Origin of the sequence: Micromonospora phaseoli (assembly GCF_900109115.1) — a bacterium.
GTDB lineage: Bacteria > Actinomycetota > Actinomycetes > Mycobacteriales > Micromonosporaceae > Micromonospora > Micromonospora phaseoli.
In genome coordinates this window covers 1-114,494 of record NZ_FNYV01000012.1, presented here as the reverse complement: position 1 = coordinate 114,494, position 114,494 = coordinate 1, and the positions used below count along the sequence as shown (strand labels likewise).

The window sequence follows — 114,494 nt, the reverse complement described above, 5'->3', positions numbered from 1 at the left end:
GGGCTGGCTCTGGTCGACGGCGCGATCGCGAGCTGGTTCGCTGCCCGGCGTACGCCCGACGCGGTGGAGGCGACGCAGACCGCGGTGTCGGTGCTGCGTGGCTCGTCGTTGATCGTGGTGGTGGCCCTGGTGGCGGCGGTGCAGGCGTGGCGGCACCGGCCCTGGCGGGCGGACCTGCTCAGCGTCGTCGGCACGATCGGCGCGTTCGTGCCGCTGGTGGTGCTGGCGGCGGTGGCCGACCTGGCCGCCGGCGGCCGGGTGGTGCTGTTCTCCACCCAGAACGCGGTGGTGACCGCGAGCCTGTGCACGCTGGCCTGGCTGCTGTCCCGTGGCGCGCGGTGGCCGGTCGCGGTGGCCGCGTGGACCGTCGCGGCGGCCGGCGTGGTCGCCATCGGCGGCGGGCGGCTCTACCTGGGATTGAGTACGGCCAGCGGCACCGTGGGCGCGGTGCTGCTGGGTGCCGCGTGGACGGCGGTGTTCATGGTCGCCTGGGCCACCCGGGACCGTGCCGTCGCCGCCGGTGGGTCGGCGGCGGGGTGAGGTGGGATCGACACCGCGAGGTGATCCGTCGGCCACCGCGCGGGGCCCCCGCGCGGTGCTCGGCGGCTGTTACTGTGCGGCGGATTCGTTACTGCCGAAGGGGGTCCACATGGGGCGCAACGTCACTCGGTGGTGCATCGCGGTCGTTGCCGGGGTGCTACTGCTGACCGGCGGCGGGTGCGCCAAGGTGGATGCTCCCGCGGGGGAGTTGCCCGCCCCGGTCGCGCTTCCGGAACAGGCACCGGAGCTGACGGCGGAGCCGAGCGGGACGCCCGGGACGGATGAGCTGACCGCCACGCCCGTGGCGGTGGAGTCGATGGGTGCCGCGCCGAAGGCCAGCCCGAGTGCCAGCGCGTCGGCGTCGACGAAGCCGCGCCCGAAGCCCAGGCGCACCACGCCCACCGCCCCACGGGCGGTGCCGAAGCCGCCGACGGAGACCCAGGTGCCGCCCGCCCCGCCCAAGCCGGCACCGACCGCCTGCAAGCCCAGCTACAAGGGCGACCAGGCCAGCCGGGCGCAGGCCAAGGCGGCATTGACCGACGCGGCCGGTCGGACGTACTGGCCGACGTCGGCGCCGGACATCCGCATCCCGTTGAACCTCATCAAGGCGACGGCGTGGCAGGAGAGCGGGTGGCAGTCGAACATCGTCGCCTGCGACGGCGGCATCGGCCTGATGCAGGTGATGCCGGACACCGCGACGTGGATGAACCAGCGGTTCGGGCAGAGCTACGACGTGTGGGACTACCGGGACAACGCCTATCTCGGCGGCACCTACCTGGCCTGGCTCACCAAGTACATCGGTGACATGTACTTCGACGCCGACTACCGGCTCGACGCCGACCTCTGCACCACCGAACTGAACTCCTGTCTGCTCAACGCGATCATCGCCGCGTACAACTTCGGCCATGGTGCGGTGGCTCGGGAGGGACAGCCGCTGGCCATCCCCAATCCGAGCTACGTGCGCAACGTCCGGGCCCTGATGACCGAGTGTGAGTGCCTGGGGTTCTAGGGCGCTGTTGTCGCCCGGATTCGACCGCCGGCCGCGCTAGTCGGCGGTGATCCGGCCGGGCCACCAGAATTTCTCCCCGAACAGGAACGCCAGGGCCGGGACGACGACGGTACGGACTAGCAGGGTGTCCAGCAGGACGCCGAGGCAGACGATGATCCCGATCTGGGTCAGGGTGATCAGCGGCAGTACGCCGAGGACGGCGAAGACGGCGGCGAGCAGGATGCCGGCGCTGGTGATGACACCACCGGTGACCCGTAGCGCGGAGAGCATGCCCTCCCGGGTGCCGGCGCTGCGGGCGTCCTCACGGGCCCGGGTGACCAGGAAGATGTTGTAGTCGACGCCGAGCGCCACGAGGAAGACGAAGGCGAGCAGCGGCACGCTGGTGTCCAGCGCGGGGAAGCCGAGCACGTGGTCGAAGAGCAGCCAGGCGCCACCGAGGCTGGCGAAGTACGACGCGACGACGGTCACCACGAGCAGCACCGGGGCGACCAGCCCGCGCAGCAGCAGGATCAGGACGGCGCCGACCAGCAGCAGGATGAGCGGCAGGATGAGGCGCAGGTCCGCCGCGTCGGCCGTCGCCGAGTCGTACGTGCCGGCGACGGTGCCGCCGACGATGGCGCCGGACAGTTCGTCGACGCCCGCCGGGGCCGCTGGTGCCGAACCGGGCACGGCGGCGACGGCCTCCCGCAGGGCCTCCAGCGTCCGGTCGGAGGCGGCGGTGCCCGGCTCGGCGTCGAGAACCACGTCGACCTGGGCGACGCCGGAGCCGGTGGTGCCGGGGCGGGCGGAGGCGACACCGTCCACCGCTGCGGCGGCAGCGGTGACCGCCGGCACGGCGTCGGGGACGGTCATCACCGCCACCGGTTGGGTGGTGCCGGCGGGGAAGGCGCCGGCGAGGGTCTGTGCGCCCGCCACCGCCTCCGGCTGTACCCGGAACTGCTCGGTCTCCGACAGCCCGGTCCGGATGCCCAGGCCACCGAGGGCGAGACCGGCCAGCAGCAGGGTGGCCAGCGCCGCGACGGGCACCGGGCGGCGGATCACAATGGCACCGAGTCGGCCCCAGATCCGGCCCTCCCGGCCGACGCTGCCGACGTGTGGCACGAACGGCCAGAACAGGCCGCGCCCGAGCAGCACCAGCGCGGCGGGCAGGACGAGCAGGGCCGAGGCCATGGCGAGCAGGATGCCGGTGGCGCAGGCCACGGCGAGCGCCTGGTTGAGTTCCCGCTCACTGAGCAGCAGGGTGAGCACGCCGAGCATGACGGTGCCACCGCTGGCGAGGATCGGTTCGGCGGTGCGACGCAGCGCGGCACGCATGGCGGCGAAGCGGTCCTCCTCGCGACGGAGTTCCTCGCGATAGCGGGCGATGAGCAGCAGGGCGTAGTTGGTGGCGGCGCCGAAGACGAGGACGCTGGCGATGCCGGTCACGGCGCCGCCGGCGAAGTTGATGCCGACCGCAGGGATGATCGTGTCGAGGGCGCGCAGGGTGATCTGTTCGGTGGCGGCCACGATGGCCAGCGGCACCATCCACAGCAGTGGGCTGCGGTAGGTGACGAGCAGCAGCAGTGCGACGACGGCGGCGGTGACGGCGAGCAGGGTGGTGTCGGCGCCCTCGAAGACCTTGGTGAGGTCGGCGGTGAACGCGGGCGGGCCGGTCACCTCGACGGTGAGATCCGCGGGTAGTTCGGTGAGCGCGTCGCGGAGTTCGGCCACGGTGGCGGCGACGGCCTCCTGGCCGCCGTCGGTGGCCAGCGGCACGGCGACCAGAGCCACCGTTGCGTCGGGGGAGAGTTGCGGTGGCGCGACCTGACCGCCGGCGGCGAGCCCGCCCAGCGCGGCGGTGCCGGTGGTGACGGCGGCGCGGTCGGGTTCGGTGAGCGGCCCGCCGTCGTCGCGGCTGACCACCACGATGGCCGGCTGGACGTCGCTTCGGGGTAGTTCGTCCTGGAGGCGTTCGACCTGGGTGGACTGCCACCGATCGGACAGGCCGGTGGCCGAGACCGGCGCCGGGTTCTCGGGGGTGGGCAGCCAGAAGACGACCACGCCGACGACGATTGCCGCGACGACGGTGAACCATGCGTTCAGGCGACTACCTGTCACGCGACTGAACACGGACATCCGGGCTCCCATCGATCTCCCCGACCCCACCAGAATATCTAGACGATCGAGAGTTTCGCTCAACGAGAGAGATGTTGCAACAGCTCTCGCTCACGGAGAATCTCGACAGTCGAGATCAAAGCCAGCCTCGGCTATGCTGCGACCCGGGGCCTGGAGGAGGAAGCGGCGGGACGTGGCAGCTCACGGTATGTACCGGCGGCGCGACACGCGCCGGGAACTGCTGGTCGCGGAGATCACAGCCGAACTTCGGCGTTACTGCGTGGACGCGCAGCACGTCGGCCACGCCTTCGCCGGGCAGCACGGCCTCAACGCCACCGACCTGCAGGCGCTGATCGCCGTGATGGACGCCGAACTGCACGGTGATCCGATCACCCCCGGGCGCCTCGGTGAGCACCTCGACCTCGCCTCCGGCTCGGTCACCGCGCTGATCGACCGACTGGAGCGCGCCGGGCACCTGCGCCGCGACCGGGACCCCACCGACCGGCGGAAGGTTCTGCTGCGCTACGCCGACCGGGGGGCCGAGTTGGCGATGGGCTTCTTCCGGCCGTTGGGCGAACGCACCGACCGGGTGATGACCGACTTCAGCGACGAGGAGCTCGAGGTGGTGTACCGGTTCATGACGGCGATGGGAGTCTCGCTGCGGGAGCACCGGGACGAGGTCCGCTCCGCTCGCGCGGAGCCGTCCCGGCGCCGGGTGGACTGAGCCGGTGTTGGGGCGACTGGCTTCCGGACTGGCCACCGCCGCACTGCGGCTGCCGCCGGCACGCACCCGGCGGATCGCCGTCACCCGGGACATCGCGGTCCGGGTACGCGACGGGGTGATTCTGCGCACCGACCACTACGCGCCCGACCTGGCCGGTGTACCCACCGTGCTGATCCGCACCCCGTACGGCCGATCCGGACCGATGCGGCTGCTCTGCCGGCTCGCGGCCGAGCAGGGCTTCCACGTGGTCATCCAGTCCTGTCGGGGCACCGGCGGCTCGGGCGGCTCGTTCGACCCGTTCGTGCACGAGCGCGACGACGGGCTGGACACCCTCGACTGGCTGCGCCGGCAGCGCTGGTGGAGCGGGGCGTTCGGCATGTTCGGCGCCAGCTACCAGGGGTTCGTGCAGTGGGCCCTGGCCGCCGACGCGGGCCAGGAGCTGCGCGCGATGGTCGCCGTGGCGACCGCCTCGACCACCCGCGACTCCACGTACGCGGGAGAGTCGTTCGCCCTGGACACGGTGCTGACCTGGGTGGAGCTGCTGCAGGCGCAGACCGTGCCGTGGCTGGCCCGGCAGTGGGAGCTCAAACGGGGGCAGCCGCGGCTGATCGCCGCGCTGTCGCACCTGCCGCTGATCGAGGCGGACCGGGTCGCCACCGGGGCGACCGTGCCGTTCTTCCAGGAGTGGCTGCGCCACCACACACCGCAGGCCGACTACTGGCGGACCCGGGTCTTCGACGACCGGCTGCACCTGGTCCGGACCCCGGTGGCGATGGTCAGCGGCTGGCACGACATCTTCCTGCCGGCCCAGCTGCGCGACTACGCGGCGCTGCGGGCCACCGGTGGGCAGCCGCGACTGGTCGTCGGGCCGTGGACCCATGGCAGCCCGGGACTGTTCGTGGCCGCGCTGCGCGAAGGGCTGGGCTGGCTCGACGCGCACCTGTCCACCGGCGGCACCGACCACCCGGCAGGTCACTGTCCGGTGCGGGTGTACGTGGGCGGCACCGGCGGGGGTTGGCGCGACCTGCCCGACTGGCCGCCGCCCGCCAGTGCCACCCGATGGCACCTGCATCCGCGGGCCGTCCTGCGGACCTGCCCGGCGGCGCCGTCGCCGCCGGACGGGTTCTGGTACGACCCGGCCGACCCGACCCCGTCGCTGGGCGGCCCGCTGCTGGTGGCCCAGCGCGCCGGGCCGGTCGACAACCGCCCGGTCGAGGCCCGAAAAGACGTGCTGACCTGGACGAGCGAGCCGCTCACCGACGCCGTCGAGGTGATCGGGCCGGTCCGGGCGGAGATCCATCTGCGCAGCGAGCTGACCCATCTGGACGTCTTCGTGCGACTGTGCGACGTGGACCGGCGAGGTCGATCCTGGAACGTCTGTGACGGACTGGTGCGCCTCGATCCGGAGCGTTTTCCCCGCGACGCCACGGGTGCCGTGGTGGTGCCGGTCGAGCTGTGGCCCGCCGCCCACCGCTTCGCCCCCGGTCATCGGTTGCGGCTGCAGGTCTCCGGCGGCGCCCACCCGCGGTACGCGCGCAACCCGGGTACCGGTGAACCACTGGGCGCCGCAGTTACCCTCCGTGGTGGCTATCGGGAGATCCTGCACGACCCTGATCACCCGTCCGCAGTGGTCCTGCCGATCGTCCATCCTGGCTCTCAGCCTTTTCCAAGCTGAATGGACCGCCTCTGAGCTGGGCATTTACCAGTTTCGAGGGCTATGGTTGGGATATGCCCGGCGCCGTGCAACCGATGGCCGGGCCTGCCTGTGAGGCCTCACCACCGCGTACGCGGTGTCACCGTCGTGCCCGGCCCCCGACCGATAAGCAAAGGGGGACCCATGACGCGGGCACCGGCAAATCTGTTAGCCGTCCGCAGTCTGCTACTCGAGCATCTCAACCGCGACCCGAACCGGGCGCGCGACGAGGATCTCGAACCCAACGAGGTCGGCATCGTCGGTGATGCCAACCATCGAGGCGGCTACCACTGTGGATCTAACCGGGTCGTCACGAACGACTACTCCGTGGTCGAGTCGTCCCGGGACCGCAACGGCCTGACCCTCGACGCCGCCGCGCTGGACGTGGGACTGTTCCGCGTCAGCTCCGACGGCCGTGACCACAACCTCTTCACGTTCTCGGCTTGGTGCGTGGCGCAGTGTGTCGCCAACGCCCCGGACACCCGGGACATCCGAGAGATCATCTATTCGCCCGACGGCACGGTGGTCAGGCGCTGGGACCGGCTCGGCCGGCGCAGCACCGGTGACCGCTCCCACCTGTGGCACACCCACTTCAGCTTCTTCCGCGACTCGATCAAGGCGAACCGCGACCAGAGACCGCTGTTCCGCCGTTACCTGAGCGCCATCGGTCTCGTCAAGCTAGAGGAGGAGAACGACATGACACCCGAGGAGCACAACTGGTTGGAGACCGTCCACCGCAACCTCACCGTCCTGGACGGGCGCAACCCGGTCGGGCAGATCTACACCCGGATGGCCATGGGTGAGGACCACATCGATCCGAAGTTCGTGGTCGGGCACCCGACGCTGCGCACGCTCGGCGCTCAGCTCACCGCAATGCAGACGGCGTTGAAGTCGCTGGGAAACCGGGACGTCGCCGACGAGCAGGCGATCATCACCGGAGTGCTCGCCGGCCTGACTCCGCAGGAGATCGCCGCGGCGATCCCGCCCACCGTGGCAGACCAGGTCGTGACGGAGTTGAGTCGGCGACTGGCGGCCTGAGCGTTCCGTACCGACGGACATCGGTGGCGGTGGCCGAACGGGCCACTGCCACCGTGCCGGGCGTTGGTCGCTGGGTGCGGCCGGCGCACCGCACCGGCGATCGGGCTCATCAGCGACGGGCTCGCCCGTCGGGCAAGGGTGTCAAGAGACCACGGCGGCGGCCGGTGACCGGCCGCCGCCCCGGCACGAATCAGAGCGGACGGACGTTGTCCGCCTGCGGTCCCTTCTGTCCCTGGGTCACGTCGAACTCGACCTTCTGGCCCTCGGTCAGTTCCCGATAGCCACTCGACGAGATCGCCGAGTAGTGGACGAAGACGTCGGGACCACCGCCGTCCTGCTCGATGAAGCCGAAGCCCTTTTCGGAGTTGAACCACTTCACGGTGCCGGTTGCCATGCGTACTCTCTCCCTGTTTCATGCGAGCGACCGCCGGCTCCGCGCCGACGATCGCCCAATACCCTCCCGACAGTAACCGGTGAAGGGCGAATTTGCCGGGCGAAGCGCGTCACGCGGCGAGGCGAGATGAAGTAACAGGCATCAGGGATCACCCCGAGAGGCCCCGGCGGAGTTCGGGAGAAATACCTGATGCCCAGGCTGGCCGCCAGGTCATAGCGTACGAGACATGGCGGACCAGTTGGCTCAGGTCGGAGAGCTTCCCCTAGCCCTGCTGATGGCGGTGCTCGGGGTGGTCATGCTCTTCGACGCGATGCCGCTGTTCGGGGTCCTCGTCCCCGGCGACGTGGCGGTGCTCGCCGCGGTGGCGGTCGGCAGTCCCACCACCGGGCTGGCGACCTTCGTCGCCGTGGTCAGCGGATGTCTCGTCGGCTGGTCCCTGAGCTTCCTGGTCGGCCGTCGGTGGGGCGACCGGCTGCGGCACAGCAGCTTCGGCAACTGGGTCGGCGAGGCCCGGTGGGCCGCGGCCGAACGCATCCTGCGCCGTGACGGTGGCCGCCTGGTCGTGGTCGCGCCCTTCCTGCCGGTGTTCAACGCGCTGCTGCCCCTGGCGGCCGGCGGGCTGCACATGTCGTACCGGCGGTTCATCGGCTTCGCAGCCCTCGGCGCCGGCGCGTGGGCCGGGCTCTACCTGGCGGTGGGCACCGCGTCGCGGTCGCTGACCGGGCTGCTCCCGGCCGGGGCGAGCCCGCTGCTGGTGACCATGGCCGGGGGCCTGCTGCTGGCTGCCCTGGCACTGCTCGGCACCCGACGCCGGCTGCGACGAACGGTCACCGGCTGACCGGTCACGTCGACCCCGGTCGCCAGGTGACGAGGATCATCGCGCCGTGACCGGTACGCCGGCCTCGGTCACCAGCCGCGAGACCGCCACTCGGCCAGGTGCGGGCGCTCCGCGCCGATCGTCGAGTCCCGGCCGTGCCCCGGGTAGAACCAGGTTTCGTCCGGCAGCCGGTCGAACAACTTGTGCTCGACGTCGTCGATGAGCGTGGCGAAGCGCTCCGGATCCTGGTCGGTGTTGCCGACCCCGCCCGGGAAAAGGCTGTCCCCGGTGAAGAGGTGCGGGCCGCCGGCCGGGTCGCGGTAGAGCAGCGCCACCGAACCCGGGGTGTGACCCTTGATGTGGATGACCTCCAGGGAGCAGTCGCCGACCGGCACGGTGTCGCCCTCCGCCAGGGTCTCCGCCTCGATCGGCAGCCCGTCCGCGTCGTCGGCGTGCACCAGTACCCGGGCGCCGGTCTTGGCCACCACCTCCTCCAGCCCCACCCAGTGGTCCATGTGCTGGTGCGTGGTGACCACCGCACGCAGCCCCGCGTCGGCGATCAGTTCCAGCAGGCGGGGAGCCTCGTTCGCCGCGTCGATCAGCACCTGCTCACCGGTGCCGTTGCAGCGCAGCAGGTACGCGTTGTTGTCCATCGGCCCGACCGACACCTTGGTGATGGTCAGCCGGTCGAGTTCGCGTACGGCCGGCGGGCCGCCGGGGGTGACATCTCCGCTGTAGGTCATGGCTCCCTAGATCCATTCGGGTGGGCGGGGCAGTTGACCGTCGGGGGTGACGGTCAGGGTGGTGCCGGCGTCGCGGCCGGTCAGCCAGGCGGCGAGCTCGGCCGCGGAACCGGCGACGACGGGTGCCCGGTCGCGGTCCCCGATCACCAGTTCGTGGCTGCTGCCGTCGAACCGCAGCACCATCGCGGGGGCGTCGTCGCGCTTGGCGAAACCGGAGGCGACCTCGTGTAGCAGTCGGTGGCCGAAGTTCGGGGACCAGTCCGCCAGCCGGTAGCCGGCGATCAGGTCGACATGGTGGATCTCCAACTCCCGCAGGCGACCCCAGACGAGCAGGGCCGCCGGCCAGGGACCACGTCGGGTCTCGACGGTGGCGGCCCACGCCGGCACCGGCATCGCGGCGACCGCCTCGGCGAACCGGTCCGCGCTGCGCCGCAGGTCGTCCAGCTGCTCCTCGGGCGGACGGAGGGCGCCGGCCTCGATGTCGGCGGTCCGGGCCGCGGCGCTGGCGTACATCGGGATCTGCTCGCCGGTCCGCGCCGAGGTGAGCAGGTTGACGAAGCCGTCGGCGTTGCGGGCCAGGTGGGCGAGCACGTGCCCGCGGCTCCAGCCCGGCAGCAGCGACGGTGCCCCGAGGTCGGCGGCGGCGAAGCCGGCCGCCGTCCGCAGCAGGCGCGCCGTGGCGTCGTCCACCTCACCGGTCAGCAGGAGGGGATCCATGGTCACGCCCCGACCCTAGTCGCCCGTGCCTGCCGCGTCGCTGGGGAATTCACTTCCGGTCCGGGACCCGCCCGGCCTACCGTCGGTGTCGTCGAACCCTTCTCAACCTCGACCGCAGCGCGTGCGTACCGCCTGGCGACCTCGCGGTCCGCCGGAGCGCAGGGGAGGTTGAAGGGTTCCGTTCGCGGCGCCGGAGCGGAGGAGGTGGTGGTCATGCCGGTCACCGCACCCGTGTATCACCCGCACCGACTCTGAGCGAGGAATCATGGCGATCACGCTGAGCGCCCTCGGTTGGGACACCGACCGGGCGGCCCATCTGCTACGTATCCGTACCGACCACCGTCCGGGCCGGGTGTCCCGGGTCGACCGTGGCGTCTGCACCGTGCTCACCGAGCACGGGCCGTTGCGCGCCTCCGTCGGTGGGGCCGTGCTGGCCTCCGCCGCGGGCGATCCCACCCGGCTGCCGTGCGCGGGCGACTGGGTGCTCCTGTGCTCCTGGCCCGACGCGCGGGTGACGGTGGAGGCGGTACTGCCCCGGCGGACCGCACTGATCCGGCGTACCGCCGGCAGGGACGCCGGTGGGCAGCTCCTGGCCGCCAACCTGGACGTCGCGGCGGTGGTGGAGCCGGTCCACCCCGCGCCCGACGCCGGCCGCATCGAGCGCCTGCTCGCCCTGGTCCACGAGTCGGGCGCCCGGCCGCTGGTGGTGCTGACCAAGACCGACCTGGCGGCCGACCCGGCGGCGATCGCGCGCCAGCTCACCGCTCTCGCGCCCGGCGTGCCGGTGCTGCCGGTCAGCGCCGAGCACGGCACCGGGCTGGACCCGCTGCGTGCGCAGGTGGGGCCGGGCCGGACGCTCGGCCTGCTCGGACCTTCCGGCGCCGGCAAGTCGAGCCTGGTCAACGCGCTCGCGTCAGCGGTGGTGATGCCCACCCAGGCGATCCGGCGGGTCGACGGCAAGGGCCGGCACACCACCACCTGGCGGTCGCTGGTGCCGCTGCCCGGTGGCGGTGCCGTGCTGGACACCCCAGGGGTCCGGGCCGTCGGTCTGCTGGACGGCTCGACCGGGCTCGACCGGGCCTTCGTCGACATCGCCGACCTTGCCACCGGCTGCCGCTACGGCGACTGCGGGCACGAGGCGGAGCCGGGCTGCGCGGTGCGGGAGGCGCTGGACGCCGGTGAGCTGACCGCCCGCCGTTTTCAGAGCTGGCGGCGGCTGCAACGCGAGGTCGCCCACGAGACCCGCCGCCGCGCCGCCCGCCCCACCCGCCGCACCCGCTCCCACCCCCACTGACCCCCCACCCCCTCACCCCACCCCCCACCTCACCCCCTCACGCCCACATTCCTGCCGCCGATCATGCAGTTGTGGTCGTCGATACGCCCCTTTCGGCCGTTTTGGAGCTGCCACAACTGCATGATCGGCGCGGTCGGGGGTGGGGGTGGTGCGGTCGGGGGGTGGGGCGGGGGCGGTGGGGGTGGGGTGGGGATGTGTGGGTGGGGGAAGTTGTCGTAGGGCGGGTCTACAGTTGCCGGGGCGCACTCTCCGCGCCGGCACAACCGCTGGGTTCATCCCAAAAGCGGACAGATCACCTCGTCATTCTCACCCGGGAGTACACGGACCGTGGCCGACCGTTTGATCATTCGTGGCGCGCGCGAGCACAACCTGCGTGACGTCAGTCTCGACCTGCCCCGGGACGCCCTGATCGTGTTCACCGGGCTGTCCGGGTCGGGCAAGTCCAGCCTGGCCTTCGACACGATCTTCGCCGAGGGGCAGCGCCGCTACGTCGAGTCGCTCTCGTCGTACGCCCGGCAGTTCCTCGGTCAGATGGACAAACCGGACGTCGATTTCATCGAGGGTCTGAGCCCCGCGGTCTCCATCGACCAGAAGTCGACCTCGCGCAACCCGCGCTCGACGGTCGGCACCATCACCGAGGTCTACGACTACCTCCGGCTGCTGTTCGCCCGGGTCGGTGAGCCGCACTGCCCGGTCTGTGGCGAGCGGATCTCCAAGCAGAGCCCGCAGCAGATCGTCGACCGGGTGCTCGCGATGGCCGAGGGGACCCGTTTCATGGTGCTCGCCCCGGTGGTGCGGGGCCGTAAGGGCGAGTACGTCGACCTGTTCGCCGAACTCCAGGCCAAGGGGTACGCGCGAGCCCGGGTCGACGGCGTGGTGCACCAGCTCACCGAGCCGCCGAAGCTCAAGAAGCAGGAGAAGCACACCATCGAGGTGGTGATCGACCGGCTCAGCGTGAAACCCAGCGCCAAACAGCGGCTGACCGACTCCGTCGAGGCGGCGTTGGGCCTCTCCGGTGGGCTGGTCCTGCTCGACTTCGTCGACCTGCCCGAGGACGGCCCCGACCGGGAGCGTCGTTACTCCGAGCACCTGGCCTGCCCCAACGACCACCCCCTCGCGATCGAGGATCTGGAGCCCCGGGTCTTCTCGTTCAACGCGCCCTACGGCGCCTGCCCGGAGTGCACCGGCCTCGGCACCAAGAAGGAGGTCGACCCGGAGCTGGTCGTGCCGGACCCGGAGCGCACCCTGCGCGAGGGGGCGATCCAGCCCTGGGCCACCGGGCACAACCTGGAGTACTTCCTCCGCCTGCTGGAGGCGCTCGGTGAGGCCGAGCACTTCGACATCGACACGCCCTGGCGGGCGTTGCCGGCCCGGGCGCAGAAGACCGTCCTGCACGGCTCCGACGACCAGGTGCACGTGCGCTACCGCAACAAGTACGGCCGGGAGCGCTCGTACTACACCGGCTTCGAGGGTGTGGTGCAGTGGATCGAGCGCCGGCACTCGGACACCGAGTCGGAGTGGTCCCGGGACAAGTACGAGGGCTACATGCGCGACGTGCCGTGCGCGGCCTGCGGTGGCGCTCGACTCAAGCCCGAGGTGCTGGCCGTCACCCTCGCCGGGCGCAGTATCGCGGAGGTCTGCAACCTGTCGGTCGGCGAGTGCGCCGACCTGCTCTCCGGCATCGAGCTGACCGACCGGCAGAAGCTGATCGCCGAGCGGGTGCTCAAGGAGATCAACGCCCGGCTGCGCTTCCTGCTCGACGTCGGGCTGGACTATCTCTCCCTCGACCGGCCGGCCGGCACCCTCTCCGGCGGCGAGGCGCAGCGCATCCGGCTGGCCACCCAGATCGGTTCCGGGCTGGTCGGCGTGCTCTACGTACTGGACGAGCCGTCGATCGGTCTGCACCAGCGCGACAACCACCGGCTGATCGAGACCCTGATCCGGCTGCGTGGGCTCGGTAACACGTTGATCGTGGTCGAGCACGACGAGGACACCATCCGCACCGCCGACTGGATCGTCGACATCGGCCCCGGGGCGGGGGAGCACGGCGGACAGATCGTGCACAGCGGCTCGGTGCCGGCGCTGCTGGAGAACCCGGAGTCGATGACCGGGGCGTACCTGTCGGGCCGCCGGGAGATTCCGACGCCGAACGAGCGCCGGCCGCACACCCCGGGGCGGGAGCTGGTGGTGCACGGCGCCCGCGAGCACAACCTGCGCAACCTGACCGTGAGCTTCCCGCTGGGCCAGTTGATCGCCGTCACCGGGGTCAGCGGCTCCGGCAAGTCGACCCTGGTCAACGACATCCTCTACGCCGTGCTGGCCAATCAGATCAACGGTGCCCGGCTGGTGCCCGGCCGGCACACCCGGGTCGCCGGGCTGGAGCACGTCGACAAGGTCGTCGGTGTCGACCAGTCGCCGATCGGCCGCACGCCGCGCTCCAACCCGGCCACCTACACCGGCGTCTGGGACCACGTCCGCAAGCTGTTCGCCGAGACCACCGAGGCCAAGGTCCGGGGGTACGGCCCGGGCCGGTTCTCGTTCAACGTCAAGGGCGGTCGCTGCGAGGCGTGCTCCGGCGACGGCACCATCAAGATCGAGATGAACTTCCTGCCCGACGTGTACGTCCCCTGCGAGGTCTGCAAGGGCGCCCGCTACAACCGGGAAACCCTCGAGGTGCACTACAAGGGCAAGACCGTCTCGGACGTGCTGGAGATGCCGATCGAGGAGGCGGCCGAGTTCTTCTCCGCCATCCCGGCCATCCACCGGCACCTCAGGACGCTGGTCGACGTGGGCCTGGGCTACGTCCGGCTGGGTCAGCCCGCGCCGACCCTGTCCGGCGGCGAGGCGCAGCGGGTCAAGCTCGCCTCCGAGTTGCAGAAGCGGTCCACCGGGCGGACGGTCTACGTGCTCGACGAGCCGACCACCGGCCTGCACTTCGAGGACATCCGCAAGCTGCTGCTGGTGCTGGAGGGGCTGGTCGACAAGGGCAACACGGTGATCACGATCGAGCACAACCTCGACGTGATCAAGACTGCCGACTGGCTGATCGACATGGGTCCCGAGGGCGGCCACCGGGGCGGTACCGTGCTCGCCGCCGGCAGCCCGGAAGAGGTCGCCGAGGTCGTCGAGAGCCACACCGGGCAGTTCCTGCGTACCGTGCTCAAGCTGGACGGATCCGCGAAGGGCGCGGCGGCGGCCACCGCCCGCGCGGCCAAGGCCAACGGCAGCAAGGCGCGCGGCGGCCGGAAGGTCACCGCCGGCGCGCGCTGACCTGGTGCCCACCACCCGGTGCTCGGCCGGTGCGTGGCGCGTCGGGGACCGGGACGGAGTAGCCGATCGGGTGAACCGCCAGGCAGAGTGGTGCGTGTAGGGGAAGGTAGCCACAGAACATGCACGGTGGTAGCCGACGAAAGAGGCGATGCATGAGCGAGCGCAGCGGAGGGCTGGCATGAGCGACGACCAGGTGCTGGCCGGGCCGGAGACGCGGACCCGCCGGGCCGTGCTGACGGGTGCGGGTGCGCTCGGCGCGGCGGTGGTCCTGGCCGGCTGCGGCGATGCGGACTCCGGCGACGGCGCGGCTCCGACCAGCGGTGGTCCGCAGGTCACCAACACCGGTGACGCCGGCGGTGGGGACCGTGAGGGCGCCCAGTCGTTGGCCAAGACCACCGACATCCCGGTCGGCGGCGGCGCGGTCTTCGCCGCCCAGGGCGTGGTGATCACCCAGCCGAGCCCGGGCGAGTTCAAGGGCTTCGACCCGGTCTGCACCCACCAGGGCTGCCCGGTGTCGAACGTCGACGGCGGCACCATCAACTGCACCTGCCACGGCAGCAAGTTCTCCATCGAGGACGGGTCGGTCAAGGCGGGCCCGGCCACCACGGGGTTGCCGGCCAAGGACGTCAAGGTCGACGGCGACCAGATCTCGCTGGCCTGAGTCGACACCCGGTCGCGGCCGGGACGGTAACGTCCCGGCCGCGACCGGCGACCTCACTGGGCGTACGCCGACATCTCCCAGAGCGAGAAGCCGTACGAGGTGCCCCGGGTCAGCCCGTACATCCGCACGTACCGGGCCTGCTGCGGGGCGAAGGCGACCACGTCGGTGCCGCCGTCGCCGGCCGTGGTCGACCAGACCTGTCGCCAGGTGCTCCCGTCGGAGGAGACCTCGACCCGGTACGACCGGGCGTACGCCGCCTCCCAGGCCAGCACCACCCGACCCACCGGCCGTACCGACCCCAGATCCACTCGGAGCCACTGGTTGTCCGACCAGGAGCTGGCCCACCGGGTGCCCAGGTCGCCGTCGACGGCGCGGGCCGCGCCGTTACCCAACTGGCTGCTGGAGGCGGTCGCCGTCCGGCCTGCCGCCAGGTTGGTCAGGTCGGCACCCCGTCGGGCGGGGAACGAGACCACCTGCTGGTAGGTGGGGCGGTTCTGCCAGGCGATGGTGGCGTGCTTGATGCCGCCCAGCGGTGACTGGATGATCGCGTCGGCGCACCACTGGTCGCCGGCGGCGCAGCTGGCGTCGCCCGGGTAGGTCTGCGCGGCCGGCGTCGTCGACGCCGTGCGGAGACTGTCGAGCAGGATCTGCCGGCAGGCACCGAGGTTCCCGTTGCCGCAGAAGGTGCGCCCGGGGCCACCGGCGACCGGATCACCCAGGACGGCGCGCAGATCCTTGTCGACGTAGCCCCACCAGCCGTACTGGAACGCCGAGCCCTTGTGGGTCTGTGCGCCGCTCGCCGACGACGGCAGGTTCGACACGTCGCCCTGCTGGTGCCCGGAGGGCGACTCGTTGACCTGCAGGGTGTTGACCAGGGACTGGTAGAGCTCCGCACCGAGGGGATCGCGGAACATGCCCCGCACCAGCAGCGGCCACCAGGCGTCGAAGGTCCGGATCGCCTCGGCGTGCTGGTACACCTTGCTGCCCTTGGTCGTCTCCACCCGCAGCGCGCCCGCCTGCCGCCAGGTCTTCAACCGACTGATCTCGGTGGCCAGGGCGCTGTCGGTGACCGGCTGGCTCTCCAGCACCCGGATCAGATCGTCGAGCACCTCGGCGCCGCGCAGGTCGGTCAGGCCGGCCCGCTGCACCAACTCGGTCAGCGAGGCCCGGTCGAACTTGCGGCCCGCCGCGAGGGCCGCCTTCACCGGCCGGTCCAGCAGGTCCCCCCGGTGCACGGCACCGAAGCTGAAGTTGCCGTCGGCGGCACCGAAGTCCTTGGCCTGCTTGTTGTTCCAGCTGATGTAGTAGTCCTGGTTGATCGACTGCGGGTGTGCCGAGGCCGGCGCGTACCGGGCGGTGCGGGTGTCCGGGTCGTAGTCCTGCCATTCGTAGGCCCGCTCGGCCTTCATCGGCAGGTTCGGGTTGGTGCCGGCGGCCCGCAGCGGGTTGAGGCCGGAGTTGAAGTACGCCGACTCGGTGGAGTTGACGTAGAACCAGTTGAAGGCGTAGTCGACGTTCTGCGCCGAGCTGAGGAACGCGGCGCCCGAGCCCATCTGGGTCGGGTCGTTGAACATCTGGAAGCCGATCGCGGAGTTGGCCTCCCGCCCGTAGGTGGAGCGCAGCTGGGTGAAGGCGTGTGGGACGCCGCCGACAGCGCCGCGCCAGGCCACCAGGCCCAGCCTGGTACGCCAGGCGACGAGCTTGTACGACCCGGCGGCGGTGCCGTCGGCGACGGTCGGGTTCCACCGGTTGACGTGCGACAGCTCCTCCATCGCCAGGCACTGGCCGCGGAACAGGTAGTGGTTGCTGGCCTGCGTCGGTGTGCCACCGCCGGGTACGCAGAGCGGCACCGCGTACGTGTCGGTGATGTCGTGGACGGAGGAGGTGGCGCTCCAGGCGTAGTCCTGTCCCCGGCCGAGCAGGACGTAGAGGTTGAGCCCGGCGAAGGCGGCCCCCCGGGCGCTGATTCCCGGGCCCTGTAGCTCCTGGACCATCAGCAGCTGCGGAGAGAAGTAGCCGGTCTGCGGCCCGAAGACGGCGATCGGGTGCCCGCTGGCGGAGTGCTCGGCGGAGATCACCGCCGCGTTGGACATGCCCCGGTGGGCCGGGTCGATCGTCAGCCCGGACAGCGCGGCGGCCAGTTCCGAGCCACTGTTCGAGGCGGGGGTCGCGGCGGCGGTGGCGGAGCCGGTGGGGTTGGTGAAGACCGGCTCGACCCGGGCGGAGCCGGCGTCGGGCAGCACCACGCTGGGGGCGTCGGGGGAGGCGTCGCCGGACGGGAAGCTCTGCCCGTCGTGCAGGGTCAGCACGGTCTCCGGGTCGTTCTGGCCCCGGAAACCGTTCCACACCCGGTCGCCCTCGACCGGGCCGTACTTGGCCCGGGCGGCGATGCGGACCAGTGCGGACTGCATCTCGGTGCCGCCGCCCCCGCCGAACAGACCGCCGACCACGCCGGCGATGGCGACCAGGTCGGTCATCACGAAGGGCTTCGGCCCACCGGCGTTGGTGATCGCGTCGAGGTGCCCGGTCAGCACGTACTCCCCGGGACAGTTGCGATTGGCCATGCAGGTGCGGATGTAGGCGTTCACCCCGGAGATGTACTCCTGCACGTCGGTGTAGAGCTGCTCACCGCGCGCCCCACCCTGCTGCCGCAGCGCCGCCACCTGGGCCACCAGGTCCGCCTCGGTGTACGGGGAGGTGCGCCAGACGCTCTGCTCAAGGGCGCGGTTGCCGGGGGCGCCGCCGGCGAAGGGGGTCAGGGTGCCCCGGCCGACATGGCGCAGCAGGTCCATGGTGAAGAGCCGGTCCTCGGCTCCGGCGTACCCGGCGCCGTACATGGTGCCGGCCCGGGTGGTGCCGGTGATGTGTGGGACGCCGGTGGCCCGGTCCCGCACGATGCGTACGTCCGAGCGCGGCGAGTAGTCGCGTTCCACCTGGCTGGGGGCGACCCCGAAGGAGGCGTCGTTGAAGAAGGTGCCGATGTGATCCTCGCGTAGCCCGGCGTAGCCGTAGACGAGGTCGGCGTACCTGTCGAGTTGGTCGGCGGAGTGCCGGGGGAGGGTGCCGAAGGCCTGGTTGCCCAGGATCTCGACAAGGGTGGCGTTGCCGTTCTGGCCGGGCGGCAGGATCTCCGCGCACTCGCCGAGGCAGTAGTCGTTGCCGGCGAAGGCGGTGGCGACGTTCGTCGAGCCGGTGGTGGCCGGCGCGCCGGTCGAGGCGGGCGTGGTGGTGGCGGTGGTGGCGGTGGCGGTGGCGGGGACGGCGACCAGGAGGGCGGCGACGGCGACGGCGGTCGTCGCGCCGGCGAGCAGCCGGCGGCTGGCGGTGTGACCGGACATGGCGCTCCTCTGTGGACGGGGGCCATTGGACGGGATCATTACATGAAGAACATTCGGTTACTGGATGGTAGGCTGCCGCGCTCGATATTGGAAGGTGTCTATCGAGACGCCGGACGAGCCGGCCGCAACCGCAGCCGGGCCGCAACCGCAGCCGGGCCGCGGCCGCAGCCGGGGCCGGGGCGGGTTCACCGACTCGGGTTGAGCTGGGGGTGTCGGGGGCGGCGACTAGGCTCGCCGGTGTGGCTGATCCGTCGACCTACCGTCCCGCGCCGGGCACGATCCCCGAGGCACCGGGGGTCTACCGCTTCCGTGACGGCACCGGGCGGGTCATCTACGTCGGCAAGGCGAAGAACCTGCGCAGCCGGCTCAACTCCTACTTCGCCGACCTCTGGGGGCTGCACCAGCGCACCCAGCAGATGGTCACCACGGCGGAGGCGGTGGACTGGGTCACCGTCGGCACCGAGGTCGAGGCGCTCCAGCTCGAATACACCTGGATCAAGCAGTACGACCCGAGGTTCAACGTCCGCTACCGCGACGACAAGTCGTACCCGTACCTCGCGGTTACCCTCGACGAGGAGTTTCCCCGGCTACAGGTGATGCGGGGCGCCAAGCGCAAGGGGGTGCGCTACTTCGGGCCGTACTCACACGCCTGGGCGATCCGCGAGACGCTCGACCTGCTGCTGCGGGTCTTCCCGGCGCGGACCTGCTCGGCCGGGGTGTTCAAGCGGGCCGGCCAGGTCGGCCGCCCGTGCCTGCTCGGCTACATCGGCAAGTGCTCGGCGCCCTGTGTCGGCAGCGTCACGGCGCAGCAGCACCGCGAGATCGTGGACGATTTCTGCGACTTCATGGCCGGGCGGACCGACAGCATGGTGCGCAAGCTGGAACGCGAGATGGCCGAGGCCAGCGCGGAGCTGGAGTTCGAGCGGGCGGCGCGGCTGCGCGACGACGTCGCCGCGCTGCGTCGGGCGATGGAGAAGCAGACAGTGGTGCTCGGCGACGGCACCGACGCCGATGTGGTCGCCTTCGCCGACGACCCGCTCGAAGCCGCCGTCCAGGTCTTCCACGTGCGGGGCGGCCGGGTGCGCGGCCAGCGCGGCTGGGTGGTGGAGAAGACCGAGGACCTGACCATGGGCGATCTGGTGCACCACTTCTGCACCCAGGTCTACGGTGGCGAGCAGGGCGAGGCCGACGTACCGCGCGAGCTGCTGGTGCCCGAGTTGCCGGCCGACGCCGACGCCCTGGCCGACTGGCTCTCCGCCCACCGGGGCGCGCGGGCGACGCTGCGGGTGCCCCAGCGCGGCGACAAGCGGGCCCTGCTGGAGACGGTCGAGCGCAACGCCAAGGACGCCCTGGCCCGGCACAAGCTCAAGCGGGCCGGCGACCTGACCACCCGCGGCAAGGCGCTCGACGAGATCACCGAGGCGCTCGGCCTGCGGACGGCGCCGCTGCGCATCGAGTGCTTCGACATCTCGCAGATCCAGGGCACCGACGTGGTGGCGAGCATGGTCGTCTTCGAGGACGGGCTGCCCCGCAAGAGCGAGTACCGCCGGTTCATCATCAGAGGCGCCACCGACGACCTCTCGGCGATGTCCGAGGTGCTGCGTCGCCGCTTCGCCCGCTACCTCGACGCCCGGGCCGAGACCGGCGAGGTCGGGGTGGAGTCCGCCGCGGAGGAGCCGGAGGTCGGCGTGCTGGTCGACCCGACCACGGGCCGGCCGCGCCGGTTCGCGTACCCGCCGCAGCTGGTGGTGGTCGACGGCGGTGCGCCGCAGGTGGCCGCCGCCGCCCAGGCGCTGGCCGAGCTGGGCATCGACGACGTGGCGCTGTGCGGGCTGGCCAAGCGGCTGGAGGAGGTCTGGCTGCCCGACGACGACTTCCCGGCCATCCTCCCGCGCACCTCGGAGGGGCTCTACCTGCTGCAACGGGTACGCGACGAGGCCCACCGGTTCGCCATCACCTTCCACCGCCAGCGTCGCTCGAAGCGGATGACCACCTCGGCACTGGACAGCGTCCCCGGCCTCGGCGAGATCCGCCGCAAGGCGCTGCTGCGCCACTTCGGCTCGCTCAAGCGCCTCTCGGCCGCCACCGTGGAGGAGATCACCGAGGTCCCCGGGGTGGGCCGCCGGACGGCCGAGGCAATCCTCGCCGCCCTCGACGGCGACGACAAGCAACCGTCCGTCGACTGACCGCCGCCCGCCACTCAGTCGGCGAGCACCCCGAGGAGCTGCTCGCCGTACTTGGCGAGTTTGTTCTCCCCGACGCCACTGATCCGGGACAGCTCCGCCAGCGACGACGGCGCGTCGGCGGCGATCTGCCGCAGCGTCGCGTCGTGGAAGATCACGTACGCGGGGAGGCCCTGTTCCTTCGCGGTCGCCGCCCGCCAGGCGCGCAGCCGCTCGAACGTGCCGGCCGCCTCCGCCGACAGCTCGGCGACCACCGTGGCCGCACCCCGGGGCTTGGCCACCTTCGCCGGGCGGGCCTGCTCGCGGCGCATCATCACGGTGCGCCGCCGGCCGAGCACCTCGGCGCTGCCGTCGGTCAGCGCCAGCGTGCCGTAGTCACCCTCGACGGCCAGCAGCCCCTCGGCGAGCAGTTGACGCACCACGCCGCGCCACTCTGTCTCGCTCAACTCGGTGCCGATGCCGAAGACGGTCAGCGAGTCGTGCCGGTGCTGCACGATCTTGTCGGTGCTGCGGCCCAGCAGGATGTCGACGCAGTGTCCGGCGCCGAATCGCTGGTTGCGCTCCCGGTCCAGCCGGAACACGGTGGAGAGCAGCTTCTGTGCCGCCACCGTGCCGTCCCACGACTCTGGTGGTGCCAGACAGGTGTCGCAGTTGCCGCAACTGCCGTCCAGCGCCTGGCCGAAGTAGTCGAGCAGCTGCACCCGGCGGCAGCGGACCGTCTCGCAGAGCGCCAGCATCGCGTCGAGGTGGGCGGCGAGGTTACGCCGGTGGGCCAGGTCGCCCTCCGACGTGTCGATCATCTTGCGCTGCTGCACCACGTCCTGCAGCCCGTACGCCAGCCAGGCGGTGGACGGCAGCCCGTCGCGGCCGGCCCGGCCGGTCTCCTGGTAGTAGCCCTCGACCGACTTCGGTAGATCGAGGTGGGCGACGAACCGGACGTCCGGCTTGTCGATGCCCATCCCGAAGGCGATCGTCGCCACCATCACCACCCCGTCGGCCCGCAGGAAACGCTGCTGGTTGGCGGCGCGGGTCGCCGCGTCCAGGCCGGCGTGGTAGGGCAGCGCGTCGACGCCGTTGGCGAGCAGGAACTCGGCCGTCTTGTCCACCGAGGCCCGGGACAGGCAGTAGACGATGCCGGCCTCGCCCGGGTGCTCATCGCGCAGCAGGGCGAGCAGCTGCTTGCGGGGCTCCCGCTTCGGCACGATCCGGTACTGGATGTTGGGCCGGTCGAAGCTGGCCACGAAGTGCCGCGCCTCGGTGAGCTTGAGCCGGGTGGCGATCTCGGCCCGGGTGGCGCTGGTCGCGGTGGCGGTCAGCGCGATCCTCGGCACCCCCGGCCAGCGCTCGTGCAGCATCGACAGGTTCAGGTAGTCCGGCCGGAAGTCGTGACCCCACTGCGACACGCAGTGCGCCTCGTCGATGGCGAACAGACCGATCCGGCCCCGGTCCAGCAGGCTCAGCGTGGCCCGGCTGGCCAACGCCTCCGGCGCGAGATAGAGCAGGTCGATCTCGCCGGCCACGAACTCCGCCTCGACCAGCCGGCGGGTGTCCAGATCCAGCGTCGAGTTGAGGAAGCCGGCCCGGACGCCGACCGCGGTCAGCGCGTCGACCTGGTCCTGCATCAGCGCGATCAGCGGTGAGACCACCACGGCCACGCCCTCGCGAACCAGCGCCGGGATCTGGTAACACAGCGACTTGCCGCCGCCGGTCGGCATCAGCACCAGCGCGTCGCCGCCGGCCACCACGTGGTCGATGACCTCGGCCTGGAAACCCCGGAAGGCGTCGTACCCGAAGACCCGCCGCAGCGTCTCCAGCGTGGCCGAACCTTCGCCAACCGGAGTCAGTTCGGTGGCCGGCGAGTCGGTGGCGGTGGTCAGGTCGACGGTGCTCACGTCGGCGGGGGAGGACATCCTGGGATTCTACGAGCCGCCCCCGACGGCCCCCCGACTCGAGCGGTCACCGGGCCCCGGTGTCGTCGCCCTCGCCCCGGCAGAGTCCGCCGAGTCCGGCCGCGCTGTGGAAGCCGGGATGGCGCGTAGGGCGAGCGCTCGAAGGGCGGCAGTCCAGGTGGTCTCGCCCCGGCGTGTCGAGTGGCTACGGTGCCACACTTCGAGCCGAGGAGCCCTGACGCTGGCGGCGTCATCCTCGCCCGGTTAGATGGGCGGGTGGCGGTACGCATCGATATTGACGCGCTGCGGGCGGCGGCAGGGGCCGTGGCCTGCGAGGTGGCGGAGCAGCTTCGGTCAGCTGGGCAACCTGACGCGATCGTGCCGGTGGGTGGGGGAGCCTCGTGCACCATCCGGGAGGCCGGGCAACCACCGTACGACGTGTGGGTCGGGATCACGGCGGACGGCTTCACCGCCGAGTGTGACTGCCCGACGCCGACGGAGTTGTGCGGCCACGCGGTGACGCTCGCCGATGCTGCCCTGGCGGCGGGATTCGCGTGGTCGTCGTTGGCCATGCCGCCCTCGGCCGAGGAGGTCGATTCCCGGGTCGCCGAGCTGGCCGACCTCGCGGGCAGCATCCCGGCCCGACGATTGGCGTTGCTGGTCGCCGAGTGGGCCGCTGCGGATCGGGTGCTGGAGACCCGGCTGCTGGGGTACGCCGGGCGGCTGGCGCCGCTCACCGACGCGGAACTGGCCGACGTCGGCCGGATGATCGACAACCTGGCCCACGAGGCGACCAGCGGCCACCGTTGGGACCTGCACGACGTGGAGAAGGCCGGCCGGGCCATCGTCGAGGAGGTGCGGGTGCTGAGCCAGCACCCGGCCAGCCCGGAGGCGCTGCTGGTGGTCGAGCGGGCGGCCCGCGCGTGGGACGGGTTGGCCGGCCACCTCTACGACGCCTGGGAAACCTACGAGGAGGAGCCGGCCGAGATCGGCGGTGCGCTGCGGGCGGCCCACATCCAGCTCTGCGAGCAGGTGCAACCGGACCCCGACGAGCTGGCCGACCGGCTGACCGAGATCATCGAGGCCGCCGAGGTCGAATCCTGTCTCGACGAGCCGGGGGACTACCTCGCTGTGCTGGGCCGTGACCGGGTCAGGAGGCTGCGCCGCCGGAGGTAGCCCGGGGTCGGTGGGCCTCGTTGGAGGTCAGGGGGCCGGGGGGACCGGGACCTGTTTCGCCCAGCGGACCTCCCCGTCCGCCTCGACGTAGCAGAACGCCACCACCAGGTGCGACGGGTCGGTCAGTGGCGCGGCTCCGACGCCCATCCGGAACAACGCGACCAGGTTGCCGTCGGCGACCGCGCGGGTGCCCACCGCGCCGAGGTTGTCCGGGGTCCTGAGCGAGTCGCTCGACCAGGGGCGCGCGGCGGCGCCGGCGAGCCAGTCGTAGCGCTCGGCCAGCACCTCGTACGAGCTGGCCCAGTTGAACCCGGTGCCGCCGGTGGCGTCCCAGCCGACGATCGGGCGCAGCACCCGGGCGGGAAGGTCGCGGTTGTCCAGCAGGATCACCTGGTAGGAACCCTGCTGGCTCGGCCCGGACCAGTGCAGCCGCAGCAGCACCGACTGGTCGTCCGGATCGCCGACCACAGTCTTTCCCGCGTTCCGTGAGCCGTGCGCGGCGGCAAGGTCGGACACCTGGTCGGGCTCGGGCAGCAGGGCCTCGACGGTCACCGTGACCGCATCGCCTCCGCTGCGCCACTCGCGCTCGCGTTCGCGGAACCGGTCCACGGTGGCCAGCACGGCCACGGTCGCCGCCACGAGAGCCACCACCCAGCGCAGCCGCGCCCCGTGCCTGCCCATGGCCGGAGAATAACGGCGCGCAGGGCCGCGCGCCGTCACCCAGCCGACACCCAAGCGAAGGAAGGGCCCCCTATTAACGCCTGGTGTATAGCAGGGGCCCCTTCTTAACCCGAGACGACCGCCACCATCAACCCGAGACGACCGCCACCAGCCGTCCGGTGGTGCATCCCGCCCGCCCCCGACCGGCGAGCTAGAGTCGCTGCTGACCATGCCCGGTCGGTATCGACCGAGGCGCAGCGGCTTGGGGGTTTACGGGTGAGTGAGGCGCACACGAACGGTCACCGCGCCGGCGTACCCGGCGAGCAGAACGGGACGGCGGCCGAGGTGGACACCACACTGGTCGTGGTCACCGGCCTCTCCGGTGGTGGGCGCAGCACGGTCGCCCGGGCCCTGGAGAACGTCGGCTTCTACGTCGTCGACAACCTCCCGCAGGCGCTGCTGCTGGACATGGCCGAGCTGGCGGTGAAGGCCGGCGGAGCGGCCCGGCGTACCGCGATGGTGCTGGACGTGCGGTCCCGGGCGTTCTCCACCGACCTGGCCGAGGCGATCCGGGAGCTGAAGGAGCGCGGCTACGCCCCCCGGGTGGTCTTCGTCGACGCCGACGACGAGGTGCTGATCCGCCGGTTCGAGAGCGTGCGGCGCTCACACCCGTTGCAGGGGGACGGGCGGCTCGCCGACGGCATCGCGGTCGAGCGGGGCCTGCTGGAGGAGGCCCGCGACCAGGCCGACGTGATCATCGACACCAGCCATCTGAACGTCAACCAGCTGCGCCGCCGGGTCGAGGAGCTGTTCGGTGGCGAGGACGCGCGCCGGCTGCGGTTGACCGTGATCTCCTTCGGCTTCAAGTACGGGCTGCCGCCGGACGCCGATTTCGTGCTCGACGCCCGGTTCCTGCCCAACCCGTACTGGGTGCCCGAACTGCGCGAGCACACCGGGCGGGAGGAGGCGGTCAGCGCGTACGTGCTGGGCCAGGAGGGCGCGAACGCCTTCGTCGATGCGTACACGGACCTGGTCAACGCCACCACCGCCGGCTTCGAGCGGGAGGGCAAGCGGTACCTGACCGTGGCGGTCGGCTGCACCGGCGGCAAGCACCGCAGCGTGGCGATCGCCGAGGAGCTGGCTGCCCGGCTGCGCCGCGCCGGGCTGGCGGCCAACGCGCAGCACCGCGACCTGGGGCGCGAATGACGATCCGGGTGGTGGCGTTCGGCGGCGGCCACGGCCTGTCCGCCTCGCTGCGCGCGCTGCGGCGCTGCGCCCCGGAGCTGGACCTGGACATCACCGCGGTGGTGACCGTCGGGGACGACGGCGGTTCCAGCGGTCGGCTGCGCGCCGAGCGGGGCGGGCTGCCCCCCGGTGACCTGCGGCAGGCGCTGGTCGCGCTGGCCGGCGACCATCCCGCCACCCGGCGCAGCGCCGGGCTGTTCCAGCACCGCTTCGGCGAGGTGCCGACCGGGGTACGGGGCGACGGGCTGGCCGGGCACGCGGTGGGCAACCTGGTGCTCTGCGGGTTGATGGAGCTGCTGGGTGACCCGGTGGCCGCCCTGGAGCACGCCGGGGCGATGCTCGGCTCGGTCGGCCGGGTGCTGCCGATGTCCCGCCAGCCGGTCGACATCGAGGCCCAGGTGCGTGGGGCGGACCCGGGGCGACCCGATGAGGTGTGCTCCGTGCGCGGCCAGCACCAGGTGGCGGTCACCACCGGTCGGGTCGAGTCGTTGCGGCTCAGCCCCCAGGCGCCGGCCGCGTGCGCGGAGGCGGTCGCCGCGATCGGCGCCGCCGACTGGTTGATCTTCGGGCCGGGCAGCTGGTACACCAGTGTCCTGCCGCACCTGCTGGTGCCGCAGCTGGCCGCGGCGATCCTGGTCAGCCCGGCCCGGCGGCTGGTCACCCTCAACCTCGCCGCCGAGAAGGAGACCCTCGGCCTGTCGGTCGCCGATCACCTGGCGGCGCTGCGCTGGTACCTGCCGGAGCTGACGGTCGACTTCGTGCTCGCCGACGCCAAGGCGGTCGGTGACCCCGAACCCGTCAACTGTGCGGCAGAATCGCTGGGAGCCCGACTGGTCCTCGCTCCCGTCGCGGTCGACGACGGCACTCCCCGTCATGATCCGGCCGCTCTGGGCGCCGCCCTGGTGCCCGTACTGGGCGCCGATCGTTAGACACGTACGTAATCTCCGGCGACACGCCGGAACGGGTCCGTGAGGGGACGCACAATGGCGATGACGGCTGCGGTCAAGGACGAGCTGAGTCGGGTCGACGTGCCCAAGCCCTGCTGCCGGCGGGCGGAGATGGCGGCGCTACTGCGATTCGCCGGTGGGCTGCACATCGTCTCGGGCCGGGTGGTGGTGGAGGCGGAGCTCGACACCGGTGCGGTGGCCCGGCGGCTGCGGCGCGAGATCGCCGAGGTCTACGGGTACCCGAGCGAGATCCACGTGCTCGCCTCCGGTGGGCTGCGCAAGGGAAGTCACTTCATCGTCCGGGTGGTCAAGGACGGTGAGGCGCTGGCTCGGCAGACCGGCCTGCTGGACGTGCGGGGCCGACCGGTGCGCGGGCTGCCGCCGCACGTGGTCGCCGCCAACGTGTGCTGCGCGGTGTCGGCCTGGCGCGGCGCGTTCATGGCACACGGCTCGCTGACCGAGCCGGGCCGTTCCAGCGCGCTGGAGATCACCTGCCCCGGTCCGGAGTCGGCCCTGGCGCTGGTCGGTGCGGCCCGCCGCATCGGCATCACCGCCAAGAACCGCGAGGTGCGCGGCGTCGACCGGGTGGTGGTCAAGGACGGTGACGCGATCGCCGCGCTGCTCACCCGGGTCGGCGCCCACGCGAGCGTGCTGGCCTGGGAGGAGCGCCGGGTCCGCCGTGAGGTCCGGGCGACGGCCAACCGGCTGGCGAACTTCGACGACGCCAACCTGCGGCGTTCGGCCCGGGCGGCGGTCGCCGCCGCGGCCCGGGTGACCCGGGCGCTGGAGATCCTCGCCGACGACGCGCCGGAGCACCTGACCTCCGCCGGCCGGCTGCGGCTGGAGCACCGGCAGGCGTCGCTGGAGGAGTTGGGTGCGCTGGCCGACCCGCCGCTGACCAAGGACGCCATCGCGGGGCGGATCCGCCGGCTGCTGGCGCTGGCCGACAAGCGGGCGCGGGACCTGGGCATGCCGGATACCGAAGCGGCCGTCACGCCCGACATGCTCGTGGTCTGATAGGACGGTGGGTCGTCCCGGCAGACGGGTCGGCGGGGCAGGCTCCCGCCGTCGTGGTCGCCGGGGCGGTGCGGCGTCCGGCGGCACGGGAGGACAACCACCCGGCGCAGCACGGCTCGGCGCGCTCGGATAGGGTCGCTGCGTACGGCAAGGGGGCCGGCACCGGCGCTCCCCGCCGCACCCACCGCCTCGGGCGGTCCGGTCCCTCAGACCGCGGCGGGGCGGCCGAGATGAACCGTCAACGGCCGGCTCAACGGTCGGCGCACACCACTTCGCCGGCCGAGGGTCTCCACGCCGGCGGACCAGAACGCGAGGAGATGGGACCTGTGACCATCCGGGTTGGCATCAACGGCTTCGGCCGGATCGGCCGTAACTTCTTTCGGGCAGTGCTGGCGTCCGGCGCTGACGTCGAGGTCGTGGCCGTCAACGACCTGACCGACAACGCGACGCTCGCTCACCTGCTCAAGTACGACAGCATCCTGGGCCGCCTCCCGCACGAGGTCAAGGCCACCGCCGACGAGATCACCGTCGGTGGCAAGACCATCAAGGCGTACGCGGAGAAGGACCCGGCCAAGCTGCCCTGGGGTGACCTGGGCGTCGACATCGTCATCGAGTCGACCGGCTTCTTCACCGACGCCACCAAGGCAAAGGCGCACGTCGACGGCGGGGCCAAGAAGGTCATCATCTCCGCCCCGGCGAAGAACGAGGACGTCACCGTCGTGATGGGCGTCAACCAGGGCCAGTACGACCCGGCCAAGCACACCATCATCTCGAACGCCTCCTGCACCACCAACTGTCTGGCGCCGATGGCGAAGGTGCTGCACGACACGTTCGGCATCACCAAGGGTCTGATGACCACCATCCACGCGTACACGCAGGACCAGAACCTGCAGGACGCGCCGCACTCGGACCTGCGCCGGGCCCGGGCCGCCGCGCTGAACATCGTGCCGACCTCGACCGGTGCCGCGAAGGCCATCGGCCTGGTGCTGCCGGACCTCAAGGGCAAGCTCGACGGGTACGCGCTGCGGGTGCCGATCCCCACCGGCTCGGCCACCGACCTGACCGTCGAGGTCGGCCGGGAGACCACGGTGGACGAGGTCAACGCCGCACTGAAGGCTGCCGCCGAGGGGCCGCTGAAGGGCATCCTGGTGTACAACGAGGACCCGATCGTGTCGGCCGACATCGTCACCGACCCGGCGTCGTGCATCTTCGACGCGCCGCTGACCAAGGTCATCGGCAACCAGGTCAAGGTGGTCGGCTGGTACGACAACGAGTGGGGCTACTCGAACCGCCTGGTCGACCTGGTCAAGCTGGTGGGTCAGTCGCTGTGAGCATCCGTACCCTCGACGACCTGCTCGCCGAGGGGGTGTCGGGTCGGCGCGTGCTGGTACGCGCCGACCTGAACGTCCCACTCGACAAGCAGACCGGCGACATCGCGGATGACGGCCGGATCCGCGCGGTGCTGCCGACCCTCGGTGCGCTCACCGAGGCCGGTGCGAAGGTTGTCGTCTGCTCCCACCTCGGCCGGCCCAAGGGCGCACCGGATCCGCAGTTCAGCCTCACCCCGGTCGCCGGTCGACTCGGTCAGCTGCTCGGCACGCCGGTGCACTTCGCCACCGACACGGTCGGCGAGTCGGCCCAGGCCACCGTGGCGGCGCTCGCCGACGGCGAGGTCGCGCTGCTGGAGAACCTCCGCTTCAACAAGGGAGAGACCAGCAAGGACGACGCCGAGCGGGGCGCCTTCGCCGACCAGCTCGCCGCGTTCGGTGACGCGTACGTGGACGACGCTTTCGGCGCGGTGCACCGCAAGCACGCCAGCGTCTACGACGTACCCGCCCGGCTGCCGCACGTCGCCGGCCGCCTCGTGCTGCGCGAGGTGGAGGTGCTCTCCACGCTCACCGGTTCACCCGAGCGCCCCTACGTGGTGGTGCTGGGCGGTTCCAAGGTTTCCGACAAGCTCGCCGTGATCGAGGCGCTGCTGCCGACCGTGGACCGGCTGCTCATCGGTGGCGGCATGTGCTTCACCTTCCTCAAGGCGCAGGGCCACGAGGTGGGCACCTCGCTGCTGGAGAAGGACATGGTCGAGACCTGCCGCAACCTGCTGGAGCGCGGCGGGGACAAGATCATGCTCCCGGTCGACGTGGTGGCCGCGGACGCCTTCGCGCCGGACGCGGCGCACGACGTGGTGCCGGCCGACGGCATCCCCAGCCACCGGGTCGGGCTCGACATCGGGCCGAAGACCGTCGCGGGTTTCGCCGCCGCGCTGAAGCAGTCCGCGTGCGGTGAGTCAACGAACGCGAGGACGATTTTCTGGAACGGGCCGATGGGCGTGTTCGAGATGCCCGCCTTCGCCAACGGCACCCGGGGCGTCGCCGAGGCGATCGCGGCCGCGGAGGCGTTCAGCGTGGTCGGCGGCGGCGACTCGGCAGCCGCGGTCCGGGCCCTCGGGCTCGACGAGAAGGACTTCGGGCACATCTCCACCGGCGGCGGCGCCTCCCTGGAGTACCTGGAGGGCAAGACCCTCCCCGGCATCGCGGCACTGGAGAACTGATGGCGAGCGCTCCCCGCCGGCCGCTGATGGCCGGCAACTGGAAGATGAACCTCAACCACCTTGAGGCGAACCTGCTGGTGCAGAAGCTGGCGGCCAGCCTGAACGAGAAGCAGTTGACCGAGGTGGAGACGGTGGTCCTGCCACCCTTCACCGACCTGCGTACGGTGCAGACCGTGGTGGAGGGCGACAAACTGCTGATCGGCTACGGCGCGCAGGACCTCTCCCCGCACGCCTCGGGCGCCTACACGGGCGAGATCGCCGGGCCGATGCTGGCGAAGCTGGGCTGCACGTACGTGGTGGTCGGGCACTCCGAGCGGCGCGCCTACCACCACGAGGACGACGCCCTGGTCGGTGCCAAGGTGCAGGCGGCGCTGACCCACGGAATCACCCCCATCCTCTGCGTGGGCGAGGGGCTGGACGTCCGGGAGCAGGGCGGTCAGGTGGCGCACTGCACCGCCCAGCTCGACGCGGCCCTGAAGGGGCTGAGCGCGGAGCAGGTCGCCCAGGTGGTGGTCGCGTACGAGCCGGTCTGGGCGATCGGCACCGGCAAGACGGCCACGCCGGAGGACGCCCAGGAGGTGTGCGGCGCCCTGCGGGCCCGGTTGGCCGACTCCTTCGACCAGGGCACCGCCGAGAAGGTCCGGATCCTCTACGGCGGCTCGGTGAAGTCGTCGAACGTCGCCTCGATCATGGCGCAGCCGGACGTGGACGGCGCCCTGGTGGGCGGCGCCAGCCTGGACGCCGAGGAGTTCGCGAAGATCTGCCGGTTCCCGGAGCACATCACCGGCTGATCGCTCGCTATCCTTGACTCCGCCCGTCCGCCGGTCGGTGCCGCCGTGCCCGAACTGCCCGGGCGAGGATCGTAACGAGAGGACTGACCCCCGCCATGCCGATCTGGTTCGCCTACACGTTGATCGTGTTGCTGGTCATCACGAGCGTCCTGCTCACCCTGTTCATCCTGCTGCACCGGGGCAAGGGTGGTGGGATGTCCAGCATGTTCGGCGGTGGCGTCAGCTCCAGCCTGGCCGGGTCGTCGGTGGCTGAGAAGAACCTCGACCGCTACACCGTTCTGGTGGGCATCGTCTGGTTCGCCTGCATCATCGGGCTCGGCCTCTGGCTCCGGCTCGAGGTGGGTACGGGCGTCTGAGCAGGCTCCCAAGTCGTACAATCTGCGCGCGGTCCGTCACTCGACGGGCCGCGCGCAGTCCGTTTCACCCGCTGCACCGCGTCGCCCGCCGTCCACCCCTCGACGGCGGCCCCCTCCGACGACAGGAGCTAGCGCCGTGCCGAACGGCCACGTCATCCGGGGCGCCCGGGTCGGGTCCGCGCCCCCGCGCCACCCCGAACGTCACCTGCCGGTCCCATGCCGGTCGGTCAGCTACTGGTGCCGCAACGGGCACCGCACCGACATCCGAATCGTCGCGGACGTGACGGCTCCGACCGTCTGGGACTGCCCGCGCTGCGGCCTGCCGGCCGGTCAGGATGCCCAGGATCCGCCGGGCCGGACCAGGGCGGAGCCGTACAAGACCCACCTGGCGTACGTGAAGGAGCGGCGTACCGACGCCGAGGGTGAGGCGATCCTCGCCGAGGCCCTCGCCGCCCTGCGCCGGCGGCGCGGACGCCGCTGAGCCCGCGCCCCACGCACCCTCGTGCCTGCGCTCGGCGGCGCCGCACCCGAGCCGACTGCCCGGTCCGGAGCAGGCCGCTCGGTGTTAAGAAGGGGCCCCTTCACCTCACCAGGCGTTAATAGGGGGCCCTTCCTTTCACCGCAGGCTGCGTAGGCGGGCGGGGACGTCGGCGGCGGCGGCCCGGTCCAGCAGCCAGAGGGTGCGGCTGGTGCCCTGCACACCGGCGGCCGGGATCTGCACCGGTCCGGCGCCGGCCAGCGCCATGCCGACCGCGTGCGCCTTGTCGGCACCGCCGGCCACCAGCCACACCTCCTCGGCGGTGTTGATCGTCGGGAGGGTGAGGGTGATCCGCACCGGCGGTGGCTTCGGGCTGCCCCGGACCGCGCTGACCGGACGGCTCTCGTAGTGCACCGGGTGCTCCGGGAAGACCGAGGCGACGTGCCCGTCCTCGCCGACGCCGAGCATCAGCACGTCGAAGTGGGGAAGCGTGGCGGTGCCGGGCCGGGCCGCCCGAGCCAGCTCCGCCGCGTACCGGGCGGCAGCCTCCTCCGGGTCGGCACCGGCGTCGGCGGCCGGCATGGCGTGGACCCGGGCGGGATCCACCGGCAGCGAGTCGAGCAGCGCCGCCCGGGCCTGGGTCTCGTTGCGCTCGGGGTCACCGGAGGGCAGAAACCGCTCGTCGCCCCACCAGAAGTCGACCCGCGACCAGTCCACGGCGTCCCGGGCCGGCAACGCGCCCACCGCCCGGTAGACCGCGGCGGCGACCCGCCCGCCGGTGAGCACCACCGACGCCTGGCCGCGCTCGGCCTGAGCGTCGAGCAGCCTCACCACCAACCGGGCCGCGACCGCCTGCGCCAGCAGGTCGGCGTCGGCATGGACGGCGACACTCGCCTCACTCATGGTGTCCTTCCGGGACCGCGCGGCGGTCGGTGTCATACGTTCGGGGGCGGGACGGGTCAGGAGTCGGTGTTCGTGGCCGCATGGGCGGTGACGCCCGCCTCGGCCCGTCTGGCGGTGGCCGGGTCACGCCAGACGTGCACCCGCTGGCCGGGCCGGCGGTCCAGGTTGGTCAGCCCGGCGAAGGTGCCCAGCGCCTCCGCGTAGACCTGGTCGGGGCCGAGCCGGCGCAACTCCTCGGCCAGCTCGTCGCCGAGCGGCCGGCGCACCAGCGGGAGCACCCGGTCCTCCTGTCCGGTACGGCGGAAGGTGGCCATGCTGTCCTCGCGGGTCAGCGTCAGCTCGTCGCCGTTGGCACAGCGCAGCTGCACCTCCCGCATCCGGGGGAACTCCCGGGTCCGGTCCCAGCGCGGTTTGATGTCCAGCCGGCTACGCAGCCAGCCGCGCATCAGCGCGGCGGTCGGGTCGGTCGGCGGCGCGACCACCGCGGCCTCGGTGAGCCGCGCCTCGGTGGTGTCGAACGCCCCGGCGACCAGGGTGCGCCACGGGGTGATCCGGGTCCAGGCGAGGTCGGTGTCGCCGGGGGCGAAGTCCCGAGCCCGCTGCCGCAGCGCCGCGATGGGGTCGGCGGCCTGCGCGGAGTCGGTGATCCGGCGGTCGGCGACGACACCGAGGAAGTCGGTGGCGATCTCCTCCGGTGGTTCGCCGTGCCACCAGGTCACCACCGGTACGTCCGGCACCAGCAGCGGCATCACCACCGACTCGGCGTGCAGCGCCAGCCGTCCGTACATCCGCATCACCACGGCCTCGCACGGGCCGAGCCGACCGCCGACCACGATCTCCGCGTCGAGGCGGTTGCGATCGCGGTCCACGTCGGAACGGACGACCACCAGCAGCCGGCACGGGTGGGCGGCGGCGGCGATCGTGGCCGCCGCCTCCGCGTCGCGGACCCGCTTCTCGTCGACCACCACGATCAGGGTCAGTGCCATGCCGCTGGCCACCCCGCCGGCGCTGCGCCGTTCTGCGGCGAGCGCCTTGACCACCTCGTTGCCGGTGGTGTCCCACAGTCCGATCAACGGAGCCTCCTGCTTCGCTCGCCGTACCCGCTCACGCCCGCCGCCAGGCCCGGCCCTCGCGGGCCAGCATCTCGTCGGCGGCCCGGGGGCCCCACTCGCCGGACCGGTATGGCTCGGGCTTCGTGCCCTCCCAGGCGTGCTCCAGCGGGTCCACCACGGCCCAGCTCTGCTCGACCTCGGCGGCGTCCGGGAAGAGCGTCCGGTCGCCGATCAGCACGTCGAGCACCAACCGTTCGTACGCCTCCGGGCTGGCCTCGGTGAACGCCTCGCCGTACTGGAAGTCCATCGCGATGTCGCGGACCTCCATGGTGGTCCCCGGCACCTTGGAGCCGAACTTGAGCACCACGCCCTCGTCCGGCTGGACCCGGATCACCAGCTGGTTGTTGCCGAGCATCTCCATGTCCGCCGAGGTGAACGGCAGGTGCGGTGCCCGCTTGAAGATCACCGCGACCTCGGTGACCCGCCGGGGCAGCCGCTTGCCGGCCCGGATGTAGAACGGCACCTCTGCCCACCGGCGGTTCTGGATGCCGAGCCGCACCGCCACGTACGTCTCGGTGGTCGAGGTCGGCGGGACGCCGTCCTCCTCCAGGTAGCCCTTCGCCCGCTGGCCGGCGACCCAGCCCGGCAGGTACTGCCCGCGTACGGTGCCCTCGGTGACGTCCTGCGGCAGCGTGATGGCCTTGAGTACCTTGAGCTTCTCGGCCCGGATCTCGTCGGCGTCGAAGCTGGTGGGCTCCTCCATCGCGACCAGGGCGAGCAGTTGCAGCAGGTGGTTCTGCAGCACGTCCCGGGCGGTGCCGACGGAGTCGTAGAAGCCGGCCCGGCTGCCGATCCCGACGTCCTCGGCCATGGTGATCTGCACCGAGTCGACGTACTGCGAGTTCCACAGTGGCTCGAAGAGGCTGTTGGCGAAGCGCAGGGCGAGGATGTTCTGGACCGTCTCCTTGCCCAGGTAGTGGTCGATGCGGAACACGTCCTGCCGGGTGAAGACGTCGTCGACCAGGTCGTTGAGCGCCTTGGCCGAGGGCAGGTCGTTGCCGAACGGCTTCTCCACCACCACCCGCCGCCAGCCGCCGCACTTCTCGTTGTCGGCCATGCCGGTGCGGGCGAGCTGCTTGAGCACCACCGGGAACGCGTTCGGCGGGATGGAGAAGTAGAACGCCGCGTTGCCGTGGATGCCGTGGCTGTCGCGCAGGCCCTCCAGGCAGTGCGCGAGATTGTCGAAGGCGGTGTCGTCGTCGAACGACCCACCGACGAACTTGATGTTGTGCTCGAGCCTCGACCACACCTCGTCCCGCCACGGGGTACGCGAGTGTGCCTTGGCCGCCTCGCGGGCGAGCGAGGCGAAGTCGGCGTCGCCCCAGTCCCGTCGGGCGAAACCGACGACGACGAAACCGGGCGGCAGCAGCCCCCGGTTGGCCAGGTCGTAGACCGCGGGCAACAGCTTCTTCTGGGCCAGGTCACCGGTCACTCCGAAGATCACCAGAGCACACGGCTCCGGGATCCGCGGCAGCCGCCGGTCCTGCGGGTCGCGCAGCGGGTTCACGCTGCCTCCTCGCTCCGCTCGTCCACGTCGTCCATCGTCATGCTCGCAGCGACCCGACCGCATCGAACAGCTGGGCCAGGCCCGCCGACCGCTCGGTCAGGTGCAGGCGCAGCATCGGGCGTTCGCGACCGGACAGGGCCCGCCGGTCGCCAGCGGCCTGCGCCGCCTGTAGCTCCCCGAAGGAGTACGGCTTTCCAGGCACCGGTAGATCAACGTCGACGGTACCGGTTATCTGAAGAAAGCTACCTGCCGGCGGCCCGCCCTTGTGGTACTGCCCCGTGGAATGCAGGTAGCGCGGTCCCCAACCGAAGGTGACCGGCCGGCCGGTGGCCACGGCCAGCAGCGGACGCAGCTGGGCCACGCCCGCGTCGGCGTTCCGGTCGAGGTACGCCGTCACCGCCAGGTAGCCCTCGTCGTGCACCCCGTCGAGCAGGTGGCGCAGCGCGCCGGCCAGGTCGCCGGGGGTACCCGCCGGCGCGTACACCTCGATCGCGCCCTCGGTGGACGACGGCGCCGGTGTCGACGCGTCGCCGGCCAGGATCGCGCTGGTGTGTTCCTTGGCCTCGGTCACGTTCGGCTGGTCGAACGGGTTCACCCCGAGCACGATGGCGGCGGCAGCGGTCGCGTACTCCCAGGCCAGGAAGTGGGCGCCGAGCGGCCCGTTCACCGCCACGTCGGGCGCGGCGGCCCCGGAGCCGGGCACGTCACCGGCGGCCAGCGCGCCGCCGTAGCTGATGGTGAGCACACCGGGACCGGTCACCCCGGGGTGCTCCGGTGACTCGAGCACCACGGGCAGGATGCCGAGGCCGTCCTTTCCGGTGGACTCGGCGAGCAACTGCTCCACCCAGTCGCCGAGCCCTTCGACGCCGGTGCCGTCGGCGAATAGCGCGATCTTGTCTCGTCCGGCGGTGGCGGCGGTGGCGAGAGCGGCACCGAGCGCCAGCCCCGGATTGTCCTCCGTGCGGCCCAGCGACGCCGCGTACGCGTCGGCCTGGTCGAGCAGGTCGGTCACCGGGACACCGGCCAGCGCGCAGGGAACCAGCCCGAGCGCGGTCAGCGCCGAGTACCGGCCACCTACCTCGGGGTCGGCGGGCACCATGATCGCGCCCATCTCGGCGGCGACCGCCTCCAGCGGTGAGCCCGGGTCGGTCACCACCACGAAGTGCCGGCCGGCCTCGGCCTCGGTCATCCCCGCGTCCAGAAACGCCTGCCAGTACGCCCGCCGCAGGCTGTCGGTCTCCACGGTGGCGCCGGACTTGCTGGCCACCACCACGACGGTGCGCTCCAGCCGGTCGGCCAGCGTGGCGCGGACCTGCCCGGGATCGGTGGTGTCGAGCACGGTCAGCGGCCGGCCGGTGGTGCGGGCGATGACCTCCGGCGCGAGCGACGAGCCGCCCATGCCGGCGAGCACCACGTGATCCAGGTCGCCGAGCTCCGCCGTCAGCTCGGCCAGCTGGGGGAGCAGTTCGCGGCTGCGGCGGTGGGTATCCAGCCAGCCGAGTCCGGCCGCCGCGTCGGCCGCCGCGTCCGGACCCCACAGGGTCGGGTCCTTGGCGGCGAGCCGGCCGGGTACGTCGGCGTCGACGAGCGCCTGTCGGGTGGAGGCCGGCGCGTCGCCGTCGACGGCCCGCGCGCCGTACACCGCGAGGCCCGCGGCGGCCTCGGCCGGCGCGGCCAGCAGCTCACCCACGCCGCCACCCTCGCGGGGCGGCGACGTGGGTGACACCGGGGCGTACCGTCACGCATTTCCTCCGGCCCGCGCGGCGGCGTCGGCGTTGCCGCTGGCGGCGTCACTGGGGTTGTCCGCGCCCTGCCCGGCGGCGGCCAGCGACTTGCGTACCCCATCGAGCAGTTCGCTCCAGCTGGCCTCGAACTTCTCCACGCCCTCGCGTTCCAGCGTGGCGATCACGTCGGCCAGGTCCACGCCCACCGACTCCAGGTCGGCGAAGACGCCGCGGGCGTCGTCGTAGGCCCCGGTGATGGTGTCCGGGTGGGTCTCGCCGTGCTCGGCGTAGGCGTGGATGACCGGCTCCGGCATGGTGTTGACCGTGCCGGGGGCGATCAGCTCCTCAACGTAGATCACGTCCCGGTAGTCCGGGTTCTTGGTCGAGGTGGAGGCCCACAGCGGTCGCTGCGGGTGCGCCCCGGCCTCGGCCAGCGCCTGCCAGCGGTCGGTGGAGAAGACCTCGGCGTAGCGCTCGTACGCCAGCCGGGCGTTGGCGACGGCGGCCTTGCCGCGCAGCGCCCTGGCCTGCTCCGAACCGATCTTCTCCAACCGGGCGTCGACCTCGCTGTCGACCCGGGAGACGAAGAACGAGGCCACCGAACCGATCTTGCTCAGGTCGTGGCCGTTCGCCTTCGCCTGCTCCAGGCCGGTCAGGAACGCCTCCATCACCTGCGAGTAGCGGTCCAGGCCGAAGATGAGCGTCACGTTGACGCTGATCCCCTCGGCCAGCGCCGCGGTGATCGCCGGCAGGCCGGCCTCGGTCGCCGGGATCTTGATGAACAGGTTCGGCCGGTCGACCAGCCACCACAGCGCCCGGGCCTCGGCCACCGTGCGCTGCGACTCGTGGGCCAGCCGCGGATCGACCTCGATGGAGACCCGGCCGTCGACGCCCCCGCTGGCGTCGTACGACGGGCGCATCACGTCGCAGGCCCACCGCACGTCGTACGTGGTGAGCATGCGCACGGCCTCTTCGACGTCGACGCCCCGACCGGCCAGGTCGCGCAGTTGCCAGTCGTACTCGTCGGCGTCGCTCAGCGCCTTGGCGAAGATCGTCGGGTTGGTGGTCACCCCGACGACGTGCTTCTCCCGGCGCAGCTGGTCCAGCCCGCCGGAGGAGAGTCGTACCCGGGAAAGATCGTCGAGCCAGACCGCCACTCCCGTGGCGGTGAGCTCGCCCAGCCTGTCGGTCGTCATGTACGCCAACGCCTCCCTCAGTTGCCGGTCGTGAAACCGGTGATGTCCCCGACCCGGGTCAGCGCCGCGTTTGCGGCGGCGACGATCCGGTCAGGGGTGAAGCCGAACTGCTCGAAGAGCACGGAGTGCGGGGCACTCGCGCCGTAGTGCTCCAGGCTGACGCTCTCGCCGCAGTCACCGACGATCCCGCGCCAGGACATCGCGATGCCCGCCTCCACGCTCACCTTTGCCTTTACCCCGCGCGGCAGCACCGACTCCCGGTACGCCTCGTCCTGCTCGTAGAACCACTCCTGGCAGGGCATCGAGACCACTCGGGTGGGGGTGCCGTCGGCCTCCAGCCGCTCCCGCGCGGTCAGGCAGAGCTGCACCTCGGAGCCGGTGCCGACGATGATCACCTGCGGCTTGCCGCCGGAGGCCTCGGCCAGCACGTAGCCGCCCTTGGCGACCCCGGCGGCCGAGGACAGCTGCGTGCGGTCCAGCGTCGGCAGGGCCTGCCGGCTCAGCGCCAGCGCGGTCGGCCGGTCGGTGTGTTCGAGGGCCTGTCGCCACGCCCAGACCGTCTCGTTGGCATCGGCCGGGCGGACCACGTCCAGGCCGGGGATGGCCCGCAGCGCGCTCAGGTGCTCCACCGGCTGGTGGGTCGGGCCGTCCTCGCCGAGGCCGATGGAGTCGTGCGTCCAGACGTAGATCACCGGCAGCTTCATCAGCGCGGCGAGCCGCACCGAGGGGCGCATGTAGTCGCTGAACACCAGGAAGGTGCCGCCGTACGGGCGGGTGCCGCCGTGCAGGGCGATGCCGTTGAGGATCGCGCCCATCGCGTGCTCGCGGATGCCGAAGTGCAGCGTCCGACCGTACTCGTGGCCGGGGAACTCCTTGGTGGCGTACTGGCTGGGGACGAAGGACGGCTCGCCCTTCATCGTGGTGTTGTTGCTCTCGGCCAGGTCGGCGGAGCCGCCCCACAGCTCGGGCAGCACCGGCGCGAGCGCCGCCAGCACCTTGCCGGAGGCGGCCCGGGTGGCGACGCCCTTGGCGTCGGCGGGGAACTCCGGCAGCGCGTCGGTCCAACCCTCGGGCAGGATCCGGTCGGCCATCCGGTCGTAGAACGCGCGGCGCTCCGGGTTGGCCTTGGTCCACGCGTCGAAGGCGGTCGTCCACTTCCGCTGCTCGGTCTCCCCGCGACTCAGCGCCGTCCGGGTGTGGCGCAGCACCTCCTCGGTGACCTCGAACGAGGCGGTCGGGTCGAAGCCGAGGATCTCCTTGGTGGCGGCCACCTCGTCGGCGCCCAGCGCCGAGCCGTGGATCTTGCCGGTGTTCTGCTTGTTCGGCGCCGGCCAGCCGATGATGGTGCGCAGTGCGATGAACGACGGACGGCCGGTCTCGGCCTTGGCGGCCAGCAGCGCCTGGTACAGCTCCTCGACGTTCTCGTGGTAGTCGCTCTTGTCGGCCTCGCCGCGCCGCCAGTCGACCTGCTGCACGTGCCAGCCGTACGCGGCGTAGCGCGCGGCCACGTCCTCGCTCAACGCGATCCGGGTGTCGTCCTCGATCGAGATCTCGTTGTCGTCGTAGATCACGCAGAGGTTGCCCAGCTGCTGGTGCGCGGCCAGGGCGCTGGCCTCGTGGCTGATGCCCTCCTCGATGTCCCCGTCGGAGGCGATGCACCAGATGTGGTGGTCGAAGGCCGACTCGCCGGCCTCGGTCTCCGGGTCGAACAGGCCGCGCTCGCGGCGTGCCGCCATCGCCATGCCGACGGCGTTGCCCAGGCCCTGCCCGAGCGGGCCGGTGGTGGTCTCCACACCGGGGGTGTGCCCGTGCTCGGGGTGACCCGGGGTGAGTGAGCCCCACTGCCGCAGCGACTTCAGGTCCTCCAGGCTGAGCGGGTAGCCCGCGAGGAAGAGCTGGATGTACAGCGTCAGGCTGGAGTGGCCGGCGGAGAGCACGAACCGGTCCCGTCCGGGCCAGTTCGGATCGGCCGGGTTGTGCCGCATCACCCGGTTGAACAGCAGGTATGCCGCGGGGGCGAGACTCATCGCGGTGCCGGGGTGGCCATTGCCGGATTTCTCCACGGCGTCCATGGCCAGTACGCGGACAGTGTCCACGGCACGGCGGTCGAGGTCGGACCAGTCAAGTGCGGGGTGCGCGGGTCGGTTGGCAGCCACGGTGGTTTGTGCTCCTCGGCGAGATGGGCGGAACCCTCACTGGTGACCCTATCGAGCGTTGCTAAACGTGCGCCCGAGGATCTCAGCATGCTGGTCTGTACGTTTCCGGCTGGCGTCCTGGTTCAGCGGCCCCCCGGGGGTGCCGGTCAGCCGCTGGTGTGACGGCCCGCACCGTTGCCGGGTCGCCCGGGCAGGCAAAACGACAACGCGTAGTGTGTGGGGGCGGCGTGTGGACCCGAGCCGGGTCCCGCCGCCCCGACCTCCCCTGCCGATGCCGGAAGGTGGCAATCCGTGAGCATGGTCACCGAGCGCCCCGTCAGTGATCCTGCCGGGCAGTCGCCGGTGTGCACGGCGGAGGAGGCCCCGGTTCGTTCCCGTGACCTGCGGACGGTGGTGGCGGCGTACGTGACGCTGACCAAGCCGCGGATCGTGGAGCTGCTGCTGGTCACCACCGTGCCGGCGATGATGCTCGCGCACGGCGGGATGCCGTCGCTGTGGCTGGTCGCGGTGGTGCTGGTCGGCGGTTCGCTCGCGGCCGGGGCGGCCAGCGTGCTCAACTGCTACATCGACCGCGACATCGACCAGCTGATGCGGCGGACGAAGCGCCGGCCGCTGCCCGCGCACACCGTGACGCCCCGCAACGCGCTGATCTTCGGTCTGACGTTGGCGGCCGTATCGGTCGCGCTGATGGCGGCCTTCACCAACCTGCTCGCCGCCGGGCTGACCCTGGCCGCGATCGTCTACTACGACGTCATCTACACCCTGTGGCTCAAGCGCACGACGGCGGCGAACACCTTCTGGGGCGGCGCCTGCGGGGCCGCGCCGGTGCTGATCGGCTGGGCGGCGGTGACCGGCTCGTTGTCGCCGGTGGCGTGGGCGCTGTTCGGGGTGGTCTTCTTCTGGCAGATGCCGCACTTCTATCCGCTCGCCATGAAGTACAAGGACGACTACGCCCGGGCGGGCATCCCGATGCTTCCGGTGGTGGCCTCGGTCCGGCGGGTCAACGCCGAGATCGTGCTGTTCGCCTGGCTGACGGTGCTCACCTCGCTGGCGGTCTGGGCGCTGGGTCTGGGGCCCGTCTACGGCGTGCCGACACTGGTGGTTGGCACGATCTTCCTGGTCGAGGCGCACAAGCTCGCCGGGCGGGCCCGCCGGGGCGAGCCGGTGAAGCCGATGCGGCTGTTCCACTGGTCGACGACGTACCTGACGATCGTCTTCGCCGCCGCGGCCCTCGACGCCCTGCTCTGACTGGCGTAAGGAAGGGCCCCTTCTTAACGCCTGATGTATAGGAAGGGCCCCCTCTTAACGACAGTCGGGTAGATCTGGACCGATGCGTCATTGTCCGTATTGTCGATAATTTTCGGTCACTGAGGGATGAGTCTCATCCGCTCAATCCTGGGTCGGTTGATGGTGTTCTGGCGCGTCGTTTAGGCGTGCTTGGTCCGGATAAATGCCCGCGAAACGCCTTTGGTGTTCCTTAAACTCGCGGGTAATCGGAATCACAAAAGCTTCACGGTTCTCGCCCCTCCAAGTGGTTGTCTGCATAGGCTGCGGGTTATGGCAGATGGTTCCGATACGACGCTGACGGCTGATCAGACCGCCTCCGCACCGACCCCCAACGGGTTGGTCGCCGGCATCAAGTCGTTCGCCGCCGAGCACGGCGGGGCGAAGGCGGTCATCGAGTACGTCGGCAAGCGCGGCGCACGCATCGTCCTGGTGGGTTCCGACGGCGCCTGGGGCGACCAGTTCGCCGAGGACACGGTCGTCGCCCGGGATGCCTGCGGGCAGGCCGGAGTGGCCGTGGAGAACGCCTGGGAGCGGGAGCTGATGGACCAGATGCGTCCGAGCAACGACCTCTGGCGTTCGATGGCCCGGCGCACGATGGCGCGTTGAGATAAATTGACCGACCACCACCAGCCGGCCCGGGGGGAACCCCGGGTCGCTCTCGTCACCTGTACGGCACTGGCCGATCTCGACGAGGACGACCGACTCGTCCTCGCCCCACTGTCCGCGCGTGGGATCATCGCCGAACCCGTCGTCTGGGACGACCCGGGCGTCGACTGGGCCGGCTACGACCTCGTCGTGCTCCGCTCGCCCTGGGACTACATGTTCCGCCGCGAGGAGTTCGTCACCTGGGCCGGGCGGGTGCCCCGGCTGGTCAACCCGGCCGACGTGGTGCGTTGGAACACCGACAAGCGCTACCTGGACGAGCTCTCCGCCGCCGGCGTGCCGACCGTACCGACCAGCTGGGTCCTGCCCGGTGAGCCGTGGCAGCCGCCGGCCGACCGGGGCGAGTACGTCATCAAACCGGTCGTCAGCGCGGGCAGCCAGGACACCGGCCGCTACGACCTGGCCGACCCGCGACACCGAGACCTCGCGTTGGCCCACCTCCGTCGCCTCGGCGCGGCCGGGCGGGTGGCCATGGTCCAGCCGTACCTGACCGCCGTCGACACCGCGGGCGAGACGGCACTGCTCTTCCTCGCCGGCCCGGACGGGCTGGCCTTCAGCCACGCCATCCGTAAGGGGCCGATGCTGACCGGCCCCGACGAGGGCGCCGATGGTCTCTACAAGCCCGAGGAGATCACCGCTCGGACGGCCGACCCGGCCCAGCGCGGGGTCGCGGCGAAGACCCTCGCGGCGGTGCCCGGCGGCACGGACCGGCTGCTCTACGCCCGGGTGGACCTGATTCCCGGCCCGGACGGCACGCCGGTGCTGGTGGAACTGGAGCTGACCGAGCCCTCGCTGTTCCTCGGGCACGCCGACGGTGCGCCCGAGCGCTTCGCCGACGCCATCGTCACCCAGCTCACCCGCGCCTGACCGCCGGTCGGTCGCGCATCTGCCGACCCCGTGTCCGGCATCGCGTGGTCAGACAGTGAGCGACGCCGTACGCGCTTCGGCCGGCGCGGCGGCGCCGGCGGGGGATGCCTCGGCCGGGCGGCGTTCGCGGATCGACCAGAGCACGGCCAGGGTGGCGAGCCAGACCAGGCAGGAACCGAGCATGTGGATGCCGACCAGCAACGCCGGCAGGTTCGTGAAGTACTGCACGAAGCCGATCACGCCCTGGCCGAGCTCGACCAGGAGCAGGGTCAGCGCGGCGCGGACGGTGTGCGCCGGCGCGCCGACCGCGCGCAGGGCCAGCCAGAGGCCGACGGTCAGGCCGACGAGCAGGAACACCAGGTCGGCATGGATCTGGGAGATCGTCTGCGGGTCGAGGCCGTTGCGGACCGCGTCGGCGTCACCGGCGTGCGGACCGCTGCCGGTCACCGCTACCCCGACGATGATCACCGCAACGCTGGCCACCACGGTGACCCAGGTCAGGGCGCGCAGCGCCGACGGCACCAGCGGGACCTTGCGGCCGTCCGGCTCGCCCACCCGCCGCCACAGGGCGTACGCCACGAGCAGCAGCAGCATCGAGACCACGAAGTGGATACCCACGATCGAGGGGTGCAGCTGGGTACGTACGGTGATCCCGCCGATCACCGCCTGCGCCACGATGCCGAGGACGACGGCCAGCGCGAGCGGCACCACACCCCGGCGGCGCGGGCGGTGCGCCAGCGCGGCCAGCAGGGTGGCGCCCGCGATCAGCACCAGTACGAAGCTGAGCAGCCGGTTACCGAACTCGATCATCCCGTGCAGGCCCATCTCGGCCGTGGCGGTGTACGACTCGTCGGTACACCGCGGCCAGGTGGGGCAGCCCAACCCGGAGGCGGTCAGTCGGACGGCCCCGCCGGTGACGACGATCGCGGCGTTCGCGACGATGTTGGCGAACGCGAGACGGCGCAGCAGGGTGGTGGAGACCGGGAACCGGGCGGGTCGCTTCACGAGGCGAATCCTACGCACCGTAGTTGTCGCCGATCGGGTGACTCCGCCCATGCGGTGGCTCGGATCACCGGACCCCGCGTTTGCAGGCCCTGACTGAATTACGTAACGTGGGCGTTGTGAAAAAGGCGGCGGGGCTCACCGGGCACCAGCCGGGGGCCTGGGTGGCCGCCGGCGGGCCGGTGTCGGCCGCCCAGGCCGCGTCCGTGCCTCCCGGCACTGCCGCAGCGGACCTGCCGACCCGCGACCGGGTCACCCAGCTGCTGCTGGAGCGCCGCGCCGCCACCGCCGCCCAGTTGGGCGACGCGCTGGGACTCAGCCCGGCGGCGATTCGCCGGCACCTCGACGCGATGCTGGTCGACGGCGACGTCGTCGCCCGCGAGCAGGCCGTGCGCGGCCACCGCGGGCGGGGCCGGCCGGCCAAGGTGTTCCTGCTGACCGACGCGGCGCGCAGCCGGTGTGGCACCCACCACTACGACAACATGGCCACCGCCGCGCTGCGCTGGATCGCTCGCACCGGCGGCTCCCAGGCGGTGGAGAGGTTCGCCGCCGAGCAGGTGGCCGCGCTGGAGGCCCGCTGCCGGGCCGCCCTGGCCGACGCGGGGGACGACCCGATGGCCCGTGCGGAGGCACTCGCCGCGGCGCTCACCGCCGAGGGATACGCTGCCAGTGCGTCCACGATCGCCTCCGGTGGCCAGCTCTGCCAGCATCACTGCCCGGTGGCACACGTGGCCGCCGAGTTCCCCGCGCTGTGCGAGGCCGAGACCACGGTGATCTCCCGCCTGGTCGGCACCCACGTGCAGCGCCTGGCCACCATCGCGCACGGCGACGGGGTGTGCACCACGCACATTCCCGGCCCGCCGCGCGCCCAGTCCGGTATGACCGTCACCACTGTGAGGACAGATAGATGACCGAGCAGATCGTCCAGCCCCTGACCCAGGAGGAGCAGCTCGCCGCCCTGGGCAACTACGAGTACGGCTGGGCCGACTCCGACGTCGCCGGGGCGGTCGCCCAGCGTGGCCTCAACGAGGCGGTGGTGCGGGACATCTCGGCCAAGAAGAACGAGCCGGCCTGGATGCTCGACCTGCGTCTGAAGGGCCTGCGGCTGTTCGGGCGCAAGCCGATGCCGGCCTGGGGCGCCGACCTCACCGGGATCGACTTCGACAACATCAAGTACTTCGTGCGCTCCACCGAGAAGCAGGCCACCAGCTGGGAGGACCTGCCCGAGGACATCAAGAACACCTACGACAAGCTGGGTATCCCGGAGGCGGAGAAGCAGCGCCTGGTCGCCGGTGTCGCCGCCCAGTACGAGTCCGAGGTGGTCTACCACAAGATCCGTGAGGATCTGGAGGAGCAGGGCGTCCTCTTCCTGGACACGGACACCGCGCTCAAGGAGCACGAGGACGTCTTCAAGGAGTACTTCGGCACGGTCATCCCGGTCGGCGACAACAAGTTCGCCGCGCTGAACACCTCGGTCTGGTCCGGTGGCTCGTTCATCTACGTGCCGAAGGGCGTGCAGGTGGAGATCCCGCTGCAGGCGTACTTCCGGATCAACACCGAGAACATGGGCCAGTTCGAGCGGACGCTGATCATCGTCGACGAGGGCGCGTACGTGCACTACGTCGAGGGCTGCACCGCGCCCATCTACTCCTCGGACTCGCTGCACAGCGCCGTGGTGGAGATCATCGTCAAGAAGAACGCCCGGTGCCGCTACACGACCATCCAGAACTGGTCCAACAACGTCTACAACCTGGTCACCAAGCGTGCCGTGTGCCACGAGGGCGCGACCATGGAGTGGATCGACGGCAACATCGGCTCCAAGGTGACCATGAAGTACCCGGCGGTCTACATGACCGGCGAGCACGCCAAGGGCGAGGTGCTCTCGGTCGCCATGGCCGGCGAGGGCCAGCACCAGGACGCGGGTGCCAAGATGGTGCACGCCGCGCCGCACACCAGCAGCACCATCGTGTCGAAGTCGATCGCCCGGGGCGGCGGCCGCACCTCGTACCGGGGGCTGGTGCAGGTGCTGGAGGGTTCGACCAACAGCCGCAGCACGGTCAAGTGCGACGCGTTGCTGGTCGACACGATCTCCCGCTCGGACACCTACCCGTACGTCGACATCCGTGAGGACGACGTGTCGATGGGGCACGAGGCGACCGTCTCCAAGGTCAGCGAGGACCAGCTCTTCTACCTGATGAGCCGGGGTCTCAGCGAGGACGAGGCGATGGCGATGATCGTGCGCGGCTTCATCGAGCCGATCGCCAAGGAACTGCCCATGGAGTACGCCCTGGAGCTCAACCGCCTGATCGAGCTGCAGATGGAGGGCGCGGTCGGCTGACGCCGCCGCGTCGTGGCGGGCCGTGCCTGGTCCCGGTCCGCCTCCGGTTCAACTGACACCGTCGTCGCAGATACAAGCAAGGAAGAGATGACTACCCAGGCTTCCGCGCCGCCCAGCACCAAGTCGCAGGCGCTGCGCTCGTACGACGTCGCTGACTTCCCGGCCCTCACCGGCCTGGAGGAGGAGTGGCGCTTCACCCCGCTCAAGCGGCTGCGCGGGCTGGTCGGCGACGACCCGACCGCCACCGCCACGGTCCGGCACGAGTACGCCGACCTGCCCGAGGGCGTGACCGTCGAGCGGATCGGCACCGAGGACCCACGGGTGGGCGGGGTGCTCACCCCGTTCGACCGGGTCAGCGCGCTGGCGTACGGCGGTGCCGCGCAGGCGCTGCTGGTGCGGGTGGCGCAGGACGCCGTGATCAGCGGGCCGGCGACCCTGCGGGTGATCGGCGAGGGCACCGACGGGGTGGCCTTCGGGCACACCGTGGTGCAGGTGGAGCGGTTCGCCGAGGCGGTCCTGGTGCTGGAGCAGGTGGGCTCGACCACGCTGGCCGACAACGTCGAGGTGACGGTCGGCGACGGGGCGAAGCTGACTCTGGTCACCGTCGCCGACTGGGCCGACGACGCGGTGCAGGCGCAGCACCTGAAGGTGCGGCTGGGCCGCAACGCGCGGGTACTGCACGTGCAGGTCACCCTCGGCGGCGACCTGGTCCGTCAGCACACCACGGTGGAGTACACCGACCGGGGCGGCGAGGCCGAGCTGTACGGCGTCTACTTCGCCGACTCCGGCCAGCACCTGGAGCACCGCCAACTGGTCGACCACACCGTGCCGGACTGCCGCAGCTACGTCGGCTACCGGGGCGCGCTGCAGGGGGAGAGCGCCCGCACGGTCTGGGTCGGCGACGTGCTGATCCGCGCGGAGGCGACGGGCACCGACACGTACGAGATCAACCGGAACCTGCTGCTCACCGACGGTGCGCGCGCCGATTCCGTGCCGAACCTGGAGATCGAGACCGGCGAGATCGCCGGTGCCGGTCACGCGAGCGCCACCGGGCGCTTCGACGACGAGCAGCTGTTCTACCTGATGGCCCGGGGCATCCCGGAGAGCGAGGCCCGGCGCCTGGTGGTACGCGGCTTCTTCGCCGAGCTGCTGAACAAGATCCCGGTCGAGGAGCTGCGCGAGCGGCTCGGCGCGACGATCGAGGATCGGCTGACCAAGGCGGGCGCCTGATGATCCGGATCTGCGCCGTCGAGGACGTGCCGAAGGGCACCGCGATCAGCGCGGACGTCGACGGCACCCAGATCGCGCTGGTGCACGCCGACGACGGCTCGTTCCACGCCGTGTTCGACGAGTGCTCACACGCCGCGGTCGCCCTCTCCGAAGGGGAGGTGGACGGGTGCACGTTGGAGTGCTGGCTGCACGGCTCCCGTTTCGACCTGCGTACCGGCGAGCCCACCGGGCTGCCCGCCACCGAACCAGTACCCGTCTACCCCGTCGAAGTCCGCGACGGCGACATCTACCTTCCCGTGGGCGACGACGGCCGCCCGACGCCGAGCAATGGAGTGACCCGAAAATGAGCACCCTGGAGATTCGTGACCTGCAGGTGTCGGTCAAGCTGCCCGAGGGTGAGCTCAAGCCGATCCTGGCCGGTGTCGACCTGACCGTGCGCTCCGGGGAGACCCACGCCATCATGGGGCCGAACGGCTCCGGCAAGTCGACCCTGGCATACTCGATCGCCGGCCACCCGAAGTACGAGATCACCGGCGGTTCGGTGACCCTGGACGGCGTCGACGTGCTGGAACTCTCCGTCGACGAGCGGGCCCGCGCCGGTCTCTTCCTCGCCATGCAGTACCCGGTCGAGGTGCCCGGCGTTTCGGTGGCGAACTTCCTGCGCACCGCCAAGACCGCCCTCGACGGCGAGGCGCCGAAGCTGCGCACCTGGGGCGGCGAACTGCGCGGCGCCATGGAGCGCCTGCACATGGACCCGGCCTTCGCCCAGCGCAACGTCAACGAGGGCTTCTCCGGCGGCGAGAAGAAGCGGCACGAGATCGTGCAGCTGGAGCTGCTCAGGCCCAAGATGGCCATCCTCGACGAGACCGACTCCGGCCTCGACGTGGACGCGCTGCGGGTGGTGAGCGAGGGGGTGAACCGGGTGCGCGACACCGGTGACACCGGCCTGCTGCTGATCACCCACTACACCCGGATCCTGCGCTACATCAAGCCCGACTTCGTGCACGTCTTCGTCGCCGGCCGGATCGTCGAGCAGGGCGGTCCGGAGCTGGCCGACAAGCTCGAGGAGTCCGGCTACGAGCGGTACGCGGCCGGGGCCGGTTCGGCGCGGGTCTGATCCCGAAGGAAGGGCCGGTCACGACGATGACCACCATCGCGATCCCGCCGGGGATGCCGCAGTACGACGACGCGCCGAGCTACGACGTGGCGGCGGTACGCGCCGACTTCCCGATCCTGGCTCGGGAGATCAACGGGCATCCGCTGGTCTACCTCGACAGCGCCAACACCTCGCACAAGCCACGCCAGGTGCTCGACGTGCTGGCCGAGCACTACGCGCAACACAACGCGAACGTGTCCCGGTCGGTGCACACGCTGGGCACCGAGGCGACCGAGGCATACGAGGGGGCCCGGGCGAAGGTCGCCGCGTTCGTCAACGCGCCCAGCGTCGACGAGGTGGTCTTCACCAAGAACTCCACCGAGGCGATCAACATCGTGGCGTACGCGTTCTCCAACGCCTCGCTGCGGCCCGACGCCGACCCTCGATTCCGGCTCGGGCCGGGTGACGAGATCGTCATCTCGGAGATGGAGCACCACTCGAACATCGTCCCGTGGCAGCTGCTGGCCGAGCGCACCGGCGCGACGCTGCGCTGGTTCGGCGTCACCGACAACGGACGGCTGGACGAGTCGGGGCTGACGGACCTGGTCAACGAACGGACGAAGATCGTCTCGTTGGTGCACATGTCCAACATCCTCGGCACGGTCAACGCCACGTCACGGATCACCGCCCGGGTCCGCGAGGTGGGGGCGCTGCTGCTGCTGGACTGCTCGCAGTCGGTCCCGCACATGCCGATCGACGTGGTCGACCTGGACGCCGACTTCATCGTCTTCACCGGGCACAAGATGTGCGGCCCGACCGGCATCGGGGTGCTCTGGGGGCGTACCGACCTGCTGGCGGCCATGCCGCCGGTGTTCGGCGGCGGCTCGATGATCGAGACGGTGACGATGGCCGGTTCGACGTATGCCGCACCACCGGCCCGATTCGAGGCGGGCACCCCGCCGATCGCCGAGGCGGTCGCGCTGGGTGCGGCCGTCGACTACCTGACCGGCATCGGCATGCGGGCCGTCCAGTGGCACGAGAAGCAGCTGACCGCGTACGCGCTGGATGCCCTGGGCACCGTGCCCGGCCTGCGGATCTTCGGTCCGGAGGTGCCGGTCGGCCGGGGCGGCACCATCTCCTTCGCCCTCGGTGACGTGCACCCGCACGACGTGGGCCAGGTGCTGGACTCCCTCGGCGTGCAGGTACGGGTCGGCCACCACTGTGCCCGGCCGGTCTGCACCCGGTTCGGAGTGCCGGCCACCACCCGGGCCTCGTTCTACCTCTACACCACCAGCGACGAGATCGACGCCCTGGTGGCGGGCCTGGAGCAGGTGCGGAAGGTGTTCCGATGAGCCGGGCGACGCAGGAGCCTGGGCGAGTCGTGGGGAGTTCAGCCTGATGCAGCTTGAGTTTCTTTACCAGGAGATCATCCTGGATCACTACAAGCGCCCACAGGGCCGCGGGCTGCGCGACGCAGACCCGGCCCACCAGGTGGGCGAGGCGCACCACGTCAATCCGACCTGTGGAGACGAGGTGACCATCCGGGTGGCCACCGACGGAGACACGCTGCACGACGTGTCGTACGACGGTGTCGGCTGCTCGATCAGCCAGGCGTCCGCGAGCGTGCTGCACGAACTGCTGACCGGCCGGGGTACGGCCGACGCGTTCGAGGTGCATGAGGCGTTCGTGGCGCTGATGTCCGGTCGTGGCCAGGTCACGCCGGACGAGAACGTGCTCGGTGACGGGGTGGCCTTCGAGGGCGTAGCCCGCTATCCCGCCCGGGTCAAATGCGCGCTGTTGCCGTGGATGGCGTTCAAGGACGCCGCGGCACGCGCCGGTGTGGGCGCGAGCCCGACCGAGGTTGAGGCATGAGCGAGGAGAGCACCACGCCGGAGACGGGCGCCGTGGCGACCGACAGCCCGGCTACGTCCGGTGGTCCGGCGGCCGGCGGTCCGGTGGCGACTGACGGTCCGGCGGCGACTGACGGTCCGGCGGCGGTCGGCGGCGGCAAGGCCGCCGTCGACGACGTCGAGGAGGCGATGAAGGACGTCGTGGACCCGGAGCTGGGCATCAACGTCGTCGACCTGGGCCTGCTGTACGGCGTGCATATCGACGACGAGAACGTCGCCACCCTGGACATGACGCTGACCTCGGCCGCCTGCCCGCTCACCGACGTGATCGAGGACCAGACCCGACAGGCGCTGACCACCGGTCCGGGCGGCGGGCTCGTCTCGGACATCCGGATCAACTGGGTGTGGCTGCCGCCGTGGGGGCCGGACAAGATCACTGACGAGGGCCGCGACCAGCTCCGTTCCCTCGGCTTCAACGTCTGAGTCGGTCTCGCGCGCTCTCCATCGGCGCGGCATCCCGAATGCCGCGCCGATGCCCTGCCCACCCCTGAGGTTCGCGGCCCCGCGCGCTCGGCGGCAGCCGCTGGAACGTAGTGGGCCTGGATAATCCGTGGCGGATCGACGGCTGCCGGCGCAGGATGGCCCGGTGAGCGAGGCGTACCCGTTGATGCCGTTCCCTGTCGTCGTGGCCACCGCCGCGAGCCGACAGCGGACCGGGCCGGGCTGCGCCTCGAGCCGCCGCCCACCCTCGTGACCGCCGTGTTCCTCGCCGGCGTGGTCGCCGGCTACGGCGTCGCCATCCCGGTCGGCGCGATCGCCGTACTCATTCTCGGGCTCACCGCGCGTACCTCGTTGCGGGTCGGCGCGGCCGCCGCGCTCGGCGTGGCCACCGCCGACGGGATCTACGCCGGTGCCGCGGCGCTCGGCGGCGCGGCGGTCGCCGCCTGGCTCACCCCCCTCGCCGGGCCACTGCGGCTGGTCGCCGCGGCGGTGCTGCTCGCGCTCGCCGCCCACGGTGCGTGGCGGGCGCTACCCGCTCGACGCTCCGCCCGTGCGGCCGTCGGCTCCGACGGACGGCCGAGCGCCGGGGTCGTGCGGCGTGGGCTGGACACTCCGCTCCGGGCGTTCGCCGGGGTCCTCGCGCTGACGATGCTCAACCCGGCCACCGTCGTCTACTTCACGGCCCTGGTGCTCGGCCGCCGCGACCTGGGCGGGCTGGACGCCGCGACCGGCATGGTCTTCGCTCTCGGCGCGTTCGTCGCCTCGGCGAGCTGGCAGCTGCTGGTCGCCGGGGGTGGCTCGTTGATCGGACGGGCGCTCACCAGCGACCGGGGCCGCCTGGTGACCGCCTTGTTGTCGAGCACCATCATCGCCGCGCTCGCCGTCGGCATGCTCCTGAGCGGATGACCGGCAGCAGCCGACCGGGGCCGAGACCAGCCGGGGGCAGTGGAGCTCCGCTGAGCGGGGCAGATCCACCGTGCCGTACGGTCGGGTGATGAGCAGCCGACCCGCCGCCGGGGGAGGCCGGTGGGTCGAGGTCGACCCGGCCCGGATCGACCGCTGGGTAGGCGGCTTCACCGACCGGCACGGCCCGCCCGTCACCACCGTCGAGGCGTACGGCCTGCTGCTGACCGCCCCGGACGGCGCGACCGCGCAGCTGCACACGCCGCCTGGCGCCCCGGCCACCACCGAGTTGCCGTCCTTCGTGGCCACCGCCGCCGCACCTCGGCGGATCGGTCTGCTGCTCGCCCGCAAGGGCGCGGTGGCGGTGGGCGTCGCCGAGGGGGAGCAGTTGCCCGTGCACAAGGTGGACGCCCGGTACGTGCAGGGCCGTACCGCCGCTGGTGGTTGGTCCCAGCAGCGGTTCGCCCGACGTCGGGACAACCAGGCGAAGGCGGCGCTGGCCGACGCGGTCGACCTCGCGGCCCGGCTGCTGCTGCCGGCCGCCGACGGGCTGGACGCGTTGGTCGCCGGCGGGGACCGGCGGGCCGTGGACACCGTGCTGGCCGACCGGCGGCTCGCCCCGCTGGCCGCGCTGCGCGCCGACCGGCTGCTGGACGTGCCCGAGCCCCGGTACGCGGTGCTGGTCGGCGCGGTGGCCGCGGCTCGGGCCGTGCACGTCCTGGTCCGCGACCCCGCCTGACCGCCCCTTCCCTACACCTCAGATCGCGCCGCTGAAGGTGTCGCAGGTGGCCGGGTCGCCGCTTTCGTAGCCTCGGTTGAACCATCGCTTGCGGTCGGCGGACGAGCCGTGGGTGAATTCGTCCGGGTTGACCGGCCGGTCGGCGCGCTTGGAGATCGCGTCGTCACCGATCGCCTCGGCGGTGTCGATGGCCTCGGCGATGTCCTGCTCGGTGATGCTGGTGAAGATCTTCTGGCCGCTCTCGTCGGCCGTGCCGGTGGCGTTCTTGGCCCAGGCGCCGGCGTAGCAGTCGGCCTGCAACTCCAGTCGCACCGACAGGTCGTTGGCGTTGCCCGGGTCGCGCTGCTGCGCTCGGCGGACCTGTTCGTTGGTGCCGAGCAGGTTCTGCACGTGGTGGCCGTACTCGTGGGCCAGCACGTACGGCTGGGCGAACTCGCCTTCCGCGCCCAGCTGCTCGGCGAGCACCTCGTAGAAGGTGAGGTCGATGTAGACCAGCGAGTCGGCCGGGCAGTAGAACGGGCCGACGCCGGAGTCGGCCTGGCCGCAGGCGGTGTTCACCGCCTGGCTGAAGAAGACGGTCCGGGTGGGGCGGTACTGCTCGCCGAGCGCCTGCGGCAGGGCGGTGCGCCAGTACGCCTGGATCGAGTTGACGTAGAGGGTGTTGCGGCAGTCCAGCTGCTCCAGGGCGTTGGCGGCCTCGCACCGCTGCTCCAGCGCGGCGTTGTCGCCCGACTCGCCACCGGTCATGGCGTTGAGCCCGAAGCCGCCGCCGACGAGGGCCACCAGCACGGCGATGATGATCCCGACGATGCCGCCGCGCCCGCCACCGATGGGGATCGGGATGCCCAGCCCGCCGCCGCCTCCTCCGCTTCCTCGCCGGTCCTCCACCTGGCTGGTGTCGATCCGTGCGTTCTCGTTCAGCTCCATGGTGACCCCGATCAGTCGGTGGCTCAGAGGCCGGAACCGGTCCGGACGGCGAATCCGGTACCCGACGATCTTGGTTGGTAATCCGCGGTGGGCTCCAGCCGGGGCCCGGTACACTTGATCCCGTGCTGCTCTGCGAAGGCTGAACGCCCCGCGCCGACGGGTCTGCAGGATCCGTCGGCGCTTTCGTGTGCCCTGAGTCAGCCCTCCGGATCCCGAGAGCGAGTACCCCGAAATGATCACTGCCAGCGGCCTGGAACTGCGCGCCGGCGCCCGGATTCTGCTGTCCGACACCACGCTGCGAGTGCAGCCGGGCGATCGGATCGGCCTGGTCGGCCGCAACGGCGCCGGCAAGACCACCACCCTGAAGGTCCTCGCCGGCGAGGGACAGCCGTACGCCGGGCAGATCGACCGGCGCAGCGCCGTCGGCTACCTCCCGCAGGATCCGCGCACCGGTGACCTGGACGTCACCGGCCGGGACCGGGTGCTCTCCGCCCGCGGCCTGGACACGCTGATGGCCGGGATGAAGGATCTGGAGGAGAAGCTCGCCGACGGCGGCGACGAGCGCCTGGTCCGCCGCTACGGTGCGCTGGAGGACCAGTTCGCCGCCCTCGGTGGGTACGCGGCCGAGGCTGAGGCGGCCCGGATCTGCGCCAACCTGGGGCTGCCGGATCGGGCTCTGACACAGACCATCGGCACGCTCTCCGGCGGCCAGCGGCGCCGGATCGAGCTGGCCCGGATCCTGTTCCGCGACGCGGGCGAGAACGGCGGCGGCATCCTGCTGCTCGACGAGCCCACCAACCACCTCGACGCCGACTCGATCACCTGGTTGCGGAGTTTCCTCGCCAACCACAAGGGCGGGCTGGTGGTGATCTCGCACGACGGCTCCCTGCTGGAGTCGGTGGTCAACAAGGTCTGGTTCCTCGACGCCACCCGCTCCGTCGTCGACGTCTACAACCTCGGTTGGAAGGCGTACCTGGAGGCGCGGGAGACCGACGAGCGGCGTCGGCGCCGGGAACGGGCCAACGCCGAGAAGAAGGCCGGGGCGCTGATGGCCCAGGCCGACAAGATGCGCGCGAAGGCCACCAAGACCGTCGCCGCGCAGAACATGGCCCGCCGCGCCGAACGGCTGATCTCCGGCCTCGAGGAGGTACGCGTCGCCGACAAGGTGGCCAAGGTGCGCTTCCCCGCGCCGGCGTCGTGCGGCAAGACCCCGCTGACCGCGGCCGGCCTGTCCAAGTCGTACGGCTCGCTGGAGATCTTCACCGACGTGGACGTCGCGGTCGACCGGGGCTCCCGGGTGGCCATCCTCGGCCTCAACGGCGCCGGCAAGACGACGCTGCTGCGGATGCTCGGCGGCCTGCTGGAGCCGGACACCGGCGAGGTGCGCGCCGGTCACGGACTGAGACTCGGATACTACGCACAGGAGCACGAGACGCTGGACATCGAGCGGACCGTGCTGGAGAACATGCGGGCCGCGTCGATCGAGCAGACCGACACCGATCTGCGGAAGATCCTGGGTGCCTTCCTCTTCTCCGGTGAGGACGTGGACAAGCCCGCCGGGGTGCTCTCCGGCGGGGAGAAGACCCGGCTGGCCCTGGCCACCCTGGTCTGCTCCGGTGCCAACGTGCTGCTGCTCGACGAGCCGACCAACAACCTCGACCCGGTCAGCCGGGAGCAGGTGCTCGACGCCATCGCCCGCTATCCGGGGGCGATCGTCCTGGTCACGCACGATCCGGGCGCCGTCCTCGCGCTCAAACCCGACCGGGCGATCCTGCTGCCCGACGGCGACGAGGACGCCTGGAGCGACGACCTGCTCGAACTGGTCGAACTGGCCTGAGCAAGGAAGGGCCCCCTTTTAACGCCTGCGGTAGAGGAAGGGGCCCCTGTTAACAGCGTCCCGCCTGCTGTGGTCGCCCGGCGCGTCGACCGGCCGGGCGGTCGAGGTGGCGTCACCTATCGGGAAGCTGACATTGCATAGCGTGTCGGTTGGCGAATAGTTGATATCTGGCGCATGATCGTCCGAGGCGGTCTAATAGGTGGGACCGTATCCGAACCGCACAGTCTGGGACGTGAGGACACAGCATGGCAGCCACTGGCACAGCCACCAGCACTGAGAAGGGTCGCCGGATCGTCGGAGCCGAGCGTCAGACGCTCGCCAAGGACCTCGTCAAGCGGTACACCGGAGGCGAGAGCATCCGGGCGCTCGCAGCCTCGACCGGCCGATCCTACGGGTTCATCCACCGGGTGCTCACCGAGTCCGGGGTGCAGCTGCGGCAGCGCGGCGGTGCTCGCCGCCGTAAGAAGGCGTGACCCGCCCGTCGGCGTCGTCCACCAGCACCAGTGCCACCACCGTGACCCGGGCCGCCCGGTGACCGCCGAGGCGACCGGGGTCCGGCTGGAATGCGACGGGCCGGTCGCAACAGTCACCCTGTGCCGGCCCGACGTGCTCAACGCACAGACCCCGGCGATGTGGCGTGCGATGAGCGACTTCTCCCGAGACCTTCCCGGCGACGTGCGTGTGGTCGTCGTACGGGGAGAGGGGCGGGCGTTCTCCGCCGGCCTCGACCTGTCGGTCGCCGGCGCATCCGGGCCCGGTTCCTTCGCCGAGTTGACGACCCTGCCCGAGCAGGAATGCGCCGACCGGATAGCCGACTACCAGGCCGGCTTCACCTGGTTGCACCGGCCGGACATCATCTCGGTGGCCGCCGTGCAGGGCCACGCCATCGGTGCCGGTTTCCAGCTTGCTCTCGCCTGCGACATGCGGGTGCTGGCCGAGAACGCGAAGTTCTCCATGGCCGAGGTGACGTTGGGCCTGGTGCCGGATCTGGCCGGCACCAAGCGCCTGGTCGAACTGGTCGGGTACGCCCGCGCACTGGAGATCTGCACCACCGGCCGTCGGATGGACGCCGCCGAGGCGGACCGGATCGGCCTGGCCACCCTCGTCGTGCCCAGCCCCGAGCTGGACGGTGCGGTGCGGGATCTGACCGCCGGGCTGCTCGCCCACCCGCGCGACGCGGTGGTGGAGATCAAGGCACTGCTCGCCGGAGCCGCCGGGCGGAGCCCCGTCGAGCAGCAGCGGGCCGAGCGGGAGGCACAGACCCGACGGCTGCGCGACCTCGCTGGCCACGGAGAATAAGGTAAGGACCGTTCGGGAAGATCCGGGTTACTCGCGAGGTTGTCGTAGTCATCGGGAGAATTGACCCGACGACGGGACGACGTCCCACAGACCCGGAGGTGCCCGTGTCCAACCACATGGCCGCCGGCGGCATGGGCGGTTGGAGCATGCTCCGGTCGATGCGCAGCCAGGACGACATTTCCACGCACCGGCTGCAGCGCGGCGTCGCCCGCCGGATCGTGGCTTTCGCCCGGCCCTACCGACGTGACATCGTCGTCTTCCTGATCACCGTGATCATCGCCGCGGTGATCGGGGTGGCCACCCCGCTGCTCGCCGGCGACGTCATCGACGCGATCACCCGGGGCGGCTCTGAGGCCGGCGCGTTGGTGATCCGGCTGGCCCTGTTCATCGCCGCCCTCGCGGTCGCCGACGCGATGCTCTCGCTCGCCCAGCGGTGGTACTCGGCGCGCATCGGTGAGGGCATCATCCTCGACCTGCGTACCCGGGTCTACGACCACGTGCAGCGGATGCCGCTGCAGTTCTTCACCCGTACCCAGACCGGTGCGCTGGTCAGCCGGCTCAACAACGACGTGATGGGTGCGCAGCGGGCCTTCACCTCGACCCTGTCCGGTGTGGTCAGCAACGTGATCCAACTGGTCCTCACCGCTGCGGTGATGTTCACCCTCTCCTGGCAGATCACCGCGCTCTCGTTGGTGCTGCTACCGGTGTTCATCATCCCGGCCCGCCGGGTCGGTCGGCGGCTGGCCGAGATCACCCGCGAGTCGTACAACCTCGACGCCAAGATGAACGCGACGATGACCGAGCGGTTCGGGGTGGCCGGCGCGTTGCTGGTGAAGCTCTTCGGGCGGCCGGACGCGGAGTCGAGCCGCTTCGCCGCCCGAGCCGAGCGTGTGCGCGACATCGGCATCACCTCTGCGATGTACTCGCGGACGTTCTTCGTCGCGATGCTGCTGGTGGCCTCGCTGGCCCAGGCTCTGACCTACGGCCTCGGTGGCTGGCTGGCCGTCGCCGGCAACGTCAGCGCCGGCACCGTGGTGACCCTGGCGCTGTTGCTGACCCGCCTGTACGGTCCGCTCACCGCGTTGAGCAACGTCCGCGTCGACGTGATGAGCGCGCTGGTCTCGTTCGACCGGGTCTTCGAGGTGCTCGACCTGGACCCGACGATCAAGGAGCGGCCCGACCCGGTGCCGGTGCCCCGCGGCACCGGGACCGTCGAGTTCCGCGACGTACGGTTCCGCTACCCGAGCGCCGCCGAGATCTCCCTGGCGTCACTGGAGGAGGTCGCCGCGCTGGACCGCACGATCAACGAGCCGGTGCTCAAGGGCGTTTCCTTCAAGGTCGAGCCCGGTCAGATGGTGGCCCTGGTCGGCCCCTCCGGTGCCGGTAAGTCGACGCTCTCGATGTTGATCTCCCGCATCTACGATGTCACCGACGGGCAGGTGCTGGTCGGCGGGGTCGACGTCCGCGACGCCACCGCGGACTCGCTGCGCGACGAGATCGGTGTGGTCACCCAGGACTCGCACCTGTTCCACGAGAGCATCGCCGAGAACCTGCGCTACGCCAAGCCGGACGCCACCGACGACGAGTTGTGGGCCGCCCTCGCGGGTGCGCAGGTCGCCGACCTGGTGCGCGCCCTGCCCGACGGCCTGGACACCACCGTGGGCGAGCGCGGCTACCGCTTCTCCGGCGGCGAGAAGCAGCGCATCGCCATCGCCCGGCTGCTGCTCAAGGCGCCCTCGATCGTCATCCTCGACGAGGCGACCGCGCACCTGGATTCGGAGAGCGAGGCGGCCGTACAGCGGGCGCTCGCGGTGGCGCTGACCGGGCGTACCGCCCTGGTGATCGCGCACCGGCTCTCCACCGTCCGCGACGCCGACCAGATCCTCGTCCTCGACTCCGGCCGCATCGTCGAGCGGGGCCGCCACGAGGAGTTGGTTGCCGTCGGCGGCCTCTACGCCGAGCTGTACCGCACCCAGTTCGCGGTGGCCGACTCGCCCACCCCGTACACCGACGCGACCGGCCCGGAACCGGTGGTGATCCCGACCCGCGAGTACATCGCCGAGGAGGCGCTGCCCCCCGCCGCCGCAAACTGACCGGCCCGGGCTCGCCCGTCCGGTACCGCGGCGCACGCACCACATCGTTGGTACCCCGTGCGTGACATGGCCAGTCGCGGTCACTCGCGGCGGGTGGCCTCACGGAGTTCGGCGAAGGCGGTGCCGAGCGTCTGCGGGGTGAAGTGGGCGTTCAGTCCGCTGGGATTGGGCAGCACCCAGAGCCTGGCGCCGGCCAGCTGCTCCGGCTGCGGGCCGAAGGCCGCCTTCGGTCGGGAGAACCCCACGCGGTACGCGGTCACCCCGACCACGGCCACCCAGCGCGGCCGGTACCGGGCCACCTTGCTGGTCAGCGTCCGCGCGCCGTCGACCAGTTCGGCGGCGGTCAGCTCGTCGGCGCGGGCGCTGGCCCGGGCGACCAGGTTGGTGATGCCCAACCCGAGCCCGGGCAGCGTGTCCTGCTCGCTTGGGTGCAGCAGGCGCGGGGTGAACCCGCCCCGGTACAGAGCCGGCCAGAACCGGTTGCCGGGGCGGGCGAAGTGCCAGCCGGTGGCCGCCGACCACAATCCGGGGTTGATCCCGACGAAGAGCACATCAAGCCCGGCGGTGATGACGTCCGGAAGAAGCTTGTCGGCGGCCGCGGCCAGGTCCTCCCGGCTCGGGCGCGGGTTCGGTCGGGGCGCTGCCCCGCCGCCGTCGGCCGGTCGGTTGTGGCTGGCGGGCGGCTCGGCGATCACAGGCCACGCAGCGCGCCGCCGTCGACCGGGATGGTGACCCCGGTGAGGTAGCTGGCCGCGGGGGAGAGCGTGAAGGCGGCGACCCGGCCGAACTCGGCCGGCTCGCCGATGCGACGCAGTGGGATACCGGCCTCCGCCTCGGCCCGCGCCCGCTCGGGGTCGCCGGTGGCGGCGAAGAGCTCCCGGTTACGGTCGGTCATGATCCGACCCGGCAGGAGGCCGACCACCCGCACTCCGCGCGGACCGTACTCGTCAGCGACGTCTTGGCGACACCGGCCAGGCCGGGGCGTAGCCCGTTGGAGATGCCCAACCCGGCGACCGGGCCGCGCGCCGAGGTGGAGAGCACCAGCGCGATCGCGCCGCCGTCGGGCAGCGCGGCGGCGACCGTACGCGCCATCCGCACGCTGCCGAGGAAGACGGTCTCGAAGGCGTGCCGCCACTGCTCGTCGTCGACCGAGGCAGCGCTGCCCGGTGGCGGCCCGCCGACCGAGATCAGCGCGCCGTCGAGCCGGCCGAAGTGCTCATGCGCGGCGGTCACCAGCCGGTCAGGGGTGGCCGGGTCTGCCAGATCCGCGGTGATGCCGACGGCCCGGTCCGGCCCGGCGAGGCCGGCCGCGGCGGCGTCCACCGTGTCGGGGTGCCGGGCGGAGAGCACCACCCGGGCGCCGTCGGCCACCAGGCTCTGAGCGGTGGCGTAGCCGAGCCCACGGGAAGCGCCGGTGAGCACGTACACCCGATCGGTCAGTCCGAGGTCCATGCCGCCGATCCTGCCTGAACGAGCGCGACTCGGCCATCCGGGCCCGACGGGGCGTTGGGTCGGCGGCGGCGAAGGTGTTAACAGGGGGCCCCTCCTCTACCGGAGGCGTTAATAAGGGGCCCTTCCTTTCACCGGGCCGGGCGTAGCAGGCGTACCCGACCGGCGAGCTGGAGGGCGACGGCGCCGCTGGCCCGGCCGACGGCGGGCAGGCGGCGTCGCCGCGGGGGCTGCTGACCGTCGTAGCGGAGACCTGCCTCCCGGACCGCGAGTTCCTCGGCGCCCAGCGGCGGCAGTGCGTCGCGGGCGCGTAGCGTGCGGGCCAGGTCCCAGCCGTCGCGCAGCCCGCCGGCGGTGGGTCGGCCCGCCGCCCACTCGACGAACACGGTCGGCCACCTGCCGCCGAGCCCGGCGGCGAGCAGCGGCCAGTGCCGGGCAACCTCGCCGGCCCGCTTGCGAAGCAGCGCGGCCCGGGCGGCGGCGAGCGGTCCGGGCGCGAAACCAGGCGGCGGGGGGCCGCCGGCGACCAGGGCCAGGACCAGCTCCGCCTGCCGCGCCGCCAGCGACCGGGCCGCGCTCATGTCACCACCGGGAATCCGCAGGCGTCTGCCACGGCGTCCAGTTCGGTCCGTAACTCGGCCGCCGGAGGGTAGTGCCCGTCGCGTTCCAGCAGCGCCGCCGGTGGGCGGTGCCGGGCGCACAACTCGCCGAGCAGCTCCAGCACCTCCCGATTGACCGGGTCGGTGTGCGTGTCGTGGTAGAAGCCGCCGTGCTCGGCCCCGCCGGCGACGTGCAGGTACGCCACCCGATCGAGCGGCAGCCGGTCCAGCAGGGCCAGCGGATCGGTGCCCCGGTTGCGGGCGTTGGCGTGCACGTTGGCGATGTCGAGCAGCAGCAGCGCGCCGGTGCGCTCCAGGATCTCGCCCAGGAACGCCGCCTCGTCGAGTTCGTCGTCCGGCCAGTCGAACAGCGCCGCGATCGGCTCCAGCGCGATCGGCACCGGCAGCTCCGCCTGCGTCCGGGCGACGTTCGCGCAGACCACGTCCACCGCCTCGCGGGTGCGCGGTAGCGGCAGCAGGTGCCCCGCCTCCAGGCCACCGGCCCGCACGAAGGCGATGTGCTCGCTGACCAGCGGGGCAGCCAGCAGCTCGGCGACCGTCGCCAGGTGGGCCACCCGGGCCGGCTCGACCGGCTCCGCGCCGCCGAGGGAGAGCCGCACCCCGTGCGGTACCACGGTCACCCCGCGCTCCCGTAGCTCGACCAGCCCGGCGGGTGGTGGCCCGGCGATCGGCACTGTTTCGGCGACCACCTCGACGAAGCGCAGGCCGGGCAGTTCGGCGACGAACCCGGCGATCTCCGGCCGCCAGCCGATGCCGACCCCGTGCGGGCCGGTCATCCGCCGCACCCGCCCCCGCCACAGCCCCCGCCGCCCCCGCCGCCATCGCTGCCGCCGCTCGCACCCGCGGTGCTGCCACCGCCGCAACTGCTGGTTGTGGCACCACCAGGGGTCATCGCCTTGCGCTGGATCTCGGCCTGCTCGGCGAAGGTCGGGTCGAGGGCCCAGATCGTGGCGGTGCCGTAGAGCGCCACCGCCATCGCCAGGCCGGCGGATCCGTAGACGGCGTGCGCCGGGTTCGAGGCGGGCGCGAGGTGGTGGTTCCGCTGTCGCAGCCGCCGGATCGCGAGATCCGCCGCCCGGGTCCGCCGAGGCACCCATACGAACAGCACCGTGGTCACCGCCGCCAGCCCGCACAGGATGAACACGAGGTACCAGACCGGACGGCCGTTGGCCAGGCCGGCGGCGATGCGTGCGACACCGAGCGCCAGCAACGCGGCGAGCAGCAGCGGGCCCAGCCGCAGGGCCGCCCGCCGGTCCGAGCCGACCAGCAGGCCGTGGCGGTCCAACCCTTCGCGCAGTTCGGTGAGGGCCCGGGCGACCCATTCGGTCTGCCGTAGCTGCCGGGCCGAGTGGTGCTGGCTCGCGGCGTGGTGGACGGCCCGGTCGAGCGGGGTGACCCCTGCCGGCAGCGGTCCCTCGGCGGTCAGCGCGCCGGTCGTTTGCACCCCGATCGCGCCCTGGCTGCGCAGGCTGCTGAGCGAGGACCAGACCGCCAGGTCCTCGCCGCCGTTGAGGTAGGCGACCTGCTGCGGGCCGAGCTGGTCGGCGGGGGGCGCGGTCCGGCCGGACAGCAGGCTCCGGCGGTGGACCAGTGCACCGATGACGAGCACGACGGTCGCCACCAGATAGAAGACCAGGAAAGTGCGGCTGGGGATACCCCAGGTGTCGAAATCTGCCGCGAGATCCGTCATGGCCTGCTCCTGTCGCACGAGGGGAACTCGGCTTCATTGTGGAGCGGGCGCGCCAGCGGCCGACCACGTCGGTGGCCCAGTTACCGCACCGTTATCTGACGGTGTCGGCGGGCCGTCCCAACCGTCGCCCCGCCGTCGCCAACTCCGCCGCTGCTGCATCCACCGCTCGTCGGCGTCAGGGTCGCCGTACGGCCTCCTCGACCAGGTCGAGCACCGGACCGAGGTCGCCGGCCGGACGTCCCATGGCCAGGTGCAGCACCAGGCCGTCGTAGGCGAGTTCGAGGAAGCGGGCGAGCACGTCGATCGGGACGTCCTCGCGCAGTACGCCGGCCTCCCGCTGCCGGGCGAGGCGTTCCCGGGTGGCCTCGGCGATGGCCGCCGACCGCTGCGCCCATCGTTTGGCGAAGGCGGGGTCGGTCCGCAGCCGGCGGGAGACCTCCAGTTGGCTGCCGAGCCAGCCGGTGGTGTCCGGGGAGACCGCGCGGGCGAGCAGGTCGCGCATCACCTGGACCAGACCGTTACGGGCGACTGTCTCCACCATGACTGCCGCGTCGTCCTCGGCGACGGCGAGGAAGAGCGAGTCCTTGTCCCGAAAGTGGTGGAAGATCGCCCCTCGGGACAGCCCGGTCGCCTCCTCGAGGCGGCGCACGGTGGCGCCCTCGTAGCCGTGCCGGGCGAAGCAGCCCCGCGCGGCGGCGAGGATCTCCTGTCGGCGGGCGTCGAGCTGATCCTGACTTACTCTTGGCACGTGTCGATCGTGTCAGTTCGCCTCGGGTAGCGCAAACCGTACGTACGGCTTGTAATGCGGCCCGCCGGGGTGGCGACACCGCGCGACCGCCTCGGCGGAGCAGCGGCTGGCCCGGTCGTCGGTGCCCGCTCGACACGACCACGTAACCACTTGCCCTGTCGGCGGGGTACCGGATTCCCGTAGGGTGCCCGAGTGCCGCTGCTCCTGCTGGACTTGGACAACACCCTGCTCGACCGGGCCGGGCCGTTCCGCACCTGGGCAGAGCGCTTCCTCGACGGCATCGGCGCGCCACCGCGCGACATCGAATGGCTACTGTCCATCGACGCCGACGGGCTGACCGATCGCTGGGACGTCGCCGATGCCATCCGGGACCGTTACCGGCTGCGGATCCCCTCCATCGACCTGGTCGAGGAGCTGCACGACGGAGTCGTCGAGTTCACCCGGCTCGACCCGCTGGTGGCCTGCGCGTTGCGGATCGCCGACGACGCCGGCTGGATGCCGGTGGTGGTGAGCAACGGCGCGGTACGCCAACAGGACACCAAGATTCGGCGCACCGGACTGGACCGGTACGTCGCCGACTGGGTGATCTCCGAGGAGGCCGGGGTCAGTAAGCCCAACCCTCGGATCTTCGCGCTCGCCGCTCAACGGGCCAGGATGCCGCTGCGCGGCGCCTGGGTGATCGGCGACGGCCCGGAGGCGGACATCGGCGGGGCGACCGCCGTCGGCCTGCCCAGCATCTGGCTGCACCGCGGCCGGCCGTGGACCGACGCCCGGTTCGCGCCCACCGCGACGGTCGACACGGTCATCGCCGCGATCGCCGAGATCATGGGTGCCTGAGCCCGAGGCGAAATTCGGTTGACCCGGCGCACGGGCTTCGCGAAACATGGTCCGCGCACCGTGCATCCCGGGCGTGCGCCCGGTCGAGGAGAGGGGGTCGGTCATGGCCGTTTCCGCAGGTCACTTCCTGCCTCCCACCGACTCGACCAAGGGATTACCAGCGCGATGCGCGATCATGACTTCCCGGCGCCCGAGCGCCGTACCCGCGGCCGGCGCCGCTTCGACGACGACGAGCCAGATTTCCTGAAGCGTGGCCGGACGGCCGGCCCCGCCCCAATCGACCCCGACGACGAGCCGGATCCGGCGACCGGGGCCTCCTGGTCCTCCTGGGACGACGCCGTGCACGGCCCGGAACCCCACCCGGAATGGCTGGTGACCGAGCTGGCCGCCAAGGACACCGATCTCGGTGTGCTCAAGACCGGCAAGGAAGCGGACGTCCACCTGGTGCGCCGGGCCGTGCCCGACACCGACCGTTCCTGCCTGCTCGCGGCGAAACGCTACCGCGACCCACGGCACCGGCTCTTCCACCGCGATAGCGGGTATCTCGAAGGGCGCCGGGTGCGCCGGTCCCGGGAGATGCGCGCGATGACGGGCCGCACGGCGTTCGGCCGGCAGATGATCGCCGGGCAGTGGGCGGCGGCGGAGTTCGCCGCGCTGGGCCGGCTCTGGGAGATAGGCGAGCGGTACGGCACGGTCACCGTGCCGTACCCGGTCCAGCTGCGCGGCACCGAGCTGATGCTGGAGTTCCTCGGCGATCCCGACGCGGGGCAGGCCGCGCCACGGCTCGCCGAGCTGCGCCCGACCCCGGCCGAGCTACGTGGGCTGTGGGGGCAGTTGGTCGACGCGCTGGTGGTGCTGGCCCGGGCGGGGTACGCGCACGGCGACCTGTCGCCGTACAACCTGTTGGTGCACGCGGGGCGGCTGGTGCTGATCGACCTGCCGCAGGTGGTCGACGTGGTGGCGAATCCGCAGGGGCGCGACTTCCTGGCCCGCGACGTGCGGGTCGTCGCCACCTGGTTCGCCGCCCGGGGCCTGCCGCCGAGCCTCGCGGACCCGGCGGCGCTGACCGGGATGCTGTCCCGGGAGGCGGGCCTACGCTGACCCATCAGGCTCCGGGTGGCGATCACCCGCCACCCGGAAGCCTGGTGACGTCTACTGCAGGTACCGCTCGACCTCCGGCACCGGGCGGACGCCCTGGGCCTCGGGGTCGCCGTGTGCCTGCCGGGCCGCGCGGCGGCGGCGGAGCAGATCCCAGCACTGGTCGAGGGACTCCTCCAACTCGCGCAACCGGGTACGGGCGTCGTCGTCCGTGCCCGTCTCGGTGGTCTGGGCCTGCGCGCGCAGCCGGTGCTCCTCGTCGACCAGATCGGAGATCCGGCTCAGGATGGTCGTGTCGTCCATGCCCCTGAGCCTGGCACAGCGCGGCGGCCCGCGCCCACATTCCCTTCCCGGAGTCCTACGACGCACCCGACGCCACGCCGGGGTCGCCGTGCCAGGCCATCCCACGCCACGCCGTCGCGTGGCACGCCGTGGTCGCCGTGCCGCCATCCCGCGCCGCCATCCCGCGCCGCCATCCCGCGCCGCCATCCCGTGCCGCGCCGGACCCGGGTCGCGCGCCGTGCCGCGCGCCGTACCGCGCCGCTCCGGGGCGACCAGGGCATGATCACGAGCGCTTGAGTTGATGCGGTGACGTTGTTAGCGTGCGCCGGGGTCTGTGTGCGTGCCGCACTCCTGACTGACCGATCAGCTCGCCCAGGGCCAGGGACGGTGTAATGGGTTCCCGCAGTACCAAGCTGCGTACCAAGGTCGTGGCCCTGCTGGCGTTGCTGGTGGCACTCTGGGGCTTCACCGCCTGGGTCACCGTCCGGGATGGAGTCGACCTGCTCGCTGTGCAGGCGCTCGACGCGCGGGTCTTCGACCCCACCGAACCGTTGCTGCTGCAGTTGCAGGTCGAGCGGCGTACCTCGCTGGTGTACCTCGGGCGACCGGGCGAGGCAAGGCTGGAGGAGTTGGCGCAGCTGCGTCAGCGTACCGACCAGTCGGCTGCGGAGTTCGCCGAGTCGGTCGGCAGCTGGCAGGTCGACCTGCTCGGTAGCGACGCGTTGCGCGAGCGGATCGCGTCGCTCGACCAGCGCCTCGCGGCGCTGCCGGACACGCGTACCGCGGTCGACGGACGCAACATCGGCCGCCGGGAGGCCGGCGCGGTGTTCACCGGCCTGATCGAGTCGATCCACGAGGTCTACGACGAACTCGGCAATCTCGACGACGATCAGGTCGCCGACGACACCGACCAACTGATCCGGCTCAACCGGGTCCGCGAGTTGCTGTCCCAGGAGGACGCCTTGCTCGCCGGCGTGCTGGCGGCCGGCCGGATCACCTCGGTCGAGCGGGCGGAGTTCACCCGCGTCGTCGGCGCCCGGCAGTTCGTCGTGGAGCAGGCGATCGCCCGGCTGCCCGACGCCGACCAGCGTCGCTACGAGCGGTTGGCCAGCGGCGCGAGCTTCCGGCGGCTGGCCGATCTGGAAGCCCAGATCATGCTGGGCAGCGGCACGACCCGCGTGCCCTTCACGGCCGCCGAGTGGGCCGCCGCCACCGGTCCGGCACTGATCGAGATCGGTGACCTGGTCCTGGCCGGCGGTGACGACATCGTCGAGAGGGCCACGCCGGTCGCGATCGGTGTCATCGTCCGGCTGGTGCTCGCCGCCGGTCTCGGCCTGCTCGCGGTCATCGCCTCGGTGATCGTCTCGGTCACCACCGCGCGCGCCCTGGCGCAACAGCTGCGTCAGCTGCGTGACAGCGCCTGGCGATTCGCCAACGAGCGGCTGCCGGGCGTGGTGGAGCGGCTCGACCGCGGCGACCGGGTGGACATCGCCAAGGAGACGCCGCCGCTGCCCTTCGGCGACGACGAGATCGGCCAGGTGGGTCGGGCCTTCGACGACGTGCAGGCCACCGCCGTCCGTACGGCAGTGGAGCAGGCCGAGCTACGTCGGGTCGGACGCGAGGTGTTCCTGAGCCTGGCCCGGCGTACCCAGGCGCTGGTGCACCGTCAGCTCACCCAGCTCGACGCTCTGCAACGCCGGGAGCAGGACGCCGAGGGACTGCAGGGGCTGTTCCACGTCGACCACCTGGCCACCCGGATGCGGCGCAACACGGAGAACCTCATCGTGCTGTCCGGCTCCACGCCGGGCCGTGCCTGGCGCCGCAGCGTGCCGATGGTGGATGTGGTCCGCGGTGCGGTGGGCGAGGTCGAGGACCACAGCCGGGTCGTCGTGCTCCCGGTCGACAGCGTGTCGCTGCACGGGCGGGCGGTCGGTGACGTCATCCACCTGCTCGCCGAGTTGATCGAGAACGGGCTGGTCTACTCGCCGCCACACACGAGCGTCGAGGTTCGCGGGCAACTGGTCTCCAACGGCTTTGCCATCGAGATCGAGGACCGCGGCCTGGGCATGACCGAGGAGGACCTCGCGGCCGCCAACCACCGCATCGAGGACCCTTCGGAGCGCAACCTCGCCGACGCGTCCCGGCTGGGCCTCTACGTGGTGAGCCGACTGACCGACCGGCACGGGGTACGGGTGCGGCTCAAGGAGTCCGCGTACGGCGGAACGACGGCCGTCGTGCTCATCCCGAGCGGCCTGATCGTCGGGGACGACGCGGAGTCGGGCGACCCGGGCGGTACCCGTGTGCCGGCGCCGGCGCTCCCGGGACCAACCCGTGCCGAGCGCTCAGACACTGCGGCGGACCTCGCCGCACCAGCGGTCTCCGCCCGACAGCCGGCGGTCGAACCCGACGGCGAACGGGAGGGTGCCGCCGACCGCAGCGGAGACGACCCGGCCGAGGCGAGCCCGGGCCCCGATGACCGGTCCGCACCGGCGTCCCGGCCGCGCCACTGGCCGGAGCCCTCCTCCGGATGGGACGCCCCGACTGTCCCGATCGGACTGCCGGTCACCTCGACGTCGGGCCACGGGGTGCCGTGGTCGCCTTCGGAGTCGGTCGGAGCAGCGTCGGCCAGGTCCGCCCGCGCGGGCCGGCCGCTCGCCGAGCCCGGCGATCCGGTCGTCGCCGAGGCCGAACTGACCCGGACCGAGTCGGGCCTGCCGGTCCGGGTCCGGCAGGCCAGCCTCGCACCGGCGTTGCGGGACGAGCCTGAGTCCATGGCGGAGCGCGACGAGGTGATTCGCGAACCGGAACAGGTTCGGCGCATGATGAACTCATACCAGACCGGCACCCGGCGGGGACGATCCGACGCCGCCCGGCTGCTTGGTGGGGGCGGTCGGCCCGCGCCCGACGACGAGGCCGACGACGCTGGTCAACAGGCGACCTGACCGGGTAGGTGACCCCGGTGGACCGGGCGAGGACCGGTCAGCCCAGATGAGCACGGCGAAGAGCCGGATGAGCACGGCGAAAGAGCCGAGGGAGAAGAGGACGACGAAGTGGCGCAGAAGACGCCTTCGAGTGCCGACCTGACGTGGTTGCTGGATGATCTGGTAGGCCGGGTCAAGCAGGCCGAGCACGCGGTCGCGCTGTCGGCAGACGGTCTACTGATGGCCTCCTCGCAGGGGCTCGGCCGCGACGACGGCGAACACCTGGCGGCGATGGCGGCCGGCATCCAGAGCCTGGCCCGCGGCGCGGGCAAGCGGTTCGGCGGCGGGCAGGTGCAGCAGACAATCATCGAGATGCAGTCGTCCTTCCTGTTCGTCACCGCCGCCGGCCGCAACGCCTGCCTCGCGGTGCTGGCCACTGAGGACGCCGACGTCGGGCTGATCGCGTACGAGATGGCGATGCTGGTCACCCGGGTCGGACAGTTCGTCGCGTCACCGTCACGGTCCGAACAGACCAACGGGGAGAGGTAGGCCAGATGGCGGTGCAGGGAGACTCCACCGACCACCAATGGGTGGACGACCACGCTGGTCCGGTGGTTCGTCCGTATGCGGTGACCGGCGGCCGGGCCCGCCCGGTCACCGGCACGTTCGACCTGATCTCCCTGGTGACGGCGGTTCGTCAGGACGTATCCCCGGAGGTCGGCCTGGGTCCGGAGCACCTGGCGATCGTCGGCCTCTGCCAGCGGGTACAGTCCGTCGCCGAGATCGCGGCACATCTGGACCTGCCGCTCGGCACCGTACGGGTCCTGCTCGGCGATCTGGTGTCGCGCAACCTGGTACGGATCCACGAGCCGCACATCTCCGACCACAGCATCTTCGAGGCGGTTATCCATGGACTACGGGCACTCTGAGCAGCCGGCGGGCACGGTCACGCTGCCCACAGCGATCAAGATCCTGGTCGCGGGCGGCTTCGGGGCGGGCAAGACCACGCTGGTCGGCGCGGTCAGTGAGACGCGCCCGTTGCGGACCGAGGAGGTGCTGACCGAATCCGGGGTGGGCATCGACGATCTCGCCGGTGTCGAGACCAAGCGGACCACCACCGTCGCGATGGACTTCGGACGGATCACCATCAGCGACGACCTGGTGCTGTACCTGTTCGGTACCCCGGGCCAGGACCGGTTCTGGTTCGTCTGGGACGAGTTGGCGCTCGGCGCGATCGGCGCCGTGGTGCTGGCGGACACCCGCCGGTTGGCCGACTGCTTCCCCTCCATCGACTACTTCGAGGAGCGGGGGACACCGTTCCTGGTCGCGGTGAACTGCTTCGACGGGGCGCGGCAGTACCGGCTCGACGAGGTGCAGACCGCGCTGAACCTCGACCCGGAGGTCCCGGTGCTGCTCTGCGACGCCCGGCAGCGGGACTCGGCCAAGGAGGTGCTCATCACGCTGGTGGAGCACGCCATGAAGCTCCGGGAGGCCCGCCGCAACGCACAGTGAGGCCCGGTCCGCCGGCGGCCGGAGCCGCACGTGCCGCCCGGTCCGCGGGAGGCCAGAGCGGCACAGCGCGGCCCGGTGCGCCTGGGCCAGAGCCGGCTCGCGGCGACCGGAACACGACGAAGGGCTCTCCCCGCGAACGGGGAGAGCCCTTCGGACCTGGTACGTCAGCTGGCGATCATCCGACGCAGCACGTACTGCAGGATGCCGCCGTGCCGGTAGTAGTCGGCCTCACCCGGGGTGTCGATCCGCACCACGGCGTCGAACTCCACGCCGCTGTCGGTGGTCACCTTCACCGTGCGCGGGACGGTGCCGTCGTTGATGGCGGTCACCCCGGTGATGGTGAACGTCTCGGTCCCGGTGAGCCCCAGCGAGTCGGCGTTCTCACCGACCGGGAACTGCAACGGCAGCACGCCCATGCCGATCAGGTTGGAGCGGTGGATCCGCTCGTACGACTCGGCGATCACCGCCCTGACGCCGAGCAGCATGGTGCCCTTGGCCGCCCAGTCCCGCGACGAGCCGGAGCCGTACTCCTTGCCGGCCAGGATGACCAGCGGGACCTCGGCGGACTGGTACGCCATCGAGGCGTCGTAGATGGAGGTCTGCTCGCCGGTCAGGTGGTTGATCGTGAAGCCGCCCTCGACTCCCGGGACCAGTTGATTGCGCAGCCGGATGTTGGCGAAGGTGCCGCGGATCATCACCTCGTGGTTGCCCCGGCGCGAGCCGTAGGAGTTGAACTCGTGCCGCGGCACGCCGTGCTCGGCGAGGTAGACCCCGGCGGGCGAGTCGGCCTTGATCGAGCCGGCCGGCGAGATGTGGTCGGTGGTCACCGAGTCGCCGAGCTTGGCCAGCACCCGGGCCGGACCGATGTCGGCAACCGGGGTCGGCTCGGGCTGCATGCCCTCGAAGTACGGGGGCTTGCGGACGTAGGTGGACTCGCCGTCCCAGGCGAAGGTGTCCCCGGTCGGGGTCGGCAGGGACTGCCAGCGCTCGTCGCCGGCGAAGACGTCGGCGTACGCGGAGCTGAAACCGGCGGCGCCGATCGCCGAGGCGATGACGTCCTGGATCTCGGTGGTGTTCGGCCAGATGTCCCGCAGGAAGACCGGCTTGCCCTCGCTGTCCTCGCCGAGCGGCTCGTTGGCCAGGTCGATGTCCATCGTGCCGGCGAGGGCGTACGCGACCACCAGCGGCGGGGACGCCAGATAGTTCATCTTCACGTCCGGGTTGATCCGGCCCTCGAAGTTGCGGTTGCCGGAGAGCACCGACACGACGGCGAGGTCGGCCTCGTTCACCGCGGCGGAGATCTCCTCCGGCAGCGGGCCGGAGTTGCCGATGCAGGTGGTGCAGCCGTAGCCGACCAGGTGGAAGCCGAGCTTCTCCAGGTACGGCGTGAGGCCGGCCCGATCGTAGTAGTCCATGACGACCTTGGAACCGGGGGCGAGGGTGGTCTTCACCCACGGCTTGCGGTTCAGACCCCGGTCCACCGCGTTACGCGCGAGCAGTGCCGCGCCGATCATGACCTGCGGGTTGGAGGTGTTGGTGCACGAGGTGATCGCGGCGATCACGACCGCGCCGTGGTCCAGCTCGAACTCGGTGCCGTCGGCGCCGGTGACCCGGATCGGGTCGCTGGCCCGCCCGCCGGAGCCCACGGCGGCGTTGATCAGCTCGCGCGGGGCGTCGGCCGGGTCCGCCACCCCGTTGGCCGGTGAGTCGCTGGCCGGGAAGGACTCGGCGCTGGCCTCGTCGGCGTGACCGGTCACCCCGAACGGCTTCTCCTGCTGCGGCACGCCCGGCGTAGCGCCGGGCTCGCCACCGGTCTCGTCGGCCGCCACGTAGTCGGTGAGCGCGGCCCGGAACAGCGTCTTGGCGCTGCCCAGCGGCACCCGGTCCTGCGGGCGCTTCGGGCCGGCGAGGGAGGGCTCGATGGTGCTCAGGTCGAGCTCCAGCTGCTCGGAGTAGTGCGGCTCGTGGGCCGGGTCGTGCCAGAGGCCCTGCTCCTTGGCGTACGCCTCGACCAGGGCGACCTGCTGCGGGTCGCGGCCGGTCAACTCCAGGTAGCGGACGGTCTCTGCGTCGATCGGGAAGATCGCCACGGTGGAGCCGTACTCCGGCGACATGTTGCCGATGGTGGCGCGGTTGGCCAGCGGCACCGCGCTCACGCCGGGGCCGTAGAACTCGACGAACTTGCCGACCACGCCGTGCTTGCGCAGCATCTCGGTGATGGTGAGCACCAGGTCGGTGGCGGTGGTGCCGGCCGGCATCTCACCGGCGAGCTTGAAGCCCACCACCCGTGGGATCAGCATGCTGACCGGCTGGCCGAGCATGGCGGCCTCGGCCTCGATGCCGCCGACGCCCCAGCCGAGCACGCCCAGGCCGTTGACCATCGTGGTGTGCGAGTCGGTGCCGACGACCGTGTCCGGGTACGCCTGGCCGCCGCGCTCCATCACGGTGCGGGCCAGGTACTCGATGTTGACCTGGTGCACGATGCCGGTGCCCGGGGGGACCACCTTGAACTCGTTGAAGGCGGTCTGCCCCCAGCGCAGGAACTGGTAGCGCTCCTTGTTGCGGGCGTACTCCAGCTCGACGTTGCGTTCGAAGGCGTCCTGGCGACCGAACAGGTCGGCGATGACGGAGTGGTCGATGACCAGCTCGGCCGGGGCGAGCGGGTTCACCTTGGTCGGGTCGCCGCCGAGGTCGCGGACCGCCTCACGCATGGTGGCCAGGTCGACCACGCACGGTACGCCGGTGAAGTCCTGCATCAGCACGCGGGCCGGGGTGAACTGGATCTCGACGTTCGGGTCCGCGGTCGGGTCCCACCCGCCGAGTTGGCGGATGTGTTCGGCGGTGATGTTCGCGCCGTCCTCGGTCCGCAGCAGGTTTTCCAGCAGGATCTTCAGGCTGTAGGGGAGCCGTTCGTGTCCCTCCACCTTGCTGATCTTGAAAATCTCGTAGCTCGCGTCTCCGACGCGTAGCTGGGTCTTCGCACCGAAGGTGTCGAGGCTCGCCACGTCGTACTCCTTCACACCAGCGACCGTGAGTAGTCCTGAGCAGTCTGTCGCACCGGCCGGAGGGTTGCCGTGGTTAGGCAACACTTACCGCCGATTCTCGCTGTCAACAAAACCGTACGTCCGTCTTGCTATAAGTGCAACCCGATGCCATCGTGTACTCGGGAGGTCCCAACATGATCCACCACGTCCAGCTCGCCTGCCCGCGGGGTTCCGAAGATCTCTCGCGGGCCTTCTACGTCGGACTCCTCGGCCTGGCCGAACTGGCCAAGCCGCTGGCCCTCGCGGCCCGCGGTGGTTGCTGGTTCAACGGGTACGGCGCCGAACTGCACCTGGGCGTGGAGGACGACTTCCGTCCGGCGCGCAAGGCCCATCCCGCCCTGCTCCGGCCCGACCTGGAGGACCTCGCCGCCCGGCTGACCGCCGCCGGCTACCCGGTCACCTGGGGTGACGACCAACTGCCCGGACTGCGGCGCTTCCACACCGAGGACGCCCACGGCAACCGCCTGGAGTTCGTCGCCCCGACCACCTGACCCGGGCCGCGCAGGCCCCTGACCCCCGGCCCGGGTTCGCAACATCCCTGATGTTGCCGCCAACCTCGGCGGAGTGTGCGGGTGGTGGCGAGACAGAAAGAGGGCCGACCCCGTCCGGGGCCGGCCCTCTCGTCGGTTCGTCGGTTCGTCGGTCAGGAGGTGGCGCTGTAGCCGCGGCTGGCGATCCAGTTGGCGAGCGCGTCGATGCTCACCTGGTAGGAGGCCTGGGCGGGGTCGGCGGAGTCGGCGATGGTGACGGTGTCGCCGTTGTCGTGGTAGCCGACGACGCTGATGTAGTGGCCACCCTCGAAGGCGTGGGTGGTGCCCTCGGTGTCGGTGGCGGTGCCGGCGATGTTGGCGACCACGGCCCGGCCCTCGTCGACGGTGCGGACGACGTCGGCGCGCAGCTTCTCGACCTGCTTGGCCTCGGCCTTGGCGCCGGGGATCTCGACGCTGCGGTAGACGTCCTTGCCGGTCTCCTTGTTCAGCACCGGGGTGATGTCGTTGATCGAGTCGGTGCCGGCCTCGGTGGTGCCCATCTCCTTGGCCATGGCGTGCACGTCGATGTTCTTGCCCTGCACGCTCAGGGCGTTACGGGTGGCGGCGGGGCCACAGTAGTAGAAGTTCGGCTGGGCCTCGTAGCGCACGTCGAGCTGGCGCTCGCCGTTGCCCTTGCGGTCGGCCTGCACCACGGCGCTGGCCTGCGCACCCGGAGTGGCCTGGGCGGCGATCGCGGGACCGGCGATGCCACCAGCGGTGGCGGCGGCAGCGGCGATGGTCAGAGCGGTCTTACGCAGGATGTCGGTACGCATGATGGGGGACACCTTTCGTTCGGGGGTGCGCGCGGCCCGTGCGCAGGGGGATGCGGCCGGACCGTGCGGAAGGGGGGAGGTGGATCAAGGACCGTCGGGGGGCTCTTGGGGCCGCTCACGACGTCCGGAAGGGGTGTAACGCCGGGGCGTCCGAGGTCATTCCGGCCGGTGCCCGGTGCGGCGCCGGAGCGGGCGTCGCGGTTACGTCATGTTCAACGACCGGGGTGGGTGCATGATTCCGCGATCACGGTGGCCCCGACCACGTCGCAGATCTGCACATAACGGTCATCCAGGCCCCGAAGTGCCGACGAAGAAACAGCGGTGACGCATCATCTGGGGGCGAACGGGACGCGACGGACAGGTGGTGGTGGCTGCGCCGTGGTGGCCAGGACGGTCGACGGACGGTCCGGGGATGGCGTTTTCCGGCGTGGGGAGCGGGAAAGCGCGGTGCGCAGCAGCCGACGACCGAGGGGAGTGGGGCCGTGTGGCAGCACGGAAGGTCCATCGCCACCCGCGAGCGCCTGTCCCCGGTCGCCGGGGCGCCGCTCTGGTGTGACGCGCAGGATTTCGGCCTCCGTGGTGACGGCGTCACCAATGACCAGCCGGCACTGTCGGCGCTCGTCGACCGCCTCGGTGAGGGGTACGCGGCCGACGGCCGGCCCCGCGTCATCTACTGTCCGCCGGGCATCTACTCGATCAGGGACGCGGGCACGGTCTGGCGCAGCGGGGTGTCACTGCTCGGTGCGGGGCCGGGGGCGACCCGGTTCATGCTGAGCAACGAGGGCAACCGCGCAGAGCCGACGCCGTTGGCCTTCTGGACCACGGTGCAGCACGGCGCCGACCGCGACCGCCACATCGCCGACTGCACCTTCGCCGACTTCGAGATCGACGGTTCGGGCGTGGCCCTGGTGCAGTACAACTACCTCGCCAAGGGGCTCGGCCTGCAGTACGTCGTCCGGGGCGTCTTCCGCAATCTGTACATCCACCACACCGGCGCGACCGGGCTGGGCTGCGACTTCCTTCAGGACAGCCTGATCGACGGCGTGGTGGTCGTCGGCTGCGGGCGGCTGGACAACGGCGAGGAGATGGGCGGCGCGGGCATCGGTATCGGCATCGGCGGCTGGGGCGAGGTGGAACGCTGCACCATCAGCAACTGCACCACGCTCGGCAACGGCACCAACGGCATCTTCCTGGAGTTGCAGAAGTCGTACTGGACGCCGCCGCGCGGGTACCGCATCATCGGCTGTCACAGTCAGGCCAACCGGTTCGGTATCTCCGACTGGGGCGCCGACGGCCTGATCGTCTCCGCCTGCACCCTCACCGGAAACCTGGATGCCGGTTTCGACGTCTCCGCCAACGGCACGGCGGGGATCGCCGGCCGTGGCGGCATCCTGACCGACTGCGTCATCGACCGCAACGTCCGCGACGGGATCAGCATGGGCAACACCCCCGGGCCGTACACCATCCGGGGAAACCGGATCAGCGGCAACGGCGGTCACGGCTATCACCAGCACGACCTGGGCAACGGCTACCAGGGCGCGGCCTCGGACGTGGTGATCGAAAGCAACGAGTTCTGGGACAACGGACTGGACGCGATCCGGGTCGACCGGCCGATGGTCGACGCGGCGGTGGTCGACAACCGGATCCGCAACAACGGGCGCCAGTGCGCTCCGGCGGCCACCGGCTCCGGCGAGTCGGTGCGGTACGCCCGGCGCGCCATGACGGACCAGAACGCGGGTTGGCCGGCTGACGGCCACCGGGGCAAGGTGCTGCGGGTCGGTACCCGGCTCGCGTTGGTGGTCGGCAACACCGACACCGCCCTGAACCTGGCCGAACTGCGGCCGGACGCGGCGACCGCGTGGAACGAGGACGTGCCATCACCGGGGACCCGCTACGAGTTGCCGGCGGCGGCGCCGGTGCGGGCCGGCATCGCCGTGAACGCGCACGTCGAGTCGGCGATGGTGCGCGGCAACCGGGTCTGGGACAACCGCGACGGGCCGACCCAGAGCTACGGTTTGTGGATCACCGATCGGGGTTCGTGTGTCTCCTGCCGGGTCGAGGACAACGACCTGGCCGGCAACGCCGAGGGTGCGTTGCGGCTGGACAGTCAGCCGGTGGGTGGTCGCTGGGACCGCAACCACACCGAGATGGACTGACCGCCGGGTGGGCGAACCGGCTTCAGCCGGCCTCCTCCGGGGGGACCGGCGAGAGCGAGGTGGCCTCCGCGTGCCGGTCGCGCAGCCGCGCCCGGATCTCCTCCGGGGTGTACGCGCGCCGCCGTCGCTCGGCCCGGGCGATCACCACGCCGGAGGCCGCGACACCGGCCAGACCGGCCAACCCGAGGACCTTCCACCACCGCATCCGTCGCGTCATCCGCTTAGGGTAGTCCTTCATGAGCATCAGCCTGGACGAGGCGGTGGAGCTGACCCGCACCGGCGATCTGTGGATCTTCCGTGGTCGCAGCGTGCCCGACCGCGCCATCCAGTTGACCACCAACAGCCCCGTGAACCATGTCGGGATGGCGGTGGTGCTGGACGACATGCCGCCGCTGATGTGGCATGCCGAGCTGGGCCGGTCGCTGCCCGACCTGTGGACCGGCACTCACCAACGCGGCGTGCAGTTGCACGACCTGCGGGACGCGGCCTGCGTCTGGGCCAACCGGTACGGTCAGCGGGCGTGGCTGCGTCAGCTCGAGCCGCCGGCCGACCCGGACATGGAGCGGTCGGTGCTGCGGACGATCGCGCGGCTGGACGGCACGCCGTTTCCATCCACGGCGCAGCTGACCTGGCGGTGGCTGCGGGGTCGGGTGCCGTTGCCGCGGTTGCCGGGGCGGTCGCCCCGGCGGCGCGTCCCGGAGGCACGGGAGCTGGCTCTGGAGACCGCGTACTGCGCCGAGGTCGTCGCGGTCACCTATGAGGCGATGGGTCTGCTGCCGACGGGGCGACGGCCGAACTGGTACGACCCGGGTCGGTTCTGGAGCGGCGACGACCTCGGCCTGGACGGGGGCGCCCGGCTGGGCAGCGAGGTCGAGGTGTCGATTCCGCCGCGTTGAGGTTTCACCGACCGGCGTGCCGGCAATTTCTTGCGGCGTGACTGCTTCCACCGATCTCGACACGCTGACCGACTTCTTCGACCGGTACGGCGTGGCCCTGACCGCCGGTGACCTGCCCGCGATCGCCGGCTGTTACGCCCTGCCCGGGCTGGTGGTCGCCGACACCTACAGCTTCTCGTTCACGTCGCCGGCGGCCGTGGCGCTGTCCTTCGTGGGTGCCGCCCCGGACTACGCCGAGCGGGAGCTGGTCGCGGCGCACGCCGAGTTGGAGCAGGTGCAGCAGGTTTCCGCCCTGCTGACCGAGGTGGCCGTCCGCTGGGAGTTCCTGGACAGCCAGGGCCGGCAGGTGCCCGGTGAGCGCTACCGCTACCTGCTGCGAAGCACCGACGGCGGGCCGGTGATCTGCACGGTCGTGCGTACCGGCTGAATCGCCCGGGGCGTCCCAGGTGCCGTCGTCGCCGGGTGCGCGGCGTTTCCAGCCGGCTGTGGGTAGGTTGGCGCCCCGGCCGGCCCGATCGGTCAGGCATGCTGGCTGACCTGCCTGTTTCGTGTCCCGGCTCGGCCTGACTAGGCTGCGCGTCGGCGACGACGAGTGGGGACCTCAATGTCAGTGCGGCCGTCCGGCGAAGAGAACGCCGATGCGACCAACGCAGAGCCCGGTGCTGTGGACGAGGCAGTGAGCGGTGCTGCGCCCGATGTGGCAGCCGGTGCTGGGACCGGTGACGAGAGCGGTAGGGACAGTGGTGCAGACAGAGGTGCGGACAGTGGCGCGGACAGTGGTGCCGTGGCCGGTGCCACGTCCGGCGGGCGCACCCTGCCGAGGATGATCGCCTCCGCGCCCTGGGTGGTGGTCCTGGTCGGCACCGCGGTGTTGGCGGTGCTGCTGGTGGTCGCGGCGCTGTCGTTCCGGGGTCCCGAGCGCCCGGCGGCCTGGGCGCCCGGCCCGCCGATGGTGCTGCCGGCCCCTGCGGCGACGACCGGCGAATCCACGGAGACGGGGAGCCGGACGACCGCTCCGGTGGCGCCGCCCGCGTCCGTCTCGCCGTCCATCTCGGACTCGTCGTCCGGGTCGTCGGCGCAGCAGGTGGATCCGTCGCCCGTGGAGTCGGCACCGGTACGGTCGGACGGCACCCGGTCACCGAGCGCTCCCGCACCGACACAGTCGTCGCCGGCCGCGGACACCGGCGTGGTCTCCGCCAGCTACCGCTTGCAGGACAGCGACGCCGGTTCGTTCGAAGCCCAGTTGGTGGTGCGCAACGGCACCGGCCGGTCGAGTGACTGGCAGGTCGAGCTGAGGTTCAACAGTGGTGTCAGCGGCATCCGGGCCTCCAGCGGCCCCGGCGTTTCGGTGACCATCAAAGGTGGCGGATGGTATCTGCTCAGCGGCACCGGCCAACTCGGCGCGGGCGCGCAGCAGTCGGTGTACCTGCGGTTCACCCGGACCGGGGGCGGCGAGTACCCGGCACTGTGCACGGTCAACGCGGCCGCATGCGGGACGGGCTGACCGTACTGTCAGGACGCGTGGTGATTCGCAGGGCACTTTCCGACATAGCTGAAGATCGTTAGGCTTGCCGGGCTGCCCGCTGAGGAGAGACATGTCCGGTACGCGTCGCGCCCCGCGTGAGTCCCAGCCCCGAAGCTCCGCCACCGTCGCTTACTCCTCGCCCTGGGTTCTGGTGTCGGTCGGGGTCGTCATCATGGTGGTGCTGCTCGTCATCGCGGTCGGGGCGTACCGAGGTCCCGGGCCGGATTTCCGGCCGGGGCCGCCGGGGCCGCCAGCGGTGGCCGTGCCGATTCCGGAGCGGGCGTCGTCGGCGGGACGGGAGGCGTCGCCGCCGCTGTCTCCGGCGGTGCCCGGGCTGTCTCCGCGCCGCACCGACCAGCCGAGCCGCACTCCGACGGCAGCGCCCACGTCGGTGCCGCCGCCGTCCGCCGCATCGCCGGCTGCGCCCACCTCGTCCGCCCCGCCGCCGGCCCCGCCCGCGCCGCCGGCCCCGCTACAGGCGAAGTACCGGGTGATGGACACCTTCCCGGGCGGCTTCATCGCGGAGGTACTGATCCGTAACACCTCGGGTGGGGATCTGGGCTGGGTGGCGCGGGTGGACTATCCGGGCGGCCGGGTGGTCACCGCCTGGCTGGAGGGCGTTCCACAGGGGACCTTCAGCGGTGCCGGCGGGACCCTGACGTACCGCAGCGGGCCCGCGCTGGCCGCCGGCTCGTCGGTGCCGTTGCGTTTCCACATCGAGTCTGCCCGCTCTCGGCCGGCGAGCTGCAGCGTCTCCGGACGGGGCTGTAGCGGACTCTGAGGACGGTCCGCTGCGGCGGCGGATCACGCCATCCTTGCGCAAGAAGCCTGCTTTGTTGCGGGCTTGTTTGCAAGGGATTGCAGAATGTTTCGGCAAGGGCTAGCGTGCGGGCCAATCAGCGACCAGAGGAAGGCCGTCGATGAAACCCCCGCCGATAGCTCGCAAGGTCCTGCTCGCCCTCGTCTTCCTGCTCACCCTCACCCTGGTCGGCACGCCGATCGCGGTGCACCCCACCAGCGCCGCCGCGGCTGGTCGGTCGAGCGGCACCGGTCCGCTCAGCGTCACCGGCGCCGCCACCTGGACCAGCGAACCCTCCACCGCGGCCCTGCTCGATGCGGGAAGCAGCCGGGCACGGGCCGAACAGTTCTACTTCGTCCTGCCGGACCGGTTCGCCAACGGCGATCCGCGCAACGACCGGGGCGGCCGGACCGGCGACCGGTCACGTACCGGGTACGACCCCACGGACAAGGGGTTCTACCAGGGCGGTGACCTCAAGGGCCTGATCGACCGGCTCGACTACATCGAAGGGCTGGGCAGCACCGCCATCTGGCTCGCGCCGGTGTTCGAGAACCGCCCGGTGCAGGGCGAGGGCGACGACGTCTCCGCCGGCTACCACGGCTACTGGATCACCGACTTCACCCAGGTCGACCCACACTTCGGCAGCACCGCCGACCTGAAGAAGCTGGTCCAGCACGCCCATCGGCGTGGCATCAAGGTCTACCTCGACGTGATCGTCAACCACACCGCGGACGTCATCGGCTACGAGCAGGACCAGACCAGCTACCTCGACAAGGCGACCACGCCGTACCGCGACTCGCAGGGCCGGCCGTTCGAGGACCGCAACTACGCCGACGGCAGCCGGGGCTTTCCCACGGTGAACGCGGATTCGTTCCCGTACACCCCGACCTTCCAGACCCCGGCCGACGCGAAGGTCAAGGTCCCGTCCTGGCTGAACGACCCGACCATGTACCACAACCGTGGTGACTCCACCTTCGTCGGCGAGAACAGTGAGTACGGCGACTTCTTCGGCCTCGACGACCTGTGGACCGAACGGCCCGAGGTGGTCCGCGGCATGACCAAGATCTACGCCGACTGGGTGCGGGACACCGGCGTCGACGGCTTCCGGCTGGACACGGTCAAGCACGTCAACATGGACTTCTGGCCGCAGTTCAGCCAGGGCGTCAACCAGGCCGCGGCCCGCGCCGGCAAGAAGGACTTCTTCATGTTCGGCGAGGTCTACAGCGCCGACCCGGAGATCACCTCCGACTACGTACGCCAGGGCGGGCTGCCCGCCACCCTGGACTTCGGCTTCCAGGAGGCGGCACGCGGCTTCACCGCCAACGACGGCTCCGCCAAGGCACTGGCCGAGGTGTACGCCCGCGACGACCTGTACGCCGCCCGGGACACCCACGCCGGCCGGCTGCCCACCTTCCTCGGCAACCACGACATGGGTCGGATCGGCTCCTTCATCGCGAACGGACCCACCGATCCGGCCACCCATCTGCGCCGTGACCAGCTCGCCCACGAGCTGATGTTCCTCACCCGGGGCCAGCCGGTGATCTACTCCGGCGACGAGCAGGGCTTCACCGGCCCCGGCGGGGACAAGGACGCCCGGCAGCCGATGTTCGCCTCGCGTACGCCGGACTATCTCGACGACGACCTGCTCGGCACCGACCGTACCCACGCGGTCGACCAGTTCGACCGGACACACCCGCTCTACCGCGCCATCGCGGAGCTGGGCGGGCTGCGCCAGGCGCACCCGGCGCTGCGCGACGGGGTGCAGGTGACCCGGCACGCGGCCGACGGCCCCGGCGTCTTCGCCTTCTCCCGGTTCGACCCGGACAATCGCACCGAGTACCTGGTGGCAGTCAACAACGCCACGACCGCGCAGACTGTCACCGTGGACACCTGGACGGCCGGTGCCACCTTCACCGGCATCTACGGCGCCGCCGGCCGTCCGGTGGCCGCCGGCGACGGCAAGCTGACCCTGACCGTGCCGCCGCTGTCGGCGGTGGTGCACCGGGCCGCCAAGCCGGTCGCGCTGCCCACCGCCAAGCCGGGTATCACCCTCACCGCCCCGGCGTCCGACTCCTCGCCGGCCACCCGCGCGGAGGTGACCGCCCAGGTCACCGGCGACCCGTTGGCGACCGTCACGATGGCCGCCCGGGTCGCCGGCGGACGATGGACGCTGCTCGGCTCCGCCCACCGTGCGCCGTACACCGTGCACCACGACCTGACCGGCCTGCCCGCCGGCACGAAGGTCGAGTACAAGGCGGTGGTCCGCGACGGTCGGGGCCGGACCGCCGCCACCGGTTCCACCGCCACGGTCGGCACCCCCGAGGAGTCCGGCTCGTCCCGGGACTGGCTGGTGGTGCACTACCAGCGGCCCGACGGCGACTACACCGACTGGGGCCTCTACACCTGGGGCGACGTCGACCCGGAGTACGTCACCGAGTGGCCCCAGGGGCAGCCGTTCGCCGGCACCGACGCCTACGGGCGGTTCGCCTGGGTGAAGCTCAAGCCGGGGGCGAAGTCGGTCGGCTTCCTGGTGGTCGACGCCGACGGCAACAAGGACGTGGAGAACGACCGGACCGTCGACGTGACGCAGACCGGTGAGGTGTGGGTCAAACAGGGCGACCCGGCCACCTACCCGAGCCGGGAGGAGGCCGCGGGTGCGCCCGCGCCGCCGGTCGAGGACGGCACGGCGGTGATCCACTACCGCCGGCCCGACGGCAACTACGACGGCTGGGGCCTGCACCTGTGGGACGGCGCGGCCAGCCCCACCGACTGGGCGAACCCGATGCCGCCGACCCGGGTCGACTCCTTCGGCGCCGAGTTCCGGGTGCCGTTGGCCGAGGGCGCGGCCGGGCTGAGCTACATCATCCATTCCGGCGACGAGAAGGACCTGCCGCAGGATCAGCGGCTCGACTTTGCCGAGGCCGGCCGCGAGGTCTGGCTGCTCGCCGCGACACCGGGCCGGCTGCTGCCCTCGACCGCCACCGGCGGCGGCCGGGACACCGACGTCGGCAAGCAGAAGGCGCACTGGATCGACCGGTCCACCATCGCCTGGCGCACCGGACCCACCGACGGTCGGGCGTACGCGCTGGTGACCGCGTCCGCCGGCGGAGTGAGCGTGGTCGACGGCGAACTCGTCGGGACGTACACCTCGATGTCGTTGACCGCGCAGCGCAACGGGCTCACCGAGGCCCAGCGCGCGGCCTTCCCGCACCTGTGGGAGCACCGGGCCTTCACGCTGGACCGGCGGGACCTGGCCGGAGTGCCGGCGGCGCTGCGCGGGCAGCTGCTGGTGACCGAGCGGGCCGCCGACGGCACCCTGCTGGGCGCCACCGGCGTGCAGATTCCGGGCGTGCTCGACGACGTGTACGCCCCGGCCACCTCGGCCAGCCTCGGTGCCACGTTCACCGGTGGTGTGCCGACCCTGTCGATCTGGGCGCCCACCGCCCGGACGGTGTCGCTGCAACTGTTCGACTCGCCCACGGCGACGCCGCGCACCGTGTCGATGCGCCGTGACGACCGCACCGGCGTGTGGTCGACGCGCGGGGAGCGGTCCTGGACCGGCAGGTACTACCGCTACCAGGTGCGGGCATGGCAGCCGGCGGCGCAGCAGGTGGTCACCGCTTCGGTGACCGACCCGTACTCGGTGGCGCTGGCGACCGACTCCACGCACAGCCAGATAGTCGACCTGACCGACGAGAAGCTGGCCCCGACCGGCTGGGCCAGGCTGCGCAAGCCGGCGGCCGTGCCCTCGGCCAAGGTGCAGATCTCCGAGCTGTCGGTTCGGGACTTCTCCATCGCCGACACCACGGTCCCCGAGCAGCGGCGGGGCACCTTCCTCGCCTTCACCGACCCGGCCAGCGCCGGCATGAGGCACCTCAGGGCGATCAGCGACGCCGGGGTGACCCACCTGCACCTGCTGCCCGCGTTCGACTTCGCCACCATCCCCGAGCGGCGGGCCGACCAGCGGCAGCCGGACTGCGACCTGGCGGCCCTGCCGCCGGACTCGCAGCGGCAGCAGGAGTGCGTCGCCGCGGTGCAGGAGACCGACGGCTACAACTGGGGATACGACCCGCTGCACTACACCGTCCCCGAGGGCGGGTACGCCGTCGACCCGGAGGGCGCGCGACGCACCACCGAGTTCCGGCAGATGGTCGCCGGGGTCAACGCCGCCGGCCTGCGGGTGGTCATGGACGTGGTCTACAACCACACCTCGGCCGCCGGCACCGACCCGCGCTCGGTGCTCGACCAGATCGTCCCCGGCTACTACCACCGGTTGCTCGACGACGGCGCGGTGGCCACCTCCACCTGCTGCGCGAACACCGCGCCGGAACACGCCATGATGGGCAAGCTGGTGGTCGACTCGCTGGTCACCTGGGCGAAGGCGTACAAGGTCGACGGGTTCCGCTTCGACCTGATGGGCCACCACCCGAAGGCGAACATCCTCGCCGTCCGTAAGGCGCTGGACAAGCTGACGGTGGCCCGGGACGGTGTGGACGGCAAGCGGATCCTGCTCTACGGCGAAGGCTGGAACTTCGGCGAGGTGGCCGACGACGCCCGGTTCGTGCAGGCGACGCAGGCCAACATGGCGGGTACCGGGATCGGCACGTTCAACGACCGGCTGCGCGACGCGGTGCGTGGTGGTGGCCCGTTCGACGACAACCCCCGGCAGCAGGGCTTCGCCTCCGGGCTGTTCAGCGACCCCAACGGTGACCCGGTCAACGGCTCCGCCGCCGAACAGCGGGCCCGCCTGCTGCACCAGCACGACCTGGTCAAGGTCGGGTTGGCCGGCAACCTGCGCGGCTATCGGTTCACCGACTCGTCGGGGAGGGCGGTCACCGGCGCGCAGGTCGACTACAACGGCTCGCCGGCCGGCTACACCGACGCGCCGGGCGAGTCGATCACCTACGTCGACGCGCACGACAACGAGATCCTCTACGACGCGCTGGCGTACAAGCTGCCGCAGTCCACCTCGGCGACGGACCGGGCCCGGATGCAGGTGCTGGCCCTGAGCACGGTGGTGATGAGCCAGGGCGCCGGCTTCGTCACCACCGGCACCGAGCGGCTGCGGTCGAAGTCGCTGGACCGCAACTCGTACAACTCGGGGGACTGGTTCAACCAGATCCGCTGGGACTGCGCGCAGGGCAACGGCTTCGGCATCGGGTTGCCGCCGGCCGAGGACAACCAGGCCAAGTGGCCGTACGCGAAGCCCCTGCTGGCCGACCCGGCGCTGGTGGCGGACTGCGCGGCGGTCGAGTTGGCCGACGCCCGGTACGCCGAGCTGCTGAAGGTCCGGGCATCCTCGCCGGTGTTCGGGTTGCCCACCGGGCGGGAGGTGCAGCGGCGGGTCGCCTTCCCGTTGTCGGGCCAGGACGAGACGCCGGGGGTGCTGACCATGACCCTCGACGCCGGTGGCCTCGGCGGGGCGTGGAAGTCGGTGACGGTGGTCTTCAACGCCACCCCGCAGGTCGCCACGCAACGGGTCGCCGGGCTGCGTGGAGCCGACGTGACGCTGCATCCGGTGTTGCGTTCCTCGGCCGATCCGGTGCTGCGTACCGCCTCGTTCGCCAGGTCCAGCGGCACCTTCACCGTGCCGGGGCGCAGCGTCGCGGTCTTCGTCCAGCGCTAGGCGTACCGGCGAACCGGCCCCCTCCCGCGGCTGCGGGAGGGGGCCGGTCCTGGTTGCCTGGACGTGCGGCCGGGTGGCCGCCCGTCAGGTGATCAGCCGAAGCAGTTCGGGATCGGCGTGATGGTGCCCTCGCAGTTGGTCGGCTTGTTGGCCGTGATGGCCGACTTGTCGTCCACCTCGACGTCGGTGAGGAGGCTGAACACGCCGCCCGGCCGGAGGGTGGCGAAGTTGTACGCCACCTTGGTCTTCTCGAGGTCGATCTCGCCCCCGATGGTGAAGATGCCGCCGCCGACGCCCAGCGGGCCGACGGCCCGGTTGCCGTTGATCGTGCTGTTGCGGAAGGTGGCCTGACCGAGGAAGTTGAACACGCCGGCGCCGAAGAAACCGGCCTTGTTCTCGTCGATCTTGCTGTGCTCGACGCTGGCGATCGCGCCGAAGGCCAGGGCTAGGCCGCCGCCCACACCGACGGTGGTGTTCTTGATGACCTCGACGTGCTGCAGCTCCAGGCTGCTGTCGCCCGCCGCGGCCACGCCACCACCGGCGAGTACCGCCGTGTTGTTGGCGATCTTCGAGTGCTTGACGGTGGTGTTGCCCTCGATGTCGAGCAGACCGCCGCCGAAGCCGAGGACCTCGTTGCTGGTGATCTCGGTCTTCTCGATCCAGGCGGTGCCACCGTCGATGTCGGAGCGGAAGATGAACGCCGCGCCGTTGGCGATGCCGCCACCGCCGATGATCGCATCGTTGTTCTTCACGGTCGACGCGGCCACCCGCAGCACGCCCGCGTTGAAGATGCCACCGCCGTAGAGGAAGGCGGTGTTGTCGGCGACGGTGGTGTGGTAGAGGCTGGCCTTGCCGAAGTTGGCCAGGCCCCCTCCGACGCCACCGGCCTGGTTGGCCACGATGTGCGTCTCCTCGAACGAGGCGGTGCCGCCCGGCTGCACGAGCACGCCCGCGCCGTCGTTCGACTCCGGCTCGGCCAGCACCGAGACGTCGCCATTGGCCTGGGTGGCCTTGGCCTTGACCGCGATGCCCTTCGGCGTGGCCTGCAGCAGCGGCAGGTACGCCTGCTTCGCCTCGGCCGCCTTGGTGGCCTCGACCGAGTTGGAGAAGCGCGACCACACGGCTTCCGGAGTCTCCGCAGTTGCCGGGCTGACGGCGAAGGGTGAGGTCTGGCCACCCTTGATGGTGAGGCCCTTGACGGTGAGGTTGCCGCCGCGGCCCACGTTGAGGATCCGGAAGTCCTCGCCCGTGGCATCGCGGACGATCTTGGTGTCGTGCCCCTTGAGCACGACGCTCTCCGTGATCACCGGAAGGCCGTTGGGGCCGCTGCCGTCGCTCGTGTCGGAGCGGGTCAGCTTGTAGGTGCACCCCTTGGCCAGGTTCAGCACGCCGCCGTGGTTCTCGTTGGCGAAGATGATCGACTGAATCAGCTTGTCGGTGTCGCAGGGCACCTCCTTCCCGTGCTCCCTCTTGTCGTCGCGGCGGTCGTCCTTGTTCTCGTCGCGGCGGTCGTCCTTCTTGCCCTTGTGTTCTTCGGGGGCCACCGCGCCCTGGTCGCCGTCCTTGCTGACCTGCTGGGCGGTGGACCAGCGGAGACCGTCGGTGCCGACCGCGCCGGCGCCGGTGGAGATACCGACGGCGGCGATGCTGACCACGCCGGTGAGACCGGCGACGCCGCTGGCGATCCAGAACTTGCGACGCCGCTTCGGCGCCACCTCCGGCTCCGCGGCGTTGTTCTTAGCTTGGTAGTTGGACATCGGAGCTCTCTGCCCTCTCGTCGTACCAGACAGGGTCGTCACGCACCAGGCGAGCGTCCCCTGCTACAAATCGGTTGTAGCTCCCAGAAACACCGTATGAGAATGTTCCTCGCCTCAAGGCGTTATCCGAAATAACCCCACATTGGGTACGCACCCGGTCAGTGGCCCCAGGTCCGCGCTGACGGGTACGCGGCGGCGGCTTCCGCCCGTACCCGCTCTGACCTGCGCTGACGTCTCCTGCTTGGCGGTAAGCGGGCACACGGGCGGGGCTCCTCCGCGTCGCCGAGCGGCGCGGAGGAGCCCCTCTATGTGGTGGTGCTGTCCTGTCGTTCACTCGCCCGACCGGCGTCAGCCGAAGCAGCGGTCCGGGACGACCGGACTGCCGACGCAGTTGGTCGGGCGGTTGCCGGTGACCGCTGACTTCCGGTCGATCTCCACCTGCTCGTTGTCGGTGTAGATGCCACCCGGTGCCGCGGTGGCGACGTTGTCGGCCACCGTGGTCCGGGTCAGCGTGGTCACGCCGCCGGCGTTGGCGATGCCGGCACCGCGTGCCGCCGCGCCCACCGCCTGGTTCGCCCGCAGCTCGGAGTCCCGCAAGGTCACCGACGCTTCGTCGTTGACCAGGCCGCCGCCGAAGTCACCGGCGACGTTCTCCTTGATGGCGCTGTTGGTGATGATGGCGGTGGAGCCGTCGGCGACCCCGACACCGCCGGCGTCGTCGGCGGCGTAGTTCCGGGCCACCAGCACGTGTTCCAGGCTCACCCGGGCGTCGGTGATGGCGACCAGGCCGCCGCCGTCGAGGCTGGTGGTGTTGTCGGTGACCTGGCTCTGGGCGAGGGTGGTGTCCCCACCGATGAGGAGGACGCCGCCGCCGAGCCGCCCGGTCCGGTTGTGGCTGATCGTGCTCTTCCAGACCCAGACCGTGCCACCCGTGCCGGCGAAGCCGTTGGGCGTCGAACCGTTGGAGATGCCGCCGCCACCCGTGCCCGAGGTGTTGTAAACGATCTTCGATTCCTCGACCCGCAGGATGCCGGCGTTGAACACGCCTCCGCCGAAACCGCCGGCGCTGTTCTGCTCCACCGTGCTGCTGCGGATGGTGGTGGTGCCGAAGTTTGCGATGCCGCCGCCGTTGCGGGTCGCCTGGTTCTGCACGATCCGGCTGTGCTCCAGGTCGGCGGTGCCGCCCCGCTGTACCAGGATCCCGCCACCGTCGACACCGTCGGCGGCGATGCTGGGCGGTGCGGCCTCCACCGCGGCGGTCGCGGCCGGCGTGGCCGCCGGCTTCGAGGCGGCACTGGCGCCTCCCGGTGCCGGCCGCGCCGCTGCCGCGGGCTTCGCGGCTGCCGCCTTGGGCGCGTCCTTGGCGGGCTTCGCGGCCTTGGTGGTCTCGGCTCGGGTCGGCTTCGCGGCGGCGAGATCCAGGGCTGCGACCGGCGGTGCGGCCATCATGCCGGAGGTCGTCTGACCGCCCTTGACCGTCACGCCCTTCAGCGTCAGGTGGCCGCCCCGACCGACGTTGAGGATGCGGAACCGCTCGACGTTCGCGGCCCGGAAGATGCTGCTGTCGTCCCCCTTCAACGTGATCGGCTTGGTGATCACCGGAAGCCCGTTGCCGTCCTCGCTGCGGGTCAGCTCGTACGTGCAGTGCTTGGCCAACGCGAGTACGCCGCCGTGGTTCTGGTTGGCGTGGACGATCGCCTGGATCAGCTTGTCGGTGTCGCAGGGCACCTGATGCGCCCTGTCCTTGTCGCCGCCGTCCTTGCGGCCGGCATGCTCGCCGGCGCGCTCGCCGGCCCACTCGCCCTCGGCCTCGCCGGCCTCGGCCGCGTCGGGCTTTCCGCCGTCGCTGACGTTCTGCCGGGCGTTGGACTGCGCGTCCGTCCGGCCGGAGTTGTCGGCCGGGTCGTCCCGGGCGGCCACCCCGCCCAGGGCGGCCAGACCGACCACGCCGGTCAGGCCCGCGACACCGGCGGTCAGCCACAGTTTTCGTCGTCGGAGCCCCGGCGATGCCGGGGGCGGTGGAGCCGGGGGCGGCCCACCGTAGGAAGTGGTCACGTCATCGGACATCAGAGCCTTCCGCCCTTTCCTGCTACCAGACTGGATCGCACCGCACGAACCGGTGCGAGCAGCTACAAACGGGTTGCAGCCCTCTGATGACCACCGTATGAGAATGTTCCTCGCGAGAAGGATTTATCCGAATAAAGCCCGCGTTGCCCACCGATCGGGCGTCAGGACGTCATCTCGCGGCGCCGGGCCGAAAGCGGGTGAGCAGGGCCAACGCTGATCCCCAGGACGAAAGAGGGCGGGTCCCCCGCTGGGAGCGACAGCATCGTCGCCTCCCAGCGGGGAACCCGCCCGGTGTTCGTGTCGTCCAGGGGCCGTGTCGCCCAGGGCCCAGGGGCCCAGGTCAGCCAGGCAGCCGCGGCCCGGCCTCGCGCTGCTCGGCCAGCCAGGTCTCCACCTCGTCGGCCCGGCGCGGCAGGCCCGCCGACAGGTTCACCGCCCCTGCGGTGGTGACCAGCACGTCGTCCTCGATCCGGATGCCGATGCCGCGCAGCTCCTCGGGGACCAGCTCGTCCTCCGGCTGGAAGTACAGCCCCGGTTCGACGGTGAGCACGTACCCCTCGCCCAGCTCTCCGTCGCGGTAGGTCTCCCGGCGGGCGTTCGAGCAGTCGTGCACGTCGATGCCGAGCATGTGCCCGAAGCCGTGCAGCGTCCAGCGGCGGTAGACCGTCGACTTCTCGTCCATCGCCTCGTCCACGCTCACCGGCAGCAGACCCAGGTCGGCGAGCCCTTCGGCGAGCACCCGCATGCAGGTCAGGTGCACGTCGCGGAACTTCACGCCCGGCTTGATGACGTCGATACCGGCCTGCTGTGAGGCGTACACGACGTCGTAGACCTGGCGCTGCAACGGGGTGAACCGCCCGTCGACCGGCAACACCCGGGTCACGTCCGCGGTGTAGAGGTGGCGTCCCTCCACGCCCATGTCCATCAGCAGCAGCTCACCCGGCCGGGTGACGCCGTGATTGTGCACCCAGTGCAGGATCGTGGCGTGCTCGCCGGCACCCACGATCGAGCCGTAGCCGACGTCGTTGCCGTCGTGCCGCGCGCGCAGCGCGAAGATCCCCTCCAACAGCCGCTCCGAGACACCCCGGTCGGCCGGCAACACCCGGGCCACGTCCTCGAATCCGCGCACCGTGGCGTCGACCGCGTCCTGGAGTTGGGCGATCTCCCACTCGTCCTTCACCAGCTTCAGCTCCGAGACGGCGATCGCCAGCTCGCGGTCGCGGGCCGGCTGGCCCTCCTCGCGGGGCCCGTCCCAGGGCCGGACGGCCGCGTCCACCCGGGCGTCGAACCCGCGCAGCACCCGGGTACGCCCGGGAGCCAGGTCGGCCAACGCCGTCTCCAACTCGGTCAGGTCCGCCGTGGGCAGACCCAACTCGGTCGACTTCTCCGGCAGGGTGTGCCGCCGCCCCACCCACAGCTCGCCGTGGCGGCTGCGGAAGAACTCGTCGGTCTCCCGCGACGAGCGGGGCCGCATGTACAGGGTGGCGTCGTGCCCCGAGCCGGTGGGCCGCAGCACCAGGACGCTGTCCGGGTCGTAGTCCCCGGTCAGGTACGCGAAGTCGCTGCCCGGGCGGAACCGGTACTCGGTGTCGTTGGCGCGCACCTTCTCCCCGCCGGTGGGGATCACCAGCGTCTCGCCCGGGAAGGCCGCCGAGAGGGCGGCCCGGCGCTTGGCGTAGTTCGGCACCTCCGGTCGCGGTCCGACCGGCAGGGTGCTGTCCCGCCAGCCCTGCCGCATGAAAGACAGGAACGCCGGTGGGAAGTCCGGGTCGTGTGACTCGGTGCCGTCGGCCGGCTTTCCGTCGGCGCGTTCCTCGGTCATGGCCCCGCTCCCTTCGCCTCATTGCTGATCCCGACGGTACCGCGAAGCGGCCTCGGGTCGAGCCGGCGGTTACCGCCGCGATGAGGCCGGCAGTGCCGCGACGCCCGATCCGGACGCGTGGAAAGATGACGACCATGTGCGGACTCCTGGCTTTCTTCAGTGCGCGCGGTGATGCCGCCGCCCACCGCGACAACATCGCCGGGGCGTTGGAATGCCTGCACCATCGCGGCCCGGACGAGACCGGCGTCGAGGTGGTCGGGGACGCCTCCGGCCGGTACGCGGACGGGGTGTTCGCCCACAAGCGGTTGGCGATCATCGACGTGGCGCTCAGCCACGAGCCGCTGCCGTACGCCGGCGGTCGCTACCTGCTCACCTTCAACGGCGAGATCTACAACTACATCGAGCTGCGCGAGGAGCTGATCCGCGAGCACGGGGCCCGGTTCGCCACAAACGGTGACGGCGAGGTGATCGTCGCCGGCTACCACTACTGGGGCGAGCAGGTGCTCACCCGGCTGCGCGGCATGTTCGCCTTCGTCATCTGGGACCGCCAGGAGCGCCGGGCGTTCGGCGCGCGCGACTACTACGGCATCAAGCCGCTGCACTACCTGGAGACCGCCGACGGGCTCTACCTCGCCTCGGAGAAGAAGGCCCTGCTGCCCTTCGCGCAGTCCGCCTACGCCGGGGACGCCGGAGTCGACACCGCGAACCTCAGCCACTACCTGACCCTGCAGTACGTCCCCGAGCCGGGCACCCTGCACAAGGGGATCAGCCGGATCGGGTCGGGGGAGTACCTCACCTGGACGCCGGGCGGGCGGATCGAGGTGCGGCGCTGGTACCGCCCTGTGTTCCGGCCGGCTCCGGTCTCCGACGAGCAGAAGCTCTACCACGAGATCCGGGAGACGCTGCGCGAGAGCGTACGCATGCACATGCGCTCCGACGTGCCGGTCGGGTCCTTCCTGTCCAGCGGGATCGACTCCACCGCGGTGGTGGCGCTGGCCCGCGAGTTCAACCCGAACATCCTGACCTTCACCGTCGGCTACGACGTGCCGGGATACTCGGAGATCGACGTCGCCCAGGAGTCGGCCCGGCACCTCGACGTGACCACCATCCCGACCAAGATCGGGCCGCAGGACATGATCGACGCGCTGCCGAAGATCGTCTGGCACCTGGACGACCCGGTCGCCGACCCGGCGCTGGTGCCGCTCTACTTCGTCGCCAAGAAGGCCGCCGAGCACGTCACCGTGGTGCTCTCCGGTGAGGGCGCCGACGAGTTCTTCGGCGGGTACACGATCTACCGTGAGCCGCTCTCGCTCAGCGGAGTCAACGGGCTGCCCGGCGGGGTCCAGAAGGGCCTGCGGGCGGTGTCCAAGGCGATCCCGCAGGGGGTCAAGGGCAAGAGCTTCCTGGAACGCGGCACCACCCCGATCGAGGAGCGCTACTACGGCAACGCGCGGATGTTCACCGAGGAGGAGAAGCAGCACCTGCTGCGCCGCTACGACCCCTCGGTGCGCTACACCGACGTGACCGCACCGATCTACGCCGAGTGCACCGAACTGGACGACGTCACCAGGATGCAGTACATCGACCTGTACACCTGGCTGCGCGGCGACATCCTGGTCAAGGCCGACCGGATCTCCATGGCGCACTCGCTGGAGGTGCGGGTGCCCTTCCTCGACCGTGACGTGTTCGAGGTGGCGGCGAAGATCCCGGTCGAGCTGAAGCTGCCGCCGCGCTCCGACGCCACCAAGTACGCCATGCGCCAGGCGTTGCAGGGCGTGGTACCGCCGGCCATCGTCAACCGTAAGAAGCTCGGCTTCCCGACCCCGACCCGGGTCTGGCTGCGCGGTGAGATGTACGAGTGGGCCCGGCACGTGCTGACCACCTCCGGCGCGGGCGACCTGCTCGACCTGTCGTACGCGCTGCGCCTGCTGGAGGAGCACAAGCGCGAGGAGTTCGACCACTCCCGCAAGGTGTGGACGGTGCTGATCTTCTGCATCTGGCACGCCATCTTCGTGGCGAAGACCCTCGACCCGGGCATCCAGCGCAACCAGTCCGCCCTGCTCACCAAGCCCGTCGTAGGTTCCATGGTGCGCTGACGGACGAGCGGACAAGCAGAAGGGGGCCCCGCGTGGGGCCCCCTTCGTGGTGCTGGTGGTCAGCTACTGGCGCAGGTGACCGTGGGCGTTGCGTTGGTGCCGCTGGCCAGGAAGCCGAACGTCGTACTGCTGTTGGCTCCGACGGTGCCGTTGTACGACACGTTGCGGGCCGTCACCGACGAACCGGACGTGGTCTGCGTCGCGTTCCACACCTGGCTGATCTGCTGACCACTGGGCCAGCTCCAACTCGCGGTCCAGCCGTTCAACGGCGTGCTGCCGGAGTTCCTGATCTCGACCTCGGCCTGGAATCCACCGGACCAGCTGCTGGTCACCCGGAGGGCGGCCGTGCAGCCCGCGTTCCCCGGCGGCGGGGTGGTGGGGTTCGGCGGCGGGGTGGTCGGGTTCGGCGGCGGGGTGGTGGGGTTCGGCGGCGGCGTGGTGGGGTTCGGCGGCGGGGTGGTACCGCCCGAGCCGATGCCGGTCACCTCGCCGTTACCGCCGTCGAAGGTCACGTCGGAGCAGCCGAAGAAGTTCTCCTGGCTGTCCGAGCGGACCCACCGGGAGTAGATGATGTGCCGGCCGCTCTTGTTCGACGGCAGGTTGCCGGTGAAGTAGTAGTGGCCGTCGTTGGTGCCGACCGCGCCGCGCTGCGGCGGGTTGGTCACCGTCAGGAACGGCTGCGCCTCCAGGTCGCTCCAGGCCAGCGCCCGGGTCGGGCTCCAGCTGTCCCTGGTCACGTAGAAGTAGAACGTGCCCGGGTGGTGGGCCCAGTTGCTGTACTTGAACTCGATCGACCGGCCCGCGGTCAGGTGGGTCAACGGCCAGTCGTTGCGGGCCAGGTCGTACCCGCGGAAGCCGGTGGCGCCACCGCTGCACAGCTGGCCGTCCGGGATGAAGCCGGTGGTCCGACCATTAGCGTCCGAGCGCAGCACGCTGAACCAGTTGTAGAGCGAGTTGGTGCCGCTCTGGGCGACCGCGGCCGAACAGGCCGGGTTCTGCGGCCGGATCTCCCCGGTGGGGGAGAGGCCGTCCTTCCAGCAGAGGAAGGTACGGCTGCCCGGCGTCATCGCCGCGCCGTGCGCGGCGGCCGGGTCGGGGTTGGCGGTCAACGCGACCGCGCCCGCGACGAGGGTGACGGCCGCGGTGAGCAGCGCGGCCAGACGAGGACGGTGCACGGGTTCTCCTGACTCGCAGGGCACATCGTGTGGGTGTGCCCCGCCGATATGCGCGAGGTGGCGAGAATGGCCGCCTCGCTGCTGAGGGCGAATGCGACGGTGCGGCGACATGCGGACGGGGACGGATGGCCCGACCGGCACGGTGCCGCCAGCGATTTGACGACGCGTGTGAATGCCCTCGCGTGATGTGAACCCGGCGCCGGTGGCGCGCAGCCCCGCACCACCCGGCATCACCATCCCAGCATGTCAGGCGCGTCGACGCAATAGCTATCTCTCGATGCGTCTGGTCGGCCCCGGCGTCGGGTCGGCCTCGGCCCGCCAATACGGTGGCTTCCACGCCCCGGCCCGTACCGCTGTGCCAGCCTGGGCAACACGGACGCCGACGGAAGGACCTGACGATGGGATACGCGGTGGTGCTCGGCGAGGCGCTCGTCGACCTGCTGGACACCGAGTGTGCCGGTGCGCCGGTCTACCGGCAGGCAATCGGTGGTGGCCCGCTGAACGTCGCCGTCGGGATCGCCCGGCTCGGTGGGGCGGTGCAGTTCGTCGGGTCGCTCGGTGACGACGTGCTGGCCGACCGGATCCGCGCCTTTCTCACCGCCGAGCAGGTGGGGTTGGCCGGGGTGGTGACCGCGGCGGCACCGACGACGTTGGCTGTGGCGACCTTCGCCGGGGCGGAGCCGGACTTCCGCTTCTACGGCGATCCGCCCTCCTACTCACTGCTCAACCCCGACCAGGTCGACGTGTCGTTGGTCGATGACGCGGACGTGGTCTACTGCGGCTCGATCGTGCTGCTGGCGCCGGTAACCTTGGCCGCCGCCCGGAGGGCCTGGTCCCTGACGCGTGGCCTGCGGGTCTTCGATCCCAACGTCCGCCCCCGGCTGCTGGACGGCCCGCAGGCGCTGGCCGAGCTGCGTGCGGTGGTCGCCGAGTTCGCCGCCGGGGCGCACCTGGTGAAGCTCAGCACCGCCGATGCGGAGCTGCTCTACCCCGGTGAGCCGGTCGAGTCGGTGGCGGCGTACCTACGGGAGCTGGGCGCGGCCACCGTCGTGGTCACCCTGGGCGCCGCCGGTGCGCTGGTCGCCGCCGCCGGAGCCGATCCGGTACGCGTACCGGCCCCGACGGTCGACGCGGTCGACGCCACCGGCGCGGGCGACTCGGTGATGGCGGCGCTCGTCGCCGACCTGCTGACCGGCGGTGAGCCGCTGGAACCGGCCGGCTGGACCGACCGGGTCGCCTTCGCCTTGCGGGTCGCCGGGCTGGTCTGTGAGCGCCCCGGCGGTGCGGTTGCCATGCCCACCCGCGCCGAGGTGCTCCAGCGCTTCAGCGGCTGACGACCACGGCATCCGCTCAGGCGGTGCCGTCCAGTTCGGCGAAGCCGCGACGGGCGGCGGCGAGTGCGTGGCGGGCCGGGAACGGGGCGTCCGCGGCGACCCGCTCCGGTGGGGCGCTGGCGGTGTGCCCGGCCCGGATCAGCCAGGCCAGCTCGACCAGTTGGCCGTGCTGCGCCCGGACGAACTCCGCGTCGACCGGCTCACCGTGCCCGGGTACCACCACGGTCGCCGGAGTGGTCCACCGCAGCAGCTCGGCGAGCGCGTCGGGCCACTGCAACGGAAAGGAATCCTCGAACGCCGGCGGGCCGGCCTGCTCGACCAGATCACCGGCGACCAGCAGGTCGGCGTCGGGAATCTGCACCACGAGATCGGCGTCGGTGTGGCCCCGGCCCGGGTGGCGCAGCACCACCCGCCGGCCACCGACGTCGAGGGTGGCCTCGCTGTGCACGGTGTGGGTGGGTGCGAGCAGGGCGGTCTCGGCCAGCTCGGCGGCGAGTTCCGGATGACCGTCGTGCAGCTCCGCGTACGCCTCCCGGCGTAGCCGGTCGGGCTCGTCGCGGATCGCTGCGGCGGCCAGCTCGTGCGCCCAGATCGGGCGGGGCGGGTCACCGGCGAGCGTGGCGTTGCCGAAGCAGTGGTCGAAATGGTGGTGGGTGTTCACCAGTGTCAGCGGATCGCCGGTGACCGCGCGCACGGCGGTGGCCAGCTCGGCGGCCTGTCCGGCGGTGGAGAGCGTGTCGACCAGCAGCGCCGCGCCGTCGCCCAGCACCAGTGTGACGTTGACCGCGAGCAGCGGCTCGCGCAGCACGAGCACCCGGTCGGCGACCTCGACGAAACGGGCGGTCATGACGGCTGGCCGGCACGTTCGACGAACCGGTGCCGGTCGACCAGGACCCGCTCCACCCGGCCCTCGGCCACGGTCTGCCCGCCCTCGGTGACGGTGATCTCGAACACCAGCCGGCGCCGGTCGACGGTGGTCAACCGGGCCTGTGCCGCGACCGTCCGGCCGACCGGCGTGGCGGCCCGGTGGTCCAGCTCGACCCGGCTGCCCACGGTCGTCGCCCCGGCGGGCAGGTGCTGGGCGGTCGCCGCCACGGTCGCCGCCTCGGCCAGCGCGACCACCCGAGGCGTGCCGAGCACCGGTACGTCGCCGGAGCCGACCGCCTGGGCGGTGTCGGCGTCGGTGACGGTCAACTCGACCCGGGCGGTCAAACCCGGCGTCAGGGCACGATCCGGCTGCTCCTGCATGGCCACAGCGTAGGTGCTCGGATCGGGTCGGGGTACGCGGGCCGTGTTAAGAAGGGGCCCTTCCTATACGCGAGGCGTTAAGAAGGGGCCCTTCCTTCCATGGTCCTGATGCGCCGTTAACCTTGTCCGCGATGTCTGCCATGACCGACCCCCAGCCCCCGGCCCCGACCGAGCCGACCGCCACACCCGACGGCGGTCGTCGTCGGGTGATCGCCATGTCGGTGTGGGGTGTCGCCTTCGTCGCGGGTTGGCTCGTCATCGGCCTGCCCACCGACCCGGTCTACGCGTTCTTCTGGATCTGGGCCGGCACCATCGCCTGGAACTCCGCGCGGCCGTGGCGCAGCCACCTGCGCTTCGCCCGGGACTGGGTGCCGGTGGTGCTGCTGCTGGTCGCCTACAACCTCTCCCGTGGCTTCGCCTACCACGACGGAACGGTCCCGCACGCCTACGAGCTGATCCTCGCGGACCGGCTGATGTTCGGCTGGGCGATGGACGGCCAGGTGCCCACGGTCTGGCTCCAGCAGCACCTCTACCACCCCGAGGTGCGGTGGTGGGACGTCCTCGTCAGCTGGGTGTACTTCTCGCACTTCGTGGCCGCGCTGGCCGCCGCCGCGGTGCTCTGGATGCGCGAGCGCAGCCGGTGGGCGGCGTTCATGCGGCGGTGGGCGTTCCTCTGCGCCACCGGCCTGGTCACCTACTTCCTGTACCCGGCCGCGCCGCCGTGGTGGGCGGCGCAGAACGGCCTGATCGAGGAGGTCGCGCGGATCTCCACCCGGGGCTGGAAGGCGTTCGGCATGCACGGCGCCGGCAACCTGCTCAACGCCGGGCAGTTGGCCTCGAACCCGGTGGCCGCGATGCCGTCACTGCACACCGCCTTCGCGCTCTTCGTGGTGCTGTTCTTCCTGCGCGGCGTCCGGCGCCGCTGGTGGCCGTTGCTGCTGGCGTACCCGCTGGCGATGACCTTCACGTTGGTCTACAGCGGCGAGCACTACGTGATCGACGTGTTGGTCGGCTGGGCGTACGTCGGGATGGCCTTCCTCGTCGTCGGCCGTGCCGAACGCTGGTGGGCCCGACGAAAGGCCCGCCCCACCCCCACCGACCCGCCCGCTGCCGAAAAGCCCCCCGCCAAGCCCTCCGCCGTCCCCGCGCCGCGCTGATCCCCCGCCGGACCGCTCCCGCCCGACCCCCGCGTCACGCCGGCTAGGAGTTGCGGCGGGCGATCTGGGAGCGGGTGGTCAACTCTGCTGCCAGCGCCCAGGCGTCCGCGATGTCCCGGTCCACCGCTGCCGCGCCGGAGCCGCCAGCGGTGTCGGCGTGCACGGTCGCCAGCCCGAGCAGGCGCTGCACCGGCCCCTGCACCACCCGCACGCTCTGGAACCGGGCGTACGGCACGATCGTCAGCCGGCGGGTGAGCAGTCCGGAGCGTACGACGAAGACCTGCTCGGTCAGGCCGGCGCCGAGAACCTGGCGGCTCAGCGGGTTGACCCAGCGGGCCCGGGTCGGCGGTGGGCTCAGCGGCAGCGACGACAGCGCGACCCCCGGTAGCACCTCGGCGACGATCGCCTCGCCGGTCGGCTGGTCACCGACGGGGAGCAGCCGATCCGGCCGGTTGCGTCCGTCGAGCTCGCCCGCGGAGTAGCCGGCCACCTCCAGGCGCAGCCGGAGCCAGCCCTTGAACCGCCAGAGCAGCGGCCAGGTCACCCCGACGGTCTGTACCCGGTGCAGCGGTACGGTCTGCACTCTGGTCTCCAGCAGGCCGTTGCGGATCCGCAGCCGGTCGTCGTCGCGGGCCAGCTGGAACCGCCAGTCGTCGAGGACCCGGCGGACGGGTTGCAGCAGTACGCCCGCCATCGCGGTGAGCGTGCTCGCCACCGCGATGAAGGACCAGGAACCCTCCGACAGGAACTGCGTCGCCACGAAGGCCACACCGAACGGCAGCAGGAACGCCTGTGGAGTCAGCAGCTGGCTGATCAGCAGGTCCCGGTTGCGTACCGCGTGTAGCGGGCGGCCGGCCGGCGCGGACGTCTCGGCTCCGGCCGGTACCGGCTGCTGCGCCTGCGCGCCGCCGGCCGCTGCGGCGGCGGTGGGACGGCCGGCCAGGGCCAGCAGGCGCTGCCGCAGGGCCGCCGCCTCGGCGACACTGAGGAAGGCCAGCGGCGCCTCGGTCTTGCCGCCGCCGACCACCTCCAGTCGCAGCTCCGCCAGGCCGGTGAGCTGGGCGAGCAGCGGCCGGACCACCTCGACGGCCTGGAGCCGTTCCAGCGGGATCGCCCGGGTGCGTCGCCACAGCAGCCCCTCGTGGATGCGCAGCTCCCGGCCGACGACCTGGTATCCGGTGTTGTACCAACTGACCACGGCCAGCACGCTCGCGCCGAGGGCGAGCACGACCACCATCGCCACGAACCAGCCGAACCCGACCCGGGACAGCGTCGACCAGGACAGCCCGGCGATGACCACCACCAGGGACTTCGCGCCGTGCAGGGCGGGGCTCAACGGGTGCAGCCGCTGCCGCGTCGTCATGTCGTCCGGCGGCGGTCCGGCCCAGCCGCCGGGTGGGTACGGCGGCAACGGCGGTGGTGCGTTCCCGGGGGCAGGCGGCACGTCACCGAGGGCGGGTGGAGTCTCGCCGGGGGCGGGTGGTGCGTCCCCGGGTGCGGGCCGGATGTCGCCGGGGGCGGGCGGAGTGTGTTCCGGGCCCGGGGCGGCCGGGCCGCTCAAAGCCCTTCCGCCCGGTCCTCGCCGAGCGCGGTGAGGCGGTCACGCAGCCGGGACGCCTCCGCCGGCCGCAGGCCGGGAACCCGGGCGTCGCTCGCCGCGGCGGCGGTGTGCAGCTGCACGGTGGCCAGGTTGAACGCCCGCTCCAGCGGCCCCGCGCTGACGTCGACGAACTGCATCCGGGAGTACGGGACGATCGACAGCCGGCGGACCAGCAGTCCGTGCCGGACCAGCAGGTCGTCCTCACGTTCGGCGTAGCCCCAGGCGCGTACCGCCCGGACGATGGTCACCGCCCGCCAGACGGCGAACAGCAGGACGGCGGCGAGCGCCACGCCGAACGGCCACGAGTCGGTGAGCGCCCAGCCGACGCCGAGCACGGTCGAGACGACGGCCACCCCGGCGACCAGGCGCAGCAGCTCCACCCAGATCAGGTCTGTCGAGATCGACTGCCACCGGACGGTGTCCGGCCACGGTTCGAGCGGGCTGGTCGGCACGGCCGACGGTGTCGGCGGCGGGCCGCCGGGTGCGTCATCGCTCACCGGGCCGGCTTCCGTTCGCGCCTGCGGGGCTCGCAAGCTCACTCCTCGCGCTCACCGGGCCGGCTTTCCGTTCGCGACTGCGGTTCCGTTGTAGGCGTCCACTCTTCGAGCGTAGGCGATTCGGCCAGCGGGGCGACCTCACGCAGGAAGCTGCGCGCGGCGAGGAAGTCGCCGAGGGTCGAGCGGTGCGTTTCGCAGGCGAGCCACGTCTTGCGCCGCTCGGGCGGGTGCAGGCGGGGATTGTTCCAGCGCAGTGACCAGACGGCCGGGGCACGACACCCGCGGGCCGAACAGATCGGGGCCTCGGCGATGGTGTCAGGTGCGTTCATCCCGGCCAGTCTATGGCGACGGGGAAAAGTGAGCGCCGGGCGGCCACGGGGGAAGCCGCCCGGCGACGGATGAATGGTACACACGCGGGGGCCGCTTCTGTCCACTGGTGATCGGCGATTCGCCGGTCCCGGGACGGCGTGGCGGAATTCGGTCGCTCCCTCCGTCGGTACTCAGCCGGGCATGCGAGGCTTGGTACCGCACACGCCGCGACGACCGATCACGCTGTGGAGGACCAGTGGCCCAGCCGACCACGCCCGACGCCCCGACGCCGAACGGAGCGCAACCGCAGGCGCCAGCGCCGCCGACCACCCCGGCGCAGGACGCCACGCTGCTGGAGCGGGCGTTGTTCGAGATCAAGAAGGTGATCGTCGGGCAGGACCGGATGATCGAGCGGATGTTCGTCGCGCTGCTCGCCCGGGGCCACTGCCTGCTGGAGGGCGTGCCCGGGGTGGCCAAGACCCTCGCGGTGGAGACCCTCGCCGAGGTGGTCGGCGGGTCGTTCGCCCGGGTGCAGTTCACCCCGGACCTGGTGCCGGCCGACATCATGGGTACCCGGATCTACCGCCAGTCCAGCGAGAAGTTCGACGTGGAGTTGGGCCCGGTCTTCGTCAACTTCCTGCTCGCCGACGAGATCAACCGGGCGCCGGCCAAGGTGCAGTCGGCGCTGCTGGAGGTGATGAGCGAACGGCAGGTCTCCATCGGCGGTGAGACCCACCGGGTGCCCAACCCGTTCCTGGTGATGGCGACCCAGAACCCGATCGAGCAGGAGGGGGTCTACCCGTTGCCGGAGGCGCAGCGGGACCGCTTCCTGATGAAGATCATCGTGGGTTACCCGACCGACGCCGAGGAACGGGAGATCGTCTACCGGATGGGCGTGGCTCCGCCCGAGCCCACCGCCGTGTTCGACACCGCCGATCTGATCGCCCTGCAACACAAGGCCGACCAGGTCTTCGTGCACAACGCGCTGGTCGACTACGCGGTCCGGCTGGTGCTGGCCACGCGTACGCCGGCCGAGCACGGCATGCCCGACGTGGCGCAACTGATCCAGTACGGTGCCAGCCCACGTGCCTCGCTCGGGCTGGTCCGGGCGACCCGGGCGCTGGCGCTGCTGCGCGGACGCGACTACGCCCTGCCGCAGGACGTGCAGGACATCGCGCCGGACATCCTGCGGCACCGGCTGGTGCTCAGCTACGACGCGCTCGCCGACGACGTGCCGGCCGACCATGTGGTGCACCGGGTGATGTCGACCATCCCGCTGCCGTCGGTGGCGCCCCGGCAGCAGGCCACGCCGCCGCCCGGCGCCGTGGCCCCGACCTCGGGGTGGCCCGGGCCGCGGCCGTGACCTCGACCACCCCTCGACCCGGCGATCGGGGTCGCCCACCGGACGTGGCCACCGACCGTTCCGGTGCGGTGCTCGCCCGGCTGCAACTGCTGGTCACCCGCAAGCTCGACGGGCTGTTGCAGGGCGACTACGCCGGTCTGCTGCCCGGGCCGGGCAGCGAGGCGGGTGAGTCGCGTGAGTACCGCCCCGGCGATGACGTGCGCCGGATGGACTGGCCGGTCACGGCCCGCACCACCACACCCCACGTGCGGCGTACGGTGGCCGACCGTGAGCTGGAGACCTGGCTGGCGGTGGACCTCTCGGCGAGCCTGGACTTCGGCACCGGCCGGTGGCTCAAGCGGGACGTGGTGGTCGCGGCGGCGGCGGCGATCACTCACCTGACCGTGCGGGGCGGCAACCGGATCGGGGCGGTGGTGGGCAGCGGCGGTGACGCCCCGGCGCCCCGGCGCGGCCGACGGGCGGTACCGCCGGTTGCGGGCCCGGGCCGGCTGGTCCGGCTGCCCGCCCGCTCCGGACGCAAGGAGGCGCAGGGCATGCTGCGCGCCATCGCCGGCACCGAGATCCGGCCGGGCCGAGGTGATCTCGGCGCGCTGGTCGAGATGCTCAACCGGCCGCCCCGGCGGCGTGGCGTCGCGGTGGTCATCTCCGACTTCCTCGCTCCACCGGCGCAGTGGGCGCGTCCGCTGCGCAAGCTGCGGGTGCGCCACGACGTGCTGGCGATCGAGGTGGTCGACCCGCGGGAGCTGGAGCTGCCCGACGTCGGGGTGCTCCCGGTGGTCGACCCGGAGACCGGCGAGCTGCACGAGGTGCAGACCGCCGATCCGAGCCTGCGACACCGCTACGCCGCGGCCGCCGCCGCCCAGCGCGCGGAGATCTCCGCCGCGATGCGCTCCGCTGGCGCCGCCCACCTGCGCCTGCGTACGGACCGAGACTGGCTGCTGGACATGGTGCGTTTCGTGGCCGCGCAGCGGCACGCCCGCACCCGAGGGACGACGAGATGATTCGACTGTTGCAACCGTGGTGGCTGCTGGCCGTGCTGCCGGTACTCGCCCTCGCCGCGCTGTACGTCTGGCGGCAGCTGCGCCGCCGGGACTACGCGCTGCGGTTCACCAACGTGGATCTGTTGCGCACCGTGGCGCCGAAGGGCCTCGGCTGGCGCCGGCACGTGCCGGCCACGGCGTTCCTGCTGGCCCTGCTGGTGTTGGCGGGTGCGCTGGCCCGGCCGGCGATGGACACCCGGGAGCCGCTGGAACGGGCCACGATCATGCTGGCCATCGACGTGTCGTTGTCCATGCAGGCCGACGACGTGCCACCGAACCGGCTGGAGGCCGCGCAGGAGGCGGCCAAGCAGTTCGTGGCGGAGCTGCCCGAGACGTACAACGTGGGGTTGGTCTCGTTCGCCAAGTCGGCCAACGTGCTGGTGTCGCCGACCAAGGACCGCCCGGCGGTGACCAGCGCCATCGACGGGCTGGTGTTGGCCGAGGCGACAGCGACCGGTGAGGCGGTCTTCACCTGCCTGGAGGCGATCCGCTCGGTGCCGGCCGACGGCGCGGCGGGAATCCCGCCGGCCCGGATCGTGCTGCTCTCCGACGGCTTCCGCACGGCCGGCCGGTCGGTGGAGGAGGCGGCCGCGGCGGCTCAGGCGGCGAACGTGCCGGTCTCCACCATCGCCTTCGGCACCGATGTCGGCCACGTCGACATCGGCGGACAGTTGCAGCGGGTGCCGGTGGATCGGCTCGCCCTCGCGGAGTTGGCCGAGACCACCGAGGGCTACTTCTACGAGGCGACCACGGTCAGCGAGCTGAAGCAGGTGTACCAGGACATGGGCAGCTCCGTCGGTTTCCGCACCGAGCCGAGGGAGATCACCCAGTGGTACGCCGGGGCGGCGTTGCTGCTGGCGTTGTGCGCCGGCGCCCTGAGCCTCCTCTGGTCCTCCCGGATGCTCTGAAGCGCGGGCGGTCAGTGGGTGCCGCTGGCCAGGACGAAGAGGACGGCCACCCAGACGGCGGCGAGGGTGAAGCCCAGCGGGGCGACGTAGCGGCTCATGACAGGCTCCGGAGTGGCGACGGCGGCCCGGGGCAGGGCGGACCGCAGGAATTGATCAGAACGCACACACACGAAGTCGTGACCGGGGGCTTCCGGTGGCACCCGCCGGCCGAGCCGCACCGACGGGGACGCCGGTGGCGGGGGCGGGGGGCGCGGGGAGCGGTGCCAGCTCAGGCGGAGCAGTGCTCAGCGTGGCTGGCGGTCGGCCCGGCCACGACTGGGAGGATCGCTATCTGGCACAGCGATCACCTCCTGCGGTCGGGGGCCGGGCGGGGCGGGCCGCCGAACGGCCCGCAAACGGTGATCAGCGTACACCCGTGCCCGGCACGGGACGCACTCGGCCGATCGGCCCACCGCCGGGGGGCCGTCAGCCGCCGGCCGCCTCGACTGCCGGTCCGGGGGACGGCGCGGGTGCGCTGCGGCGTCGGTGGACCAGGATGGCCAGGGTCACCGCCAGGACCGGCAGCCAGCCGACCCGGGCCAGCAGCCAGGTCGGGCCATCGGGACTGTTGTGCAGGCCCGGCTGGGCGGACCCGGCGCGCGCCACGAGCACGGCCAGTGCGACCAGCACCGGTTGGTGCCAGAGGTAGATCCGGACCGCGTGCCGGTTGATCTCGTGGACCAGCCGGCCGGGCAGCGGGTGGCGCGGCAGCCGGGCCAGCGCGGGCCGGGCCAGCAGGCCGAGCCCGACCTGGGTGACCGCGAGCGCCACCACCAGCAGGGACGGCGGATCCAGGTTGGACCGGCCGTCTCCGGGCACGCCGACCGCGCTGACCGGGTAGCGCAGGACGAGGACCGTGGCGAGGCCGGCCACGCCGATGGCGACCAGCCGGGCCGCATCGTGCCTGCCGGTCAGCCGGCCCTCGGCGTGGGCCAGGCCCAGCAGGTAGGGCACCGCCCACGCGGCCAGCACGGTCACCGGTGGTGGCTCGCTGCCGGCAGGCAGCAGCCGGGCGGCCAGGTCGACCGCGCCCACCACGCCCGTCGCGGTGACCGCGCAGCGCGGCGTGCCCCACCGGCGTACCGCGGCGCGTAACGGGCCGGTGAGCAGGACCAGGGCGAGCAGCGGGGCCAGGAACCACAGCGGGCTGAGCGAGAGGGTCAGCGCCACCGACAGGGTGTCGTCCGACACGCCGGCCACCGTGGCGGCCAGCAGCACGGCCGCACCCGTGCCGAGCAACGCCACCGCAGGCAGGAGCAACCGGCGCAGCCGACGGGATAGCCAGCCGGGGCCTGGATGCCGGGCGGCGGAGCGGCCCGAGGCGTACCCGGCGGTGAAGAAGAACAACCCGAGGGTCTGCAGCACCCAGCTGACCGGCGCCAGCGCCGGCATCGCGGTCAGCGGGCTGGCCAGGGTCAGGCTTCCCCCGGCGTCGAGCACCAGGCCGGTGACCAGCCAGTGGCCGAGCACCACTCCGACGACCGCGTACGCCCGTAGCCCGTCGATGGCAGGGTCACGGTGCGCGGTGAGTTGATCGTTCAACGTGCCGTTCCCGTCGCTGGCATGCCGAGCGACTCCGCCCGCGAACCGGCCGGTTCGGCGGTGCCGTACAGCACGACCGTGGCGATCGCGGCCAGGGTCGGCCCGCCGGGCAGGAGATACCCGTCGTGGCCGGTCGTCGCAGCCACCGGGAGTTGTCGCGCGCCGAAGGACAGGTCACCCGGGCGGATCCCGTGCCCCAGCCCGGGCAGCCGCACCTGTGGCACGCGACGGATCCAGTCGTTCGGCGCCTCGGCTGCCCAGACCCGGATCCGACCGAGTCGCTCGGCGCGGTCCACTCCCACCCCGACGCCGCCGAGGCTCACCAGGTCGGTCACCTGTGGTGGGGCGTCGCCGGCGGCAAGCCCGGCGACCAGCGCGCCGTAGCTGTGCCCGACGAGCGTGACGCGGGCGTCGGGTCGCCGCGCGGCCAGCACCCGCAACTGCTCGCCGAGGGTGCGTGCGCCATGGCGGGCACTGGCCTGGGATGCCGCCGCCGCGACCCCGTCCGGCGGGTCGTAGCCGAGCCAGGCCAGCACCGCGACCCGGGCGTGCGGTTCGGCGTCGCTCAGCGCGGTGTGCAGGTTCCGGGCCTGCCGGGCGGGAGCGCGGTGGGCGACGCCGCCCAACCCGCGGTCGAAGTCGGACAGACCGGTGCCCACTCCGGGGACCAGCACTGCGATCCGGTCTGCGGTGGCCAGGTCGCCGACGACCTCGACGACGCTGCCGTCGCCGCACCGGTCGAAGGACAGGAACTGCCGCCCCTGCGCCGTCCAACCGGAGTACGGCCGGCCGGCCGCGTTCATTGCGGCCGACGTCGCCGGGTATGCCTCGACGAAGCCAGCCGGCATGCCGCACGTCGTGGCGGGCGACGGTGCCACCAGCCCGGCGCCGAGGACCGTGGCGACCGCCAGTCGAAGAACCTCTCTGCGTGCCATGTGGTGTTTCCCTTCGCATCGCTGTCCAGCGCAGCGTGCGTCGAGGGCCGGGCGGTTGACATCAACCCGGGGAGCCGTTCACGATCCGCTGTCCGCTACCGGGGGACTACTCCCCGGCGGGCTACCCGGGACTAATCCCCGGCGGACACCAGCCCGGTCTCGTAGGCGAGCACGACGGCCTGGGCGCGGTCGCGCAGGTGCAGCTTGGCCAGGATCCGGCCGACGTGGGTCTTGACGGTCTGCTCGGCGACGACCAGTTCGGCGGCGATCTCGGCGTTGGAGCGGCCCCGGGCGATAAGCCGCAGCACCTCGGTCTCGCGGGGGGTGAGCGCGGCCAGCGTGGTGGGTCGGGGCCGTTGTCGCTGCGGCCGGGCGGCGAACTCGGCGATCAGCCTGCGGGTGACGGTCGGGGCGAGCAGCGCGTCGCCGGCGGCGACCACCCGTACCGCGTGCACCAGGTCGGCGGCCGGCGCGTCCTTGAGCAGGAAGCCGCTGGCTCCCGCGCGCAGTGCCTCGTAGACGTAGTCGTCCAGGTCGAAGGTGGTGAGGATGAGCACCCGGGGCCGGTCGGCCGGCCGGTCGCCGAGCAGTTTCCGGGTCGCGGCCAGGCCGTCTAGCACCGGCATCCGGACGTCCATCAGCACCACGTCCGGGTCGAGCCGGCGAGCCTCGGCGACGGCCTGGGCGCCGTCGGCGGCGTCACCGACCACCAGCAGGTCCGGCTGGGCGGCCAACAGCGCACCGAAGCCCTGCCGGACCATCGCCTGGTCGTCGGCGATCAACACTCGGATCATGGTGTCCCGTCCTCCCGGTGGTCGACCCGCGGCGGCTCGTCCGGGCGGGGTGCGTCATCGGGCAGCAGCACGTCGATCGCGTAGCCACCGTCGGTGGTGGGACAGGCGGTGAAGCTGCCGCCGAGGGAGACGGCCCGCTCCCGCATGCCAACCAGTCCCTGCCCGCCGCCGTGTGCGTCCGGCCCGGCCGGAGTGCCACCGGCGGTGTTCTGCACGCGTACCGCCAGGCCGCCGGCCCGGTCGCGGACGGTGACGCGTACCGCGGCGCCGCCCGCGTGGCGGGCCGCATTGGCCAGTCCTTCCTGGACGATCCGGTACGCGGCCAGCTCGACCGGTGCGGACGGCTCGGCGGCGACGTCGGTGTCCAGGGTCACCGCCATGCCGGCCCGGCGGGCGGCGGCCACCAGCGCGGGCAGGTCCGCCAGTCCGGGCTGCGGGGCGGTCCGGGGATCCTCCGACTCGCTGCGCAGCACGCCCAGCAGCCGCCGCATGTCGGTCAGCGCCGCCCGGGCGGAGTCGGCGATGGCGGCGAACTCGGCCCGGGCCGGGTCGGGTACGGCGGCGAGCCGGTACGGCGCGGTCTCCGCCTGCACGGCGATCATCGACATATGGTGTGCGACGACGTCGTGCAGCTCACGCGCGATGCGGGTGCGCTCCTCCAACACCGCGCGCCGCGACTTCTCCAACTCGCTCAGCTCCGCCTGCTCGGCGAGCGCCCGGCGGGCCAGCAGATTGCCCCGCACCAGGTCCCCGAGGATGAGCAGCACCACGAACAGCAGGCTGACGCCGACCTGGTTGCTCGGTGACACGAAGATCCAGACCGGGATGAGGCTGAGCAGCCCGATCCAGGCCAGGACAGCCCGGTCGACCCGGGCGGCCACGGCGGCGAGCACGACGACGATGACCAGGATCTGGGTCGGGCTCCACGGCCAGAACTCGCCTACCCCGGCGCCCACGACCACGGCGTCGTCCGCCTGCCGCCGGTTGAAGGTGCCGAACAACTCCCCGACGAGCATGATCCGCCAGGCCAGGAGTGGCCGGGTGAGCAGGATCGGCAGCGGTGCGACGGTGAGGATCGCGAGAACCCAGGCGGTGGCGATGGGCAACCCGCGCGAGTCCAGCAGGAACTGCGCGGTGACCAGGGCCAGCCCGAGCAGGGCAAGCAGTCCGAGGGTCCGGAGGGCGGCGGCCGTGCGGGGCCGGTGTCGCAGTCGGTCCAGTGGTAGTCGTACCCCCGGATAGTCCGGCCCGGCCACGGTGCGGCGCAGGGCCGCCAGCGCGGCACGGACGACAGTGCGGTCCATCCCCGGCAGAGTAGTTGCGCACCGCCGCCACGTCGTGCGACCGCAGATTGATCCCTCGGGTCGTACCCCGGTATGACGTGCGGCGGGTTAGTGATTACCGTGCGGTAACGCCTAGTCTCCAACCCGCAGCGATCTTTGGAGGGGACGCACCGTGTCACGAACTGTGCTGGTTACCGGAGGCAACCGCGGGATCGGCCTGGCCATCGCCCAGGCCTTCGCCAAGCAGGGTGACCGGGTGGCGATCACCCACCGGGGCAGCGGGGCGCCCGACGGCGTGTTCGGCGTGCGGTGCGACATCACCGACGCCGAGTCGGTCGACGCCGCCTTCGCGGCGGTCGAGGCCGAGCTGGGGCCGGTGGAGGTGCTGGTCGCCAACGCCGGGATCACCGACGACACGCTGCTGCTGCGGATGTCCGAGGAGCAGTTCACCCGGGTGCTGGACACCAACCTGACCGGCGCGTACCGGTGCGCGAAGCGGGCCTCCGGGAAGATGCTGCGGGCCCGGTGGGGCCGCATGATCTTCGTCTCCTCGGTGGTCGGCCTCTCCGGCGGTGCGGGCCAGGTCAACTACGCGGCCAGCAAGGCCGGCCTGGTCGGGGTCGCCCGCTCGATCACCCGGGAGCTGGGCAGCCGGAACATCACCGCCAACGTGGTCGCGCCGGGCTTCATCGAGACCGACATGACCGCCGGACTGTCGCCGGAGCGCAAGACGGAGATCCTCAAGTCGATCCCGGCGGGCCGGATGGCCAACCCGGACGAGGTGGCCGCGGTGGTCACCTGGCTGGCCGGCGACGGTGCCGGTTACGTCTCCGGCGCGGTCATCCCGGTCGACGGCGGCCTCGGCATGGGCCACTGAACCAGATAGCACGGAGGAATGAGCATAATGTCCGGACTGCTGGCCGGTAAGCGGCTGCTCGTCACCGGCGTCATCACCGACGCCTCGATCGCCTTCTCGGTGGCGAAGCTCGCCCAGGAGAACGGCGCCCAGGTCGTGCTCACCGGCTACGGCCGCCTCTCGCTGGTGGAGCGGATCGCCAAGCGGCTGCCCGAGCCGGCCCCCGTCATCGAGCTGGACGTGACCAGCGCCGAACACCTCGCCGGGCTGGCCGACCGGGTCCGGGAGCACGTCGACGGCCTCGACGGGGTGGTGCACTCGATCGGGTTCGCCCCGCAGAGCTGCCTCGGCGGCGGCTTCCTCGACGCCTCCTGGGAGGACGTGTCGACCGCGCTGCACGTCTCGACGTACTCCTACAAGTCCCTGGCCATGGCGGCGTTGCCGCTGATGTCGCCGGGCGGTGCGGTGGTCGGGCTGACCTTCGACGCCACCAAGGCGTGGCCGGTTTACGACTGGATGGGCGTGGCCAAGGCCGGGCTGGAGTCCGCCTCCCGATACCTCGCCCTGCACCTGGGCAAGCAGGGCATCCGCAGCAACCTGGTCGCCGCCGGCCCACTGCGCACCATGGCGGCCAGGTCCATCCCCGGCTTCGAGCAGTTCGAGGACGCCTGGGCCGGGCGGGCGCCGCTGGGCTGGGACCTGACCGACCAGGAGCCGGCCGCCCGCGCCTGCCTGGCGCTGCTGTCCGACTGGTTCCCGGCCACCACCGGCGAGATCGTGCACGTCGACGGCGGCTACCACGCCATCGGCGCCTAGATGAAAGGAGGGGTCCCCTTTTAACGCCTGCGGTATAGCAGGGGGCCCCTGTTAACGGCCGGGACCCGGGGGCGTTGCCGGGTCGCCGCCGGGCACCGGCAAGAATGGCCCCATGGAGTACGACGCGGTGGTGCTGGTTTCCTTCGGTGGCCCGGAGGGGCCGGACGACGTGCTGCCCTTCCTGCAGAACGTGACCCGGGGGCGGGGTGTCCCGCCGCAGCGGCTGGCCGAGGTCGCCGAGCACTACCAGCACTTCGGCGGGGTCTCCCCGATCAACCAGCAGTGTCGGGACCTGCTCGCGGCGGTCCGCGCGGACTTCGCCGCCAACGGCCTCGACCTGCCCGTGTACTGGGGAAACCGGAACTGGCACCCGATGCTCGCCGACACCGTGGCGCAGCTGCGCGACGACGGCGTACGGCGGGCGCTGGCCTTCGTCACCAGCGCCTTCGGCGGCTACTCCTCCTGCCGGCAGTACCAGGAGGACATCACCGCGGCCCGGGCGGCGGTCGGCCCGGATGCGCCCGTGATCGAGAAGCTCCGCCAGTTCTGGGACCATCCCGGCTTCGTCGAGCCGCACGTTGACGCGGTGCGGACGGCCCTGGCCCAGCTCGACCCGGCGCGACGGGACAGCACCCGGCTCGTCTTCACCGCGCACTCCATCCCCGTCTCGGCGGCCGACAGCGCCGGGCCGCACGGCGGTCGGTACACCGCCCAACTCGCCGAGACCGCCCGGCTGGTGCACGCGGCGGCGGCCCCGGACCTGCCGTACGACCTGGTCTGGCAGAGCCGTTCCGGCCCGCCGCACGTGCCGTGGCTGGAGCCGGACATCAACGATCATCTGGCCGCCTTGGCCGGGCAGGGCGTGACCGGCGTGGTGGTCAGTCCGATCGGTTTCGTCTCCGACCACCTGGAGGTGGTCTGGGACCTCGACACCGAGGCGCTGGACACGGCCAAGCAGCTCGGTCTGGACTTCGTCCGCGCCGGTACCCCGGGCATCGACCCGCGTTTCGTGACCATGGTGCGCGAGCTGGTGCGGGAACGGATCGACCCGGACGGCGTCGCCCTGCGCCGCCGCCTCGGCGAACTGCCCATCTGGGACACCTGTGCCACGGTCTGCTGCGTCCCGCCCCGCCGCCCGTCCTGACCGCTCGGCGACTTCGACACCCCTGGGGATGACGACCATGCAAGACCGCAAGCCCGTCGAGAGTTGGCTGACCGACATGGACGGCGTGTTGGTGCACGAGGGCCAGCCGGTGCCCGGCGCACCGGAGTTCATCACCCGGCTGCGTACCTCCGGCAAGCCGTTCCTGGTGCTGACCAACAACTCGATCTACACGCCGCGGGACCTGCAGGCTCGGCTCGCCCGGATGGGCCTGGACGTGCCGGAGCAGGCGATCTGGTCCTCCGCCCTGGCCACCGCCCAGTTCCTGGCCGACCAGCGGCCGGGCGGCACCGCGTACGTGATCGGGGAGGCCGGGCTGACCACGGCCCTGCACGCGGTGGGCTACGTGCTCAGCGACTTCGCCCCCGACTACGTGGTACTGGGGGAGACCCGCACCTACAGCTTCGAGGCGATCACCAAGGCGGTCCGGCTGATCAACGACGGGGCCCGGTTCATCTGCACCAACCCCGACGCCACCGGCCCCTCGGTGGAGGGTGCCCTGCCGGCCGCCGGCTCGGTCGCCGCGATGATCTCCAAGGCGACCGGCGTGGAGCCGTACTTCGTCGGCAAGCCCAACCCGATGATGATGCGGTCCGCCCTGAACACGATCAACGCGCACTCGGAGAGCACCGCGATGATCGGCGACCGGATGGACACCGACATCCTCTGCGGGTTGGAGGCCGGGCTGGAGACGATCCTCGTGCTGACCGGGATCAGCACCCGGGCGGAGTCGGAACGCTACCCGTACCGTCCGTCGCGGACCGTCAACTCGGTGGCCGACCTGATCGACGAGATCTGAGCGTACGGCGTCCGGCGGCGGTCACCGCTGGTCGTCGCGCCGCAGGAAGCCGGCGAGCACCGGGGCGAGGGTCTGCGCCGGTACGCCGTGCCACTCGCCGGTCAGGCTCAGGTGCTCGGCCGCCGGCAGCAGCGCCGCCGTGGTGGCGGCCATCCCGGTCAGGTCGTCGGTGCTGCCGAGGCTGTCCAGGACCAGCGTCGTAGTGGTGACCCGAGCCAGCAGCGACGGTCCGGTGGCCTCGCTGAGTCGGGCGTCGTACGCCAGGGTGTGCGCGACGGAGACCATCGCGTCCCAGTGTGGCGTGACGTGAATGGCGCCCAGCACCTGTTCGGGCACGCCGATGCTGCCGAGGAAGAAGCGCACCGCGTCGACGCCGGTCAGCTCGGTCAGTCTCGCCGTGAACGCGTGCTGCTCGGTGGGGTCGTCGTCGGGGTCGAGCGGTGGTTCCAGCAGGGCCAGTCGGTGCACGTCGAGCCCGGCCGCCGCCGCGTGCAGCGCGAGCAGGCCACCCGAGGAGTACCCGTACAGCGAGGTGGGCGCGCCGGCCTCGGCGATCAGCGCGGCGATGTCCTCGACCTCGCGTTCGGGGGCGTAGGGCGGGGTGTCGGTGCTGTCGCCACGCCCTCGGCGGTCGTAGCGGTAGACGGTGAAGCTCGGCGCGAGCAGGCTGGCCAACTCGCCCAGGGAGCTGTTGGCGCGGAAGTGGCCGGCGGCGTCGACGAGGATCAGCGGCGGTCCGGAGCCCTCGCGTTGGTAGGCGATGCGGGTGCCGTCCCGGGAGGTCACTGTACCCATGAACGGTACAGTACAGTACAGTTCAGTCATGCGGAAGGACGTCAACCGGCGCGCGATCCTCGACGCCGCCCTGGTCGAGTTCCTGGAGAACGGCTACGTCGCCGCCGGCATGGACCGGATCGCCGCCGGTGCCGGCGTCTCCAAGGTGACGGTGTACGCGCACTTCGCCGACAAACGCACCCTCTTCGAGGCGGTCTTCACCAGCGCCATCGCCACCGCCGAGCACACCGGCTCGGGGTTGGTGGAGGTGCTCGCCGAATCCGACGACCTGGCCCGCGACCTGCGCGCCTTCGCCCGCGAGCACATCGTCACGGTCACCGCGCCGCACCTCGTCCAACTGCGCCGCATCCTGATCGGCGAGGCGGGCCGCTTTCCCGAGCTGGCCCGGGCCTGGCACCGCGCGGCCCCGCAACGCGCCCACGCCGTCCTCGCCACGGCCATCGCCCGGCTGACCGAGCGTGGAGTGCTGCGCGTCGCCGACCCGCTGCTCGCCGCGCAGCACCTGAATTACCTGATCCTGTCGATCCCACTCAACGAGGCGATGTTCGCCGTCCGCGAGTCGTACCCGGTGCCGGAGCTGCACCGCTGGGCCGACGAGGCCGTTCGGGTCTTCCTGGCCGCCTACACCCGCTGACCCGGCGTGCGCTCTGCCCGCAGGTGGCGGCTCGCCGCCCGGGTGTGGCCCGGGGACCGCTGCGGGTGGCGGCTGGCCGGCCGGGGGTGCCCTCGGCCGCGAGAACTTCGTCCCGGGGGAGCCCGGCCCTGCTCGGGATCAGGGGCGCAGCGGGGCGTTGCAGGCGGCCACGAGGGCCTGCCGGCAGGCTGCGGTGAGCGGGCGCAGGGCGGCGTCGCGCTGCTGGGCCTCGTGGTTGTTGACCGCGCCGCCCGGCGCGGCGTGCCCGGCCAGGGCGAGTACGCGATCCAGGACGGCGGCGCGGGCGAACAGCCGGCGGGCGCGTGGGTCGAAGCCGGGCGGCAGGTCGGTGGTGCCGTCGGGGCGGCGTAGCGCCTCCAGGGCACCGGCCAGCTCCGGGCGCCACTGGGCCACGTCGAGCCGGGTGAGCGCGGCGGTGGTCTCGGCCAGCGCGGCGGCCAGCTCGGCTTCGGCCTCGGCGGCGCCGGGCAGCGTGAGCGACGCGGCGGGAGCGTTCGCCGGCAGCGGGTAGAAGCGCCAGAGCACCGTGGAGAAGGTGTCCCCGGAGCCGGAGGTGTGCACGCGTACCTCGGGGATCAGGCCGAGCGGGCCGGCGATCACCGCCTCGCAGGCGAGCAGCGCGGCGCCGGCGAAGTCGCCCGGTCCGGGAAGGCCGCGGGGATCGCCCGGGGCGGGCAGCACCAGCCGGATCTCGTCCGGCGAGAGCTTGGCCAGGGTGGGCAGGGCCTCCCGCAGCGACACGTCCGTCCAGGTGCCGGGCGCGTCGGCGACCAGGTGCTCCTCGTCGCCGGCGACCGCGTCGGCCACCTCGTCGAAGGGCACCAGGCCGGCGCGCCACGCGCGCACCCAGGCAACGAACCGGCTTGACCGGCGCGGCGCGAGGATGGCCGCACCCGCAGCGGGGGTGGACATGCGGAAAGAGTACGTGGTGACGCCCGTCCGTGTCTCGACTGCCGCGCCCACACCTCTCCGCCGCGCCGATCATGCAGTTGTGGTGGGTGTTTCGTCAATCTTCACGGCTTTTGAGACGTGCCACAACTGCATGATCGCGGAGGTGGGCCGGGGGCGGGGGGAGGGGGTGGTG

The 114,494-nt window shown here is 71.7% G+C and carries 100 protein-coding genes and 1 pseudogene (1 of these 101 running past the window's edge); 60 read left to right on the top strand and 41 right to left on the bottom strand.

Annotated elements, in window-relative coordinates:
* Both BMY89_RS25115 and BMY89_RS25110 read left to right on the top strand, forming a co-directional pair.
* On the top strand, positions 1 to 540 hold the 3' end of the coding sequence (locus tag BMY89_RS25115) for a DedA family protein (RefSeq protein ID WP_092382540.1). It extends 813 nt beyond the left edge of the window; only the last 540 of its 1,353 coding nucleotides appear in the window; its start codon lies beyond the left edge, outside the window; it ends in the stop codon at positions 538 to 540.
* Between the two features lie 109 nt (positions 541 to 649).
* Entirely contained in the window at positions 650 to 1,549 is a 900-nt protein-coding gene (locus BMY89_RS25110; RefSeq protein WP_092382539.1) for a lytic transglycosylase domain-containing protein, read from the top strand.
* Between the two features lie 36 nt (positions 1,550 to 1,585).
* On the opposite strand, the gene BMY89_RS25105 is transcribed toward BMY89_RS25110, so the two are convergent.
* Positions 1,586 to 3,664, bottom strand: coding sequence for an MMPL family transporter (locus BMY89_RS25105; protein ID WP_092382538.1), 2,079 nt, complete (start codon positions 3,662 to 3,664; stop codon positions 1,586 to 1,588).
* A 187-nt stretch (positions 3,665 to 3,851) separates the two neighbouring features.
* Here BMY89_RS25105 and BMY89_RS25100 point away from each other — a divergent pair, with 187 nt between their 5' ends.
* From BMY89_RS25100 to BMY89_RS25090, 3 genes are all read left to right on the top strand, one after another.
* Entirely contained in the window at positions 3,852 to 4,367 is a 516-nt protein-coding gene (locus BMY89_RS25100; RefSeq protein WP_092382537.1) for a MarR family winged helix-turn-helix transcriptional regulator, read from the top strand.
* Between the two features lie 4 nt (positions 4,368 to 4,371).
* Positions 4,372 to 6,042, top strand: coding sequence for a CocE/NonD family hydrolase (locus tag BMY89_RS25095; RefSeq protein WP_092382536.1), 1,671 nt, complete (start codon positions 4,372 to 4,374; stop codon positions 6,040 to 6,042).
* Positions 6,043 to 6,204: 162 nt separating this feature from the next.
* On the top strand, positions 6,205 to 7,098 hold the full coding sequence (locus tag BMY89_RS25090) for a hypothetical protein (RefSeq protein WP_092382535.1): 894 nt from the start codon (positions 6,205 to 6,207) through the stop codon (positions 7,096 to 7,098).
* Positions 7,099 to 7,288: 190 nt separating this feature from the next.
* Here the strand turns inward: BMY89_RS25090 and BMY89_RS25085 are convergent, their stop codons facing one another.
* Positions 7,289 to 7,492 (bottom strand): cold-shock protein, encoded by a 204-nt coding sequence (locus tag BMY89_RS25085; RefSeq protein WP_092382534.1) that lies wholly within the window; start codon positions 7,490 to 7,492, stop codon positions 7,289 to 7,291.
* A gap of 226 nt (positions 7,493 to 7,718) precedes the next feature.
* On the opposite strand from BMY89_RS25085, the gene BMY89_RS25080 reads away from it, so the two are divergent.
* On the top strand, positions 7,719 to 8,330 hold the full coding sequence (locus BMY89_RS25080) for a DedA family protein (protein ID WP_092382533.1): 612 nt from the start codon (positions 7,719 to 7,721) through the stop codon (positions 8,328 to 8,330).
* A gap of 68 nt (positions 8,331 to 8,398) precedes the next feature.
* Here the strand turns inward: BMY89_RS25080 and BMY89_RS25075 are convergent, their stop codons facing one another.
* On the bottom strand, positions 8,399 to 9,052 hold the full coding sequence (locus BMY89_RS25075; RefSeq protein ID WP_092382532.1) for an MBL fold metallo-hydrolase: 654 nt from the start codon (positions 9,050 to 9,052) through the stop codon (positions 8,399 to 8,401).
* 6 nt (positions 9,053 to 9,058) lie between these two features.
* Positions 9,059 to 9,775 (bottom strand): maleylpyruvate isomerase family mycothiol-dependent enzyme, encoded by a 717-nt coding sequence (locus tag BMY89_RS25070; RefSeq protein ID WP_092382531.1) that lies wholly within the window; start codon positions 9,773 to 9,775, stop codon positions 9,059 to 9,061.
* Positions 9,776 to 10,034: 259 nt separating this feature from the next.
* Here BMY89_RS25070 and rsgA point away from each other — a divergent pair, with 259 nt between their 5' ends.
* The 3 genes from rsgA to BMY89_RS25055 all read left to right on the top strand — a co-directional run bounded on the left by rsgA (position 10,035) and on the right by BMY89_RS25055 (position 14,994).
* The gene (gene rsgA, locus BMY89_RS25065) at positions 10,035 to 11,063 is read left to right on the top strand and encodes a ribosome small subunit-dependent GTPase A (protein WP_092382530.1); all 1,029 of its coding nucleotides are present in this window, start codon (positions 10,035 to 10,037) and stop codon (positions 11,061 to 11,063) included.
* A 327-nt stretch (positions 11,064 to 11,390) separates the two neighbouring features.
* Positions 11,391 to 14,333, top strand: coding sequence for an excinuclease ABC subunit UvrA (uvrA, locus tag BMY89_RS25060; RefSeq protein ID WP_092382529.1), 2,943 nt, complete (start codon positions 11,391 to 11,393; stop codon positions 14,331 to 14,333).
* A gap of 178 nt (positions 14,334 to 14,511) precedes the next feature.
* Entirely contained in the window at positions 14,512 to 14,994 is a 483-nt protein-coding gene (locus tag BMY89_RS25055) for a Rieske (2Fe-2S) protein (protein WP_092382528.1), read from the top strand.
* A 53-nt stretch (positions 14,995 to 15,047) separates the two neighbouring features.
* Here the strand turns inward: BMY89_RS25055 and BMY89_RS25050 are convergent, their stop codons facing one another.
* The gene (locus tag BMY89_RS25050) at positions 15,048 to 18,332 is read right to left on the bottom strand and encodes a penicillin acylase family protein (RefSeq protein WP_092382527.1); all 3,285 of its coding nucleotides are present in this window, start codon (positions 18,330 to 18,332) and stop codon (positions 15,048 to 15,050) included.
* Between the two features lie 239 nt (positions 18,333 to 18,571).
* On the opposite strand from BMY89_RS25050, the gene uvrC reads away from it, so the two are divergent.
* The gene (uvrC, locus tag BMY89_RS25045) at positions 18,572 to 20,518 is read left to right on the top strand and encodes an excinuclease ABC subunit UvrC (protein WP_092382526.1); all 1,947 of its coding nucleotides are present in this window, start codon (positions 18,572 to 18,574) and stop codon (positions 20,516 to 20,518) included.
* A 14-nt stretch (positions 20,519 to 20,532) separates the two neighbouring features.
* Here uvrC and recQ read toward each other — a convergent pair whose 3' ends face one another.
* The gene (gene recQ / locus BMY89_RS25040) at positions 20,533 to 22,425 is read right to left on the bottom strand and encodes a DNA helicase RecQ (protein ID WP_232521535.1); all 1,893 of its coding nucleotides are present in this window, start codon (positions 22,423 to 22,425) and stop codon (positions 20,533 to 20,535) included.
* 255 nt (positions 22,426 to 22,680) lie between these two features.
* Between recQ and BMY89_RS25035 the strand changes: the two genes are divergently transcribed.
* Positions 22,681 to 23,580, top strand: coding sequence for a hypothetical protein (locus BMY89_RS25035; protein ID WP_139218005.1), 900 nt, complete (start codon positions 22,681 to 22,683; stop codon positions 23,578 to 23,580).
* Between the two features lie 27 nt (positions 23,581 to 23,607).
* Here BMY89_RS25035 and BMY89_RS25030 read toward each other — a convergent pair whose 3' ends face one another.
* Entirely contained in the window at positions 23,608 to 24,261 is a 654-nt protein-coding gene (locus tag BMY89_RS25030) for a hypothetical protein (protein WP_092382524.1), read from the bottom strand.
* 324 nt (positions 24,262 to 24,585) lie between these two features.
* Here BMY89_RS25030 and rapZ point away from each other — a divergent pair, with 324 nt between their 5' ends.
* The 8 genes from rapZ to BMY89_RS24990 all read left to right on the top strand — a co-directional run bounded on the left by rapZ (position 24,586) and on the right by BMY89_RS24990 (position 31,628).
* Positions 24,586 to 25,446 carry an RNase adapter RapZ gene (gene rapZ, locus BMY89_RS25025; RefSeq protein WP_092382601.1) on the top strand — a complete coding sequence of 287 codons (861 nt, stop codon included), beginning with the start codon at positions 24,586 to 24,588 and terminating at the stop codon, positions 25,444 to 25,446.
* Positions 25,443 to 26,414 (top strand): gluconeogenesis factor YvcK family protein, encoded by a 972-nt coding sequence (locus BMY89_RS25020; RefSeq protein ID WP_092382523.1) that lies wholly within the window; start codon positions 25,443 to 25,445, stop codon positions 26,412 to 26,414. The genes rapZ and BMY89_RS25020 overlap by 4 nt, the downstream gene beginning before the upstream one ends.
* 54 nt (positions 26,415 to 26,468) lie before the next feature.
* Complete coding sequence (whiA, locus tag BMY89_RS25015; protein ID WP_092382522.1) at positions 26,469 to 27,449, top strand: DNA-binding protein WhiA; 981 nt, start codon at positions 26,469 to 26,471, stop codon at positions 27,447 to 27,449.
* 326 nt (positions 27,450 to 27,775) lie between these two features.
* Positions 27,776 to 28,780: a type I glyceraldehyde-3-phosphate dehydrogenase gene (gene gap, locus BMY89_RS25010; protein WP_092382521.1), complete on the top strand. Its 1,005-nt coding sequence runs from the start codon at positions 27,776 to 27,778 to the stop codon at positions 28,778 to 28,780.
* Complete coding sequence (locus tag BMY89_RS25005; RefSeq protein ID WP_092382520.1) at positions 28,777 to 30,000, top strand: phosphoglycerate kinase; 1,224 nt, start codon at positions 28,777 to 28,779, stop codon at positions 29,998 to 30,000. Before gap ends, BMY89_RS25005 begins: the two co-directional genes overlap by 4 nt.
* Positions 30,000 to 30,791: a triose-phosphate isomerase gene (gene tpiA, locus BMY89_RS25000; RefSeq protein ID WP_092382519.1), complete on the top strand. Its 792-nt coding sequence runs from the start codon at positions 30,000 to 30,002 to the stop codon at positions 30,789 to 30,791. Before BMY89_RS25005 ends, tpiA begins: the two co-directional genes overlap by 1 nt.
* A 95-nt stretch (positions 30,792 to 30,886) precedes the next feature.
* The gene (gene secG, locus BMY89_RS24995) at positions 30,887 to 31,147 is read left to right on the top strand and encodes a preprotein translocase subunit SecG (RefSeq protein WP_092382518.1); all 261 of its coding nucleotides are present in this window, start codon (positions 30,887 to 30,889) and stop codon (positions 31,145 to 31,147) included.
* A 136-nt stretch (positions 31,148 to 31,283) separates the two neighbouring features.
* Positions 31,284 to 31,628 carry an RNA polymerase-binding protein RbpA gene (locus tag BMY89_RS24990; protein ID WP_092382517.1) on the top strand — a complete coding sequence of 115 codons (345 nt, stop codon included), beginning with the start codon at positions 31,284 to 31,286 and terminating at the stop codon, positions 31,626 to 31,628.
* A gap of 135 nt (positions 31,629 to 31,763) precedes the next feature.
* Here the strand turns inward: BMY89_RS24990 and pgl are convergent, their stop codons facing one another.
* From pgl to tkt, 6 genes are read right to left on the bottom strand one after another with little or no spacing between them, the layout of a single operon-like run.
* Complete coding sequence (gene pgl, locus BMY89_RS24985; protein WP_092382600.1) at positions 31,764 to 32,528, bottom strand: 6-phosphogluconolactonase; 765 nt, start codon at positions 32,526 to 32,528, stop codon at positions 31,764 to 31,766.
* A 56-nt stretch (positions 32,529 to 32,584) separates the two neighbouring features.
* Complete coding sequence (locus BMY89_RS24980; RefSeq protein ID WP_092382516.1) at positions 32,585 to 33,601, bottom strand: glucose-6-phosphate dehydrogenase assembly protein OpcA; 1,017 nt, start codon at positions 33,599 to 33,601, stop codon at positions 32,585 to 32,587.
* A gap of 31 nt (positions 33,602 to 33,632) precedes the next feature.
* The gene (gene zwf / locus BMY89_RS24975; protein WP_092382515.1) at positions 33,633 to 35,147 is read right to left on the bottom strand and encodes a glucose-6-phosphate dehydrogenase; all 1,515 of its coding nucleotides are present in this window, start codon (positions 35,145 to 35,147) and stop codon (positions 33,633 to 33,635) included.
* 37 nt (positions 35,148 to 35,184) lie between these two features.
* Complete coding sequence (locus tag BMY89_RS24970) at positions 35,185 to 36,837, bottom strand: glucose-6-phosphate isomerase (protein ID WP_092382514.1); 1,653 nt, start codon at positions 36,835 to 36,837, stop codon at positions 35,185 to 35,187.
* 48 nt (positions 36,838 to 36,885) lie between these two features.
* A complete protein-coding gene (gene tal, locus BMY89_RS24965; protein ID WP_092382513.1) occupies positions 36,886 to 38,067 on the bottom strand; it encodes a transaldolase in 1,182 nt (393 codons plus the stop codon).
* Between the two features lie 17 nt (positions 38,068 to 38,084).
* Complete coding sequence (gene tkt, locus BMY89_RS24960; RefSeq protein WP_092382512.1) at positions 38,085 to 40,223, bottom strand: transketolase; 2,139 nt, start codon at positions 40,221 to 40,223, stop codon at positions 38,085 to 38,087.
* 291 nt (positions 40,224 to 40,514) lie between these two features.
* Here tkt and BMY89_RS24955 point away from each other — a divergent pair, with 291 nt between their 5' ends.
* The 3 genes from BMY89_RS24955 to BMY89_RS24945 all read left to right on the top strand — a co-directional run bounded on the left by BMY89_RS24955 (position 40,515) and on the right by BMY89_RS24945 (position 43,040).
* Positions 40,515 to 41,471, top strand: a complete 957-nt coding sequence (locus BMY89_RS24955) for a heme o synthase (protein ID WP_092382511.1) — start codon at positions 40,515 to 40,517, stop codon at positions 41,469 to 41,471.
* A gap of 309 nt (positions 41,472 to 41,780) precedes the next feature.
* Entirely contained in the window at positions 41,781 to 42,116 is a 336-nt protein-coding gene (locus BMY89_RS24950; RefSeq protein ID WP_092382510.1) for a hypothetical protein, read from the top strand.
* Positions 42,117 to 42,122: 6 nt separating this feature from the next.
* A complete protein-coding gene (locus BMY89_RS24945) occupies positions 42,123 to 43,040 on the top strand; it encodes an ATP-grasp domain-containing protein (protein ID WP_092382509.1) in 918 nt (305 codons plus the stop codon).
* 48 nt (positions 43,041 to 43,088) lie between these two features.
* On the opposite strand, the gene BMY89_RS24940 is transcribed toward BMY89_RS24945, so the two are convergent.
* A complete protein-coding gene (locus tag BMY89_RS24940; RefSeq protein ID WP_175510419.1) occupies positions 43,089 to 44,063 on the bottom strand; it encodes a COX15/CtaA family protein in 975 nt (324 codons plus the stop codon).
* A gap of 98 nt (positions 44,064 to 44,161) precedes the next feature.
* On the opposite strand from BMY89_RS24940, the gene BMY89_RS24935 reads away from it, so the two are divergent.
* The 10 genes from BMY89_RS24935 (at position 44,162) to BMY89_RS24890 (ending at position 52,699) form a co-directional block, all read left to right on the top strand.
* Entirely contained in the window at positions 44,162 to 44,953 is a 792-nt protein-coding gene (locus tag BMY89_RS24935) for a helix-turn-helix transcriptional regulator (protein WP_372433288.1), read from the top strand.
* Positions 44,950 to 46,380, top strand: coding sequence for a Fe-S cluster assembly protein SufB (gene sufB, locus BMY89_RS24930; RefSeq protein WP_092382507.1), 1,431 nt, complete (start codon positions 44,950 to 44,952; stop codon positions 46,378 to 46,380). Before BMY89_RS24935 ends, sufB begins: the two co-directional genes overlap by 4 nt.
* An 87-nt stretch (positions 46,381 to 46,467) precedes the next feature.
* Entirely contained in the window at positions 46,468 to 47,610 is a 1,143-nt protein-coding gene (gene sufD, locus BMY89_RS24925; protein ID WP_092382506.1) for a Fe-S cluster assembly protein SufD, read from the top strand.
* On the top strand, positions 47,610 to 47,957 hold the full coding sequence (locus BMY89_RS24920; protein WP_092382505.1) for a non-heme iron oxygenase ferredoxin subunit: 348 nt from the start codon (positions 47,610 to 47,612) through the stop codon (positions 47,955 to 47,957). Before sufD ends, BMY89_RS24920 begins: the two co-directional genes overlap by 1 nt.
* Entirely contained in the window at positions 47,954 to 48,727 is a 774-nt protein-coding gene (gene sufC, locus BMY89_RS24915; protein ID WP_092382504.1) for a Fe-S cluster assembly ATPase SufC, read from the top strand. The genes BMY89_RS24920 and sufC overlap by 4 nt, the downstream gene beginning before the upstream one ends.
* A 26-nt stretch (positions 48,728 to 48,753) precedes the next feature.
* On the top strand, positions 48,754 to 50,058 hold the full coding sequence (locus BMY89_RS24910) for a cysteine desulfurase (protein ID WP_092382503.1): 1,305 nt from the start codon (positions 48,754 to 48,756) through the stop codon (positions 50,056 to 50,058).
* Between the two features lie 46 nt (positions 50,059 to 50,104).
* Positions 50,105 to 50,578 carry a Fe-S cluster assembly sulfur transfer protein SufU gene (gene sufU / locus BMY89_RS24905; RefSeq protein WP_092382502.1) on the top strand — a complete coding sequence of 158 codons (474 nt, stop codon included), beginning with the start codon at positions 50,105 to 50,107 and terminating at the stop codon, positions 50,576 to 50,578.
* Positions 50,575 to 51,039, top strand: coding sequence for a metal-sulfur cluster assembly factor (locus BMY89_RS24900; RefSeq protein ID WP_092382501.1), 465 nt, complete (start codon positions 50,575 to 50,577; stop codon positions 51,037 to 51,039). The genes sufU and BMY89_RS24900 overlap by 4 nt, the downstream gene beginning before the upstream one ends.
* 267 nt (positions 51,040 to 51,306) lie before the next feature.
* On the top strand, positions 51,307 to 51,963 hold the full coding sequence (locus tag BMY89_RS24895; RefSeq protein WP_175510418.1) for a LysE family transporter: 657 nt from the start codon (positions 51,307 to 51,309) through the stop codon (positions 51,961 to 51,963).
* An 88-nt stretch (positions 51,964 to 52,051) separates the two neighbouring features.
* Positions 52,052 to 52,699, top strand: a complete 648-nt coding sequence (locus BMY89_RS24890) for an acVLRF1 family peptidyl-tRNA hydrolase (RefSeq protein ID WP_092382500.1) — start codon at positions 52,052 to 52,054, stop codon at positions 52,697 to 52,699.
* An 18-nt stretch (positions 52,700 to 52,717) separates the two neighbouring features.
* Here the strand turns inward: BMY89_RS24890 and ypfJ are convergent, their stop codons facing one another.
* Positions 52,718 to 53,626 carry a KPN_02809 family neutral zinc metallopeptidase gene (ypfJ, locus tag BMY89_RS24885; protein WP_092382499.1) on the bottom strand — a complete coding sequence of 303 codons (909 nt, stop codon included), beginning with the start codon at positions 53,624 to 53,626 and terminating at the stop codon, positions 52,718 to 52,720.
* 232 nt (positions 53,627 to 53,858) lie between these two features.
* Here ypfJ and BMY89_RS24880 point away from each other — a divergent pair, with 232 nt between their 5' ends.
* From BMY89_RS24880 to BMY89_RS24865, 4 genes are all read left to right on the top strand, one after another.
* Positions 53,859 to 55,463: an ABC-F family ATP-binding cassette domain-containing protein gene (locus BMY89_RS24880; RefSeq protein ID WP_092382498.1), complete on the top strand. Its 1,605-nt coding sequence runs from the start codon at positions 53,859 to 53,861 to the stop codon at positions 55,461 to 55,463.
* Positions 55,464 to 55,708: 245 nt separating this feature from the next.
* Positions 55,709 to 55,936, top strand: a complete 228-nt coding sequence (locus BMY89_RS24875; protein ID WP_007072022.1) for a helix-turn-helix domain-containing protein — start codon at positions 55,709 to 55,711, stop codon at positions 55,934 to 55,936.
* A 58-nt stretch (positions 55,937 to 55,994) separates the two neighbouring features.
* Complete coding sequence (locus BMY89_RS24870; RefSeq protein ID WP_092382497.1) at positions 55,995 to 56,762, top strand: enoyl-CoA hydratase/isomerase family protein; 768 nt, start codon at positions 55,995 to 55,997, stop codon at positions 56,760 to 56,762.
* Positions 56,763 to 56,878: 116 nt separating this feature from the next.
* Positions 56,879 to 58,855: an ABC transporter ATP-binding protein gene (locus tag BMY89_RS24865; protein ID WP_092382597.1), complete on the top strand. Its 1,977-nt coding sequence runs from the start codon at positions 56,879 to 56,881 to the stop codon at positions 58,853 to 58,855.
* A gap of 80 nt (positions 58,856 to 58,935) precedes the next feature.
* Here BMY89_RS24865 and mug read toward each other — a convergent pair whose 3' ends face one another.
* The 6 genes and pseudogenes from mug to BMY89_RS24835 all read right to left on the bottom strand — a co-directional run bounded on the left by mug (position 58,936) and on the right by BMY89_RS24835 (position 63,362).
* Positions 58,936 to 59,550 (bottom strand): G/U mismatch-specific DNA glycosylase, encoded by a 615-nt coding sequence (gene mug / locus BMY89_RS24860; protein ID WP_092382496.1) that lies wholly within the window; start codon positions 59,548 to 59,550, stop codon positions 58,936 to 58,938.
* Positions 59,547 to 60,307 (bottom strand): annotated as a pseudogene (locus BMY89_RS24855) (SDR family oxidoreductase). The gene mug and the pseudogene BMY89_RS24855 overlap by 4 nt, the downstream one beginning before the upstream one ends.
* A gap of 128 nt (positions 60,308 to 60,435) precedes the next feature.
* Entirely contained in the window at positions 60,436 to 60,885 is a 450-nt protein-coding gene (locus BMY89_RS24850) for an SCO6045 C-terminal-like domain-containing protein (protein ID WP_092382495.1), read from the bottom strand.
* The gene (locus BMY89_RS24845) at positions 60,882 to 61,700 is read right to left on the bottom strand and encodes an MbnB/TglH/ChrH family RiPP precursor modification enzyme (protein WP_092382596.1); all 819 of its coding nucleotides are present in this window, start codon (positions 61,698 to 61,700) and stop codon (positions 60,882 to 60,884) included. Before BMY89_RS24845 ends, BMY89_RS24850 begins: the two co-directional genes overlap by 4 nt.
* Positions 61,697 to 62,614, bottom strand: a complete 918-nt coding sequence (locus BMY89_RS24840; protein WP_092382494.1) for a TIGR04222 domain-containing membrane protein — start codon at positions 62,612 to 62,614, stop codon at positions 61,697 to 61,699. The genes BMY89_RS24845 and BMY89_RS24840 overlap by 4 nt, the downstream gene beginning before the upstream one ends.
* Before the next feature lie 175 nt (positions 62,615 to 62,789).
* Entirely contained in the window at positions 62,790 to 63,362 is a 573-nt protein-coding gene (locus BMY89_RS24835) for a TetR/AcrR family transcriptional regulator (protein ID WP_092382493.1), read from the bottom strand.
* 192 nt (positions 63,363 to 63,554) lie between these two features.
* Here BMY89_RS24835 and BMY89_RS24830 point away from each other — a divergent pair, with 192 nt between their 5' ends.
* A complete protein-coding gene (locus BMY89_RS24830) occupies positions 63,555 to 64,199 on the top strand; it encodes an HAD family hydrolase (RefSeq protein ID WP_092382492.1) in 645 nt (214 codons plus the stop codon).
* 165 nt (positions 64,200 to 64,364) lie between these two features.
* Positions 64,365 to 65,300, top strand: a complete 936-nt coding sequence (locus tag BMY89_RS24825; RefSeq protein ID WP_092382491.1) for a serine protein kinase RIO — start codon at positions 64,365 to 64,367, stop codon at positions 65,298 to 65,300.
* 51 nt (positions 65,301 to 65,351) lie between these two features.
* On the opposite strand, the gene BMY89_RS24820 is transcribed toward BMY89_RS24825, so the two are convergent.
* Complete coding sequence (locus BMY89_RS24820) at positions 65,352 to 65,600, bottom strand: DUF2630 family protein (protein ID WP_092382490.1); 249 nt, start codon at positions 65,598 to 65,600, stop codon at positions 65,352 to 65,354.
* A gap of 371 nt (positions 65,601 to 65,971) precedes the next feature.
* Between BMY89_RS24820 and BMY89_RS24815 the strand changes: the two genes are divergently transcribed.
* The 4 genes from BMY89_RS24815 to BMY89_RS24800 all read left to right on the top strand — a co-directional run bounded on the left by BMY89_RS24815 (position 65,972) and on the right by BMY89_RS24800 (position 70,012).
* A complete protein-coding gene (locus tag BMY89_RS24815; protein ID WP_092382489.1) occupies positions 65,972 to 68,521 on the top strand; it encodes a sensor histidine kinase in 2,550 nt (849 codons plus the stop codon).
* A gap of 108 nt (positions 68,522 to 68,629) precedes the next feature.
* Complete coding sequence (locus BMY89_RS24810) at positions 68,630 to 69,049, top strand: roadblock/LC7 domain-containing protein (RefSeq protein ID WP_092382488.1); 420 nt, start codon at positions 68,630 to 68,632, stop codon at positions 69,047 to 69,049.
* Positions 69,050 to 69,054: 5 nt separating this feature from the next.
* Positions 69,055 to 69,429: a DUF742 domain-containing protein gene (locus tag BMY89_RS24805; protein WP_092382487.1), complete on the top strand. Its 375-nt coding sequence runs from the start codon at positions 69,055 to 69,057 to the stop codon at positions 69,427 to 69,429.
* Entirely contained in the window at positions 69,410 to 70,012 is a 603-nt protein-coding gene (locus tag BMY89_RS24800) for a GTP-binding protein (RefSeq protein WP_092382486.1), read from the top strand. The genes BMY89_RS24805 and BMY89_RS24800 overlap by 20 nt, the downstream gene beginning before the upstream one ends.
* Positions 70,013 to 70,176: 164 nt before the next feature.
* Here the strand turns inward: BMY89_RS24800 and BMY89_RS24795 are convergent, their stop codons facing one another.
* Complete coding sequence (locus BMY89_RS24795; RefSeq protein ID WP_092382485.1) at positions 70,177 to 73,032, bottom strand: aconitate hydratase; 2,856 nt, start codon at positions 73,030 to 73,032, stop codon at positions 70,177 to 70,179.
* Positions 73,033 to 73,190: 158 nt separating this feature from the next.
* Between BMY89_RS24795 and BMY89_RS24790 the strand changes: the two genes are divergently transcribed.
* Positions 73,191 to 73,547: a VOC family protein gene (locus BMY89_RS24790; RefSeq protein WP_092382484.1), complete on the top strand. Its 357-nt coding sequence runs from the start codon at positions 73,191 to 73,193 to the stop codon at positions 73,545 to 73,547.
* A gap of 152 nt (positions 73,548 to 73,699) precedes the next feature.
* On the opposite strand, the gene BMY89_RS24785 is transcribed toward BMY89_RS24790, so the two are convergent.
* Complete coding sequence (locus tag BMY89_RS24785) at positions 73,700 to 74,359, bottom strand: C39 family peptidase (protein WP_092382483.1); 660 nt, start codon at positions 74,357 to 74,359, stop codon at positions 73,700 to 73,702.
* A 482-nt stretch (positions 74,360 to 74,841) separates the two neighbouring features.
* Between BMY89_RS24785 and BMY89_RS24780 the strand changes: the two genes are divergently transcribed.
* Positions 74,842 to 76,515, top strand: a complete 1,674-nt coding sequence (locus BMY89_RS24780; protein ID WP_092382482.1) for a right-handed parallel beta-helix repeat-containing protein — start codon at positions 74,842 to 74,844, stop codon at positions 76,513 to 76,515.
* Between the two features lie 22 nt (positions 76,516 to 76,537).
* On the opposite strand, the gene BMY89_RS24775 is transcribed toward BMY89_RS24780, so the two are convergent.
* Positions 76,538 to 76,732, bottom strand: coding sequence for a hypothetical protein (locus BMY89_RS24775; protein WP_232521534.1), 195 nt, complete (start codon positions 76,730 to 76,732; stop codon positions 76,538 to 76,540).
* 19 nt (positions 76,733 to 76,751) lie between these two features.
* On the opposite strand from BMY89_RS24775, the gene BMY89_RS24770 reads away from it, so the two are divergent.
* The 5 genes from BMY89_RS24770 (at position 76,752) to pulA (ending at position 85,361) form a co-directional block, all read left to right on the top strand.
* Entirely contained in the window at positions 76,752 to 77,411 is a 660-nt protein-coding gene (locus BMY89_RS24770) for a hypothetical protein (RefSeq protein WP_092382480.1), read from the top strand.
* Between the two features lie 37 nt (positions 77,412 to 77,448).
* Entirely contained in the window at positions 77,449 to 77,838 is a 390-nt protein-coding gene (locus BMY89_RS24765; protein ID WP_092382479.1) for a hypothetical protein, read from the top strand.
* Between the two features lie 357 nt (positions 77,839 to 78,195).
* On the top strand, positions 78,196 to 78,915 hold the full coding sequence (locus BMY89_RS24760; RefSeq protein ID WP_139218004.1) for a hypothetical protein: 720 nt from the start codon (positions 78,196 to 78,198) through the stop codon (positions 78,913 to 78,915).
* 91 nt (positions 78,916 to 79,006) lie between these two features.
* The gene (locus tag BMY89_RS24755; RefSeq protein WP_092382477.1) at positions 79,007 to 79,717 is read left to right on the top strand and encodes a cellulose binding domain-containing protein; all 711 of its coding nucleotides are present in this window, start codon (positions 79,007 to 79,009) and stop codon (positions 79,715 to 79,717) included.
* Between the two features lie 139 nt (positions 79,718 to 79,856).
* Complete coding sequence (pulA, locus tag BMY89_RS24750) at positions 79,857 to 85,361, top strand: pullulanase-type alpha-1,6-glucosidase (protein WP_092382476.1); 5,505 nt, start codon at positions 79,857 to 79,859, stop codon at positions 85,359 to 85,361.
* 92 nt (positions 85,362 to 85,453) lie between these two features.
* Here pulA and BMY89_RS24745 read toward each other — a convergent pair whose 3' ends face one another.
* The 3 genes from BMY89_RS24745 to BMY89_RS24735 all read right to left on the bottom strand — a co-directional run bounded on the left by BMY89_RS24745 (position 85,454) and on the right by BMY89_RS24735 (position 91,007).
* On the bottom strand, positions 85,454 to 87,118 hold the full coding sequence (locus tag BMY89_RS24745; protein ID WP_092382475.1) for a right-handed parallel beta-helix repeat-containing protein: 1,665 nt from the start codon (positions 87,116 to 87,118) through the stop codon (positions 85,454 to 85,456).
* A 348-nt stretch (positions 87,119 to 87,466) separates the two neighbouring features.
* Positions 87,467 to 89,185, bottom strand: coding sequence for a hypothetical protein (locus tag BMY89_RS24740; RefSeq protein ID WP_092382474.1), 1,719 nt, complete (start codon positions 89,183 to 89,185; stop codon positions 87,467 to 87,469).
* Positions 89,186 to 89,525: 340 nt separating this feature from the next.
* Positions 89,526 to 91,007 carry an aminopeptidase P family protein gene (locus tag BMY89_RS24735; protein ID WP_092382473.1) on the bottom strand — a complete coding sequence of 494 codons (1,482 nt, stop codon included), beginning with the start codon at positions 91,005 to 91,007 and terminating at the stop codon, positions 89,526 to 89,528.
* A gap of 134 nt (positions 91,008 to 91,141) precedes the next feature.
* Between BMY89_RS24735 and asnB the strand changes: the two genes are divergently transcribed.
* Positions 91,142 to 93,103, top strand: coding sequence for an asparagine synthase (glutamine-hydrolyzing) (asnB, locus tag BMY89_RS24730; protein ID WP_092382595.1), 1,962 nt, complete (start codon positions 91,142 to 91,144; stop codon positions 93,101 to 93,103).
* 59 nt (positions 93,104 to 93,162) lie between these two features.
* Here the strand turns inward: asnB and BMY89_RS24725 are convergent, their stop codons facing one another.
* The gene (locus tag BMY89_RS24725; protein WP_232521533.1) at positions 93,163 to 94,278 is read right to left on the bottom strand and encodes a lytic polysaccharide monooxygenase auxiliary activity family 9 protein; all 1,116 of its coding nucleotides are present in this window, start codon (positions 94,276 to 94,278) and stop codon (positions 93,163 to 93,165) included.
* 398 nt (positions 94,279 to 94,676) lie between these two features.
* Between BMY89_RS24725 and BMY89_RS24720 the strand changes: the two genes are divergently transcribed.
* A complete protein-coding gene (locus tag BMY89_RS24720; protein ID WP_092382471.1) occupies positions 94,677 to 95,612 on the top strand; it encodes a carbohydrate kinase family protein in 936 nt (311 codons plus the stop codon).
* 16 nt (positions 95,613 to 95,628) lie between these two features.
* On the opposite strand, the gene BMY89_RS24715 is transcribed toward BMY89_RS24720, so the two are convergent.
* Both BMY89_RS24715 and BMY89_RS24710 read right to left on the bottom strand, forming a co-directional pair.
* The gene (locus BMY89_RS24715; protein WP_092382470.1) at positions 95,629 to 96,459 is read right to left on the bottom strand and encodes an MBL fold metallo-hydrolase; all 831 of its coding nucleotides are present in this window, start codon (positions 96,457 to 96,459) and stop codon (positions 95,629 to 95,631) included.
* A complete protein-coding gene (locus BMY89_RS24710; protein ID WP_092382594.1) occupies positions 96,456 to 96,860 on the bottom strand; it encodes a thioesterase family protein in 405 nt (134 codons plus the stop codon). Before BMY89_RS24710 ends, BMY89_RS24715 begins: the two co-directional genes overlap by 4 nt.
* A 131-nt stretch (positions 96,861 to 96,991) precedes the next feature.
* On the opposite strand from BMY89_RS24710, the gene BMY89_RS24705 reads away from it, so the two are divergent.
* Positions 96,992 to 98,017 (top strand): phosphatase PAP2 family protein, encoded by a 1,026-nt coding sequence (locus BMY89_RS24705; protein ID WP_092382469.1) that lies wholly within the window; start codon positions 96,992 to 96,994, stop codon positions 98,015 to 98,017.
* Positions 98,018 to 98,060: 43 nt separating this feature from the next.
* Here BMY89_RS24705 and BMY89_RS24700 read toward each other — a convergent pair whose 3' ends face one another.
* Genes BMY89_RS24700 through BMY89_RS24690 form a run of 3 tightly spaced genes read right to left on the bottom strand, consistent with a single transcriptional unit; the run spans position 98,061 to position 100,443 of the window.
* Positions 98,061 to 99,578 carry a PH domain-containing protein gene (locus BMY89_RS24700; protein ID WP_170147774.1) on the bottom strand — a complete coding sequence of 506 codons (1,518 nt, stop codon included), beginning with the start codon at positions 99,576 to 99,578 and terminating at the stop codon, positions 98,061 to 98,063.
* Entirely contained in the window at positions 99,575 to 100,114 is a 540-nt protein-coding gene (locus BMY89_RS24695; protein ID WP_092382467.1) for a PH domain-containing protein, read from the bottom strand. The genes BMY89_RS24700 and BMY89_RS24695 overlap by 4 nt, the downstream gene beginning before the upstream one ends.
* A gap of 38 nt (positions 100,115 to 100,152) precedes the next feature.
* Positions 100,153 to 100,443, bottom strand: a complete 291-nt coding sequence (locus BMY89_RS24690; protein WP_092382466.1) for a hypothetical protein — start codon at positions 100,441 to 100,443, stop codon at positions 100,153 to 100,155.
* A 236-nt stretch (positions 100,444 to 100,679) separates the two neighbouring features.
* Here BMY89_RS24690 and BMY89_RS24685 point away from each other — a divergent pair, with 236 nt between their 5' ends.
* Genes BMY89_RS24685 through BMY89_RS24675 form a run of 3 tightly spaced genes read left to right on the top strand, consistent with a single transcriptional unit; the run spans position 100,680 to position 103,734 of the window.
* Positions 100,680 to 101,786 carry an AAA family ATPase gene (locus BMY89_RS24685; RefSeq protein ID WP_092382465.1) on the top strand — a complete coding sequence of 369 codons (1,107 nt, stop codon included), beginning with the start codon at positions 100,680 to 100,682 and terminating at the stop codon, positions 101,784 to 101,786.
* Positions 101,765 to 102,787, top strand: coding sequence for a DUF58 domain-containing protein (locus BMY89_RS24680; RefSeq protein ID WP_372433289.1), 1,023 nt, complete (start codon positions 101,765 to 101,767; stop codon positions 102,785 to 102,787). Before BMY89_RS24685 ends, BMY89_RS24680 begins: the two co-directional genes overlap by 22 nt.
* A complete protein-coding gene (locus BMY89_RS24675) occupies positions 102,784 to 103,734 on the top strand; it encodes a VWA domain-containing protein (RefSeq protein ID WP_092382464.1) in 951 nt (316 codons plus the stop codon). Before BMY89_RS24680 ends, BMY89_RS24675 begins: the two co-directional genes overlap by 4 nt.
* Before the next feature lie 11 nt (positions 103,735 to 103,745).
* Here BMY89_RS24675 and BMY89_RS30570 read toward each other — a convergent pair whose 3' ends face one another.
* The 5 genes from BMY89_RS30570 to BMY89_RS24650 all read right to left on the bottom strand — a co-directional run bounded on the left by BMY89_RS30570 (position 103,746) and on the right by BMY89_RS24650 (position 108,348).
* Positions 103,746 to 103,898 (bottom strand): hypothetical protein, encoded by a 153-nt coding sequence (locus BMY89_RS30570; protein ID WP_170147773.1) that lies wholly within the window; start codon positions 103,896 to 103,898, stop codon positions 103,746 to 103,748.
* Between the two features lie 301 nt (positions 103,899 to 104,199).
* Complete coding sequence (locus BMY89_RS24665) at positions 104,200 to 105,315, bottom strand: acyltransferase family protein (protein WP_092382462.1); 1,116 nt, start codon at positions 105,313 to 105,315, stop codon at positions 104,200 to 104,202.
* Positions 105,312 to 106,250, bottom strand: coding sequence for an alpha/beta hydrolase (locus BMY89_RS24660; RefSeq protein ID WP_092382461.1), 939 nt, complete (start codon positions 106,248 to 106,250; stop codon positions 105,312 to 105,314). The genes BMY89_RS24665 and BMY89_RS24660 overlap by 4 nt, the downstream gene beginning before the upstream one ends.
* Positions 106,251 to 106,381: 131 nt before the next feature.
* Complete coding sequence (locus BMY89_RS24655; protein ID WP_092382460.1) at positions 106,382 to 107,044, bottom strand: response regulator; 663 nt, start codon at positions 107,042 to 107,044, stop codon at positions 106,382 to 106,384.
* A complete protein-coding gene (locus BMY89_RS24650; protein ID WP_092382459.1) occupies positions 107,041 to 108,348 on the bottom strand; it encodes a sensor histidine kinase in 1,308 nt (435 codons plus the stop codon). The genes BMY89_RS24655 and BMY89_RS24650 overlap by 4 nt, the downstream gene beginning before the upstream one ends.
* 151 nt (positions 108,349 to 108,499) lie before the next feature.
* Here BMY89_RS24650 and fabG point away from each other — a divergent pair, with 151 nt between their 5' ends.
* From fabG to BMY89_RS24630, 4 genes are all read left to right on the top strand, one after another.
* Positions 108,500 to 109,204: a 3-oxoacyl-ACP reductase FabG gene (gene fabG, locus BMY89_RS24645; protein WP_092382458.1), complete on the top strand. Its 705-nt coding sequence runs from the start codon at positions 108,500 to 108,502 to the stop codon at positions 109,202 to 109,204.
* Between the two features lie 27 nt (positions 109,205 to 109,231).
* The gene (gene fabI, locus BMY89_RS24640) at positions 109,232 to 109,999 is read left to right on the top strand and encodes an enoyl-ACP reductase FabI (protein WP_092382457.1); all 768 of its coding nucleotides are present in this window, start codon (positions 109,232 to 109,234) and stop codon (positions 109,997 to 109,999) included.
* A gap of 112 nt (positions 110,000 to 110,111) precedes the next feature.
* On the top strand, positions 110,112 to 111,143 hold the full coding sequence (locus BMY89_RS24635; protein WP_092382456.1) for a ferrochelatase: 1,032 nt from the start codon (positions 110,112 to 110,114) through the stop codon (positions 111,141 to 111,143).
* Positions 111,144 to 111,180: 37 nt separating this feature from the next.
* Positions 111,181 to 111,960 carry an HAD-IIA family hydrolase gene (locus tag BMY89_RS24630; RefSeq protein ID WP_092382592.1) on the top strand — a complete coding sequence of 260 codons (780 nt, stop codon included), beginning with the start codon at positions 111,181 to 111,183 and terminating at the stop codon, positions 111,958 to 111,960.
* Between the two features lie 21 nt (positions 111,961 to 111,981).
* Here the strand turns inward: BMY89_RS24630 and BMY89_RS24625 are convergent, their stop codons facing one another.
* Entirely contained in the window at positions 111,982 to 112,755 is a 774-nt protein-coding gene (locus BMY89_RS24625; RefSeq protein WP_092382455.1) for an alpha/beta fold hydrolase, read from the bottom strand.
* Positions 112,756 to 112,783: 28 nt separating this feature from the next.
* Here BMY89_RS24625 and BMY89_RS24620 point away from each other — a divergent pair, with 28 nt between their 5' ends.
* Positions 112,784 to 113,389, top strand: a complete 606-nt coding sequence (locus BMY89_RS24620) for a TetR/AcrR family transcriptional regulator (RefSeq protein ID WP_092382454.1) — start codon at positions 112,784 to 112,786, stop codon at positions 113,387 to 113,389.
* A 138-nt stretch (positions 113,390 to 113,527) separates the two neighbouring features.
* On the opposite strand, the gene BMY89_RS24615 is transcribed toward BMY89_RS24620, so the two are convergent.
* A complete protein-coding gene (locus BMY89_RS24615; protein WP_092382453.1) occupies positions 113,528 to 114,322 on the bottom strand; it encodes a hypothetical protein in 795 nt (264 codons plus the stop codon).
* Positions 114,323 to 114,494 lie beyond the last annotated feature (172 nt).

Coding starts and splice junctions, on each gene's coding strand:
- BMY89_RS25110 (WP_092382539.1), top strand. CDS start 650: ATGGGGCGCAACGTCACTCGGTGGTGCATCGCGGTCGTTGCCGGGGTG.
- BMY89_RS25105 (WP_092382538.1), bottom strand. CDS start 3,664: ATGTCCGTGTTCAGTCGCGTGACAGGTAGTCGCCTGAACGCATGGTTC.
- BMY89_RS25100 (WP_092382537.1), top strand. CDS start 3,852: ATGTACCGGCGGCGCGACACGCGCCGGGAACTGCTGGTCGCGGAGATC.
- BMY89_RS25090 (WP_092382535.1), top strand. CDS start 6,205: ATGACGCGGGCACCGGCAAATCTGTTAGCCGTCCGCAGTCTGCTACTC.
- BMY89_RS25085 (WP_092382534.1), bottom strand. CDS start 7,492: ATGGCAACCGGCACCGTGAAGTGGTTCAACTCCGAAAAGGGCTTCGGC.
- BMY89_RS25080 (WP_092382533.1), top strand. CDS start 7,719: ATGGCGGACCAGTTGGCTCAGGTCGGAGAGCTTCCCCTAGCCCTGCTG.
- BMY89_RS25075 (WP_092382532.1), bottom strand. CDS start 9,052: ATGACCTACAGCGGAGATGTCACCCCCGGCGGCCCGCCGGCCGTACGC.
- rsgA (WP_092382530.1), top strand. CDS start 10,035: ATGGCGATCACGCTGAGCGCCCTCGGTTGGGACACCGACCGGGCGGCC.
- BMY89_RS25055 (WP_092382528.1), top strand. CDS start 14,512: ATGAGCGACGACCAGGTGCTGGCCGGGCCGGAGACGCGGACCCGCCGG.
- BMY89_RS25050 (WP_092382527.1), bottom strand. CDS start 18,332: ATGTCCGGTCACACCGCCAGCCGCCGGCTGCTCGCCGGCGCGACGACC.
- recQ (WP_232521535.1), bottom strand. CDS start 22,425: ATGTCCTCCCCCGCCGACGTGAGCACCGTCGACCTGACCACCGCCACC.
- BMY89_RS25030 (WP_092382524.1), bottom strand. CDS start 24,261: ATGGGCAGGCACGGGGCGCGGCTGCGCTGGGTGGTGGCTCTCGTGGCG.
- BMY89_RS25020 (WP_092382523.1), top strand. CDS start 25,443: ATGACGATCCGGGTGGTGGCGTTCGGCGGCGGCCACGGCCTGTCCGCC.
- whiA (WP_092382522.1), top strand. CDS start 26,469: ATGGCGATGACGGCTGCGGTCAAGGACGAGCTGAGTCGGGTCGACGTG.
- tpiA (WP_092382519.1), top strand. CDS start 30,000: ATGGCGAGCGCTCCCCGCCGGCCGCTGATGGCCGGCAACTGGAAGATG.
- secG (WP_092382518.1), top strand. CDS start 30,887: ATGCCGATCTGGTTCGCCTACACGTTGATCGTGTTGCTGGTCATCACG.
- pgl (WP_092382600.1), bottom strand. CDS start 32,528: ATGAGTGAGGCGAGTGTCGCCGTCCATGCCGACGCCGACCTGCTGGCG.
- tal (WP_092382513.1), bottom strand. CDS start 38,067: ATGACGACCGACAGGCTGGGCGAGCTCACCGCCACGGGAGTGGCGGTC.
- BMY89_RS24950 (WP_092382510.1), top strand. CDS start 41,781: ATGGCAGATGGTTCCGATACGACGCTGACGGCTGATCAGACCGCCTCC.
- sufB (WP_092382507.1), top strand. CDS start 44,950: ATGACCGAGCAGATCGTCCAGCCCCTGACCCAGGAGGAGCAGCTCGCC.
- sufD (WP_092382506.1), top strand. CDS start 46,468: ATGACTACCCAGGCTTCCGCGCCGCCCAGCACCAAGTCGCAGGCGCTG.
- BMY89_RS24920 (WP_092382505.1), top strand. CDS start 47,610: ATGATCCGGATCTGCGCCGTCGAGGACGTGCCGAAGGGCACCGCGATC.
- sufC (WP_092382504.1), top strand. CDS start 47,954: ATGAGCACCCTGGAGATTCGTGACCTGCAGGTGTCGGTCAAGCTGCCC.
- BMY89_RS24910 (WP_092382503.1), top strand. CDS start 48,754: ATGACCACCATCGCGATCCCGCCGGGGATGCCGCAGTACGACGACGCG.
- sufU (WP_092382502.1), top strand. CDS start 50,105: ATGCAGCTTGAGTTTCTTTACCAGGAGATCATCCTGGATCACTACAAG.
- BMY89_RS24900 (WP_092382501.1), top strand. CDS start 50,575: ATGAGCGAGGAGAGCACCACGCCGGAGACGGGCGCCGTGGCGACCGAC.
- BMY89_RS24890 (WP_092382500.1), top strand. CDS start 52,052: ATGAGCAGCCGACCCGCCGCCGGGGGAGGCCGGTGGGTCGAGGTCGAC.
- ypfJ (WP_092382499.1), bottom strand. CDS start 53,626: ATGGAGCTGAACGAGAACGCACGGATCGACACCAGCCAGGTGGAGGAC.
- BMY89_RS24880 (WP_092382498.1), top strand. CDS start 53,859: ATGATCACTGCCAGCGGCCTGGAACTGCGCGCCGGCGCCCGGATTCTG.
- BMY89_RS24875 (WP_007072022.1), top strand. CDS start 55,709: ATGGCAGCCACTGGCACAGCCACCAGCACTGAGAAGGGTCGCCGGATC.
- BMY89_RS24865 (WP_092382597.1), top strand. CDS start 56,879: ATGGCCGCCGGCGGCATGGGCGGTTGGAGCATGCTCCGGTCGATGCGC.
- BMY89_RS24850 (WP_092382495.1), bottom strand. CDS start 60,885: ATGAGCGCGGCCCGGTCGCTGGCGGCGCGGCAGGCGGAGCTGGTCCTG.
- BMY89_RS24845 (WP_092382596.1), bottom strand. CDS start 61,700: ATGACCGGCCCGCACGGGGTCGGCATCGGCTGGCGGCCGGAGATCGCC.
- BMY89_RS24840 (WP_092382494.1), bottom strand. CDS start 62,614: ATGACGGATCTCGCGGCAGATTTCGACACCTGGGGTATCCCCAGCCGC.
- BMY89_RS24825 (WP_092382491.1), top strand. CDS start 64,365: ATGCGCGATCATGACTTCCCGGCGCCCGAGCGCCGTACCCGCGGCCGG.
- BMY89_RS24820 (WP_092382490.1), bottom strand. CDS start 65,600: ATGGACGACACGACCATCCTGAGCCGGATCTCCGATCTGGTCGACGAG.
- BMY89_RS24815 (WP_092382489.1), top strand. CDS start 65,972: ATGGGTTCCCGCAGTACCAAGCTGCGTACCAAGGTCGTGGCCCTGCTG.
- BMY89_RS24805 (WP_092382487.1), top strand. CDS start 69,055: ATGGCGGTGCAGGGAGACTCCACCGACCACCAATGGGTGGACGACCAC.
- BMY89_RS24800 (WP_092382486.1), top strand. CDS start 69,410: ATGGACTACGGGCACTCTGAGCAGCCGGCGGGCACGGTCACGCTGCCC.
- BMY89_RS24790 (WP_092382484.1), top strand. CDS start 73,191: ATGATCCACCACGTCCAGCTCGCCTGCCCGCGGGGTTCCGAAGATCTC.
- BMY89_RS24785 (WP_092382483.1), bottom strand. CDS start 74,359: ATGCGTACCGACATCCTGCGTAAGACCGCTCTGACCATCGCCGCTGCC.
- BMY89_RS24775 (WP_232521534.1), bottom strand. CDS start 76,732: ATGACGCGACGGATGCGGTGGTGGAAGGTCCTCGGGTTGGCCGGTCTG.
- BMY89_RS24770 (WP_092382480.1), top strand. CDS start 76,752: ATGAGCATCAGCCTGGACGAGGCGGTGGAGCTGACCCGCACCGGCGAT.
- BMY89_RS24755 (WP_092382477.1), top strand. CDS start 79,007: ATGTCCGGTACGCGTCGCGCCCCGCGTGAGTCCCAGCCCCGAAGCTCC.
- pulA (WP_092382476.1), top strand. CDS start 79,857: ATGAAACCCCCGCCGATAGCTCGCAAGGTCCTGCTCGCCCTCGTCTTC.
- BMY89_RS24745 (WP_092382475.1), bottom strand. CDS start 87,118: ATGTCCAACTACCAAGCTAAGAACAACGCCGCGGAGCCGGAGGTGGCG.
- BMY89_RS24740 (WP_092382474.1), bottom strand. CDS start 89,185: ATGTCCGATGACGTGACCACTTCCTACGGTGGGCCGCCCCCGGCTCCA.
- BMY89_RS24735 (WP_092382473.1), bottom strand. CDS start 91,007: ATGACCGAGGAACGCGCCGACGGAAAGCCGGCCGACGGCACCGAGTCA.
- asnB (WP_092382595.1), top strand. CDS start 91,142: ATGTGCGGACTCCTGGCTTTCTTCAGTGCGCGCGGTGATGCCGCCGCC.
- BMY89_RS24720 (WP_092382471.1), top strand. CDS start 94,677: ATGGGATACGCGGTGGTGCTCGGCGAGGCGCTCGTCGACCTGCTGGAC.
- BMY89_RS24715 (WP_092382470.1), bottom strand. CDS start 96,459: ATGACCGCCCGTTTCGTCGAGGTCGCCGACCGGGTGCTCGTGCTGCGC.
- BMY89_RS24710 (WP_092382594.1), bottom strand. CDS start 96,860: ATGCAGGAGCAGCCGGATCGTGCCCTGACGCCGGGTTTGACCGCCCGG.
- BMY89_RS24705 (WP_092382469.1), top strand. CDS start 96,992: ATGTCTGCCATGACCGACCCCCAGCCCCCGGCCCCGACCGAGCCGACC.
- BMY89_RS24690 (WP_092382466.1), bottom strand. CDS start 100,443: ATGAACGCACCTGACACCATCGCCGAGGCCCCGATCTGTTCGGCCCGC.
- BMY89_RS24675 (WP_092382464.1), top strand. CDS start 102,784: ATGATTCGACTGTTGCAACCGTGGTGGCTGCTGGCCGTGCTGCCGGTA.
- BMY89_RS24660 (WP_092382461.1), bottom strand. CDS start 106,250: ATGGCACGCAGAGAGGTTCTTCGACTGGCGGTCGCCACGGTCCTCGGC.
- BMY89_RS24655 (WP_092382460.1), bottom strand. CDS start 107,044: ATGATCCGAGTGTTGATCGCCGACGACCAGGCGATGGTCCGGCAGGGC.
- BMY89_RS24650 (WP_092382459.1), bottom strand. CDS start 108,348: ATGGACCGCACTGTCGTCCGTGCCGCGCTGGCGGCCCTGCGCCGCACC.
- fabI (WP_092382457.1), top strand. CDS start 109,232: ATGTCCGGACTGCTGGCCGGTAAGCGGCTGCTCGTCACCGGCGTCATC.
- BMY89_RS24635 (WP_092382456.1), top strand. CDS start 110,112: ATGGAGTACGACGCGGTGGTGCTGGTTTCCTTCGGTGGCCCGGAGGGG.
- BMY89_RS24630 (WP_092382592.1), top strand. CDS start 111,181: ATGCAAGACCGCAAGCCCGTCGAGAGTTGGCTGACCGACATGGACGGC.
- BMY89_RS24625 (WP_092382455.1), bottom strand. CDS start 112,755: ATGGGTACAGTGACCTCCCGGGACGGCACCCGCATCGCCTACCAACGC.
- BMY89_RS24620 (WP_092382454.1), top strand. CDS start 112,784: ATGCGGAAGGACGTCAACCGGCGCGCGATCCTCGACGCCGCCCTGGTC.
- BMY89_RS24615 (WP_092382453.1), bottom strand. CDS start 114,322: ATGTCCACCCCCGCTGCGGGTGCGGCCATCCTCGCGCCGCGCCGGTCA.